Below are 96,876 nucleotides of genomic sequence, written 5' to 3'. Positions count from 1 at the left end.
CGGCGGGGCGGCTGCGGGCGCCGGGCTGTCTGTTGTACGGGCCGTGCGTGCCGTGTCCGCGCCGAGAGCGGGCCCTGAAGGGGTGCAGCGGGCCGTCCAGGCGGGGCCGGGCCCCGGCCCCGCCTCGCGGCCCGGGAGGGCCGGGGCCGCGAGGCGGGTGTCCAGGGCGGTGCGCCCGCGCACGAGCCCCGTCAGTCGTACAGGCGGGCCCACCGTGCCGCGTCCTCGGTGAAGCGGTGGCGCAGGGACGGCGGGGAGAGCACCTCGGCCTCCGGGCCCAGCGCGGTGAGCTGGGCGTGGGCCACCTCCTCGGACTCCACGCGCAGCACGACCGTCACCCGGCCGGCCGCGTCGGGCTCCCCGGCGCGGGCCAGGGCGTCCCGGGCCGCCACCGGGTCCACGGCGTGCGGCAGCCCCCGTACGCCGGTCTCCGACAGCCGCAGGACCACCTCCGTCCGGAGGATCGACCGGGCGAACCGCTCGGCCTGGTCGGCCCAGTGGGCCGGCAGGTCGAAGTCCTCGTCCCGGGCGAAACGATCCTCCTGCGCCTCCGGCGCCCCCGGCGCTCCGACCGGTTCCACCGCCGTGAACCGGTCGATCCGGTACGTCCGGAAGGACCCGGCGCCCGCGACCCGCGCGCACAGGTACCAGACCCCCGCCTTGAGCACGAGCCCGTACGGTTCCAGCTCCCGCACCACCTCCCGCCGGCGCTCCCCCTCGCCCCGCCGGTACCGGGCGCGGATCCGCCGGTCGTCCCAGACCGCCTCCGCGACCACCGGCAGCAGCTCGGGCGTGCGCGGCTCCTGGAACCAGCCCGGCGCGTCCAGGTGGAACCGCTGCGCGGCCGTGCGCGGGGCGTCCCGGAGGGAGGGCAGCAGCGCGGCGGACACCTTCAGCCGGGCGGCCGAGGCCGCGTCCTCCAGCCCCATCTCCCGCAGCGCCCCCGGCACCCCGCTCAGGAACAGCGCCTCGGCCTCCCCGCGGGCCAGCCCGGTCAGCCGCGTCCGGTAGCCGCCCACCAGCCGGTAACCCCCGGCCCGCCCCCGCTCGGCGTACACCGGGACGCCCGCCTCCGACAGCGCCTGGGCGTCCCGGGCGACCGTCCGCTCCGACACCTCCAGCTCGCGCGCCAGCTCGGCGGCGGTCAGGGAGGAGGACCGGGACTGGAGCAGGAGCACCATCTTGATGAGCCGGGCCGCACGCATGGGTTCATGATGCCGGGACCCACCGGCACGGAAACGGGGAAGGGGCACGGCGGCCGCCGCACCCCTTCCCCGGAACCTCGGGACCCTCGGGCCCCCGGTGACTACAGCCCGTACTTCTCCCGGGCCTCCTTCACCGCCGTCGCCTTGACCTCGCCGCGCTTCGCGAGCTGGGCCAGGGCCGCGACGACGACCGACTGCGCGTCGACGCCGAAGTGACGGCGGGCCGCCTCACGGGTGTCCGACAGGCCGAAGCCGTCGGCGCCCAGCGACGAGTAGTCCTGCTCGACCCACTGCGCGATCTGGTCCGGGACCTGCCGCATGTAGTCGGAGACCGCCAGCACCGGCCCCTCGGCGCCCTGCAACGCCTGACGGACGTACGGCACCCGCTCCTCGCCGCGCAGCAGGGCCGCGTCGGCCTCCAGCGCGTCGCGGCGCAGCTCGGTCCAGGAGGTCGCGGACCACACGTCGGCGGCCACGCCCCACTCCTCGGCGAGCAGCCGCTGCGCCTCCAGCACCCAGTGGATCGCCGTGCCGGAGCCCAGCAGCTGGATCCGCGGGGCGTTGGCGGCCGGGGCGAGCGCCGCCGACTCCGCCGTGTTGAAGCGGTACAGGCCCTTGACGATGCCCTCGTCGATACCGAGGCCGGACGGCTTCGCCGGCTGCGGCATCGGCTCGTTGTAGACGGTCAGGTAGTAGAAGACGTTCGGGTCCTCGCCCGGGGCCGCCTCGCCGTACATGCGGCGCAGACCGTCCTTGACGATGACGGCGATCTCGTACGCGAACGCCGGGTCGTACGTCAGCGCGGCCGGGTTGGTCGCGGCGATGACGGGGGAGTGGCCGTCGGCGTGCTGGAGGCCCTCACCGGTCAGCGTGGTGCGGCCGGCGGTGGCGCCGACGAGGAAGCCGCGGCCGAGCTGGTCGCCGAGCTGCCACATCTGGTCGGCCGTGCGCTGCCAGCCGAACATCGAGTAGAAGATGTAGAACGGGATCATCGTCTCGCCGTGCGTCGCGTACGACGTCGAGGCGGCGATGAAGTCGGCCATCGAGCCGGCCTCGGTGATCCCCTCGTTGAGGATCTGGCCGTTCTCGGCCTCCTTGTAGTACATCAGCTGGTCGCGGTCGACCGGCTCGTACGTCTGGCCCTTGGGCGAGTAGATGCCCAGGGACGGGAAGAGGCTCTCCATGCCGAAGGTGCGCGCCTCGTCGGGGACGATCGGCACCCAGCGCTTGCCGGTCTCCTTGTCGCGGACCAGGTCCTTGACCAGGCGGACGAAGGCCATCGTGGTCGCCACGCTCTGCGCGCCGGAGCCCTTGTCGAAGGAGGCGAACGCCTTCTCCGCCGGGGCGGGCAGCGGGGCGACGGGGTGCACACGGCGGGCCGGGGCCGGGCCGCCGAGGGCCGCGCGGCGCTCCTGGAGGTAGCGGACCTCGGGGGAGTCGGCACCGGGGTGGCCGTAGGGGACGACCCCGTCGACGAACTGCGCGTCGGAGATCGGCAGCTCCAGCAGGTCGCGCATGGTCTTGAACTCGTCCACCGTCAGCTTCTTCATCTGGTGGTTGGCGTTCTTCGACGCGAAGCCCTCACCGAGGGTGTGGCCCTTGACGGTCTGCGCCAGGATCACGGTCGGCGCGCCCTTGTGCGCCAGGGCGGCACGGTAGGCGGCGTAGACCTTGCGCGCCTCGTGACCACCGCGGGAGAGGTGGAAGCACTCGAGGATCTTGTCGTCGCTCAGCAGTTTCGCCATCTCGACGAGCGCCGGGTCGGCGCCGAAGAAGTCCTGGCGGATGTAGGCGGCGTCACGGGTCTGGTACGTCTGCACCTGCGCGTCGGGTACCTGGCGCAGACGGCGTACGAGCGCGCCCGTGGTGTCGAGCCGGAACAGCTCGTCCCAGGCGGTGCCCCACAGCGTCTTGACCACGTTCCAGCCGGCGCCGCGGAACTGCGCCTCCAGCTCCTGCACGATCTTGAAGTTCGCGCGGACCGGGCCGTCGAGGCGCTGGAGGTTGCAGTTGATGACGAAGGTGAGGTTGTCCAGCTCCTCGCGGGCGGCGAGCGCGAGGGCCGCCGTCGACTCGGGCTCGTCCATCTCGCCGTCGCCGAGGAACGCCCACACGTGGGAGGCGGAGACGTCCTTGATGCCGCGGTTGGTCAGGTAGCGGTTGAAGCGCGCCTGGTAGATCGCGGAGAGCGGGCCGAGGCCCATCGACACCGTCGGGAACTCCCACAGCCAGGGCAGCCGCCGCGGGTGCGGGTAGGACGGGAGACCGTTGCCGCCCGCCTCCTGGCGGAAGTTGTCCAGGTGGCTCTCGTTCAGCCGGCCGTCGAGGAAGGCGCGGGCGTAGATGCCGGGGGAGGCGTGGCCCTGGATGTAGAGCTGGTCGCCCGAACCGTCGGCCTCCTTGCCCCGGAAGAAGTGGTTGAAGCCGGTCTCGTACAGCCAGGCGGCGGAGGCGAAGGTGGCGATGTGGCCGCCGACGCCGTACTTGGAGCCGCGGGTGACCATCGCGGCCGCGTTCCAGCGGTTCCAGGCGGTGATCCGGGTCTCCATCGCCTCGTCACCCGGTACGGCGGGCTCGGCGGCGGTGGGGATGCTGTTGACGTAGTCGGTCTCGAGCAGCTTGGGCAGCGCGATGCCGTTGCCCTCGGCACGCTCCAGCGTGCGCCGCATCAGGTACGCGGCACGGTGCGGACCGGCCGCCTTGGTGACCGCGTCCAGTGAGGCCTGCCATTCGGCGGTCTCCTCCGGGTCACGGTCGGGAAGCTGGTCGAGCGCGCTCGGCTGGATGGCGTTGGGGTCGGTCATGTCGCCGCCTTCCTCAGTCGAAGGGGGTTCCCTCATCTGCAAGGGTTCGGGGGTGCCCTAGGTCTTTGGCAGGACAGGGCGGGGGCTTGGGTGGCAAGCCCGTCGGTGACTGTAACCCCCTGATCGATGATCGATCAAAGGGTTGAGGGACAAAATCTCTCGATAACGAGAAAATAGGCACGCGGTGCCTTCGTCAGTGGCACCGGGTGACGCCGAAATGGGCGGTTTTCGCAGGTGGGGCGGCGTCTGAGCGCGGGCGCGCTCCGGTGTCCGCGAGGGGGCGGCGGCGGGGAGACGGCGGTCCGGCGGCGGGGAGACGGCGGTCCGGCGGCGGGGAGACGGCGGTCCGGCGGCGGTGAGACGGTACGCCGCACTGCCCGCCCGTCCGGGCGGGTTGTCGGTGATCGGTGAGCGGTGATCGGTGGCCGGCGATCGGTGGCCGGTGGCCTACTCGCCCCCGTGCCGCGGTGCGCAGCCCAGGACGTGGGCCTTCACCAGCTCCGCGATCCTCGGGTCGCGCCGGCGGAACGCCTGCACCAGCTCCTCGTGCTCCTCCGCGTACGACTGCTGGACCGTCCCCAGCCAGCGGATCGACAGGGCGGTGAAGACCTCGATGCCCAGCCCCTCCCAAGTGTGCAGCAGGACGGAGTTGCCCGCCGCCCGGACCAGCTCGCGGTGGAAGGCCACGGTGTGCCGCACCTGGGCCGTGCCGTCCGACGCGAGGTCCGCCTCGTACAGCGCCGCCACGTGCGGTTCCAGCGCCGAGCAGTCCTCCGCCAGCCGCTGCGCCGCCAGCTCCGCCGCGATCGCCTCCAGACCGGCCCGGACCGGATAGCTTTCCTCCAGGTCGGCCGCGGTCAGGTTGCGCACCCGGACGCCCTTGTTCGGCGCGGACTCGATCAGCCGCAGCGACTCCAGCTCGCGCAGCGCCTCCCGCACCGGCGTCTGGCTGACCTCCAGCTCGGTGGCGATCCGCCGCTCCACGATCCGCTCGCCCGGCTTCCAGCGCCCGCTGACGATCCCCTCCACGATGTGCTCGCGGATCTGTTCGCGCAGCGAGTGGACGACGGGCGCGGTCATGAGGGCTCCTTAGGGAGGGGCCGCCCATCGGCCCCTAGGGCGTTTGACGTTTAGACAATACGGCCGACGGCTGCTCCCGGAGGGGCGCTGGGGGTGCTTTCCCGCAGGTGAGACGAGACTTACACGACCCCGAAACGCGCGGCGCCCCCGCCCGGAGGCCCGAGGGCTCCGAACGGGGGCGCCGTACAGCCGTACGGCCAGGAGGCGTGCCGTGCGATCCCGACGTCGTCGGGGTCCCGGCCCGGTGCGGGCCGACGGGTCAGAGGCCGAGCTCGACCTCGAACTCGCCCGCCTCCAGGATCGCCTTGACCGCGGTCAGGTAACGCGCGGCGTCGGCGCCGTCCACCAGACGGTGGTCGTAGGACAGGGTCAGGTACGTCATGTCGCGGACGCCGATGACCGTGCCCTCCTCCGTCTCGATGACGGCCGGACGCTTGACCGTGGCACCGATGCCGAGGATCGCGACCTGGCCCGGCGGCACGATGATCGTGTCGAAGAGCGCACCGCGCGAACCGGTGTTGGAGATGGTGAAGGTCGCGCCGGCCAGCTCGTCCGGGCTGATCCTGCTCGCCCGGACCTTGCCCGCGAGGTCGGCCGTGGCCTTGGCGATCCCGGCGATGTTCAGGTCGCCGGCGCCCTTGATGACCGGGGTCATCAGGCCCTTCTCGGAGTCCACCGCGATACCGATGTTCTCGGAGTCGAAGTAGGTGATCGTGCCCTCGGCCTCGTTGATCTTGGCGTTGATGACCGGGTGGGCCTTCAGCGCCTGGGCCGCCGCCTTCACGAAGAACGGCATCGGGGAGAGCTTGACGCCCTCGCGCGCGGCGAAGGAGCCCTTGGCCTGGGCGCGCAGGCGCATCAGGCGGGTGACGTCCACCTCGACGACCGAGGACAGCTGGGCCTGCTCGTGCAGGGCCTTGACCATGTTGTCGCCGATGACCTTGCGGATGCGCGGCATCTTGACGGTCTGGCCGCGCAGCGGGGAGACCTCGAGCTTCGGGGCCTTCTTCGCGGCGGCCGGGGCGGCCGCGGCCGGAGCCGGCGCCGGAGCGGCGGCGGCGGCCTTCGCGGCCTCGGCCGCGGCGACGACGTCCTGCTTGCGGATACGGCCGCCGACGCCGGTGCCCTTGACGGACGCCAGGTCGACGCCGCTCTCGGCGGCGAGCTTGCGCACCAGCGGGGTGACGTAGGCGCCCTCGTCGGTGGCCTGCGCGGCGACCGGCGCCGGAGCGGCCGGAGCCGGGGTGACCGGGGCCGGAGCGGCCGGCGCGGGCGCCGGGGCGGCGGGCTGGACCGGGGCCGGAGCGGCGGCGGCCGGGGCGGCCGGAGCAGCCGGGGCCGGAGCCGGGGCGGCGGGCGCGACCGGAGCGGGCGCCGGGGCGGGGGCAGCGGCGGCGGGCGCCGGAGCCGGGGCCGCGGGGGCCGGGGCGGCCGCCGGAGCGGCACCCGGAGCGCCGATGACGGCGAGCTTGGCGCCGACCTCGGCGGTCTCGTCCTCGCCGACCGTGATCTCGAGCAGCACACCGGAGGTGGGCGCGGGGATCTCGGTGTCGACCTTGTCGGTGGAGACCTCGAGCAGCGGCTCGTCGGCCTCGACGCTGTCGCCGACCGACTTCAGCCAGCGGGTGACGGTGCCCTCGGTGACGGACTCGCCGAGCGCGGGCAGGACGACGTCCGTGCCCTCGGCGGAACCGGCGCCGGCGGCGGCCTCGGCGGTGGGAGCCGGGGCCGGGGCGGCCTGCTCGGTGGACGGCTGGGCGGCCGGGGCCGGCTCGGGGGCCGGCGGGGCGACCTGCTCGGCGGCCGGGGCCGGAGCGGCGGCGGGCGCGCCGGTGCCGTCGTCGATGACGGCCAGCTCGGCGCCGACCTCGACCGTCTCGTCCTCGGCGACCTTGATGGAGGCCAGGATGCCGGCGGCCGGGGAGGGGATCTCGGTGTCGACCTTGTCGGTGGAGACCTCGAGCAGCGGCTCGTCGGCCTCGACGCGCTCGCCCTCGGCCTTCAGCCAGCGGGTGACAGTGCCCTCGGTGACGCTCTCGCCGAGCGCCGGAAGGGTTACGGAAACCGCCATGGTTTCGGTTGCTCCTTACGAATTGCGGAAGTCTGTGTCGTCGCTTGTCGACCGAGGGTCAGTCGTGCGCGTGGAGGGGCTTGCCCGCCAGGGCCAGGTGGGCTTCGCCGAGCGCCTCGTTCTGCGTCGGGTGGGCGTGGATGAGCTGGGCCACCTCGGCCGGCAGGGCCTCCCAGTTGTAGATCAGCTGGGCCTCGCCGACCTGCTCGCCCATGCGGTCGCCGACCATGTGGACGCCGACCACGGCACCGTCCTTGACCTGGACGAGCTTGATCTCGCCCGCGGTCTGAAGGATCTTGCTCTTGCCGTTGCCCGCCAGGTTGTACTTCAGAGCGACGACCTTGTCCGCGCCGTAGATCTCCTTGGCCTTGGCCTCGGTGATGCCCACGGAGGCGACCTCCGGGTGGCAGTACGTCACCCGCGGGACACCGTCGTAGTCGATCGGGACGGTCTTCAGACCGGCCAGGCGCTCCGCCACCAGGATGCCCTCGGCGAAGCCGACGTGCGCGAGCTGGAGCGTCGGGACCAGGTCGCCGACGGCGGAGATGGTGGGGACGTTCGTCCGCATGTACTCGTCGACCAGGACGTAGCCGCGGTCCGTCGCGACGCCCTGCTCCTCGTAGCCGAGACCGGCCGAGACGGGCCCGCGGCCCACCGCGACCAGCAGGACCTCGGCCTCGAACTCCTTGCCGTCGGCCAGGGTGACCTTGACGCCGTCGGCGGTGTACTCGGCCTTGGAGAAGAAGGTGCCGAGGTTGAACTTGATGCCGCGCTTGCGGAACGCGCGCTCAAGAAGCTTCGAGCTGTTCTCGTCCTCGACCGGGACGAGGTGCTTCAGACCCTCGATGACGGTGACGTCCGAGCCGAACGACTTCCACGCGGAGGCGAACTCCACGCCGATGACACCGCCGCCCAGGATGATCGCGGACTTCGGCACGCGGTCCAGGACGAGGGCGTGGTCGGAGGAGATGATCCGGTTGCCGTCGATCTCCAGGCCCGGCAGCGACTTCGGTACGGAGCCGGTCGCCAGCAGGACGTGGCGGCCCTGGATCCGCTGACCGTTCACGTCGACGGAGGTGGGGGAGGACAGCCGGCCCTCACCCTCGATGTACGTCACCTTGCGGGAGGCGACGAGACCCTGGAGGCCCTTGTACAGGCCGGAGATCACGCCGTCCTTGTACTTGTGGACCCCGGCGATGTCGATGCCCTCGAAAGTGGCCTTGACGCCGAACTGCTCGCTCTCGCGGGCCTGGTCGGCGATCTCGCCCGCGTGCAGCAGGGCCTTGGTGGGGATGCAACCCCGGTGCAGGCAGGTGCCGCCGACCTTGTCCTTCTCGATCAGGGCGACGTCCAGGCCCAGCTGCGCCCCGCGCAGGGCCGCGGCGTAACCGCCACTACCACCGCCGAGGATCACTAGGTCGAAAACGGTGCTGGCGTCGTTCGCCACGTCACGTCCTCCATGCATGTGCGCCACGCCGGTCGTCGGTGACCGGTCGGCGGCTGGTGTCCGGCCGCTCTTCGTTCGGCCCTGTGGTGGGGCCCTGTCCTGCCGAGCCCCATCTTCGCACCTGTGGGAGGCGTACGGGACGCGGGGCCGGGGTGTGAGACGCCCCACGCTCACGTGTGACGGGGGGAATCGGCCCCGCCGGGGGCGCGGGAAACCGCGCGACCAGCCACATACGGTTCGCACCCGCTGCACAACGGACACGACCCGAGTGATCAGGCGCACAGTCCCCCGCTCCGGGGGAGCCAGGGCCTGTCGTCCGGATCACGCCGCAGACGCGGGGTCCGGCACGCGCATCTGCGGCGTTGTCGTCGGTTGCCGATGCTCCGCATCGACGCCCTCCTCCGCCTTGCAGCTGCACGCACCAGACCCCGCTCACCGGCGCTCACAGGGCGCTGTCGGGTCCCTGCGACCTGATCCGAACGACAGGCCCTAGCCGAGATCGCCCGCGGCGGTCAGCTCCGCGAGGCGCACCAGCGTCCGCACGGCCGTACCGGTGCCGCCCTTGGGGGTGTAGCCGAAGGGGCCGCCCTCGTTGAACGCCGGGCCGGCGATGTCCAGGTGAGCCCAGGCGATCCCCTCGCCCACGAACTCCCGCAGGAAGAGGCCGGCGACCAGCCCGCCGCCCATCCGCTCACCCATGTTGGCGATGTCGGCGACGGAGGAGTCCATGCCCTTGCGCAGGTGCTCGGGCAGCGGCATGGGCCAGGCCGGCTCCCCGACCTCCTCCGCGGTCTCGAACACCGTGGAGCGGAACGCCTCGTCGTTCGCCATGATCGCGAACGTGCGGTTGCCCAGCGCCAGCATCATCGCGCCGGTCAGCGTGGCGACGTCCACGATGGCGTCCGGCTTCTCCTGGGAGGCGGCCCACAGGGCGTCGGCGAGCACCAGCCGGCCCTCGGCGTCGGTGTTGAGGACCTCGACGGTCTTGCCGCTGTACATGCGCAGCACGTCACCCGGGCGGGTGGCGGAGCCGGACGGCATGTTCTCGGCGAGCGCCAGCCAGCCGGTGACGTTCACCTCCAGGCCGATGCGCGCCGCGGCGACCACGGCCGCGAAGACGGCGGCCGCGCCGCTCATGTCGCACTTCATCGTCTCGTTGTGACCGGCCGGCTTCAGCGAGATGCCGCCCGAGTCGTAGGTGATGCCCTTGCCGACGAAGGCGAGGTGCTTCTTCGCCTTGGACGAGGTGTACGTCAGCTTCACCAGGCGCGGGGCCGACGCGGAGCCGGCGCCGACGCCGAGGATGCCGCCGTAGCCGCCCTTGGCGAGGGCCTTCTCGTCCAGGACCTGCACCTTGATGCCGTGGTCCTTGGCCGCGGTCTGGGCGAGGGTGGCGAAGGCCTCCGGGTTGAGGTCGTTCGGCGGCATGTTGATCAGGTCGCGGGCGCGGTTGAGCTCCTCGGCGACGGCGGCGGCGCGGGCGAGCGCGGCCTTGTGGGCGGCGTCGCGCGGCTTGCCGCCGAGCAGGACGGCCTCGGCGAGCGGCGCCTTGCCCTTCTTCGCCTTCGCGGCGTTCCCGGCGCCGTTCTTGTAGGCGTCGAAGGAGTACGCGCCGAGCACCACGCCCTCGGCGACCGCGCCGAGGCCTGCGCCGTCCGCCAGCGGCAGGGCGAAGGCGGCCTTCTTGGTCCCGGTCAGGGTGCGGGCGGCCACACCGGAAGCCCTGCGCAGGGCCTCGGCGTCGTAGGAGGCGTCCTTCTCTGGCTCCCCGCCCAGCCCCACCGCCAGCACGAGCGGTGCCTTGAAGCCGGCCGGGGCGGGCAGCTTCGTCACCTCGCCCTCGGCGCCGGTGGCCCCGAGGGTCTCCAGGACGCCGGCGAGCCGGCCGTCGTAGGCCTTGTCCACGGCTTCGGCGCCCGGGGCGACGACCAGGTCACCGGAGCCGGGTGCAGTGCCCTTGGCGACACCGATCACGATCGCGTCGGCCCGCAGGCCGGGCGCCGCGGCGGTGCTGAGAGTGAGAGCAGTCACGGTGGTGAATTCTCGCTTCCGATGTGAAGTTGCTGTGGCCGGAAATGTGTGGGTCGACCGGGCCCGACAGCCGACCCTGGATCCGGGTCGAGGGTGCGGTCGCAACCGAGGCCGGCCGCACCGGCGCGGCGAACCGGCACGGCGAACCCCGCAACGAGCGTACGCGCGCGTGTGCAATCGCTCACGCACACGAGTCCTCACCTGTCGGTTGGCGTCGTGGCCACGGCCCGATCCTCGCACCCCATGACTCGAGTCACACGCCCCGGGTCGGCATGGCGGCGTCGGCGACACCGGCTCGGGCGGCTCCCCGACGACCGCCGGTGCCGTCGGACACCCGGCACCGGCGCACCCGCTTCCGGCCTGTGACGGGCTTCCGCCCGGAGCGCGGGGTTCCGCCGGACTGGCCGGGACGCGACCTGCCGGTCCTGCTGGGGCGTGGTCTGCCGGGTTGTCCGGGATGTGATCTGCCGGTGGTGCTGGGACGCGGCCCGCCGGACCGTCCAGGACGCGAACTGCCGGACCGTCCGGGACGCGATCCGCCGGGCTCGGCCCGCGGGGGTGTCCCGCCGGGCTCGGCCCGCGGTGTGTTCTGCCGGGCTCGGTCCGCAGGGTGTCCGCCGGGTTCAGCCCGAGGGGTGTCCTGCCGGGCTGTCCGGGGGCGAGCGGCGGGCGGGCGGGTGACCCGCCGGGCGGGCGGTTCGCGGGGTGGTCCGTGAGGCGGGGGGCGTGAGGCGGTGGCGTGGGGCGGTGGCGTGGGGCGGTGGCGTGGGGCGGTGGCGTAGGGCGGTGGCGTGGGGCGGTGTGGTCCGTGGGGTGGGGTTCAGCCGCCCAGGCAGAGGGCCACGAGCGCCGTCGTGGTCGCCGTCTCCGCGAGGCCGCCGAAGACGTCGCCGGTGACCCCGCCGAAGCGCCGTACGCAGCGGCGCAGCAGGAGTTCGGCGCCGGCCAGGGCGAGGACGACGGCGAGGGCCGTGCGGACGGCGTCGTACGGGCCGATGAGCGCGCCGGCGGCCGCCGCGGCGGCGGTGACGGCGGCCACCGCGGCCGACGCCGCCCGCACCGGCACCACCCCGGCCACGGCCGCCCCCAGCCCCTCCGGCCGGGCGGCGTCGACCCCGGCGCGGGCGGCCAGGGTGAGCGCCAGCCGCCCCGCGACCGCCGCGACGACGGCCGCGAGCGCGCCGCGCGCCCAGGAGGCGCCGTACAACTGCGCCAGCGCCGCCGCCTGGGCGAGCAGGACGAGGACCAGCGTGAGCACGCCGAACGGCCCGATGTCCGACTGCTTCATGATCCGCAGCGCGTCCTCGGCGGGCCTGCCGCTGCCCAGCCCGTCCGCGGTGTCGGCCAGCCCGTCGAGATGCAGCCCACGGGTGAGTACGGCGGGTACGGCGACGGAGGCGACGGCGGCGAGCAGGGGGCCCGCGCCCAGCAGCAGCGCCGCCCACCCGGCCCCGGCCGCGCAGCCGCCGACGACCAGCCCGGCCACCGGGGCGCCGAGCATGCCGCCGCGCGCGGCGGCACGGTCCCAGCGGGTCACCCGGACCGGGAGCACGGTGAGCGTGCCGAAGGCGAAACGGAGTCCGTCGAGGCGGGAGGGCGCGGGGAGCGGGGGAGGCGGGGGAGGCGGGGTCGTGGACACCGGCGCAGGTTACCGGGCGGTCGGGCGGGCACCCCCGGGGGACGGGGATGAGAATGCGCTTATGGGACATTGGGTGCAGCGGAACATCGTCGAGCCGGGCAAGCTCCCGCTGCTCCTCGCCCTCGCCGCCTTCGTCCTGACCTTCCTGGTCACCCGTGCCGTCACCCGTCTGATCCGCGCCGGGCGGGGCCCGTTCGGCAACGTCAGCGCGGGTGGACTGCACGTCCACCACGTGGTCCCGGGCGTCGTCCTGACCGTGCTCGGCGGTTTCGGCGCGGTGGCGAGCGGCCGGAACGGCTTCGGCGCGGCCGCCTTCGCGATCGTCTTCGGCGTCGGCGCCGGGCTCGTCCTGGACGAGTTCGCGCTGGTCCTGCACCTCGACGACGTGTACTGGACGGCGGCGGGCCGCAAGAGCGTCGAGGTCGTCGTCCTGACGGCCGCCCTGGTGGGGCTGGTCCTGGTGGGGTTCTCGCCGTTCGGCGTCAACGACGTCGGCCCGGACGAGCGGCAGGACCGCGGGAGCGTGATCTCGACCGTGGTGCTCAACTTCCTGTTCGCCCTGGGGGTCCTGAGCAAGGGCAAGGGCCGGATGGCGATCTTCAGCGTGATCGTCCCGTTCGTCGGCCTGATCGGCTTCGTCCGCCTGGCCCGCCCCGGATCCTGGTGGGCCCGCCGCTTCTACCGCCGCCGCCCCCGGGCGCGCGCGAGGGCGGCGCTGCGCGCCTACCGGCACGACCGGCGGTGGGCGCGGCCGAGGCGGGTGGTGGGGGACTGGCTCGGCGGCAAGACGGACGCGGAGCTGCGCTCCGCCGGGCGGGGGTGAGGGCGCTCGTCGGGCGGGGGCTCGTCGGGCGGGGGCTCGTCGGGCGGGGTGAGGGTGCGCCGGGTGCCGCCGGTGCGCGGCGGGCACCGAGCGGGAACGAAGCGGCGCCGCCCCGCCCGCACGACCCCGCACCCCACCACCACGCCCGCGATGGCCGCCAGGTGCTCCTTGCCCGCCAGGTTCGCCTTCAGGAGCACCTCGACGACCATCGCCACGACGACCGCGCCGGCCGTGGCGTACGCGCGGTACCGGTGGCCGAGGAGGACCGCGAGACCCACCACCGCCGCCGAGGGGCCGGTGTCGACCACCTGGGCGTCGGAGGCGGGCAGGCCCAGGAGGCGGCCCGGGCCGAGGGCGACGCCCACGCGCGCGTACAGCGAGCCGCTGAGGGTGGCGGCGTACGCGACGAGGAGGGTAGGCCGCCGGCCCAGGCAGATCTCCGCGAGGCCGAAGACGCACAGGACCTGCGCGAGGGCGCCCCAGACCGGCAGGTCCGGCGCGGGCACGAACAGCGACAGCGGGGTGCGCAGCAGGGCCGCCCCCAGCGGGTCCTCGGCCCGCACCACGCCCACGGACCCCACGAACGCGTGGCCCCAGCCCTGGTTCTGCACGGCGTGCAGGGCCGCCGTCAGGCACACCGCCCCGAGCGTCATCGGGACCGCCCGCCACCGCTCGGCCAGGAGCGGCCCGCGCACGGCGGCGCCCAGCGGCCCCCACTCGGTGCGGGCCCAGCGGGCGAGCGGGTTCACCGGCGGGCCCCCAGGCGCGTACGGCGCGGCCGCCCGGCCGGCACCGGCGGCTCCAGGAAGCCCTCCGCCCGCGCCGACGCCAGGCCGATGCGGAGCAGGTCCGCGCTCTTCTCGAAGAGCAGGAAGCGGGGCTCCCAGGCGGGCCGGTACTTGGCGTTGGCGCGGTACAGCGACTCGATCTGCCACCACCGGGAGAAGAAGCCGAGCAGCGACCGCCACAGCCTCAGCACCGGCCCGGCGCCCAGGCGGGAGCCGCGCTCGAACACCGACCGGAACATCGCGAAGTTCAGCGACACCTGGGTGACGCCGAGGCCGCGGGCGCGCCGCAGCAGCTCGATGACCATGAACTCCATCAGTCCGTTGTCGGAGTCCCGGTCCCGCCGCATCAGATCGAGCGACAGCCCGTGCGGCCCCCACGGGACGAAGGACAGCAGGGCCCTGAGGCGGCCCTCGGCGTCGGTGCACTCCACCATCACGCACCGCCCGTCCTCCGGGTCCCCGAGCCGCCCCAGCGCCATGCTGAACCCGCGCTCGGCCGCCCCGTCCCGCCACTCGTCGGCGCGCCGCACCAGGTACGCCGTCTCGTCGGCGGCGATGTCCTCGTGCCGCCGGATCCGCACGGCGTACCCGGCCCGCCGCACCCGGTTGTGGGCCTGTCGGACCGTCCGCATGGCCCGCCCCTCCAGGGTGAACTCGGCGACCTCCACGACCGCCTCGTCGCCGAGTTCGAGGGCGTCCAGGCCGTGCCGGGCGTAGACCGTCCCGGCCTCCTCGCTCGCCCCCATCACCGCCGGGATCCAGCCGTGCGAGCGGGCCTCGGCGAGCCACGGCCCGATCGCCCCCGGCCAGGCCTCGGGGTCCCCGAGCGGGTCCCCGGACGCCAGGGACACCCCGCCGACCACCCGGTAGGCGACGGCGGCCTTCCCGGTCGGCGACCAGCGCACGCTCTTCTCCCGGCGCAGCGCGAAGTAGCCCAGCGAGTCCCGCTCCCCGTGCCGGTCGAGCAGTTCCCGCAGCCGTTTCTCGTCGTCCGCGGTGAGGGGGTCGACGGCCCGCCGGGAGCGGAAGGCGGCGTACAGGACGGCGAGGACGAGGAGCGTGCTGAGGACGTTCACGGCGACGTCGACCCAGGTGGGCGGGGAGATCTGGGGGAACAGGTGGTCGTCGGCGACCGAGACCAGCCGCAGCGCGCCGTAGCGCCAGCGGTCGAGGAAGGTGGACGGGCCGGGGGCACGGTCGGTGAGGGTCACCAGCAGCGAGGCCAGCAGCGAGGCGCCGAGCAGCCCGCCGGCGCCGACGGCCGCGGCGAGCCTCGGATTGGCGCGGTCGCCCTTGGCGTAGAACTCCGCGCGTCCGACGAGCAGCGCGGCGACGAAGGCGGCGGTCAGGGCGAGGGAGACCCAGTTCTGGGGGTACCGCCGGATCTCCGGGAACGCCATGGCGGGGCCGAGCAGTGCGAGGAACGCGCCGCTCAGACCGAGGTTGAGGATCCACGCGGCCCGTTTGCGGCGCCGCATGGTGACGGCCAGGAACGCGGTGAAGACACCGGGGGCGAACCCGGCCGTCAGCAGGTAGGGGGTGAAGAAGTCGGCCTGGTTGTGCCGGCGCACGTCCTGCCCCAGGGAGACCCATACCGCGCTGAGCAGGTTGACGAAGGCGACGGCCCGCAGATACCAGACGGTGAAGGCGGCGGCCCGACGGGAAGCGATCCGGACATCTCCCATGACATGTGATCATATGGGCGCCGATCCGGCGAACCGCTCTTCTGCCGCCTCCGCCGGTGCCGCCCCGTCAGCCGTCCGGCCCACGCCCGCACGGCTCCGGTCAGGACGCCGAGGACGCCTCCGACTCCTCGGGCTCGTCCGACCCCTTCGGCTCGTCCGCCCCCTCGGGCTCGTCCGCCGTTTCCGGCTTCGCCTGCTTCTCCGGCAGCTCGGCGGCCAGCGCCGCCGCGGCCTGCACCAGGGGCAGCGCGAGCAGGGCGCCCGCGCCCTCGCCCACGGTCACGCCCTGGTCCAGCAGCGGCTCCAGCGCCATCCGGTCCAGCGCCTTGGCCTGCCCCGGCTCGCCGCTGCGCTGCCCCGCCAGCCACCAGTCGGGCGCCCGGAAGGCGATCCGCTGCCCGACCAGCGCGCACGCCGCCGTCACGACCCCGTCCAGGACCACGGGCACCTTCCGCACGGCGCACTGGAGCAGGAAGCCCGTCATCGCGGCGAGGTCGGCACCCCCGACGGTCGCCAGCAGCTGCAACTGGTCCCCGAGCACCGGCCGGGCCCGCCGCAGCGCGTCGCGGATCGCCGCGCACTTGCGCATCCACGCCAGGTCGTCGATCGCCTCCCCGCCCCGCCCGGTCACCACGGACGCGTCGGTCCCGCACAGTGCGGCGACCAGCACGCCCGCCGCCGTGGTGCCGCCCACGCTCACATCGCCGAGCACGACCAGATCCGTACCGGAGTCCGCCTCCTCGTCGGCGACGGCGACCCCGGCCAGGAAGGCGGCCTCGGCCTCCTGCGCGGTCAGCGCGTCCTCGACGTCGATACGGCCGCTGCCGCGCCGCACCCGATGCCGTACGACGTCCTCGGGGAACGCGTCCGGCTCGCAGTCCAGCGCCATGTCCACGACCCGCACCGGAACCCCGAGCCGGCGCGCCAGCACCGCCGACGGGCGGCCGCCCTCCAGCACCTCCCGCACCAGCTGCCCGGCGCCGCCCGCGGGCCGGGCGGAGACGCCGAGCGCGGCGATCCCGTGGTCGCCGGCGAACAGCACCACCCGCGGCCGCTCCACCGGGCGCACCGGCACCGCGCCCTGCGCCGCCGCCAGCCACTCACCCAGGTCGTCGAGGCGCCCCAGCGCCCCGGCCGGGACGATCCGGCGGTCCCGGTACGCCTCCGCGTCGCGCCGCACCCCGCCGTCGGGGCGCTCGATCAGATCGGTGAAGTCGTCGAGATTAAGCGAGCTCATTCGCCGAACAGTACCGGCACCGAACGAACGGTTCCGCGCCACACCGCCACCCCGTCCGCACGGCGTCTTTGCACCCATCATCGTGATCCCATACGTTCCGTTTTGCTACGGATTGCCGCATGGTTCGCCCGCCCTCCCACCGGAGCCGCTCATGCCCCCCAGGCCCATCCACGAGCCGCGCCGCGACGACTGCCCCTGGTGCGGCTCCAGACGCCTGCGCACCCGGCTGCGCGCTCCGGACCTGCTGCACCACAGACCGGGCACCTTCACCGTCGACGAGTGCCGGGACTGCGCCCACGCCTTCCAGAACCCCCGCCTGACCCCGGAGGGGCTCGCCCTCTACCGGCGCGGCCCGGACGAGGAGTTCCCCACGGTCCCCACCCACCGCGCCCTCACCGACCGCGCCCTCGCGGTCCGCACCCGCCGCCGCCGTCTGCGGGCCGTCGCCCGGACGATGCTGCCGTTCGGGGAGCCGGAGAGCTGGCTGGACGTGGGCACGGGCCACGCCCTCTTCCCGGAGGCCGCGCGGACGATGTTCCCGTACACGGCGTTCGACGGCCTCGACCCCACCCCGACGGTGGAACGGGCGCGGCTGGCGGGCCGCGTCGAGGAGGCCCACGTCGGGCACCTCACCACCCCGGGCGTCACCGCGCGCCTGCGCGCCCGCTACGACGTCGTCAGCATGCTCCACCACCTGGAGCACACCCACGACCCCCGCGAGGAACTGCGCGCCGCCCTCACCGTCCTCCGCCCCGGCGGTCACCTCCTCCTCGAAGTCCCCGACCCGCGCAGCGCGTTCGCCGCCCTCCTCGGCAAGTGGTGGCTGCCGCACGGCCAGCCCCGCCACGTCCACCTGATGCCGCTGCCCAACCTCCGCACCGAACTGGAGGGCCAGGGCTGCACCGTCCTCACCGCGGACCGCCGCGCCCCCCACCTCCCCCACGACCTGTCGGCGGCGCTCTCCCTCTCCCTGGCCCGCGCCGTCCCGCCGAACCGCCCCGGCCTCCTGCGCGGGGCGGCCGCCCTGGTGCGGACGGCGACCGTGCTCGACCACACCCTGGCCCCGCTCCTGTGCCGCACCCGCTTCTCGAACGCGTACCGGCTCATCGCCCGGAAGGGATGAGCACACGGCGGAACACCGCACTCCACTCCGCACTCCACTCCGCGCCCCACCCCGCACTCCACTCCGCGCCCCATCCCGCACTCCACTCCGCGTCCCACCCCGCACTCCACTCCGCGCGCCACCCCACTCCGCGCGCCACCCCGCCCGGCCCGTCCGCCCTGCCCGGCCCATCCGCCCTGCCCGGCCCGTCCGCCCTGCCCGGCCCGTCCGCCCTGCCCGGCCCGTCCGCCCTGCCCGGCCCGTCCGCCCTGCCCGGCCCGTCCGCCCTGCCCGGCCCATCCGCCCCGCCGGGCCCGTCCGCCCCGCCCGTCTCACCCCCGCAGCACCACCGCCTGCCCCGCCACCACCAGCACCACCTGCTCGCACTCCGCCGCGATCGCCGCGTTCAGCCGCCCCAGCTCGTCGCGGTACCGCCGCCCGGACGCCGTGGCCGGGACGATGCCCGAGCCGACCTCGTTGGAGACCAGCACGACCGTCCGCCGGGTGGCCCGCACGGCGGATGCCAGCTCCGCGACCCGGGACCGCAGCGCGCGCTCGCCCCCGTCCGCCCACACCGCGTCGTCCCACGCCCCCACGGCGTCCATCGCGTCCGTCAGCCACAGCGACAGACAGTCGATCAGCAGCGCGGGACCGTCCAGCCCCAGCAACGGCACCAGGTCGCACGTCTCGGCCGTACGCCACGAACCCGGCCGCCGCTCCCGGTGCGTCAGGACCCGTTGCGCCCACTCGGTGTCCCCGCCGCGCGAACCGCCCGTCGCGACGTACAGCACGCCGGGGAAGGACTCCAGCCGTCGCTCCGCCTCCACCGACTTGCCCGACCTGGCCCCGCCCAGCACCAGCGTCCGCCGGGGCACGTCCGGCACGTCCTCGTACGCCCCCACCGCCAGCGTCGACCCGTCGGGCACCGCCCGCGCCCCCGCCGCCGCGAGCCGCCGCCGCGACTCCGGCCCCGGCGGTACGTCGTGGTCCAGGTGCACGGCGAGGACGTCGGTCGTCGGCCCCACCGCGCCCACCGCCCGCAGTTTCGCCAGCGCGTCCGGCCGCCCCATGACGTCCAGGAGGACCATGGCGTACCGCTCGGCCGGCTCCGCCCCGTCCTCCAGACCGGCCGGCGCTCCCCCCGGCGGCAGGTACAGCAGCCGTTGCCCGTCCGGTCCCGTCACCGCGTACCCCGTGCCCGGCGCGTCCATCGCCACCGCCCGCACCCGATGCCCCGTCAGCAGCGTCAACTCCCGTCCGTCCGGCACCCGCCCGGGCTGCGGCAGCCCGGCCGGCACCTCGACGGGCGGCCCGTCGTGCGGATGCGACAGCAGCACCTGCCGTACGCCGGCCAGCGAACGCCCGGCGCGGGCGGCGGCGAACGCCGCACCCGGCGTCAGGTCCAGCAGCAGCGAGCCGTCCACGAGCACCGCGGTCGCCGCCCGCGCGTCCACGCCGAGCGAGGCCGCGCAGGCCGCGCAGGGACAGTCGGGGCGGGGCAGGCCCGCGGGGGCACCGGTACCGAGCAGCGTCACTTCCACGAACCGATTTTCGCCGCTCGCCCTCCGCCCCGCGCGCCCGGTACCCCCGATCATGGCGGCCCGTTCCCGCCCGGCGCACCGGCCGAGCGCATAGGCTCTGAGCAGGAGCCGGACCGAGATCCGGCTCCCGCTCTGCAGGTACCGACGCGTTGGAGGCGTACATGGCGGCATGGACGTGGCGTTTCGAGAAGGCCGACGGGACGGAGGTCGAGCCCGCGGTGCAGCCCGAGGATTTCACCACGCAGGGGGACGCCGAGTCCTGGATCGGGGAGCACTGGAAGGACCTGCTCGAAGGCGGCACGGACCAGGTGCGGCTGTTCGAGGACTCCACCGAGATCTACGGCCCGATGAGCCTGCGCGCGGCCGAGGCGTCCTAGACGACAGGGCCCGGCGCGGGCCCGGCGGGACCTGACCGGGGCGGGCCGGACCTGACCGGGGCGGGCCGGACCTGACCGGGCGGGCCGGACCTGACCGGGCGGGCCGGACCTGACCAGGCGGGTCGGCACGGACCGGGGGGCCAGCACTGACCGCAGGGACCAGGACGGACCGGGGTGGACCGGGGCGGCCACCCCGGTCCGGTGTTCCGCCGCGTCCCGTTCCCGTCAGTCCGGCGGCCCCTCCTGCTCGCCCAGCGTCACCTCCACGGTCCGCTCCCGGCCGTCGCGCGTGAACGTCACCGTCGTGCGCTGTCCGGGCCGCTGCGCGGCCAGCGCCTCGGAGAGCGAGGTGATGGTGGTGACGCCGGTGTCCCCCAGCGCGGTGATGACGTCCCCGGCCTCCAGGCCGGCCCGGTCCGCCGCGCCCCCGCCGGTCACCTCCACGACGGCCACCCCGGCGGGCCGGAACTCCGCGTCCACGTAGGTCCGTCCGGTGATGCCGAGCGCCGCCCGGCCGGACGCGGTCACCCTGCCGTCCCTGACGATCTGGTCGGCGAGCGACCGCACCGTCGACGCCGGGATCGCGAACCCGATGCCGGGCGCCGCGCTGTCGCCGAACCCCGGGTCGACCGCGGCGAGCGTCGGGATGCCGATCACCTGACCGTCCAGACCGACCAGCGCGCCCCCGCTGTTGCCGGGGTTGATGGCCGCGGACGTCTGCACCATGTTGGTGAGCGTCGCCCCCGTACCCCCTTCCGCGCCGCCCTCGGTGACGGTCCGTCCGGTCGCCGAGACGATGCCCTGCGTCACGCTCGACGACAGCCCCAGCGGCGAGCCCATCGCGAGGACGATCTGCCCGACCTCGACCTTCGCGGAGTCCCCGAAGGTCGCCGGCCGCAGCCCGTCGGGCGCCCGGTCCAGCTTGACGACGGCGAGGTCCTGCTCCGGGTACGAGTAGACGACGGTCGCGGCGAGCGCCGACCGGCTGGTGGCGGTGGTCACCTCCAGCGTTCTCGCGACGCCGACCACGTGCGCGTTGGTGACGATGTGTCCCTGGTCGTCGTAGACGACGCCCGAGCCCAGGCCGTTGCCGGTCCGCAGCTGCACGACCGACGGCAGAACGTCCTTGATCACCTTCTGGTAGGCGTCCTCCAGGTCGTCCGCCCGCGTGACGACCTCGCGCCGTACGGACTGCCGGGTCGCCGTCTCCCCGCCCGAGGACCCGGCGGCGGAACAGCCGGCGATCAGCGCGAGGGCGCACACCCACACGGCCGGGGCCGGCCGGCGGACACGGGGAGGGGAGGAAGCATCCATGTCCCGAGTCTTCCCGCGGGTCGGGTGCCCGGCCCGCCCTGATCACCCGAAAGAGCGCCACCGACCGTCTCCGGCACCGGCCCCCGAGGACCGCGCCACGACCTGCCGTGGCCGTGCCCGGCGTGCCTCAGTGGTGGGCGGCGTCCCGCAGTGCGCGGCGCGGTGTCCCGCCGCTCCCGCGGTCAGCCGGTGCATCGGCCCCCGGGGACCGCGCCGCGACTTGCCGCGGCCGCGCCCGGTGTGTCTCAGTGGCGGGCGGCGCCCTGTAGTGCGCGAGGCGGTGTGCGCGCCGTTCCCGCGTGCAGTCGGTGCACCGGCCCCCGGAGACCGCGCCACGACCTGCCGCGGCCGTGCCCGGTGTGCCTCAGCGGGCGGCGTCTCGCAGTGCGCGGCGCGGTGTGCGCGCCGCTTCCGTCGTCGGCCGCCGGTGCCGGCCGCTCAGCCCCGTACCCCGCACAGGTGGAGCAGCGCCGCCACACCCCGGTAGGGATCCGTGCGCCCGGCCCGTTCCTCCACGGCCAGCAGCGTCTCCACGTCGTCCGGGGGCTGCGCCTCGTCGGCCGCCGTGTCGGTGAAGACCCGCACGCCGTACCAGGCCTGAAGGGGTGCGCCGATGCCGGCGAGTGTCGCGGTCAGCGTCTCGCGCCGGTCCGCGCGGACGTCCAGACCCAGCCGGTTGGTGTAGGAGACGCTGTCGAAGGCGGCCAGGGCGCCCGCCCAGTCGCCGGCCAGACCGGGCCGCATGGCCAGCCCGTCGGCGTTGCGGACCAGCAGCGACAGCAGCCCGCCCGGGGCGAGCACACGGGCGAGACCCGCCAGCAGCGGGTCCGGCTCCTCCACGTACATGAGCACGCCGTGGCAGAGCACCACGTCGAAACTGCCGGGCAGGAAGTGCACCCCCGTGTCCCGGCCGTCGCCCTCGAAGATCCGCATCCGCTCCCGGATGCCCTCCGGCTCCCCGGACAGCGCCTCACGGGCCGCCGCGATCATCGTCGCGTCCTGCTCCAGGCCGGTCACCTGGTGACCGAGCCGGGCCAGCCGCAGCGCCTGCGTGCCCTGGCCCATCCCCACGTCGAGCACCCGCAGCCGCTGCCCGACCGGATACCGCCCGGCTATCTGCTCGTCGAGCTGCCGGGCCACCAGCTCCTGCCGTACGACGTCACGCAGCCCGCCCAGCTTGTTCAGCCAGGCCTCGGCCGCCCCCCCGGAGAACGCAGCAGTGCTCAGGGCCGCTCCCCGCGCTTGACCAGTGGCTTGGGCAGCCGGAGCCGGCGCATCTGGAGGGAGCGCATCAGCGCGTAGGCCACCGCGCCCCGGCGGTTCTGGTCGGGGAAGCGCTCGGCCAGCCGCTTCTTCAGACGGAACCCGGTGACGATCGAGTCCAGCACGATCAGCACGATCACCACGAGCCACAGCAGCAGCGCGATGCTCTGCAACGACGCCACCTGGATCATGCTCAGCACGAGGATGACCACGGCCATGGGCAGGAAGAACTCCGCCACGTTGAACCGCGAGTCGATGAAGTCGCGCGCGAACTTGCGGACCGGGCCCTTGTCACGGGCCGGCAGATACCGCTCGTCGCCGCCGGCCAGCGCCTGGCGCTGACGCTCCAACTGGGCTCGGCGCTCGTCGCGCTGCCGCTTGGCGGCCTCCTTACGCGTCACCGGCGTGTTGGCCACGCTGCGGCGCTGGGACTGGGCCTGACTGCGCTTGGGCGTCGGCCGGCCCTTGGGGGCCTGCGGGTCTCGGGTTTGCTTGGAGTCGGTCACCGTCGCCTTGTCGGCGACCGGTGCCTTCTCTTCCTTGGCACGGCTACGGAACACAAAACCCAAGGGTAAGCGCTCCCCCCGCATGGACCCCAGCCCGAAGGGGAACGATCCGGCAACACCGGTCGTCCGAACAAGGGAAGGACCTGGGACAGACCGGGGGAGAGGGGGCAGCCGGTGGCCTGACGCCACCCGGAAGGTCACCTACTCCTCACGCCGGAGCAGGGCCTTGGTCAGTCGTCCTTGGGGAGGAGCGCATCCGCCCCCGAACAGTGCGTCAATGGAAGCAGGGCCCGTACTGTGGGTTCTGTCGCAGACCGGTGAGCTGGAGTCCGTCAGAAGGGGGCGCGCGAAGCCCATGAGCGGTGTCATGAAGCGTATGGGGATGATCTTCCGCGCGAAGGCGAACAAAGCCCTTGACCGGGCCGAGGACCCTCGCGAGACTCTCGACTACTCGTACCAGAAGCAGCTGGAACTCCTCCAGAAGGTCCGCCGCGGCGTCGCCGACGTCGCCACCTCCCGCAAGCGCCTGGAACTCCAGCTGAACCAGCTCCAGTCGCAGTCCTCCAAGCTGGAGGACCAGGGCCGCAAGGCGCTCGCCCTCGGCCGGGAGGACCTCGCCCGCGAGGCACTCTCCCGCCGCGCCGCCCTCCAGCAGCAGGTCACCGACCTGGAGACACAGCACGCGACGCTCCAGGGCGAGGAGGAGAAGCTCACCCTCGCGGCTCAGCGGCTCCAGGCCAAGGTCGACGCCTTCCGGACGAAGAAGGAGACCATCAAGGCCACCTACACCGCCGCCCAGGCCCAGACCCGCATCGGCGAGGCCTTCTCCGGCATCTCCGAGGAGATGGGCGACGTCGGCCTGGCCATCCAGCGCGCCGAGGACAAGACCGCCCAGCTCCAGGCCCGCGCCGGCGCCCTCGACGAGCTCCTCGCCTCCGGCGCCCTGGACGACCCCACCGGCCTGGCCAAGGACGACATCCAGGCCGAGCTGGACCGGCTCTCCGGTGGTACGGATGTAGAGCTGGAGCTCCAGCGCATGAAGGCCGAGCTCGCCGGAGGCGGCTCCGCCGGGCAGCAGGCCATCGAAGGTGGCACGAGCCAGTCGCAGCCCCAGCAGCAGCCACAGGACACCCCGCGCTTCGACAAGCAGTAGCCCGGCGCCGGGGACCGGAGCCGAGGAGGGCGACATGATCGTGCGGATCATGGGGGAGGGCCAGCGGACGGTGGCCGACTCCCACTTCGCCGAGCTGAGCAGGCTCGACGACGAACTGCTCGAGGAGATGGAAGGCGGCGACGAGGAAGGCTTCCAGCGCACGCTGGGCGCCCTGCTGGACGCCGTCCGCCGCCTCGGCGTGCCTCTGCCGGACGCCTCCCTGGAACCCTCGGAGCTGATCCTCCCGGCCCCCGACGCCAGCCTGGAGGAGGTGCGGGAGATGCTCGGCGACGACGGGCTGATCCCGGGCTGATCCCGGGCTGATCCCGGGCTGATCCCGGGCTGATCCCGGAGTGAGACCCCGTCGCCGCGGGGCTCGGGGCGGGTCCCCGTCACCGTCCCCGCCCCCGGCAGCGGTTCGGCGGCGTCCGTCGGCGGGTTTCCGGTGCAGGCCACGGCATTCCAGCCCGTCCGGCGTCCGAGGACGAGGCCCGTCCAGGGCCGACGCGGGGGTCCGAGGCCGACGCGGGGGTCCGGGGCGGCAGCCCCCGGCGAAACGCCCGCCTCGCGGCAACCCCCTACGACGCGCCCGCCTCGCGGCAACCCCCCGGCGACCCGCCCGCCTCCGGCACCCCCCGGCGACACGCCCGCACCGAGCGACGGTCATCCCGAGAAGGTACGGCCCTTGACCCCCCTGGCCCGAGCCCACCGCCGGCTCACCGCACACCCCCTCGCCCTCGACGCCGCCCTCGCCGCCGCCGTCCTCCTGTGCATGCTGGCCGGCTCCTTCGTGGACCCGCGCGAGCAGGGCGTCAGCTGGGAGCTGCGCACCCCGGACCCGCTGAGCCTGCTGCTGATCGTCCTCGGCGCCGCGGCCCTCGTGCTGCGCCGCCGCGCCCCCCGGACGGTCCTCGCGGTCACCGGCGTCCTCTCCGTGGTCGAGTCCGTCACCGGCGACCCCCGCGCGCCCGTCGCCATGGCCGCCGTCGTCGCCCTCTACACCGTCGCCTCCACCACCGACCGCCCGACGACCCTGCGGGCCGGCCTGCTCACCACGACGGTCCTCACCGGCACGGCGATGCTCGCCGGCCCCCTGCCCTGGTACGCCCAGGACAACCTCGCCCTCCTCGCCTGGACCGGCATCGGCGCCACCGCGGGCGACGCCGTCCGCAGCCGCCGCGCCGTCGTCCAGGCCATCCGCGAACGCGCCGAGCGGGCGGAACGCACCCGTGAGGAGGAGGCCCGCCGCCGGGTCGCCGAGGAGCGACTGCGCATCGCCCGCGACCTGCACGACGTGGTCGCCCACCACATCGCCCTGGTCAACGTCCAGGCCGGAGTCGCCGCCCACGTCATGGACAGACGTCCCGACCAGGCCAAGGAGGCCCTGGCGCACGTCCGCGAGGCCGGCCGCTCCGCGCTCGACGAACTGCGGGCCACCGTCGGCCTGCTGCGCCAGTCCGGGGACCCCGAGGCCCCCACCGAACCGGCCCCCGGCCTGGACCGCCTCGACGACCTCGCCGGCACCTTCCGCAGCGCCGGACTCCCGGTCGAGGTCGCCCGCGCCGACCACGACACCCGGCTTCCGGCCGCCGTCGACCTCGCCGCCTACCGCGTCATCCAGGAGGCCCTGACCAACGTGCGCAAGCACGCGGGACCGCACGCCAGGGCGGAGGTCAGCGTCGTCCGGGTGGGACCCCGTATCGAGGTCACCGTCCTCGACGACGGCCCCGGCGACGCCACCGGCTCCGGCGACGCCACCGGCTCCGGCTCCGGCGAGGCCACCGGCTCCGGCGAGGCCACCGGTCCCGGCGAGGCCACCGGCCCCCCGGACGGCGGCGGTCACGGCCTGCTCGGCATGCGGGAACGCGTCACCGCCCTGCGTGGCACCCTCACCACCGGGCCCCGCTACGGGGGCGGCTTCCGCGTCCATGCCATCCTTCCGCTCGACACCCCCAGCGCCTCCGAGGACCCCGCATGACCATTCGCGTCCTGCTCGCCGACGACCAGGCGCTGCTGCGCAGCGCCTTCCGCGTGCTCGTCGAGTCCGAGCCCGACATGGAGGTCGTCGGCGAGGCGTCCGACGGAGCGGAGGCGGTGCGGCTGGCCAAGGAACGTCAGGCGGACGTCGTCCTGATGGACATCCGCATGCCCGGCACCGACGGACTCGCCGCGACCCGGCTGATCAGCGCGGACCCGGCGCTCGCCCGGGTCCGCGTGGTGATCCTGACGACCTTCGAGGTCGACGACTACGTCGTGCGGTCGCTGCGCGCGGGCGCCTCCGGGTTCCTCGGCAAGGGCAGCGAGCCGGAGGAGCTCCTCAACGCCATCCGGGTCGCCGCGGCCGGCGAGGCCCTGCTCTCCCCGGCCGCCACCAAGGGCCTGATCGCCCGCTTCCTCGCCCAGGGCGACGCCGACGGCGACCGCGACCCGGCCCGGGCGCAGCGCCTGGACGCGCTCACCGGGCGCGAGCGCGAGGTCCTCGTCCAGGTCGCCGGCGGCCACTCCAACGACGAGATCGCCGAACGCCTCCGGGTCAGCCCGCTGACCGTGAAGACGCACGTCAACCGGGCCATGGCCAAGCTGGGCGCCCGCGACCGCGCCCAGCTCGTGGTGATCGCGTACGAGTCCGGACTGGTCCGTCCGAGGGTGGAGTGATCCCCGCCGGCCGTACTGCGCCCGGAGTATGCGCCGTATAAGGAAACCGACCTGGGGCCTACGGAACCACCCGCCCCGATGCCACAGGGTGAAGGGGCCACTTCTGTCGCTCCCAGAAGAGAGAACCTCCACCCATGTCCTGGCTGTCGAGATTCAGCCTCGCGCAACGGGCCCTGATCGGCCTGATGTCCATCATCGCGATCGTGTTCGGCGCGATCGCGATCCCCCAGCTCAAGCAGCAGCTGCTGCCGACCATCGAACTGCCGGTGGTGTCCGTGCTCGCCCCCTACCAGGGCGCCTCCCCGGACGTCGTCGAGAAGCAGGTCGTCGAGCCGGTCGAGGCCGGTCTCGAAGCTGTCGACGGCATCACCGGCGTCACCTCCACGGCGAGCGAGGGCAACGCCGTGATCATGGCGTCCTTCGACTACGGCAGCGACACCGACCGGCTCGTGGCCGACGTCCAGCAGGCCGTCAACCGGGCCCGGGCCCAGCTCCCGGACTCCGTGGACCCGCAGGTCGTCGCCGGTTCCACGGACGACATACCGACCGTGGTCCTCGCCGTCACCTCCGACCGGGACCAGCAGGCGCTCGCCGACCAGCTCGACCGGACCGTCGTCCCGGCGCTGGAGGACATCGACGGCGTCGGCCAGGTCACCGTCGACGGTGTGCGCGACCTCCAGGTCTCCGTCACCCCCGACGACGTGAAGCTGGCGCGGGCCGGCCTGACGACGCAGTCCCTCGCCCTGGCGCTCCAGGCGGGCGGCGCGACCGTCCCGGCGGGCTCCTTCGACGAGGCCGGATCCAACCGCACCGTCCAGGTCGGCGGCGGCTTCACCTCGCTGGAGCAGATCCAGGACCTGATGATCGCGGGCACGGCCGGTGCGAAGCCGGTGCGGCTCGGTGACGTGGCCGGCGTGCAGCAGGAGGAGGCCCCGGCCGACTCGATCACCCGTACCGACGGCAGGCCCAGCCTCGCCGTCTCCGTCACCATGGACCACGACGGCAGCGCGGTCGCCATCTCCGACGCCGTCGAGGACAAGCTGCCCGGGCTGCGCGAGGACCTCGGCTCCGGCGCGTCGGTCACGGTCGTCAGCGACCAGGGCCCGGCGGTGTCGAAGTCCATCGAGGGCCTGACGACGGAGGGCGCGCTCGGCCTGCTCTTCGCGGTGCTCGTCATCCTGGTCTTCCTGGCGTCGGTCCGCTCGACGCTGGTGACCGCCGTGTCGATCCCCCTGTCGGTCGTGCTGGCGCTGATCGTGCTGTGGACGCGCGACCTGTCGCTGAACATGCTGACGCTGGGCGCCCTGACCATCGCCATCGGCCGGGTCGTCGACGACTCGATCGTCGTCCTGGAGAACATCAAGCGCCACCTCGGCTACGGCGAGGAGCGCCAGGCCGCGATCCTCACCGCGGTGCGCGAGGTGGCCGGCGCGGTCACCTCCTCCACCCTGACCACGGTCGCCGTGTTCCTGCCGATCGGCCTGGTCGGCGGCATGGTGGGCGCGCTGTTCGGCTCGTTCAGCCTCACCGTGACGGCGGCCCTGCTGGCCTCCCTCCTGGTCTCGCTGACGGTCGTCCCGGTCCTGTCGTACTGGTTCCTGCGCGCCCCCAAGGGCACCCCCGAGGACGCCGAGGAGGCCCGCCGGGCCGCGGAGGAGAAGGAGGCGAAGAGCCGCCTCCAGCGTTTCTACGTCCCCGTCCTGCGGTTCGCGACCCGGCGCCGGCTGACCAGCGTGGCCCTCGCCGTCGTCGTCCTGACCGGCACCTTCGGCATGGCGCCCCTGCTGAAGACCAACTTCTTCGACCAGGGCGAGCAGCAGGTCCTGACGGTCAAGCAGGAGCTGGCGCCGGGCACCGGCCTGGCGGCGACCGACGCCCAGGCCGAGAAGGTCGAGCACCTGCTCGCCGACGTCGACGGGGTGAAGGACTACCAGGTCACCGTGGGCTCCTCCGGCTTCCTCGCGGCCTTCGGCGGCGGCACGGACACCAACCAGGCGTCGTACCAGGTGATGCTGGAGGACTCGGCGTCCTTCGAGGACGTGCGGGACCGCATCGAGGCCGGGCTGAAGAAGCTCGACGGCATCGGCTCGACCACCGTCGCCGCCGGTGACGGCTTCGGCAGCCAGGACCTGAGCGTCGTCGTGAAGGCGGCCGACGGCGACGTGCTGCGGAAGGCGGCGGAGCAGGTCCGCGAGGCGGTGGCCGGGCTGGACGACGTCACCGACGTCACCAGCGACCTGTCGCAGAGCGTGCCGCGGATCTCCGTGCGGGCGAACGCCCGGGCCGCGGCGGCCGGTTTCGACCAGCAGACGCTGGGCGCGGCGGTCGCGCAGGCGGTCCGCGGCACGACGGCGGCGAAGGCGGTCCTGGACGACACCGAGCGGGACGTCGTCATCACGTCGGCGAAGCCGGCCCGGACGCTGGCGCAGCTGAAGGCCCTGCCGCTGGGCAAGGTGACGCTGGGCGACATCGCGACCGTGCGGCTGGTCGACGGCCCCGTCTCGATGACCCGCATCGACGGTCAGCGCGCGGCCACCGTCACCGCCCGGCCCACCGGCGACAACACCGGCGCGGTGAGCGCCGACCTCCAGTCGCGGATCGACGGGCTGACGCTCCCGGCGGGCGCGACGGCCGAGATCGGCGGCGTCACGCAGGACCAGGACGACGCGTTCGTCAACCTCGCCCTGGCGATGCTCGCGGCGATCGCGATCGTCTTCATGCTGCTGGTGGCGACCTTCCGGTCGCTCGCCCAGCCGCTGATCCTGCTGGTCTCCATCCCGTTCGCGGCCACCGGCGCGATCGGTCTGCTGCTCGTCACCGGCACCCCGATGGGCGTCCCGGCGATGATCGGCATGCTGATGCTGATCGGCATCGTGGTGACCAACGCGATCGTGCTGATCGACCTCATCAACCAGTACCGCCGCCAGGGGTACGGCGTCGTCGAGGCCGTCGTCGAGGGCGGCCGCCACCGTCTGCGCCCCATCCTCATGACGGCCCTCGCGACCGTGTTCGCCCTGCTGCCGATGGCCCTGGGCGTCACGGGGGAGGGCGGCTTCATCGCCCAGCCCCTGGCGGTGGTCGTCATCGGCGGCCTGATCACCTCGACGCTCCTCACCCTGCTGCTCGTGCCGACGCTCTACGCGATGTTCGAGCTGCGGAAGGAGCGCCGGGCGGCGAAGCGGGCGGCCAAGCGGCGGCCGGAGCCGGAGAAGACGCCGGAGCCGGCGGGCGTGTAGCCCCGGGGGTGTCCCCCGGGGAAGCCCCCTGGGGGCGGGGGCTGTGCGTCGGCGGTCGGCTGCGGGCCGTCGGTGGCTGGTCGCGCAGTTCCCCGCGCCCCTGGGGGGTTGGTGCCTGCGGCGTCGGCAGGTGGGCCCCGGTTCCCGCGCCCCTGGGGGGCGGTCCGTGTGCCTGTCCCCCGCAGGGCGCCGGGGCGTCGTCGTACTGCGGTCGGGGCAAGGCGGCCTGTTCGGCACTTCTTCTTGTGCGGGGTGTACCTATCCTGTGAGCTCGAACTGCTCTGCGGGGGAGGGGGATCGGGGCGGTGCCACTGCACAGGGACGATCCGCGGTCGGTCGGCGGGTACCGGGTCGTGGACCGGTTGGGCTCGGGCGGGATGGGGGTCGTCTACCGGGGCAGGTCGAGGTCCGGCCGGGAGGTCGCCGTCAAGGTGGTGCACGCCCAGTACGCCGAGGACCCGGTCTTCCGCACCCGTTTCCGTCAGGAGATCGAGGCCGTCCGCAAGGTGAGCGGTGCCTTCACCGCCCCGGTGGTCGACGCGGACCCCGACGCCGTACGGCCCTGGATGGCCACCCAGTACGTCCCGGCGCCCACGCTCTCCGCCCGGATCCGGGCCGACGGCCCGCTGCGGGGCGCGGAGCTGCGGCGGCTCGCGCTGGGTCTGGTGGAGGCGCTGGGGGACATCCACCGGGCCGGGGTCGTCCACCGCGATCTCAAGCCCGCGAACGTCCTGGTGGCCGAGGACGGCCTGCGCGTCATCGACTTCGGCATCTCCCGGGCCGCCGAGAACCAGACGTTGACGGAGACCGGGAAGGCGATCGGCACCCCGCCGTTCATGTCCCCGGAGCAGTTCACCGACGCCCGTTCGGTGGGCCCCGCGTCGGACGTCTTCTCGCTCGGGGCGCTGCTGGTGTTCGCGGCGACGGGACGCGGCCCGTTCGACGCCGACAGCCCCTACCTCACGGCGTACCGGGTGATGAACGAGCAGCCGGAGCTGGAGTCGGTGGCCGAGCCGCTGCGCGCGGTCCTGGCCCGCTGTCTGGCCAAGGACATCGCCGACCGGCCCGGACTCGACGAACTGGCGCGGGAGTTCGCGGTCGCGCTGCCCGAACCCGCGCCGGGTGACGCGCACACGGTGACGCTGCGGCTGACCCCGGCGGCGGGGGAGTCCCGTACGCCGACCGAGGTGGACGGGGCGTCGGGCCGTCCCGCACCGCGGACCCGCCCGCGCCGCCTGCCGGCCGTGGCCGTCGCGGCCGGCGTGCTGGCCGTCGCGCTCACGGCGTACCTCTTCCTCGGCCCGCTGCGGGACGGCGGCGCCGCGGAGGCGGAGGGATCGGCGAGCCCCTCGGCGTCCCCGGCGTCGCGCTGGGAGGCGCTCCCGGCCGGCTGGCAGCCCTGGCGGACGACGCTGTTCGAGCCCGCGGCCCGCGGCGAGGAACCGCTGCGCGACACCTCCGACGGACTACCGGTCTGCCGGTTCGGCGAGGGCGCCCTGTTCTGCGGCGGCGACACCGTCCTGCCGGTCCGCCTGGACGCCCTGACCGGAAAGACGGTCTGGCGGGCCGCGTCCGTGCCGGCCACGGTGGAGCCCGACGCGTACGCCTCCTGGATCCTCGACGTGCGGGACGGCACGGTGCTCGTCCGGCAGACCCTCACCGATCCCCCCACGGGCGAGACCGAGAGCGACCTCCTCATCGCCCTCGACGCGGTGACCGGGAAGCGGCTGTGGTCCCGCGAGATGAACGGCGAGAACATCGAACCCGCGGTCGTCGGGGACCTGGTCCTGACCCCGGACGGCGACGGCCGCTCGCTGACCGCCCGCGCCCCGCGCGACGGCGCCGAGCGCTGGACGACGACCCTGCCCGCCGGGTACTACTGCGGCGTCCACGACATCGGCGGCCGCCCCTACGCGGACTGCACCGCCTACGACTCCGGCGCCCCCCGGCTCCTCGCGCTCGACCCGGCCGACGGCACCCGGCGGAGCCTGCCGTCCCTGCCGCAGGACGCCAGTTACGTGGGCTCCCTCGATGACCGCCTGGTCTTCGCGGAGTGGCTGGACGAGGAGGGCGCGATGGAGATGGCGTACTCGCGGCTCCAGCTCGTCGACCCCGACACCGGCGCCCGGACGGCGACGAAGCTGGCGCAGGTGTTCCGCGGGACGGCGACCATGGTGAACGGCACGCTCTGGTTCGCCACCTCCAGCGGCCAGGTGACGGCCGTGTCGCCCACCACGGGCAAGCAGCTGTGGCAGACCCGGACGAGCCTGGAGCAGCCGGGCGAGCCCGTGGCCGACGGCCGGGGCCGCACCGTCTACCTGGCGAGCGCCAGCGGGCGGGTGGCGGCGCTCGACGCCCGTGCGGGCACGTTGCTGTGGGAGTCCTTCCCGCGCGCCGACCACGTGGCCAGCGGCGGCTTCCCTTCGCCCGGGGTGTTCGTGCACGAGGGCGCGCTGCTGGTGTCGACCCCGGACGGCACGGTCTTCAGCGTCGACCCGGCCCACCCCGACCGGGGTACGGCGTCGGAGTGACGGCACTCCGACGCCGTACCCCGGAGTCCCGGAGTCCCGGAGTCCCGGAGTCCCGGAGTCCCGGAGTCCCGGAGTCCCGGAGTCCCGGAGTCCCGGATCCGGGGCTCCGGGCCGTCCCCTACGGCAGGGCCAGCATCCGCTCCAGCGCGAGCTTCGCGAACGCCTCGGTCTCCTGGTCGACCTCGATCCGGTTGACCAGCTTGCCGTCGGCGAGGGACTCCAGGGCCCAGACCAGGTGGGGCAGGTCGATGCGGTTCATGGTCGAGCAGAAGCAGACCGTGCGGTCGAGGAACACGATCTCCTTGCCCTCGGGGGCGAAACGGTTCGCCAGCCGGCGCACCAGGTTCAGCTCGGTGCCGATGGCCCACTTCGAGCCGGCCGGGGCGGCCTCCAGGGCCTTGATGATGTACTCGGTCGACCCGACGTAGTCCGCCGCGGCCACGACCTCGTGCCGGCACTCGGGGTGCACCAGGACGTTCACCCCGGGAATGCGGGCGCGCACGTCCTCGACCGACTCCAGGCTGAAGCGGCCGTGCACCGAGCAGTGGCCCCGCCACAGGATCATCTTCGCGTCGCGCAGCTGCTCGGCGGTGAGCCCGCCGTTCGGCTTGTGCGGGTTGTAGACGACGCAGTCCTCCAGGGACATGCCCATGTCGCGGACGGCGGTGTTGCGGCCCAGGTGCTGGTCGGGCAGGAACAGCACCTTCTCGCCCTGCTGGAAGGCCCACTCCAGCGCCCGCTGCGCGTTCGACGAGGTGCAGATGGTGCCGCCGTGCTTGCCGGTGAAGGCCTTGATGTCCGCCGAGGAGTTCATGTACGACACCGGCACGACCTGCTCGGCCACCCCGGCCTCGGTCAGCACGTCCCAGCACTCGGCGACCTGCTCGGCCGTCGCCATGTCGGCCATCGAGCAGCCGGCGGCGAGGTCGGGCAGGACGACCTTCTGGTCGTCGGAGGTCAGGATGTCCGCGGACTCGGCCATGAAGTGCACACCGCAGAACACGATGTACTCGGCCTCCGGGCGCGCGGCCGCGTCCCGGGCCAGCTTGAAGGAGTCGCCCGTGACGTCGGCGAACTGGATGACCTCGTCGCGCTGGTAGTGGTGCCCCAGGACGAAGACCTTGTCGCCGAGCCTCTCCTTGGCCGCGCGGGCCCGCTCCACCAGGTCCGGGTCGGAGGGGGAGGGCAGATCGCCGGGGCACTCGACGCCCCGCTCGCTCTTCGGGTCGGCCTCACGGCCGAGCAGCAACAGGGCGAGCGGAGTCGGCTGTACGTCGAGCTCCGTGGTCTGGGCGGTGGTCACGGCACGCACCCTTTCTACTTTTCGTCGAACTGACGCTATCTATCATAGCCTGCTTCACGTCACTTTGACGATGGTCATCGCGTCGATGTGACGTGAATCCCGGTGGCGCCCGGCCGGCCCGCCTCGCGCGCCGCCGTGAGCCGCTGTCCGCTTCACGGCGCATGTGCGAGCATGAAGGAACAGGCGAAAAGACACGTGCCCGGCCCGGAATGAATCCGCGGCCCCGCCGGTTGCAACCGTCGGCAAGCAGTCTCCGTACAACCCGGGAGAGATGTAGATGTCCGTATCGGACGAGACCACCACCGTCACCGACGGCATCGTTCTGACCGACGCCGCCGCGTCGAAGGTCAAGACCCTGCTCGACCAGGAAGGCCGTGACGACCTCGCCCTCCGCGTGGCCGTCCAGCCCGGCGGCTGCTCCGGCCTGCGCTACCAGCTCTTCTTCGACGAGCGTTCCCTCGACGGCGACGTGGTGAAGGACTTCGGCGGAGTCAAGGTCGTCACCGACCGCATGAGCGCCCCCTACCTGGGCGGCGCCACCATCGACTTCGTGGACACCATCGAGAAGCAGGGCTTCACGATCGACAACCCGAACGCGACCGGCTCCTGCGCCTGCGGCGACTCCTTCAGCTGAGCCGTCCCCGGCGTCGGCCGGGCCGTCCCCGACGGTGCGAAGGCGGCGGCCCCTCCACGGGGCCGCCGCCTTCGGCGTACGCGGGCCGCTACGGAAGCCGCGCCCCGGGCTTCTCCAGCGGGATCTGCCCGCCGTCCGAGCCGATCACGGTCCTGCCGCCCAGCGGCTCCTCCAGCTCGACGGTCCGGTGGTGGAGCTGCGCGATCGCGATGCAGACCCGGTCCGGCCAGGACGTGGCCGTCACCGTGACCCTCACCTCGTCCCCGCTCTCCACCACCGTCGCCGCGTAGTCGGAGCACACCCCGCCCGTGAAGGCCACGGTCAGTTCTTCGCCCTGCGCGGTGTAGCCGTCGACGGACACGTCACTGGTCCTCCCACCCGGGGACGGCTCCCCCGACGGGGTCGACGCCGTGGGCGCCCGCAGGTACTCCGGCTCCACCGCGGGTTCCGTCACCGTGTGCTCGCCCCCGGCGTCCCGCACCTCGAACAGCCACGACGGCACCAGCACCTGACGCCCGCCCGAGGCGTGCGGGGCGAGCCCGAACACCGCGTTCCCCACGGGCAGGGACTCCCCCTGCGGGGCGGTCGTCGAGGTCCCGCACGGGGTGCCCGACCCCTCCTCCAGGGGCACCGGGTCGGCGCAGCCGCCGATGCCCGTCCGCGGGTCCGTCCCCGGCGCCGCGTTCAGCCGGTCCAGCGCCTCCCGCGCGCTCAGCACCGGATACGTGTCCCCCTTCACCGGCGTCGTCAGCTGACCGCCCCCGGCGACGACCTCTCCCCGGACGTTGACGGTGATGCCGGTCGTCCACCCGTACGTGGGCAGGCCCCCGATCTCGGGGTCGGCGTCCACCAGCCGCTGGGCGCCCACGACCCGGCTCGCGTCGATCTCGGCGTCGTCCTGGCCGAGCGCCTTCAGGACCGGCGCCGCCGCCTTCTTCGCGGCCGCCTCGCTCACCGGGGCGCCGGACGGATCCGCGCCGTTCCTGTCGCAGTCGGTGGGGCTTGCGCAGGTGTCGGTGCCGGGCGTGTAGCGGTTGAACGTCCAGGTGCCGGGCGCCTGCCGGTTCACCCGCAGCACCGGTCCCGAGCCGTCCGCCACGGAGCCGACCCGCCAGTCCTGCCCCTCGCTCACCGGCGTCCCGTCGACGCCCAGCGCCGCCGCCAGCCGCGCCACCTCGTCCGCGGTGACCTCGCCCCGCGCCCAGTACACGGCCGCCGAGCCGGGGCCGTCCGGGAGGGTGCCCTCGGCCCGGTAGGTGACCCCGTAGGGGTTCGGCTCGCCGGGCGCGATGCCGTTCACGTCCCCGCCGGGGTCGCCACCGGCGTAGTCGTCGAGGACCAGCGCCGGGGGCGTGCCGCTTTCCGAGGGCGCCCCCGCCCCGGACCCGCCGCCCGCGCCGCCCGTCGTACTGGCCGCGAGGTAGGCACCCCCGCCGCCCACCAGCAGCACGGCGGCGGCGACGGCGGCGACGAACAGATGCGAGCGGCGACGCCCACCGGACGACCCGCCGCCCGGAACCCCGCCATCGAACCGACCACCGTCGCCCGCGCCGCCGTCCGCCCCACGGCCGTGGGCCTCGCCGTCGTCCGTCCCACCGCCGTGGGCCGCGCCGCCGTCCGCCTCACCACCGTCGGCCGTGCCGTCGTCCGTCCCACGGTCGTGGGCCGCGCCGTCCTCTGCCTCACCACGGTGGGCCTTGCCGTCGTCCGCCCCATCGCCGTGGGCCGCCCCGTCGTCCGTCCCACCGCCGTCGGCATCACCGTCGGGGAGCTCCCCTGACGGCCTCTCCCGTACGGGCTCCTCCGGAGGGGACTCCACCTGCACCGGCTCCCGGGGAGACTCCGCGGGCTCCTCCCGGCGGGACTCGTCCCGTGGGACCTCCCGGGGGGACACCTTCCCCACGGAAGGCCCCACAGGCCCCGCGGCTCCCACGGGCCCCTCCCGCAGGCGCCGTTCCCGTACGGGCTCCGCCGGCCGGTTCTGCTCCGATCGCGTCTCCTCCCGCGCGCCCCGGTCCTCGGGCCCGCGCGCGGTGTCGTCGTCGGGTCGCTCGGTGTTCACCGCATCGCTCCTTCGGCCGCCCTGCTGTCGTACCCCCCATCCCCCCGACGGGGGACAGCGATGGGACGCGGCGGGGGAGCGCACGGTTCCACGCCGGGCGCCCCGCCGGGGCCGGCGGGCGGGGCCGGCGGGCGGGGCCGGCGGGCGGGGACAGCGAGAGGGGACAGCGGGCGGGCCCGCGGAGCGGCGGGCGGCTCAGTTGCCGTAGTCCGGCATCTCCTCCAGCATCCGGGCCGAGGCCGCCGGGACGGTCACGCCGTGGATCCAGGACGGCGGCACGGGGCGGGCGGTGTCCCGCTCGGGGGCCGCCCAGTGCGGAGCCATCCGGGCGCAGTCGCCCCGCAGCGACGCGAGATCTCCGTCGGGATCGGCCGGGGCGGGGGCGTGGTCCTCGAGGTTCGTCATAGCGGCCACCGTATGCGGGTCCGGCCATGCGAAGAAAGATCTACTATCGGGTAGTTTCGCCTGCTTCAGTGGCGTCCGTCTTCCGGGTAGCGTGAACTGTCAATCCCCCTCCCACAGGAGAGTCCACGCCGTGCGCATCGCAGTCACCGGCTCCATCGCGACCGACCACCTCATGACGTTCCCGGGCCGCTTCGCCGACCAGCTCGTCGCGGACCAGCTCCACACGGTCTCGCTGTCCTTCCTGGTCGACCAGCTGGACGTACGGCGTGGCGGGGTCGCCGCGAACATCGCCTTCGGCATGGGACAGCTCGGCACCCGTCCCATCCTGGTCGGCGCAGCGGGCGCCGACTTCGACGAGTACCGCGCCTGGCTGGACCGGCACGGCGTGGACACCGAGTCCGTCCGCATCTCCGAGACGCTGCACACCGCCCGCTTCGTGTGCACGACGGACGCCGACCACAACCAGATCGGCTCCTTCTACACCGGCGCGATGAGCGAGGCCCGCCTCATCGAGCTGAAGACCGTCGCCGACCGCGTCGGCGGCCTCGACCTCGTCACGATCGGCGCCGACGACCCGGAGGCGATGCTCCGCCACACGGAGGAGTGCCGCTCCCGGGCCATCCCCTTCGCCGCCGACTTCTCCCAGCAGATCGCCCGGATGGACGGCGAGGAGATCCGCATCCTGATGGACGGCGCGACCTACCTCTTCTCCAACGAGTACGAGAAGGGCCTCATCGAGTCCAAGACCGGCTGGAGCGACGAGGAGATCCTCTCCCGGGTCGGCCACCGCGTCACCACCCTCGGCTCGCGCGGCGTCCGCATCGAGCGGGCCGGCGAGGACCCCATCGAGGTCGGCTGCCCCCAGGAGGAGCGCAAGTCCGACCCGACCGGGGTCGGCGACGCCTTCCGGGCCGGCTTCCTCTCCGGCCTGGCCTGGGACGTCTCCCTGGAGCGGGCCGCCCAGATCGGCTGCATGCTCGCCACCCTCGTCATCGAGACCGTCGGCACCCAGGAGTACCAGCTGCGCCGCAACCACTTCATGGACCGCTTCGCCCAGGCCTACGGCGACGAGGCCGCCGCCGAGGTCAAGAAGCACCTCAGCTGACTCGGAGGAGCCGGCGGACCGGAGCCGACTCGGACGAGCCGGCGGACCGGAGTCGACTCACACGAGCCGGCGGACCAGATAGGCCGAGCCCCGGTCCGCCGGCTCCTCGCCCACGTACTCCTGCTCCCGCATCGCGCACCACGCGGGGATGTCGAGCCGCGCCGCCTCGTCGTCGGACAGCACCCGGACCGTGCCGCCCACCGGCACGTCCCCGATGACCTTCGCCAGCTCGATCACCGGGATCGGGCAGCGCCTGCCGAGGGCGTCCACCACGAGGACGTCGTCCCGCACGTCCTGCCGCACGTCCGCCACCGGGGCCGGCGCCCCCAGCTTCTCCCGCACCCCCGCCACCGTCCCCGGCAGCAGCGCGAGGAACCGCTCCACGTCCTCCTCCGCCGTCCCCGGCGGCAGCGACACCCGCACATTGCCCTCGCTCAGCACCCCCATCGCCCGCAGCACATGACTCGGCGTCAGCGTGCTGCTCGTACAGGACGACCCGGACGACACGGAGAAGCCCGCCCGGTCCAGCTCGTGCAGCAGGGTCTCCCCGTCGACATAGAGACACGAGAAGGTGACGGTCCCGGGCAGCCGGCGCTCCGGATCCCCGACCACCTCCACGTCCGGCACCAGCTCCGGCACCCGCGCCCGGATCCGCCGCGTCAGCTCCCGCAGCCGCGCCGCCTCGGCCGCCGCCTCCGCGCGCACCGCCCGCAGCGAGGCCGCCGCCGCCACGATCGCCGGCAGGTTCTCGAAACCGGCCGCCCGCCCCGACTCCCGCTCGTCCGCCGGGCCCCGGACGGCGAACCGCACACCCTTGCGCACCACCAGCAGCCCCACCCCCGACGGCCCGCCCCACTTGTGGGCACTCGCCGTCAGCAGCGACCAGGGCCCCTCCACCGGCCCCCACCCCAGCGACTGGGCGGCGTCCACCAGCAACGGCACCCCGGCCGCCCGGCACACCTCGGCCACCGCCGCCACCGGCTGCTCGGTCCCCACCTCGTGGTTGGCGGACTGAAGACAGGCCAGCGCGGTGTCCGCCCGCAGCGCGTCCTCGTACGCCTCGGCCGTCACCGCACCCGTCCGCCGGACCGGCACCCGCGTCACCGTCCCGCCCTCGGCCTCGAACACCTCGGCCGAATGGAGCACCGAGGAGTGTTCGACCGATGACACGATCAGGTGGCGTCCGGCCCGCCGCCGGCCGGCCAGCGCCCCGGCGATCCCGCTGTGCACGGCCCGCGTCCCGGACGGTGTGAACACCAGTTCGTCAGCCCGGCACCCGACGGCGTCGGCGGCGGCCTCCCGGGCGGCGTCGAGCAGCAACCGGGCCCTCCGCCCCTCCCGGTAGAGCCGGGCCGGATCGGCCCAGCCCTCGTCGAGCGAGGCCAACAGCGCCTGCCGGGCCACAGGATGAAGGGGAGCGGCGGAGGCCGCGTCGAAGTAGGGCACACGGCAACGCTAAGCGCCCCGGAGGGAGGTGGGGAACCGAGCGGCCGGCCCCCCGCGCGTCCGCAGTCGCGAACACATCGCGAACACCCGCCCCATGAGGCGCGAACCCGGCACGCTCCCACCCCTTCGGGGTGACCCGCGGCGCGTATGCCACCCTCCCCGCGAACCCCCGGAGGGCGTCGGCTAGGGTTTGGTCCGCATAAACATCCAAACCCCTGCCCGACGCAGGGCGGCGACCGACCAGCGAGAAGGCCGCAGCCGATCCGCGCGGGCGAGACTCTCGGGAAGGCGCTACGTGAGTCCCAACGGCTCCGACCGCTCGCCGCGGCGCCCGATGCGGCGGAAGCTGCTGCAGGCAATGACCGCGGGCCTGGTCCTGGCGACCGCCACCGGTTGCACATGGGAGGACTTCCCCCGCCTTGGTATGCCCACCCCCACCACGGAAGAGGCTCCGCGGATCCTCTCCCTGTGGCAGGGATCCTGGGCTGCCGCGCTCGCCGTCGGCGTGCTGGTGTGGGGCCTGATCCTGTGGAGTGCTTTCTTCCACCGGCGCAGCCGCACCAAGGTGGAGGTTCCTCCGCAGACCCGGTACAACATGCCGATCGAGGCGCTGTACACGGTGGTCCCCATCATCATCGTGTCGGTCCTCTTCTACTTCACGGCCCGCGACGAGTCCAAGCTCCTCGACCTGGAGAAGAAGCCCGACGTCACGGTCAACGTGGTCGGCTTCCAGTGGAGCTGGTGCTTCAACTACATCGAGAACGTCGACGGCTCCAGCGGGGACGCGAAGACCGACGCGAACCTGGACGCGATCCCGGACCGCTACAAGGACGAGTTCCCGGACAACGCGGGCGGCGTCTACACCTGCGGCACCCCCGGTGAGCGGAACCCGCAGACCAACAACCCCGGCCCGACCCTCTGGCTCCCCGAGGGCAAGACGGTCCGCTTCGTCCTCACCTCGCGTGACGTCATCCACTCCTTCTGGGTGGTGCCGTTCCTGATGAAGCAGGACGTCATCCCGGGCCACACCAATGCCTTCCAGGTGACCCCCAACAAGGAGGGCACCTTCCTGGGCAAGTGCGCCGAGCTCTGCGGCGTCGACCACTCCCGGATGCTGTTCAACGTGAAGGTCGTCTCCCCCGAGCGCTACGAGCAGCACCTCAAGGACCTCGCCAAGAAGGGGCAGACCGGTTACGTTCCCGCGGGCATCGAGCAGACCGCCCATGAGAAGAACCGGGAGACGAACAACCTGTGAGCATCCTCAACGAACCCCAGGGTGCCGCGGCGGCAGGGTCCCACTACGAGGACGAGCTGCCGGTCCGGCGCCAGCGCCGCGGTGAGGTCGTCATCAAGTGGCTGACCACCACGGACCACAAGACGATCGGCACGCTCTACCTCGTCACGTCGTTCGCGTTCTTCCTCATCGGCGGCGTGATGGCGCTCCTCATGCGCGCCGAGCTGGCCCGGCCGGGCCTGCAGATCATGTCGAACGAGCAGTTCAACCAGGCGTTCACGATGCACGGCACGATCATGCTGCTGATGTTCGCGACGCCGCTGTTCGCCGGATTCGCGAACTGGATCATGCCGCTCCAGATCGGCGCGCCCGACGTGGCGTTCCCGCGGCTGAACATGTTCGCCTACTGGCTGTACCTGTTCGGCTCGCTGATCGCGGTGGCCGGCTTCCTCACCCCGCAGGGTGCGGCCGACTTCGGCTGGTTCGCCTACTCCCCGCTGTCGGACGCGGTCCGCAGCCCGGGCATCGGCGCCGACATGTGGATCATGGGTCTGGCCTTCTCCGGCTTCGGCACGATCCTCGGCTCGGTCAACTTCATCACCACGATCATCTGCATGCGCGCCCCCGGCATGACCATGTTCCGCATGCCGATCTTCGTGTGGAACGTGCTGCTGACCGGTGTGCTGGTCCTGCTGGCCTTCCCGGTCCTCGCGGCCGCGCTGTTCGCCCTGGAGGCGGACCGCAAGTTCGGCGCCCACGTCTTCGACGCGGCCAACGGCGGCTCGCTGCTGTGGCAGCACCTCTTCTGGTTCTTCGGACACCCAGAGGTGTACATCATCGCGCTGCCGTTCTTCGGCATCATCAGTGAGGTCATCCCGGTCTTCAGCCGCAAGCCGATGTTCGGCTACTTCGGTCTGATCGCCGCGACCATCGCGATCGCCGGCCTCTCCGTGACCGTGTGGGCCCACCACATGTACGTCACCGGCGGTGTGCTGCTGCCGTTCTTCTCCTTCATGACGTTCCTCATCGCCGTCCCGACCGGTGTGAAGTTCTTCAACTGGATCGGCACGATGTGGAAGGGGTCACTGAGTTTCGAGACCCCGATGCTCTGGGCGACCGGCTTCCTGATCACCTTCACCTTCGGTGGTCTGACCGGTGTCATCCTGGCCTCGCCGCCGATGGACTTCCACGTCTCCGACTCGTACTTCGTGGTGGCGCACTTCCACTACGTCGTCTTCGGCACCGTCGTCTTCGCGATGTTCTCCGGCTTCCACTTCTGGTGGCCGAAGTGGACCGGCAAGATGCTGGACGAGCGCCTCGGCAAGATCACCTTCTGGACGCTGTTCATCGGCTTCCACGGCACCTTCCTGGTCCAGCACTGGCTGGGCGCCGAGGGCATGCCCCGCCGGTACGCCGACTACCTGGCCGCCGACGGCTTCACCGCCCTGAACACGATCTCCACGATCAGCTCGTTCGTGCTCGGCCTGTCGATCCTGCCGTTCATGTACAACGTGTGGAAGACGGCCAAGTACGGCAAGCCGGTCGGCGTCGACGACCCGTGGGGCTACGGCCGCTCCCTGGAGTGGGCGACCTCCTGCCCGCCGCCGCGGCACAACTTCCTCACCCTGCCGCGGATCCGCAGTGAATCCCCGGCGTTCGACCTGCACCACCCGGAGATCGCCGCGCTCGAGCAGCTGGAGCACGCCGGCCACGGCGCCGGTGCCATCGCGGGCAGCAAGGAGGCCGGCAAGTGAAGATCCAGGGCAAGATGTTCATCTGGCTGAGCGTCTTCGTCCTCGCCATGGCGGTCGTCTATGGCGTGTGGTCGAAGGAGCCGGCCGGTACCACGGCCCTCTTCCTGGCCTTCGGCCTGTGCATCATGGTCGGCTTCTACCTGGGCTTCACCGCCCGGCGGGTCGACACCGGTGCCCAGGACAACAAGGAGGCGGACGTCGCGGACGACGCCGGCGAGCTGGGCTTCTTCAGCCCGCACAGCTGGCAGCCGCTCTCCCTGGCCATCGGCGGCGCCCTGTCCTTCCTGTCCGTCGCGGTCGGCTGGTGGCTGCTGTACTTCTCCGCACCGCTGGTCATGATCGGCCTGTGGGGCTGGGTCTTCGAGTACTACCGCGGTGAGAACCGCACCCAGTAGCACACGCCGAGCACGGCACGAGCCCGGACACTCCGTCAGGAGGGTCCGGGCTCACGCTTTCGCCGCAAAACAGGTCGTCCATCCGTGTCTCCCGGCGCGCCGCCGTTGACAGGGCTCCCTAGCGTGAAGCCATGAACCGCTCCGAGCCTTCCCGCGGCGCCCGAACCGGTGCCGAGGGGGTGACCGCACCCCGCCCCCCGGGCCTGCGCGCGCTCACCCCCGCGGCCCCGCCGCGCCTGCGCCCCCGCACCGTCGTCGGCTGCACCCTGCTGGTGATCGCCCTGGCCGAGGGCGCGATCGCCTGCGGCTCGGACGACCACCCCCTCGCCGCCCGCCCCTACGACGCCACCGACCGGATCTCCTTCAACGGCCCGGGCGACGGCGTGAAGGCCGACCCGGACAAGCCCCTGGAGATCACCGCGGAGGACTCCGGCGACCGCATCACGGACGTCACCGCCGTGGACGCCTCGGGCCGCCACGTGGCCGGCGAACTCTCCGCCGACGGCAGCCGCTGGCGCAGCACCGAGCCGCTCGCCGCCAACGCCCACTACACGGTCCGCGTCAGCACCGAGGACGAGGACGGCGCCCCCGGCCGCCGGGTCCTCACCGTCGACACCGGCAAGCCCACCGCCAAGACGCTGCTGACGGTGACGTTCGGCCCCAAGGCGGGCACCTACGGTGTCGGCCAGCCCCTCACCGCCGAACTCAGCCGGCCCGTCAAGGACCCCGCCCAGCGCGCGGTCGTCGAACGCTCCCTCAAGGTCGACTCCAAGCCCTCCGTCGAGGGCGCCTGGCACTGGGTCGACGACAAGAAGCTCCACTACCGGCCCAAGGACTACTGGCCGGCCCGCACCGCGGTCCGCCTGCACAGCACCCTGGACGGCATCAAGGTCGGCGACCGCCTCTGGGGCGGGCCGGCGAAGGACGTCGCCCTCACCATCGGCGACCGCGTCATAGCCGTCACCGACGCCTCCGCGCACTCCCTGACCGTCTTCAAGAACGGCGAGGAGATCAAACGGATACCCGTCACCACCGGCAAGCCCGGCTTCGAGACCCGCAACGGCGTCAAGGTCGTCCTGGGCAAGGAGTACTTCGTACGGATGCGCGGCACCAGCATCGGCATCGCCGAGGGCTCCTCGGAGTCCTACGACCTGCCGGTCTACTACGCCACCCGGGTGACCTGGAGCGGCGAGTACGTCCACGCCGCCCCCTGGTCCGTCGGCTCCCAGGGGTACGCCAACGTCAGCCACGGCTGCACCGGCATGAGCACCCAGAACGCGGCGTGGTTCTTCCAGAACGTCCGGGAGGGCGACGTCGTCCAGGTCGTCAACAGCTACGGGCACACGATGGAGACCTTCGGCAACGGCTTCGGCGACTGGAACATCGACTGGGCGAAATGGCGCACGGGCAGCGCGCTGACCACCGGGCAGCACCGGCCCGAACAGGACCCGTCGAGGCTGCGGCCGACGGCCGTGTGAGGAGCCCCCGGGGGCGCCCTCCGCGCGGTCCCGGGCGCCCCGGGCGGATGCCCCGGCGCCCCGGGAAGGTGCCGCAGGCGTCCCGGGCGGTCAGACGCCCAGAGCCTGCCTGTCCCGCAGCAGGGACGCCAGCGCCCCCGCGAACTCCACCGGCTCCACGGGCAGCGTCACCGCCGCGTCGGCCCGGGACCAGGTCGCCAGCCACGCGTCCTGGGGCCGCCCGATGAGGAGCAGCACCGGCGGGCACCGGAACACCTCGTCCTTGATCTGCCGGCACATCCCCATGCCCCCCATGGGCACGGCCTCGCCGTCCAGGACGCAGACGTCGATGCCGCCCTTGTCCAGCTCCGTCAGCACGGCGGCCGGGGTCGCGCACTCCACGAACTCGACCAGGGGCGCGTCGGGCGCCGGCCGCCGGCCGGAGGCCAGCCGCACCTGCTCGCGGGTGTTGGCGTCATCGCTGTAGACCAGCACCGTCGCGGTCGCCTGCATGGTTCCTCCACGCTCCTCAGAAGACACAGCACTGCTCGGGAACTTCCGGGTACCGACGGTGCGGATGCTACTCCTGCGGACACCCCGTCAACACCTGTCGGAACACGGCCACGATGGGCCATACGGGCAGTCCACGGGGTGCGGACACCCCGAACGGCACCCCCGGGAGTGAGGGCGGGATAAGCGACCGACATAATGTCGGTCGTGGCGACAGCAACGACAGTAGAAACCGGGCACGCGCACCCGTCGGTCAACCGGCCGAACCTCACCAGCGTCGGAACCATCATCTGGCTGAGTTCCGAGCTGATGTTCTTCGCGGCCCTCTTCGCGATGTACTTCACCCTGCGATCGGTGACGGGTCCCGAGCACTGGAAGGAAATGGCCGAGGCCCTGAACTTCCCGTTCTCGGCGACGAACACCACGATCCTGGTGCTCTCCTCCCTCACCTGCCAGCTCGGCGTGTTCGCCGCCGAGCGCGGTGACGTCAAGAAGCTCCGGGGCTGGTTCATCGTCACCTTCATCATGGGTGCGATCTTCATCGGCGGTCAGGTGTACGAGTACACCGAGCTGGTCAAGAAGGACGGGCTCTCGCTCTCCTCCGACCCCTACGGCTCGGTCTTCTACCTGACCACCGGCTTCCACGGCCTGCACGTGACGGGCGGCCTCATCGCCTTCCTGCTGGTCCTCGGGCGCACCTACGCGGCCAGGAGGTTCACCCATGAGCAGGCGACCGCCGCGATCGTCGTGTCCTACTACTGGCACTTCGTCGATGTCGTCTGGATCGGCCTCTTCGCCACGATCTACATGATCAAGTAGCCGGGCCCGCTCCCGCACCCATCCCAGAAGCATCGACGCAGAAGATCCTGACACCGGGGTAATCCGTGAAAAAGCTCTCCGCACGACGACGCCATCCGATGGCGGCGCTCGTCGTCCTACTCCTCGCGCTGGCATGCACCGGGGGGCTGTACGCCGCGTTCGCACCCGCGAGCAAGGCGCAGGCAGACGAAACCGCCCAGTCCCTCGCCATCGACGAGGGCAAGAAGCTCTACGCCGTCGGCTGCGCCAGCTGCCACGGCACCGGCGGTCAGGGCACCTCCGACGGTCCCAGCCTCGTGGGCGTGGGCGCCGCGGCCGTCGACTTCCAGGTCGGCACCGGCCGCATGCCGGCCTCGACGTCCCAGATGGCCCAGATCCCGCGGAAGAAGGTCGTCTACACGCAGGCCGAGATCGACCAGCTCGCCGCGTACATCGCCTCGCTCGGCGCCGGCCCGTCCATCCCGACCGAGTCGGAGTACGGCGAGGAGGGAGCGGACATCGCCAAGGGCGGTGAGCTGTTCCGCACCAACTGCGCGCAGTGCCACAACTTCACCGGCAAGGGCGGTGCCCTGACCAAGGGCAAGTTCGCGCCGTCCCTCGAGGGCGTGGACCCGAAGCACATCTACGAGGCCATGCAGACCGGCCCGCAGAACATGCCCTCCTTCCCCGACACCACGCTGTCGGAGCAGAACAAGAAGGACATCATCGCGTACCTGAACGCGGTCAACGGTGATGAGACGGAGAGCCCCGGCGGTCTCGAGCTGGGCGGCCTCGGGCCGGTCAGCGAGGGTCTGTTCGGCTGGATCTTCGGTCTCGGCGGACTGATCGCCGTCGCCGTGTGGGTCGCCGCCCGGACCGCAAAGGCCAAGAAGTCATGAGTAGCCAAGACATTCCAGAAGAGAACCTGCCCGCTGAGCAGGGCCGCGCGCACGGTGCGGTGGACGTGGCGGACGAGCAGCACCCGTTCGCCGACCCGGGGCTGCCGCCCCACGAGCACCGGATCCAGGACATCGACGAGCGGGCCGCCAAGCGGTCCGAGCGGACGGTCGCCTTCCTGTTCACGCTGTCGATGCTGGCCACCGTCGGCTTCATCGCCTCGTACGTGGCGATCCCGCACGACCAGTCGGTCTACATCTTCCCGCTCGGGCACATCAACGCGCAGAACTTCGCGCTCGGCCTGACGCTGGGTGCCGCCCTGTTCTGCATCGGCGCCGGCGCCGTCCACTGGGCCCGCACCCTGATGTCCGACGTGGAGGTCGCCGACGAGCGGCACGCCATCGAGGCGTCGCCCGAGGTCAAGGCCAAGGTCATGGCCGACTTCAGGGACGGTGCGCAGGAGTCCGCGCTGGGCCGCCGCAAGCTGATCCGCAACACGATGTTCGGTGCGCTGGCCCTGTTCCCGCTCTCCGGCGTCGTCCTGCTGCGCGACCTCGGCCCGCTGCCCGAGGACAAGCTGCGCCACACGCTGTGGTCCAAGGGCAAGCTGCTCGTCAACATGAACACCAACGAGCCGCTGCGTCCCTCGGACGTCGCGGTCGGCTCCCTCACCTTCGCCAAGCCGGAGGGCCTGGAGGAGACCGACCACGACTTCCAGAACGAGATCGCCAAGGCCGCCCTGATGATCGTCCGGATCGAGCCGGACGACATCAAGGACAAGCAGGAACTCGAGTGGTCGCACGAGGGCATCGTGGCGTACTCGAAGATCTGCACCCACGTCGGTTGCCCGATCTCGCTCTACGAGCAGCAGACGCACCACGTGCTGTGCCCCTGCCACCAGTCCACCTTCGACCTGTCCGACGGTGCCCGAGTGATCTTCGGCCCGGCCGGCCACGCCCTGCCGCAGCTGCGCATCGGCGTGAACGACGAGGGGTACCTCGAGGCGCTCAGCGACTTCGAAGAGCCCGTCGGTCCTGCCTTCTGGGAGCGCGGATGAGTAACAACGACGACCGCCGCAAGGCACCCGCGGGCGAGCGGGTCGCCGACTGGGCGGACGGCCGGCTGGGGATCTACTCCCTGGCCAAGGCCAACATGCGCAAGATCTTCCCGGACCACTGGTCCTTCATGCTCGGTGAGATCTGCCTCTACAGCTTCATCATCATCATCCTCACGGGTGTGTACCTGACGCTGTTCTTCCACCCGTCGATGAACGAGGTGGAGTACCACGGCAGCTACGTCCCGCTCCAGGGCCAGCTGATGTCGGAGGCGTTCAGCTCGACGCTGGAGATCTCCTTCGACGTCCGCGGCGGTCTGCTGATCCGGCAGATCCACCACTGGGCGGCGATCATCTTCCTCGCCGGCATGTTCGTGCACATGATGCGCGTGTTCTTCACGGGCGCGTTCCGCAAGCCGCGTGAGATCAACTGGCTGTTCGGCTTCCTGCTGTTCGTCCTCGGCATGTTCACCGGTTTCACCGGCTACTCGCTCCCGGACGACCTGCTCTCCGGCACCGGTGTCCGCTTCACCCAGGGCGCGATCCTGTCCGTGCCGATCGTCGGCACGTACATCTCGATGTTCCTGTTCGGCGGGGAGTTCCCGGGCGGCGACTTCGTCGCGCGGTTCTACTCGATCCACATCCTGCTGCTGCCGGGCATCATGCTCGGTCTGGTGGTCGGCCACCTGATCCTGGTCTTCTACCACAAGCACACGCAGTTCGCGGGTCCCGGCCGGACCAACAAGAACGTCGTCGGCATGCCGCTGCTGCCGGTCTACATGGCCAAGGCCGGAGGCTTCTTCTTCCTGGTCTTCGGTCTGATCGCGGCCCTCGCCGGCATCGCGTCCGTCAACCCGATCTGGGCCCTGGGCCCGTACCGTCCGGACCAGGTGTCCACCGGCGCCCAGCCCGACTGGTACATGGGCTTCGCCGAGGGTCTGGTCCGCGCCATGCCGGGCTGGGAGATCAACTTCTGGGGTCACACGCTGGTCCTCGGCGTGTTCATCCCGCTGGTGCTCTTCGGTCTGTTCCTCGGTGTGATCGCCCTCTACCCGTTCATCGAGTCCTGGGTCACCGGCGACAAGCGCGAGCACCACATCCTGGACCGCCCGCGCAACGCCCCGACCCGTACGGCCTTCGGTGTCGCCTGGGTCACCGGCTACATGATCATGCTGATCGGCGGTGGCAACGACATCGTCGCCACCCACTTCCACCTGTCGATCAACGCGGTCACCTGGTTCGTCCGGATCGGCTTCTTCGCCGGCCCGGTCATCGCCTTCGTCGTCACCAAGCGGATCTGCCTCGGCCTCCAGCGCCGCGACAAGGACAAGGTGCTGCACGGTCGCGAGACCGGCACCATCAAGCGCCTGCCGCACGGTGAGTTCATCGAGGTGCACGAGCCGCTCAGCCAGGAGCAGCTCTACACGCTCACCGCGCACGAGCAGTACGCGCCGGCCGAGATCGGCCCGACGGTCGACGAGAACGGCGTCGAGCGCAAGGTGAAGCGCACCGAGAAGGTCCGCGCCAAGCTGAGCGAGGCGTACTACGGCGAGGAGAGCCAGATCGCCAAGCCGACCGTCGAGGAGTACAGGGAGATCACGAGCGGCCACGGCCACCACTGATCACTGCGTCGCCACGCAACCGCTGAAGGGCCCCGTCCGGTGTTCGGACGGGGCTCTTCGCCGTTCCCCGTGGCTGGATAGGGTGGACCCGTTGAGACGCGTGTCCCGTCGGAGAGCGGGACCACCATGACACCCAGGAGCGGCTTATGAGCGCTGTGACCCCCGCTGGAGGCGACACCGCGGCGGGCCGTTCCTGGCCCGTCCTGCTGAACGGTCTGCTGGACGGCCGGGACCTCTCCTCGGAGGAGACCGCCTGGGCCATGGACCTGATCATGCGCGGTGAGGCGACCGACGCCCAGATCGCCGCCTTCGTGGTGGCGCTGCGGGCCAAGGGCGAGACGGTGGCGGAGATCAACGGTCTCGTACGCACGATGTACGAGCACGCCAACCTGATCGAGGTGCCCGGCCCCACCGTCGACATCGTCGGCACCGGCGGCGACGGCGCGAAGACGGTGAACATCTCCACCATGGCGTCGATCGTCGTCGCCGGCACCGGCGCGAAGGTCGTCAAGCACGGCAACCGGGCCGCGTCCTCCGCGTCCGGGGCGTCGGACGTCCTGGAGCAGCTGGGCGTCAATCTGGACCTGACGCCGCAGCGGGTGGCCGAGGTGGCCGAGGAAGCCGGGATCACCTTCTGCTTCGCGGTCAAGTTCCACCCGGCGCTGCGCCACGCGGGCGCCGCCCGCAAGCAGCTGGGCGTCCGTACGGTGTTCAACGCCCTCGGCCCGCTCACCAACCCCGCCCGGGTGCGTGCCCAGGCGGTCGGGGTCGCCGACCCGCGCATGGCGCCGATCGTCGCCGGCGTCTTCGCCGAGCGCGGCCACTCGTCGCTGGTGTTCCGGGGCGACGACGGCTTCGACGAGCTGACCACCACGTCCACCTCCCGGGTGTGGATCGTCCGCGACGGCAAGGTGACCGAGGAGACCTTCGACCCGCGGCACGTCGGCATCGAGCTGGTGTCCGTGGAGGCGCTGCGGGGCGCCGACCCCTCGTACAACGCGCAGGTCGCGCGCCGGCTGCTGGAGGGCGAGCGGGGGCCGGTGCGGGACGCCGTCCTGCTGAACGCCGCGGCGGCGCTGATGGCGCTGGAGCCGACGGACGCACCGCTGGCCGAGCAGATCCGCGCCGGCATGGAGAAGGCGGCGCGGTCCGTCGACTCCGGTGCGGCCGCGCGGGTGCTGGAGCGCTGGGTGGCGGCCAGCAACGCCTGACGGCCGAGGAAGCGGTCCCGCGATCCGGACAGGAGTTGCGGGACCGCGATCATTTACCGTACTTTCCTCCTCAGGTCATGAGTGACAGTCATGAGGCCCCGGCCGACTGTCCGGCAACCCTCCGTCCGTGGCGGGGTGCCCCGGGTGAAGACCAGGTCGTGGGCAGCAAGGCCCACGGCAAGCGCGGACCCCTCGCGTCACCAGGGGTCCTGGTCGTCGAGGAGTCTTCCGTGAGCAAGCGAATGCGATAGGGCCGCAGAGCCCCGCCTCCGCACACCCCTTTTTCCTCTTCCCTCCGTGCCGTCGACGCGCTGTCCGGCACGGCGGTTCCACGCGTCCTCACGGGAGTTCCGCCATGTCTGTCTCCACCGCTGCCTCCGCCCAGTCCGTTTGTGCCCCGCTGCCCGTTCTGGGCCGGGATGTCACCGTGCCGCTCGTCACCGGCGGGGAGGTCACCTACGCCGCGCTCGACTACGCGGCCAGCGCCCCCGCCCTCCAGCGCGTCTGGGACGACGTGGCGGCCTACGCCCCGTACTACGGCAGCGTCCACCGCGGCGCCGGCTACCTCTCCCAGCTGTCCACGGACCTCTTCGAGAACGCCCGCCGGACGGTCGCGGAGTTCCTCGACTGCCGCGCCGACGACCAGCTGGTCTTCACCCGCTCCACCACGGACTCCCTGAACCTCCTCGCCGCCGCCCTCCCCGCCGACTGCCAGGTCTTCGTCTTCGAGACCGAGCACCACGCCTCGCTGCTGCCCTGGAAGGACGCCCGGGTCACCTACCTCGACGCCCCGCGCACCCCGCGCCAGGCCGTCGAGACCCTGGAGCGCGCGCTCGCCGACCGCGACCCCTACGGCCCGGCCCTGGTCTGCGTGACCGGCGCCTCCAACGTCACCGGCGAGCTGTGGCCGGTGCGCGAGCTGGCCGCCGCCGCCCACGCCCACGGCGCCCGGATCGTCCTGGACGCGGCCCAGCTCGCCCCCCACCACCCGGTGTCCGTGCGCGACCTCGACGTCGACTGGATCGCCTTCTCCGGGCACAAGCTGTACGCCCCGTTCGGCTCCGGCGTCCTGGCCGGCCGCGCCGACTGGCTGCGCGCGGCCGAGCCGTACCTGGCCGGCGGCGGCGCCAGCCGCAAGGTCACCCGGCGCGAGGACGGGGGAGTGGACGTGGAGTGGCACGACAGCGCCGCCCGGCACGAGGCGGGCTCGCCGAACGTCATCGGCGCCTACTCCATCGCCTCCGCCTGCAAGGCCCTGACGGAGGCGGGCTTCGACACGCTGGTCGCCCGGGAGCGGTACCTCATCGAGAAGGTGCGGGCGGGGCTGGCCGAGGTGCCCGAGGTGCGCGTGCTGTCCCTCTTCGGCGACGACGCCCCCCGCGTCGGCGTGATCTCCTTCGTCGTCGAGGGCTGGAACAGCTCCCACTTCGCCGCCGCCCTCTCCGCCGAGTACGGCATCGGCGTCCGCGACGGCCTCTTCTGCGCCCACCCCCTCGTCCGCACCCTCCTCGGCAGCGACCCGCGCAGCCAGGGCGAGTGCGGCGCCCCCGAGGCCGCGCCGGGCGAGAAGTCCCTCAACGCGATCCGGGTGAGCTTCGGCGCGGGCACGCCGGACGAGCACGTGGAGCGTTTCGTGACCGCGGTGAAGGAACTGGTCGGGAGCGGCGCCAAGTGGCAGTACCGCACGGAGGACGGCCGCTGCGTCCCGGCGGTGTGATGCAGCCGACGTCAGGGGCAGCGCCCTGAGGGGCGCGGGGCCGTGTCGACATGCGGCTCCGCCGCGTGGGCGCGACCAGCCACAGCCGACCGGCAGCCGCACACACGCTCCGCGCCCCAGGCGCTCCCGCGCTAAGAGTCCAGCCCGATGGCGAACGCAGCCTCGAGATCATGCTGCGAGTACGTACGGAAGGCGACATGCGTGTCCGTCGCCTCGACGCCGGGGATCTTGCTGATCCGCCCGGGGATCACCTCGGCGAGCTCCTCGTGCTGCCGCACCCGCACCATGGCGATCAGGTCGTACGTCCCGGTGACGGAGAAGACCTCGCTCACGGACTCCAGCGAGGCGATCGACTCGGCGATCTCGGGGATCCGGTCCACGCTGGTCTTGATCAGGACGATCGCGGTGATCACGGCTGGTTCTCTCCCTCGGGGGCCGGGGCTCGGGCGGCTTTCACTCTAGTCGTCCCGTTGCGCCCGGCCCACGCGCAGCCGAAGCCCAGGCCGAAGCCCAGCAGGTGGGCCAGGTAGGCCACGCCCGGCCCCGGGCCCGCCCGCCCCGCCGCCAGCCATTGCAGGGCCGCCCAGAAGGGCAGCACCACCCACGCCGGGAAGCGCAGCGGCAGGAAGAGCAGGAACGGCAGGAGACTGGTGACGCGCGCCCGGGGAAAGAGGTGGAGGAACGCGCCGAGCACCGCGGAGATCGCCCCCGAGGCGCCGACCAGGGACTGCCCGGAGCCGGCGTGGGCGGCGGCGTAGCCGAGCAGGGCCAGGTAGCCGCAGCCGAGGTAGAAGAAGGCGAAGCGGAGGCGGCCCATCCGGTGCTCGGTCATCGTCCCGAAGACGTAGAGGAAGAGCATGTTGCCCAGCAGGTGCACCCAGCTGCCGTGGACGAAGAGGGCCGTGGCGGGGGTGAGGGCGGCGCGCGCGGACCCCTCGAACAGGTCGGCCGGGATCACCCCCCACCGGCGGAAGTAGGCCCGCCGGACGGCCGGCAGCTCCTCCGCGGTGCCGTACCCCGCGTCGAGGCCCGAGGCGGGGCCGGTCAGGAAGATCACACAGCACAGGGCGATCAGTCCGTACGTCACCGGTGCCGCCGGCCGCCGGACCGCTCTGCCCACGCTCCGGCTGACGGCACCGCTCCAGTCCCTGATCATGAGTACAGAGCATGACGTAACGGGACGTACGACCATGGACCGCCTCGCCGCCGTGGACGGATGGGCGGCGAGTACCCGCCAGGCCGTAGGGTTACGAGCCACACGGACCGGGGAGCCCTTGGGCGCGCCCCGGCGCCGGAAGCCCGACACTAGAAGGAAGCGGACGGTCACGATGACGGTTCCCCTGCCGACCGCCACGACGCGGTGGCGCTGCACGCTCTGCGGCAACCTCACCCGGTTCGACGTGACGCGCTCGTCGAAGGTCGTGGAGTACGTCCACCTCGATCTCGCCGGCGAGCCCACGGTCGAGGAGCGCGAGGTGGTCAGTGAGACCATCGAGTCGGTGCGGTGCCGTTGGTGCAACGCCGTGGACCAGGTGGAACTCGTGGACAGGCCGGGCGCCGGCTCCTGACGACGGGGGTCCTCCCGCTCGACCGGAGTCGAGAGCGGGGGAGGGCCCGGCTCAGAAATTGGGGTGTGACGGATGGTGGAGAGCGCAGGCGGGGGGCCGGGCGACGGCGCCGCTGAGGTGCTCGACCGTCCGCTGCCCGACGGTGTGCGCCGCCGGGTCGTCCAGATCGTCTCGGACGGCTTCGGAGGGCTGACCGTCGCCGAACTGCCCGCCCAGTTGCGGCAGTACGCCCGGTTCGCCCCCAACCGGCGGGCGAAGTTCGCGGGCAACGCGATGGCGGCCGCGCTGGAGACGGACACGCTGTTCCGGCAGCGCATCGCCGAGAAGTTCAGAGAGGCCCAGCCGGAACTGGCCGGCGCCCTCGACTCCGGCTCGCCGCCCCCGGCCGCGGACCCGCTCGACGTGGCGGCCGCGGCCTACGTACTGCGGCCCGTCGACTGGGTGAAGCTGGTGACCGCGGCCGGCGAGGAGGCGCAGCGGGCGGACGCCGAGCGCGCCGGCGAGGAGAGCCGCGCGGAGCTGGAGCGGCTGCGCGACCAGCTCTCCCAGGCGCGCGCGCAGACCCGCGCCGAGACCGAACGGCTGCGGGCCGAGCTGGAGACGGCGAGGAAGGAAGCCGAATCGCTTCACCGCAAGCTGCGTTCGGCGCTCAGCGACGTCAAGCGCGGCGAGGCCGCGCTGCGCAAGGTGCAGGGCGAGATAGAAGCGGTCCGCACCGAGGGGCAGGCGCAGGTGTCCGCCGCCGAGAGCGAGACACGGCGGCTGAAGGCGCGGCTCGGGGAGGTGGAGACCGCCCTGGAGGCCACCCGCAGGGCGGCACGCGAGGGGCGCAGCGTCGAGGACATGCGGGTGCGGCTGCTGCTGGACACCGTGCTGGACGCGGCCCAGGGGCTGCGCAGGGAGCTGGCGTTGCCGCCCGTGTCGGTCCGGCCGGCGGAGACCGTCGACGCCGTCGAACCCGGACGGATGACCCCGAAGGACATCGCGGCCCGGGCCCTGTCGGAGAACGACCCCGCGATCCTGGACCAGTTGCTCGCCCTGCCGCAGGCGCACCTCGTGGTCGACGGTTACAACGTCACCAAAACGGGTTATCCGCAGATGCCACTGGAGAAGCAGCGGCTGCGGCTGCTCGGGCAGCTCTCGCAACTCGCCGCGCAGACCGGCGCCGAGGTCACCTGTGTCTTCGACGGGGCCGAACTGGCCGCGCCGGTGCTGCTGGCGCCGCCGCGCGGGGTGCGGGTGCTGTTCTCCAAGCCGGGCGTCACCGCCGACGAGCTGATCCGCCAGCTGGTGCGGGCCGAACCGCCCGGCCGTCCGGTCATCGTCGCCTCGACCGACCGCGAGGTGGCCGACGGGGTGGCCCGGGTGGGGGCGCGGCCTGTCGCATCTGCGGTACTCCTCAAGCGGCTGACCTGATAGCGACCTGATGGTCAACGTACAGGTTTAATGCCCGAATTGGTGGAATCGTCACGCAACGTAGCGTCAATCGAGCATTACCACACGTGAGTTGCCGTAAAGAATGCGTTGCGTCACCGACTTTTTTGGTGCGAGGATTTGAACTGATCACAGGATGGTCACTAGGGTCTGCCATCGAACCTCCGCACGAGTGATCACTCACAAGAAGGAGCTCGTCCTCCGTGGCGTCCCACCGTCGACCCAAGCAGCCGAGCCGCGCACGTGTGACCGTGCTGACCACCGCGGCCGCCGCGGCTGTGGTCCTGAGCTCCCAGGCCGCCAACGCAGCCCCGAGCGAGAAGCTCACGAAGGACGAGGTCAAGACCAAGGTCGACAAGCTGTACGAGGAGGCCGAGAAGGCCACCGAGAAGTACAACGGCGCCAAGGAGAAGCAGGAGACCCTCCAGAAGGAGATCTCCGCCATCCAGGACGACGTCGCCAGCGGCCAGGAAGAGCTCAACGAGCTGCGCGACAGCATCGGCCTCGCGGCCGCCGCCCAGTACCGCACCGGCAGCATCGACTCCTCCCTCCAGCTCTTCCTCTCCTCCGACCCGGACGACTACCTGGACAAGGCGTCCACCGCCGACCAGCTCAGCGCCCAGCAGGTCGAGGCGCTGAAGAAGATCCAGGAGAAGCAGCGCGAGCTGGCCCAGGACCGCGCCGAGGCGTCCGACAAGCTCAAGGACCTCGCCTCCACCCGGACCGAGCTGGGCAAGAAGAAGAAGGAAGTCCAGGCCAAGCTGGCCGAGGCGCAGAAGCTCCTCAACACGCTGACGGCCGAGGAGAAGGCCGAACTGGCCGCCGCCGACGCCCGCGCCAGCCGCTCGTCGAGCGAGCGCGTCGACCTCGGCAGCACCGCGTCCGCCTCCAGCCGGGCCCTCGCCGCCTTCCAGGCCGCCCAGAGCAAGATCGGCTCGCCGTACGTCTACGGCGCCACCGGCCCCTCGTCCTTCGACTGCTCGGGCCTGACCTCCTGGGCCTACGCCCAGGCCGGAGTCTCCATCCCGCGCACCTCGCAGGCCCAGGCCAACGCGGGCACGCGCATCTACTCCCAGTCCGACCTCAAGGTCGGCGACCTGGTCATCTTCTACAGCGACCAGCACCACGTCGGCTTCTACGCGGGCAACGGCCAGGTGCTGCACGCCCCGCGCACCGGCACCGTGGTGCGCTACGAGTCGATCGACAACATGCCGTTCCAGTTCGGCGTCCGGATCTGACCACCCTCGAGATCACGACACCGTGCCGCCCGAACGGGCGAATCGCCACCACGTGAACTGACCCCGCGCCCCGCCCATGACCTGCGTCAGAGGCGGGGCGTCACGGTGTGTGGCCGCGCGGGTCTTTGGCCGGGCCCCCACCACCGGGCTACTGTCGCCGCGTTTCCTCGTCCGTCAGTGGAAGGAGCGCGGCTTCCCGTGGGGTCCCATCGCCGCCTTGCACCGTCCGGGTTCGACCGGGGTGCCCTGTGCGTCCTGTCCGCCACGACCGCCCTCATCGGCGCCGTGTCCGCCGCCGTACCGGCCCAGGCCGCACCGCTCGACGACACCCGCGCCGAGGTGGACCGCCTCTACCGGCAGGCCGAGAAGGCCACCGAGGCCTTCAACGAGGCCGGCGAGCGGGCCGGGGCGCTGCGCCGGCAGGTCGGCGACTCCCAGGACCGGATCGCCCGCCAGCAGGAGCGTGTCAACGACCTGCGCGAGCGGCTCGGCTCGCTGGCCGGTGCGCAGTACCGCTCCGGAGGCCTCGACCCGTCCCTCGCGCTGCTGTTCTCCGACGACCCCGAGGACTACCTCGACCGGGCCTCCGTCCTCGACCGGATCACCACCCACCAGGCCGGTGAGCTGTCGGACCTCCAGGACGCCCTGCGCGACCTGGCCCAGGAGCGCGCCGAGGCGTCCCGGCAACTGGGCGAGCTGGAGAAGAGCCGCAAGGCCGTCGCCCGGCACAAGCGGACCGTCGAGGGGAAGCTCGCCAGGGCCCGGGAACTGCTCAACTCCCTGCCGTCCGCGGCGCGCGCGGCCTACGACCGGGCCTCCCGTTCCGGCCGCGCCGGCCTGCCCGGCCCCGGGGGCGCCGCCCCGGCCTCGGGCCGTGCGGCCGCCGCCCTGGCCGCCGCCCGCTCCGCGCTCGGCAGGCCGTACGTCTGGGGCGCCAACGGCCCCACCGGCTTCGACTGTTCGGGCCTGGTGCAGTGGTCGTACGCGCAGGCCGGCGTCTCCCTGCCGCGCACCTCGCAGGCGCAGGCGTACGCCGGCCGGCGGGTCCCGCTCGCCCAGGCCCGGCCCGGAGACATCGTCACCTACCGCTCCGACGCCGGCCACGTCGGCATGTACGCCGGCAACGGCCAGGTCATCCACGCCCCCTATCCGGGCGCGCCGGTGCGCTACGACCCGGTCGGGATGATGCCCGTGTCGGCGGTGACGCGGCCCTGACGGGCCCTCGGCCGGGTTCCGCCCCGGGCCGGTCGCCGTACGATCAGGAGAATGGCTGGTCGAAGACGGGCGCGCGGATCCCGGGACGTGGGGCTGTGGCGGGCACTGCTGTCCCCGGTGCTGCTGCTGGTGCTGCTCGTGGGGTGCGGGGGACGGCCCGCGACGGACGGCGTCCGGGCCGATGTGCAGCGGGTCCTCGACCGGCGGGCCGCCGCCCTGCTGGCCCACGACGCGGACGCCTACGCCGCCACCGGCCGGCGCACCGGATACGCCCGGCTGCGGGCCGTGCCGCTGGCCGGCTGGTCCTACCGGGTGACCGCCGTGCACCGCAGCGGCGACACCGCCACCGCCGACGCCGAACTCAGCTACCGCCTCACCGGTCACGACCGGGCCCCGGTCACCGCCGACCGCAGCGTGCGCCTCGCCCGTGGCGCGGACGGACGCTGGACCGTCACCTCCGAGCGGCCCGCCGGGAAGGCCGGCGAACAGCTGTGGGACCAGGGCACGGTGACCGTCGTCCGCGGCGCGCACAGCCTGGTGCTGGGCGTCGGGCAGTCCGCCGCCCGGCTGCGGGACTTCGCCGACCTCGCCGACCGGGCGGTCCCCGCCGTCTCGGAGGCCTGGGGCACGGACTGGGCGCGCGGCGTCGTCCTGCTCGTCCCCGGGTCGCTGGACGGCATGGCGGCGCTGCTCGGCTCGCCCGCCTCCTCCTACCGGGGGATCGCCGCGGTCACCACGGCCGAGACGGGTGGCACGGGCCCGGCCCCCGCGGACCGGGTCGTCGTCAACCCGGACGCGTACGGCTCGCTGGGCCCGCTCGGGCAGCAGGTCGTGCTCACCCACGAGACCACCCATGTCGCCACCCGCGCCCACACCGACGCCGCCACCCCGCTGTGGCTCTCCGAGGGCTACGCCGACTGGGTCGGCTACCGCGGCACCGGACGCACCCCGCGGCAGGTCGCCCCCGAACTCGTTGGCGCCCTCGCCGCGGGGGAGTCCCCCGAGGACCTGCCCGCCGACGACGACTTCGGCTTCGCCGGGGACGCGGACCGGCTGGCGCGGGCGTACGAGGGCGGCTGGCTGGCCTGCCGCCTGATCGCCGGCCGGTGGGGCGAGGAGCGGCTGGAGGCGTTCTACCGGGCCGTCGGGGCGCACGGGAAGCGGGACGGGGCGGTCGAGGGCGCGCTGGAGAGCGTGCTCGGGACGACGACGGAGGACTTCACCGCCGCGTGGCGGCAGTACCTGCACGACGAACTGGGCTGAACCGGCGGGCCGCCCTCCCCGCGCCGGCCACGCGACTGCGGGGTGCCCGGCGGCTCGGGGTGTGGGCGTTTGGTGCGCGGGTGGTCGCCGGGGCGGTGGCGGACGGGGGTCGGGGTGGCGGTTGCGGCGGTGGCGCGTGACCGTCAGGCCGTTCCGGCGCTCCCCGGCCGTCCCGGCGGCTCCCCGGCCCGGTCGGCCGCGGTGGGCGCGGTGGGGCGCGTGGTCGCGGCGGCGGTGGTGCGCGGGTGGTGCGCCGGGGTGGTGGCGGACGGGGTGGTCGGTGCGGTGCCGGGGCGGTGGCGGGTGAACCGGCCGTCGCGCTGGGTGGGGCGTCAGGAGGAGACCGGGGTGCCGTCGGTGCGGGCGGTGGGGGCGGGGAGGGGGGCCGGGGCGTCGGGGCGGGGCACGGTGGAGCGCCACAGCCGTACGGCGGCGGTGACCGCGGCCGCCACCAGGAGGCCGTTGCGCAGGAACAGGAGGGTGACGCCGAGGGCGTCGCTCGCGACGACGTGCGCGAACCAGAGGGGGAACTCCAGGACCGTCACCGGCGTCGCGGCCAGCACCAGCGCGGCCGGCAGCCCCATGCGGGTGGCCCGGAAGCACAGGCAGACGGCCGCCAGGCCGACCAGCCACACCATGTACTGGGGGCTGATCACGCGGCTGGTGACGGTGAACAGCAGGACGGCGGTGAGGGCGGCGTCCGCGAGCGTGTGCGGCGCGAACCGCCGGGCCCGCAGCCGCCACACCAGCAGCCAGCCGAAGGCCAGCGCGGCGAGCCCCAGGGCCGCGTCGCTCACCGTGTCCACCCATGGCCCGAGGAACTCCACCGAGCCGTAGTGGAGCAGCACCTGGCCCTGCCAGCCCGCCTGCCGGGCCAGGTGGAAGACGAGCGCGCCCAGCGACTCCACCTCGGTGCCCCGGTCCCGCTGGAACGTCAGGAAGGCGAAGGCGCCCGGCATCACCGCCGCGAACAGACCGGCCAGGGCGGCCGCGGTCACCGCCGCCGCGGCCCACGCCCGCCGCCGCACCGCACCGACGAGCAGCAGCGCCGGCCACACCTTCAGCAGCGCGCCGAAGCCGGCCAGCGCGCCCATCGCCCGCGGGTGGCGGGCCCCGGCGACCAGCGCGGCCACCGCGACCGCGGTCACCATCACGTCGTAGCGGGAGTAGACCGTCGGGCCGAGCAGCGGCAGGCCCACCACCCACACCCACACCCCGCGCGCCGACCGGCCGGGACGCAGGCCCGTGTGCAGCAGCAGGGTGAGGACGGCCAGGTCGGCGAGGAAGGCCAGCACGAAGAAGGCCGACGCGTAGTCCAGGAACGGCAGCAGGGCGGGCGACAGGATCGCCAGGGCGGCGGCCGGCGGGTACTGCCAGGTGACGTCGCCCTGCGGGAACGTTCCGCCGCTCAGGACGTCGTACCAGCCCCGGTAGATGACCGACACGTCGCTGGTGACGTCGGGGCCGGGGAAGACGACCACCTTGAACACCCAGAGCAGCAGGACGAACCGGGTCACGCCCCAGACGGTCAGCAACCCGGTCGGGTTCGTCGGGGGGCGTCTGTCGTCCATGAACTCCACTTCCGTCCCTGTTCGTCCTCATGGTCAGGTTATGTCGGCGACATGATCTCCCGCCCGGCTGTGCGCGGGCCGTGAAACCCGGCCGGGCGCAGCTGTGAACACGGGTTGGATAAGGTCGGCGGCGATGCACAAGACCCTGATCGTGACGAACGACTTCCCGCCCCGCCCCGGCGGCATCCAGGCGTTCCTGCACAACATGGCGCTGCGCCTCGACCCCGAGCGGCTCGTCGTCTACGCCTCCACCTGGAAGCGCGGCCGGGAGGGGGCCGAGGCGACGGCGGCCTTCGACGCCGAGCAGCCCTTCACCGTCGTCCGCGACCGTACGACGATGCTGCTGCCCACGCCGGGGGCGACCCGGCGGGCGGTCGGGCTGCTGCGCGAACACGGGTGCACGGCGGTGTGGTTCGGAGCGGCGGCGCCTCTCGGGCTGATGGCGCCCGCACTGCGCACGGCCGGCGCCGAACGGCTGGTGGCCACCACGCACGGGCACGAGGCGGGGTGGGCGCAACTGCCCGCCTCCCGGCAGCTGCTGGGCCGGATCGGCGAGTCCACCGACACGATCACCTACCTCGGCGAGTACACGCGGGCGCGGATCGCGACCGCGCTGAGCGCCGGGGCGGCCGGGCGGATGGTGCACCTGCCGCCCGGCGTCGACGAGAAGACCTTCCACCCGGACTCCGGCGGGGACGAGGTGCGCTCCCGGCTCGGCCTCACCGACCGGCCGGTGGTGGTGTGCGTCTCGCGGCTGGTGCCGCGCAAGGGCCAGGACACGCTGATCCGGGCCATGCCGCACATCCTGGCCGCCGAACCGGACGCCGTCCTGCTGATCGTCGGCGGTGGGCCGTACGAGAAGGACCTGCGCCGGCTGGCGCACGAGACGGGCGTGGCCGGCTCCGTGCGGTTCACCGGGGCCGTGCCCTGGTCGGAGCTGCCCGCGCACTACGGCGCCGGTGACGTCTTCGCCATGCCGTGCCGCACCCGCCGGGGCGGGCTCGACGTCGAGGGCCTCGGGATCGTCTACCTTGAGGCCTCCGCGACCGGGCTGCCCGTCGTGGCCGGCGACTCCGGCGGCGCCCCCGACGCCGTGCTGGACGGCGAGACCGGCTGGGTGGTGCGGGGCGGCTCACCGCAGGAGACCGCCGAACGGATCGTCGTCCTCCTCGGCGACGCCGAGCTGCGCCGCCGGATGGGGGAGCGGGGGCGGCAGTGGGTGGAGGAGCGCTGGCGCTGGGACCTGCTGGCGGAGAGGCTCGAGGAACTGCTGTAGGGCGCGGCGCGGCGCGGCCCGCCGGGCGCGGGGAACCGCGCGACTGCATCCGGTGGGCGGGGGACGCCCGGTACCTGGTGGGCGGAGGACGCCCGGCGTCCGGTGGGCCGGGGGCACCCGGCATTCGGTGCGCGGAGGGCGCCCGGTACCCGGTGGGCGACCCGAACGGACGAGGGCGCGGGCCCCGTCCCGAGGCCCGCGCCACCCGTCCACCCGTTTCCTGACTCCTCGTCAGAAGCCTTGTTACTTGGCGTAGATGGCCTCGATCTCGGCCGCGTAGTCCTTCGCCACGACGTTGCGCTTGAGCTTGAGCGACGGGGTGAGGTGCCCCGAGTCCTCGGTGAACTGGGCGGCGAGGACGCGGAACTTGCGCACCGACTCCGCCTTCGACACCGCCGCGTTGCCGTCGTCGATCGCCGTCTGGACCGCCGCGAGCAGATCGGGGTCCTCGCGCAGCGACGCCGCGGTGGAACCGGCCGGCTTGCCGTGCTCGGAGGCCCAACGGCCCAGGAACTCCTCGTCGATGGTGACCAGTGCGCCCACGAACGGCCGCCCGTCGCCCACCACCATGCACTCCGCGACCAGGGCGTGCGACCGGATGCGGTCCTCGATCACGGCCGGGGCGACGTTCTTGCCGCCCGCGGTGACGATGATCTCCTTCTTGCGGCCGGTGATGCTCAGGTAGCCGTCCTCGTCGAGGGTGCCGATGTCACCGGTGTGGAACCAGCCGTCGGCCAGCGCCTCGGCGGTCGCGCCGGGGTTGTTCCAGTACTCCTTGAACAGGTGTTCGCCGTGCAGCAGCACCTCGCCGTCGTCGGCGATGCGCACGACCGAGCCCGGCAGCGGCTGGCCGACCGTGCCGATCTTCTGCCGGTCCCACGGGTTGAAGGCGGTCGCCGCGCAGGACTCCGTCAGGCCGTAGCCCTCCAGGACGGTGAAGCCGATGCCGCGGAAGAAGTGGCCCAGGCGCTCGCCCAGCGGGGCGCCGCCGGAGATCGCGTACTCGCCGCGGCCGCCGAGGACCGCGCGCAGCTTGCTGTAGACGAGCACGTCGAAGACCTTGTGCTTGATCCGCAGCCCGATGGACGGGCCCGACGGGGTGTCCCGCGCCCTGCTGTACGCGATCGCGGTGTCCGCCGCCTTGTCGAAGATCGCGCCCTTGCCGTCCGCCTGCGCCTTGGCGCGCGCCCCGTTGTAGACCTTCTCGAAGACGCGCGGCACGCCGAGGATCAGCGTCGGCCGGAAGGACGCCAGTTCGTCGGTGAGGTTCTTGATGTCCGGGACCGTGCCCAGCTTGATCGGCGCCATCATCGGCGCGATCTGCACCAGCCGGCCGAAGACGTGCGCGAGGGGCAGGAAGAGCAGCACGCTGCACTCCCCGGTGCGGAACAGCGGACGCAGCCGCTCCACCACGTTGCCGCACTCGGCGAAGAAGCTGCGGTGGGTGAGGACACAGCCCTTGGGCCGGCCGGTCGTGCCGGAGGTGTAGACGATGGTGGCCGGGTCGTCGGCCTTGGCGAGCGAGCTGCGCTCCTCGACCGCCTCGTCGGAGACGTCCTGGCCGAGCCGCCCGAGCTCCGCCACGCCCCCGCCCTCGATCTGCCAGACGTGTTTCAGCGCGGGCAGGGCGTCGCGCACCGACTCGACGGCCGCGGCGTGGGTGTCCAGCTCGACGAGGCAGGCGGTGGCGCCCGAGTCGGAGAGGATCCACCGCACCTGCTCCGGCGAGCTGGTCTCGTACACCGGCACGGTGACGGCGCCCGCGCACCAGATCGCGAAGTCCAGCAGCGTCCACTCGTACCGGGTGCGCGACATCAGGCCGACGCGGTCGCCCGGCTGCACACCGGAGGCGATGAGGCCCTTGGCGGCGGCGTGCACCTCGGCCAGGAAGGCGGTGGCGGTGACGTCCTGCCAGGCGCCGCCCGCCTTGCGCGCGATGACGGCGACGTCAGGGTGCTGCGCGGCGTTTCTGCGGACGATGTCGGTCAGGTTGCCGTCCGCAGGGACCTCGTACAAAGCCGGAAGGCTGAACTCGCGCAAGACTGCTGCTCCTCTTAGGGCGCCGGCGCCACGACGTTGTGCGATGCGACGGTGCGGTCCAAGGCTCGGGCGAGTGCTCGGGGGTCGCCAAGGGCTGCGGGCCACTGGTTGAATTCCTGAGCACGACTGGACTGCCCGGACGTTACCCGCCGGTATGGCTTCTTCGACAGGGGGTCCCGGCGAGATGTTCGCTGCGTCACACAGATTGCTTTTTCTCGCGCACAGTAGTTCATCCACTTACTGACTGGCCAGTAACCGCAGGTCCGGCTGTCACTGTTCACGTTTGCCCCACACGCCTACCCTTGATCGCCATGGCATCCACACCCTCCGGAAACCACAGGACGCGTGTTCATGTGGTCAGCGACGTCCACGGCAACGCGCGCGACCTGGCCCGGGCGGGCGACGGCGCGGACGCCCTGATCTGCCTCGGTGACCTCGTCCTCTTCCTCGACTACGCCGACCACTCGCGCGGCATCTTCCCCGACCTCTTCGGCGTGGAGAACGCCGACCGGATCGTCGCGCTGCGCACGGCCCGCCGCTTCGAGGAGGCCCGGGAACTGGGGGCGCGGCTGTGGGCCGGGGTCGGCGACGACCGGGCGGCGGTCATCGAACGGGCGGTGCGGGGACAGTACGCCGAGATGTTCGCGGCGTTCCCGACCCCGACGTACGCCACCTACGGCAACGTCGACATGCCGCCGCTCTGGCCGGAGTACGCCGGACCGGGGACGACCGTGCTGGACGGGGAGCGGGTGGAGATCGGCGGCCGGGTCTTCGGCTTCGTGGGCGGCGGCCTGCGCACGCCGATGCGCACGCCGTACGAGATCGACGACGAGGAGTACGCGGCGAAGATCGAGGCCGTGGGCGAGGTGGACGTGCTCTGCACGCACATCCCGCCCGAGGTGCCGGAACTCGTCTACGACACCGTCGCGCGCCGTTTCGAACGGGGCAGCCGGGCGCTGCTGGACGCGATCCGCCGCACCCGCCCCCGGTACTCGCTCTTCGGCCACGTCCACCAGCCGCTGGTGCGGCGGATGCGCATCGGGGCGACCGAATGCGTGAACGTGGGGCACTTCGCGGGGACCGGGAAGCCCTGGGCGCTGGAGTGGTGAGGCCGGTGCCCGGCGGGCGCGCGCCACGGGGTGAAGGCGGCAGGTCGGGTGCGCGGTAGCCTTCACGCTGCACACACGTGCGCACGCCGGCGCACGGGTGACCTCTCCCTACCGGCCCGCATCTGTGAGGAGCCACGGCGATGGCGGAACACACCAGCTCGAGCATCACGATCGATGCGGCACCGACCGAGGTCATGGCCGTCATCGCCGACTTCGCCCGCTACCCGGACTGGACCGGCGAGGTGAAGGAGGCGGAGGTCCTCGGCACCGACAGCGCCGGCCGCGCCGAGCAGGTACGGCTGGTCATGGACGCGGGCGCGATCAAGGACGACCAGACGCTGGCGTACACCTGGAGCGGTGAGCACGAGGTGTCCTGGACGCTGGTGAAGTCCCAGATGCTGCGGTCGCTGGACGGCTCGTACCTCCTCGCACCGGCGGGCGGCGGCACCGAGGTCACCTACCGGCTGACGGTGGACGTCAAGATCCCCATGCTCGGCATGATCAAGCGCAAGGCCGAGAAGGTCATCATCGACCGCGCGCTGGCGGGACTGAAGAAGCGGGTCGAGTCGGGCCGGTAGCACCGATTCCGGCGCGGACGCGGGCGTCGCCGGTCTGCCGTCCCTGCGCCGGCTCGGGGCCGACCCGGGTATGCCGCCCCTGCGCCGGCGCGGGCGTCGCCGGGGCCGACGCCCCCGTGCCGGTGCCGCACCGGTGCGGCCGGCGCCCACCGGTGGGCGGGCCGCCACCTCGGTGTCCGTTACCGTTCACCCTCATGCGCACCCTCCTGATCACCGGCCCCGGCGGCAGTGGCCGTACGACCGTTGCCGCGGCGACCGCACTCGGGGCGGCCGGTGCCGGCGTCAAGACGCTCGTGCTCAGCGCCGACCGCGCCGACACCCTGGGGGCCGCGCTCGGCGTGCCGACCGGGGCCGCCCCGGCACGGGTCACGCCCGCCCTCACCGCCTGGCGCCCCGACGCCGCCGCCGGCTTCCGCGACGACCTCACCGGGTTCCAGGACCGCGCCTCCACCGTCCTCGACCTGCTCGGCGCCTCCCGGCTGGACCCGGAGGAGGTCACCCCGCTGCCCGGCGCGGAGGAGCTGACCCTGCTGCGCGCGCTGCGGGACGCCGCCCTCTCCGAGTCCCACGACCTCCTCGTCGTCGACCTGCCGCCCACCCCGCAGGCCCTCGCCCTCCTCGCCCTCCCCGAGGAACTCCGCCGTTACCTGCGCCGCCTCCTCCCTCCCGAACGGCAGGCCGCCCGCGCCCTGCGCCCCGTCCTCGGACGCCTCGCCGGCGTCCCCATGCCCGCCGAGTGGCTGTACGAGACGACCGCCCGCTGGGACCTGGAGCTGGCCGCCGTGCAGGCCGTCCTCGCCGACCGGCGCACCGCCGTACGCCTGGTCGCCGAGCCGGGACCGGCCGGTGACGACGCCGTGCGCGACGCCCGCCTCGGCCTCGCCCTGCGCGCCCTGCCCGTCGAGTCCCTCGTCGCCAACCGCGTCCTGCCGGAGAGGGCCGACGACGCCGGCCCCCTCGCCGGGCTCGTGGCCCAGCAGCGGAAGTTCCTGGGGGAGTGGGACGACGCCCGGACCGTCGCCCACCTCGGCCGCGACCCCCGCGGCGGCGACGACCTCGCCGCGCTCTCCGTCCCCGGCGTCGACCCGGCGCCCTCCCCGGTCGAGTGGCCGGTGTCCGACCGGCTGGCCGACGACGGCGTGCTCGTGTGGCACATCCCCCTGCCCGGCGTCATACGCGACGACCTCGACCTCGTCCGGCGCGGCGACGAACTCGTCGTCACCGCCGGTCCGTTCCGCCGGATCGTCGCGCTGCCCTCCGCCCTGCGCCGCTGTACCGTCGACGGAGCCGGCCTGCGCGAGGGCGAACTGCGCGTCCGGTTCGCACCGGATCCCGCGCTGTGGCCGCGGACCCGGTGAACGCCGTACCGCCGTTCGGGTACCGTCGGAGAGACGAACCGTAGTCAGGAGTCCGTCATGAGCGAAGAGCTCCCCCCGCCCGACGCCGGTCAGCACGAGGCCGTCGCCGAGGGGCCGCGCGCCACCGACGCCGACGCCTGGTCCACCGCCTGCGCCGAGGACCTCGCGGCGGAGAAGGCCCGCCGCCAGGACCGCGACGGCCCGCCTCCCGGCTCCGCCGCCGAGGAACTGCGCAAGTTCGTCGACAGCGTCGCCGACAAGCTCGCCGGCCTCCCCTCCTCCCCCCTGCTCGGCGCGGTCGCCGGACCCGCCGCCCAGCAGGTGGTGCGTCAGGTCGTCCAGCAGGCCAAGGCCGCCGTCGAACCCGTCCTGGAGCGCAACCCGGACGTCTTCGACCACCTCGCCAAGGCCGGCGGCGAACTGCTCGCCGCCTACCGCTCCGCCGTCCAGCACCAGGAGACGCGCTGGACGGCCCGCGCCCACGACCCGGCCCAGGACCCGCGCGGGCGTCCCGAGGGCGACGACGGCACCGGCGGCCCCGGGCAGCGCATCGACCTGGACTGACCCACCCTCCTCGCCCACCCCTGTCGCCCACCCCGTCGCCGTCGGCCCGGCGCGTCCGCCGGGCGGACGGCCGGACCCCGACGGCAGGGCCTCGGGTACGGTTGGCCGTAGCGGGGCTCGACCGAAACTGAGGGATTCATGGGACTCACCATCGGCGTCGACATCGGCGGCACGAAGATCGCGGCCGGCGTGGTCGACGAGGAAGGCAACATCCTCTCGACCTTCAAGGTGCCCACCCCCACCACGCCCGAGGCCATCGTGGACGCCATCGCCTCGGCGGTGGAGGGGGCGCGCGCCGGGCACGACATCGTCGGCGTGGGCATCGGCGCCGCCGGATACGTCAACCGGCAGCGCTCGACGGTCTACTTCGCGCCGAACATCGACTGGCGCAACGAGCCGCTCAAGGAGAAGGTCGAGGCCCGCGTGGGCCTCCCGGTCGTCGTGGAGAACGACGCCAACGCCGCCGCCTGGGGCGAGTACAAGTTCGGCGCCGGCAAGGGCCACCGCAACGTCATCTGCATCACGCTCGGCACCGGACTCGGCGGCGGCATCATCATCGGCAACAAGCTGCGCCGCGGACACTTCGGCGTGGCCGCCGAGTTCGGCCACATCCGCATGGTGCCGGACGGCCTGCTGTGCGGCTGCGGCTCGCAGGGCTGCTGGGAGCAGTACGCCTCCGGCCGCGCCCTCGTGCGGTACGCCAAGCAGCGTGCCAACGCCACCCCCGAGCGCGCCGAGGTGCTCCTGGGCCTCGGTGACGGCACCCCCGAGGGCATCGAGGGCAAGCACATCTCCATGGCCGCCCGCCAGGGCGACCCGGTCGCGGTCGACTCCTACCGCGAGCTCGCCCGCTGGGCCGGCGCCGGCCTCGCCGACCTCGCCTCCCTCTTCGACCCGTCCGCCTTCATCGTCGGCGGCGGTCTCTCCGACGAGGGCGACCTGGTGCTCGACCCGATCCGCACGTCCTACAAGCGCTGGCTGGTCGGGGGCAACTGGCGCCCGGTCGCCGACGTGATCGCCGCCCAGCTCGGCAACAAGGCGGGCCTGGTGGGCGCGGCCGACCTGGCCCGCGAACCCGACCCGATCATGTGACGGACACCGTCCGAGGCACCGGCGGCCCCGCACCCCGTGAAGGGGGGCGGGGCCGCCCGCCTTCACGGCCCGCCTTCACGGCGAGGCACGGGCGGGCCCTGCCGGGGCGGCCGCCGCCGAGCGGGACCCGAGGCAGCCAAGAGGGGCCCGGGGAACGGCGGACAGCCGCCCTCCCCGCCCGCTCACGACCTATCGTGACGGTATGGTGACGCCCCCGCTCGACAGCTCCCGCACCGAAGCCGACGGCTCCGCCGTCCTCCGCGTCCTCAGCTACAACATCCGCTCGATGCGCGACGACACCGCCGCCCTCGCCCGCGTGATCGCCGCCTGCGCCCCCGACCTGGTCCTCGTCCAGGAAGCCCCCCGCTTCTTCCGCTGGCGCAAGAAGCTCGCCCGGCTGGCGGCCGCCTCCGGGCTGGTGATCCTCACCGGCGGTGGCACGGCCGCCGGACCGGCCGTCCTGTGCTCACTGCGGGCCACCGTCGAGCGCACCGAGGACGTGCTCCTGCCCCTCACCCCCGGACAGCACCGGCGCGGTCTCGCCACCGCCGTCGTCCGCTTCGCGGGCGTCCGGCTGGGGGTCCTCAGCTGTCATCTCGGTCTGCACCGCGGCGAGCGGTACGACCAGGCCGGGATGGTGCTCGACCGGCTCGCCGGGATGGGCGTGGAACACGCCGTCGCGGGCGGCGACCTCAACGAGGGGCCGGGCGGCCGCGCCTTCGCCCGCCTCACCGCCGGCCTCCAGGACTGCCGGGCCGTAGCCCCCTGGGGCGGCGACCTCACCTTTCCGTCCACCGGCCCCGACCGCCGTATCGACGCGGTCCTCGCGACCAAGGGGGTGGAGGTGCTGGGCTGCGGAGTCCCCGTCGGACACCCCGGGGTCACGGGCACCGACCTGAGGGCGGCCACGGACCACCTCCCGGTGCTGGCCGCCCTCCGAGTGCCGGGCGTCTAGTTTCAGTGCCGGGCGTCTAGTTTCCAGGTCGTCGTCCCGGCACGACGGGCGGCCGGGGTCGGGATCAGACCACCGCTCCGCTTCCCGGATCGCCGTCGTCCTCGTCGTCCGTCCGCATCCGGGCCACCAGCGTGGCGAAGCCGCCGAGGAAGCCGCCGATGCCGACCGTCGCCAGCCACCAGGTCATCTCCCAGCCGAGCAGCACCGACAGCAGGAGCAGGACAGGGCCGCCGACCACCCCGAGCCAGGCGAATCTGGCGGTCGTGTCGGCGGCGGGCAGCGGCGGCGGCTCGGGCGGGACGAAGTGACCCTCGTCGTCCTCGTCGAGGTCGGCCTCGGACGGCTTGCCGGGCGTGTAGTCGCGCGGGCCGACGCCGGGCGCGAAGGAGACCGAACCGCCCAGCGGCTTCACGGGCTCGGCCTCGTCCCCGGACCCCGGCTCGGAACCGGCGCCGGAGTCGGCGCCCGGACCGGTTCCGGAACCGGCGCCCGAGTCGGCGCCCGGACCGGAGCCGGAAGCCGGGCCGTCGGCGCTCCCGGTGCCGGTGCTGCTGCCGCTGCCGACGACGGCGGGACCGGAGCCGTCGTCGTTCGGCTCCGCTTCCAGCAGTGCCAGGTCCTCGACCGACTTGAACGGCTTGGCGCCCGGCGGATCCGCGGGCTCCTCGCCGTACCCCGCGACGATCGCCGCCCACGCGGCCTCCTCGTCGAAGGGCACGCTCTGCTCCTCCGGCTCGCGGCCGCGGCCGCCCGCGCGATCGTCGCGGTGCCCGCGGCCGTCGCGGTCCTCGCGCCTCTCGCGGTCCTCACGGTCCTCGCGGTCGGAGTCGTGCTCAGCCACCTGCCGTCGTCCCTTCCTTGCCGACACTGGGTGCGAGCCGGCCGATGAACGCGAGGCTCTCCTCGAAGATCCGGTCCGCGTCGTGGTCCAACGTCGCCACGTGGTAGCTCTGTTCCAGCAGCACCTCGGTCACGTCCGTCGACGACACCCGGCTGAGGATCCGGGCCGGGTCGGCGGCCGGCACGACATGGTCGCGCGCGCTGCGCAGGAGCAGCAGTGGCTGGGTGACCTGCGGCAGCTCCTTGTCGACCAGCCGCAGGAAGACCCGCAGGGAGTGCGCCGCGTGCAGCGGCACCCGGTCGTAGCCGATCTCCTCGACGCCCTCCTTCGCGATGTCGCTCGTGATCCCCTTCACGGTCCGCACCAGGTGGCGGGCGACGGGGAGGGCGTACGCGGACAGGCCGTGCACCTTGTTCGCCGGGTTGACGAGGACGACCCCGGCGACGTCGTCGCCGTGCTGTGCGGCGAGCCGCAGGGCCAGCGCGCCGCCCATCGACAGGCCGGCCACGAACACCTTGGCGCAGCGGCCGCGCAGGACGCGCAGCTCGCGGTCCAGCTCCGCGTACCAGTCCTGCCAGCCGGTGACCGCCATGTCCTCCCAGCGGGTGCCGTGCCCCGGCAGCAGGGGCACGGCGACGGTCGGACCGTGCCCGGCGAGGTGCTGCGCCCAGGGGCGCAGCGACTGCGGGGAACCGGTGAAGCCGTGGCAGAGGAGGACTCCGACCTCTCCGCCTTCATGGCGGTACGGCTCGGCTCCAGCAAGGACCGGCACCTTCGGTCTCCCGTCTCGTCAGGTGGTCGGGTGGTCGGGTGGTCTGCATGGCAGGGGCGTGTGCTTCACCGTACGCGACCGCACGGACACCGACCAGGGTCGTCGGGACCATTGACGCCGCGCCGGGTTAAGGTCTGATCGACACACACAGGAGGCAGTCGGTTGTTGTACGGCGCGATGAAGGTTTCCATCGGGGGGCCACTGAAGATGATCTTCAGGCCCTGGGTGGAAGGCCTGGAGAACGTTCCCGCCGAGGGCCCCGCGATCCTGGCGAGCAACCACCTGTCCTTCTCGGACTCGTTCTTCCTGCCCGCGGTCCTCGACCGCAAGGTCACGTTCATCGCCAAGGCCGAGTACTTCACCACGCCCGGTGTGAAGGGCCGGCTGACGGCGGCCTTCTTCAAGGGCGTCGGCCAGCTCCCGGTGGACCGCTCCGGTGCGCGCGGCGCGGGCGAGGCGGCGATCAGGAGCGGCATAGAGGTCCTGGAGAGCGGTGAGCTGTTCGGGATCTACCCGGAGGGCACCCGCTCGCCCGACGGCCGCCTCTACCGGGGCAAGCCCGGCGGCCTCGCGCGCGTGGCGCTGGCCACGGGCGCGCCGGTGATCCCCGTCGCCATGATCGACACCGAGAAGATCCAGCCGCCCGGCCAGGTGATGCCGAAGGTGATGCGGCCCGGCATCCGCATCGGCAGGCCGCTGGACTTCAGCCGCTACCACGGCATGGACCACGACCGCTTCGTGCTCCGCGCACTGACCGACGAGGTCATGTACGAGATCATGAAGCTCTCCGGCCAGGAGTACGTCGACATGTACGCGACCGCCGCCAAGCGGCAGATCGCGGAGGCGGCGAAGGCCGAGAAGGAGGCCGGGAAGGCCGGCCGGGAGGCAGACAAGGCCGCGAAGGCGGCGCTCGCCCAGGCGGAGAAGGACCAGGCGGACAAGGAGAAGTCCGAGAGAACCGAGTCCTAGACGGGCAGTCCGGGACAGGGGGGTGGGGGACGTGCCGAAGCGCGAAAGAGTCATGAGGATGTCGGTCGAGCTGCCGCTGTGGCGTGCGCTCACCGCCTACCGGGTCCTGACCATGCTGTACGCGGTCGGGCTCTTCGCCACCGCCTACGACCGGTTCGTCCGCCCCGGCCTCGCCATCGGCTACTACGTCGTCCTGTGCGGCTGGACCCTCGCCACCCTGCCCCGCGTGCAGAACGCGGCCGCCTGCACCAAGCGGTTCCTCGCCGTCGACCTCACCGTCGCGCTCACCGGCATCCTGCTGACCCCGCTCGCCGACGCCCACCAGCGGATCGTCGAGGGCGGCCCGACCCTGCCGTCGATATGGACCGCCGGCTCGGTCCTCGCGTTCGCCGTCAAGGGCGGCTGGCGCTGGGCCGCGTTCGCCTCCACCGCCGTCGCCGTCGCCAACCTCCTGGAGCGCGGCGCCCCCGCCCGCGACACCGTCCACAACGTGATCCTCGTCTGGGTCGCCGCCATCGCCATCGGCTACGTCGTCGAGGTGGCCCGCGCCTCCGAGCGCACCCTCGCCCGCGCCCTGGAGATCGAGGCCGCGACCCGGGAACGGGAGCGGCTCGCCCGCGACATCCACGACAGCGTCCTCCAGGTGCTGGCCATGGTGCAGCGGCGGGGCGCGGTCATCGGCGGCGAGGCGGCCGAACTGGGCAGGATGGCCGGCGAGCAGGAGGTCGCGCTGCGCACCCTGGTCTCCGGCGGGCTCGTGCCCCCGTCCCGGGTGTCGGAGGACGGGGCCGAGGGGGCCGTCGTCCGCACGGTGGAGGTCCCCCCGGCCGGCGGGGACGGCGACGGGCCCGTGGACCTGCGCGCGCTGCTCGCGCCCTTCGCCGCCGCCCGGGTCAGCCTCGCCGAGCCCGGCGCCCCGGTGCCGCTGCCGCCCGCCGCCGCCCGCGAACTGGCCGCGGCCGTCGGGGCCGCGCTGGACAACGTGCGCCGGCACGCGGGGGAGGGCGCCCGGGCCTGGATCCTGGTCGAGGACGAGCCCGACGCGGTGATCGTCACCGTACGGGACGACGGGCCGGGCATTCCGGAGGGGCGGCTCGCGCAGGCCGAGGGCGAGGGACGGCTCGGGGTCGCCCAGTCGATCCGGGGCCGGCTGCGGGACCTCGGCGGCAGCGCCGAGCTGGTCTCGACACCGGGACAGGGCACGGAGGTCGAACTGACCGTGCCCAAGAAGGACATGACGGACGCACGGGGGAAGGCGGGCACACGATGAGCGCGGAACAGGGCGGCGGCGCGGGAGCGCGGGGCCCGATCAAGGTCATGGTGGTCGACGACCACCCCATGTGGCGCGACGCCGTCGCCCGGGACCTCGCCGAGTCCGGGTTCGAGGTGGTCGCCACCGCCGGCGACGGCGAGCAGGCCGTGCGCCGCGCCCGCGCCACCACGCCCGACGTGCTCGTGCTGGACCTGAACCTGCCGGTGAAACCGGGTGTACAGGTCTGCAAGGAGGTCGTCGGCGCGAACCCCGCCCTGCGCGTCCTCGTCCTCTCCGCGAGCGGCGAGCACGCCGACGTGCTGGAGGCGGTGAAGTCCGGCGCCACCGGCTACCTGCTGAAGTCGGCGTCCACGGAGGACCTGCTGGACGCGGTGCGCCGTACGGCCGTCGGCGACCCGGTGTTCACCCCCGGCCTCGCCGGCCTGGTCCTCGGCGAGTACCGCCGCCTCGCCTCCGAGCCCGCCCCCGCCACCGGCGCCGACGAGCCGAACGCGCCCCGGCTGACCGACCGCGAGACGGAGGTGCTGCGCCTGGTCGCCAAGGGACTGAGCTACAAGCAGATCGCCGAACGCCTCGTCATCTCCCACCGCACGGTGCAGAACCACGTGCAGAACACCCTCGGCAAGCTCCAGCTGCACAACCGCGTCGAACTGGTCCGGTACGCGATAGAGCGCGGCCTCGACGACGAGTGACCCCCGACGGCACCACCCGTCAACGCCCCGGCCGTTCACCGGAATTGTGCCGACCCAGGCATATCGGTGTGAGCTGGATCACTATTACCGTGACTCCTCGTCGGGCCACCGCGGCGAAGGGACACGTCCATGCGCGTCGGAGTACTGACCGGAGGCGGCGACTGCCCCGGCCTCAACGCCGTCATCAGAGCCGTCGTCCGCAAGGGGGTGCAGGAGTACGGCCATGAGTTCGTCGGCTACCGGGACGGCTGGCGGGGCCCCCTCGACGGCACCTCGGTCCGCCTCGACATCCCCGCCGTACGCGGCATCCTGCCCCGCGGCGGCACCGTCCTCGGCTCCTCGCGGACCAACCCGCTGAAGACCGAGGACGGCGTCCGCCGCATCAAGGACACCCTCGCCGGGCACGGGGTCGACGCCCTGATCACCATCGGCGGCGAGGACACCCTCGGCGTCGCCGCCCGCCTCTCCGACGAGCACGGAGTGCCCTGCGTCGGCGTGCCGAAGACGATCGACAACGACCTGTCCGCCACCGACTACACCTTCGGCTTCGACACGGCGGTCTCCATCGCCACGGAGGCCATCGACCGCCTGCACACCACCGCCGAGTCCCATATGCGGGTGCTGGTGGTGGAGGTGATGGGCCGTCACGCGGGCTGGATCGCCCTGCACTCGGGCCTGGCCGGCGGCGCCAACGTCATCCTCGTCCCCGAGCAGCCCTTCGACGTTGAGCAGGTCTGCGCCTGGGTCACCTCCCGTTTCCGGTCCTCGTACGCGCCGATCGTGGTCGTCGCCGAGGGGGCGGTGCCCAGGGACGGCGACGCCGTGCTGAAGGACGCCTCCCTCGACTCCTTCGGGCACGTCCGCCTCTCCGGCGTGGGCGAGTGGCTCGCCCAGGAGATCGAGAAGCGGACCGGCAAGGAGGCCCGCACGACGGTGCTGGGCCACGTCCAGCGCGGCGGGACGCCGAGCGCGTTCGACCGCTGGCTCGCCACCCGCTTCGGCCTGCACGCCGTCGACGCCGTCCACGAGCGCGACTTCGGCACGATGGTGGCCCTGCGCGGCACGGACATCGTCCGCGTGCCGCTCGCGGAGGCGACGGCCCGGCTGAAGACGGTGGACCCGAAGCTGTACGCCGAGGTGGGGGTGTTCTTCGGCTGAAGCCCCGGGCGCGGGTCCTATATTCGGCCCGTCAGCCGGCGGAACGCAGGCCTACGGAACGGGAGCGGCCATGGAGATCCTCGCCTTCGGCGTCCAGGCGGACGAGAAGCCCCTCATCGAGCAGGCCTTCGTCGCCCCCCACGAGGTCCGCTGCCTGGACGTGTTCCTCACCGAGGACACCGCCCCCATCGCGGCCGGCCACGAGGTGATCTCCACCAGCGTCAACGCCGACCTCGGCGGGCCCGTCCTGGAGGCCCTCGCGGCCGGCGGCACCCGGATGATCGCCCAGCGCTCCACCGGCTTCAACAACATCGACCTCGACGTCGCCGAACGGCTCGGCATGACCGTCGCCCGCGTCTCGTCCTACTCGCCGTACTCCGTCGCCGAGTTCGCGTGGACCCTGGCCCTCGCGGTCAACCGCCGGGTCGTCCGGGCCTCCACCCGCACCCGCGACTTCGACTTCCGCCTCGACGGCCTGATGGGCCGCGACCTGCACGGCCGCACGGCCGGCGTGCTCGGCACGGGCAAGATCGGCGAGGCCTTCACCCGGATCGCCCACGGCTTCGGCATGCGCCTGCTGGGCTGGGACGTCGCCGAGAACCCCGCCTGCATGGAACTCGGCATGCGGTACGTCACCAAGGAGCGGCTCCTCGCCGAGTCCGACGTGGTCAGCCTGCACGTCCCCCTGATGGCGGAGACCTGGCACCTCATCGACGCCGCCGCCCTGAGGACCATGAAGGCCGACGCCATCCTGGTCAACTCCAGCCGCGGCGGGCTGATCGACACCGCGGCCCTCGTCGCGGAGCTGCGCGAGGGCCGCTTCACCGGCGTCGGCCTGGACGTCTACGAGGCGGAGGCGGGCCTGTTCTTCCTCGACAAGTCCCTGGAGGCCATCTCGGACGACACCCTGGCCCGCCTGGTCACCTTCCCGAACGTCCTGGTCACCTCCCACCAGGCGTACTACACCGCGGACGCCGTCGGCGAGATCGTCGACGCCACGGTGCGCAACGTCGTGGACTACAGCGCGGGCCGCCGCTCGGAGAACGTGCTGGTGCCGCGGAACTGACCCACCAGCTCCCGGACGACGGCCGCCCCGTTCAGCGTGAGCACCGACTCCGGATGGAACTGCACACCGGCGAAGCCCGGCCCGCGCAGGGCGTGCACCTCGCCGTTCGCGGCCCGGCTCACCTCCACCCGGTGCGCCGCCAGCTCCGCCAGGGCGTCGTCGTCGCACCGCGCCACGAAGCTGTTGTAGAAGCCGACCGTCTCCGGCCGCCCGAACAGGTCGATCTCCGTCTGCGCCCCCTGGTACGGCACCTCCTTGCGGACGATGTCCAGCCCCAGCTCCGCCGCGATCAGCTCGTGCCCCAGGCAGACGCCGAGCACGCCGTGCCGGTGCTCCCGGACCACCCGCGCGGTCAGGTCCCGCAGGAAGGCCATCTTGGGGTCGCCCAGGTCGGACGGGTCACCGGGACCGGGGCCCAGGACGAGCGGCCCCCCGTGCGCGAGCACCGCCTCCCGCAGTCCCGGCTCGTCGTACCGCCGTACCGACACCTCCAGCCCGCCCGACCGCAGCACGTGCGCCAGCATCGCGGTGAAGGTGTCCTCGGCGTCGACCACGAGGGCGTGCCCGTCCAGCTCCCGGGACCGTTCCTGCATCCGCAGCCAGAACGGCGCCAGCGCGCCCCGCCGCCCGTCCAGCGCGGCCCGCACCCGCGGGTCGTCGGCGAGCCGGGGCCGTGCGGCCTCCGTGCGCGGCCGCCCCGGCCGCACCCCCAGCGCGGCCAGCACCCCCGCCGCCTTGGCGTGCGTCTCGGCGACCTCGCCCGCCGGGTCCGAGCCGCGCACCAGCGTGGCCCCGACCGGTACCCGCAGCCGTCCGGCCGCGTCGATGTCGGCGGTGCGGATGAGGATGGGCGAGTCCAGGGTCTGGGCGCCGCCCGAGTCCCTGCCGATCAGCGCCAGCGCCCCCGCGTAGTAGCCGCGCCCGCCGGTCTCGTACCGCTCGATCACCCGGCAGGCGTTCTGCACGGGCGAGCCGGTGACGGTCGCCGCGAACATGGTCTCGCGCAGCACGTCCCGCACGTCCAGCGAGGACTTCCCGCGCAGCTCGTACTCGGTGTGCGCGAGGTGCGCCATCTCCTTCAGCCGCGGCCCGACCACCACCCCGCCCATGTCGCCGACCGTGCACATCATCTTGAGCTCCTCGTCGACGACCATCGACAGCTCCTCGATCTCCTTGCCGTCGGCGAGGAACCGCAGCAGGTGGTCGGGGGTCGGGCCCCCGTCCGGGTAGCGGTACGTCCCGCTGATCGGGTTCATCACCACCGTCCCGCCGGACATGCGCACGTGCACCTCGGGGCTGGCGCCGACCAGGGTGCGGTCCCCGGTGTGCACCACGAACGTCCAGTACGCGCCCCGCTCGCCCTCCAGCAGCCGCCGGAACAGCGCGAGCGCGTTCGCCCGGGAGAAGCCGGCGACCTCCCCCTCGTACGTCCGCCGGATGACGAAGTTCGCCCCCTCGCCCCGCCCGATCTCGTCCCGCAGCACCCGGCCGACGATCTCCGCGTACTCCTCGTCGCCGACGTCGAAGCCGCCGCCCGCGACCCGGACCTCGTGCGCGGGGAGCTGTGCCAGGGCCTCGGCGAGCGGGATCCCGTACCGCTCCTCGGGGACCAGGACGGTGAGCGGGGTGCCGTCGTCGCGGACGTCGAAGCCGCGCTCGCGGAGCTGCCGGAAGGGGACCAGGGCGAGGCCCTCGTCGGGCAGGTCGGCGAGGCGGTCGTGGTCGGCGACCGGGCCGATGAGCAGGTCGACGGTGTGCTCGTCGTGGCCCGGCGTACGGCGGCGCAGCAGGGCGAACGGGCGGGGATCGTCCAGCAGGTCGAGCAGGTGCATGGGTTCCGTGTCCTTCTCGCTGGGAGGAACGGCCCGTGCCCGGAAAGCACCGAAGGCCGCCCCTCGGGCGGCCTTCGCGAAGTCGTGCGTACGCGCAGTCAGTGGGCCGCCGGATGAGCGGTCCACCACCAGTTCTGGGTCGAAAGCGCGAACATGCGACGCACCCTACCCCACCCGCCCCGCGCCCACAGGTGAGCGGTAGCCCGTCTCACCTGTCGAGCCGGGCTAAAACGACTGGACACGACCCCGTAATGTTGAGGACGTGACCGTGAACGCTAAGACCAGCGCGAGCGCTGGCAACACCTGGCGAAACCTGCCCGCGGCGCAGCAGCCCGAGTACCCCGACGCCGAGGCTCTGCGCGCAGTGATCGCGGACCTCGAGTCGTATCCGCCGCTCGTCTTCGCGGGCGAGTGCGACCAGCTGCGCGCCCGGATGGCGGCCGTCGCCAAGGGCGAGGCGTTCCTCCTCCAGGGCGGCGACTGCGCCGAGGCCTTCGACGCGGTGTCCGCCGACCACATCCGCAACAAGCTCAAGACGCTGCTCCAGATGGGCGCCGTGCTCACGTACGCCGCGTCCGTGCCGGTGGTGAAGGTCGGCCGGATCGCCGGCCAGTACTCCAAGCCGCGCTCCAAGCCGACCGAGACCCGCGACGGCGTGACCCTGCCGACCTACCGGGGCGACTCCGTCAACGGCTTCGACTTCACCGAAGCGGCCCGCGTCCCGGACCCCGAGCGGCTGAAGCGGATGTACCACACGTCGGCGTCCACGCTGAACCTGGTGCGCGCCTTCACCACCGGCGGCTACGCCGACCTGCGCCAGGTCCACGCCTGGAACCAGGACTTCGTGAAGTCGTCCCCCTCCGGCCAGCGCTACGAGCAGCTCGCCCGCGAGATCGACAACGCGCTGAACTTCATGCACGCCTGCGGGGCGGACCCGGAGGAGTTCAAGACGGTCGAGTTCTACTCCTCGCACGAGGCGCTGCTGCTCGACTACGAGTCGGCGCTCACCCGCGTCGACTCCCGCACGGGACAGCTGTACGACGTCTCCGCGCACATGGTGTGGATCGGTGAGCGCACGCGCCAGCTGGACCACGCGCACATCGAGTTCGCCTCGAAGATCCGCAACCCCATCGGGATCAAGCTGGGGCCGACGACGACGGCCGAGGAGGCGCTCCAGTACGTCGAGCGCCTCGACCCGGACCGCGAGCCGGGCCGGCTGACCTTCATCGTGCGCATGGGCGCCGACAAGGTCCGCGACAAGCTGCCCGAGCTGGTGGAGAAGGTCACGGCGTCGGGCGCGACCGTGGCCTGGGTGACCGACCCGATGCACGGCAACACCTTCGAGGCGGCCTCCGGGCACAAGACGCGTCGCTTCGACGACGTGCTGGACGAGGTCAAGGGCTTCTTCGAGGTCCACAAGGCCCTCGGCACCCACCCGGGCGGTATCCACGTCGAGCTGACCGGTGACGACGTCACCGAGTGCGTGGGCGGCGGCGACGAGATCTTCGTCGACGACCTGCACCAGCGCTACGAGACGGCGTGCGACCCGCGGCTCAACCGCAGCCAGTCGCTCGACCTGGCGTTCCTCGTCGCGGAGATGTACAGGGACCAGTAGCGGTTCGCCTGTTGCAGGAGCGTGCACTGGGGCGCGGATCACATACGATCCGCGCCCCACGGCACTTTTACGCCACCTGTGGTCCGGGTAAGGTTAGGTTAGCCTCACCGATCAACGGGTTCCAGCCATGTCGGTTCGGCGCTACTCATGTTCCCGGCGGGAGGTGGACCGCGTGTACGTCTGCAGCTGCTTCGGTGTGACCGAAGCGCAGGTCAAGCAGCACGCGGAGAGGGGTGCCTGTACACCCCGGCAGATCGCCTCCGCCTGTAAGGCCGGCACGGACTGCGGGTCCTGTGTACGTCGGATTCAGGCCATACTCGGCCGCGGCGCATGCCCGCGCCGTGAGCTCGCGGACCAGGGCAAGCCGGTCCTCTCCGAGCTCGACGAAGCGGCCTGACTCAGCTCTCCGGCTGCTCGATGAGCTGCGCGATGTACAGCGCCTCGCCGAGCTTCTCCAGCAGGTCCAGCTGGGTGTCGAGGTAGTCGATGTGGTGCTCCTCGTCCGCGAGGATCGACTCGAAGATGTTGGCGGACGTGATGTCGCCCTTCTCGCGCATCACCTTGATCCCGCGCCGGAGGCGGTCGATGGCCTCGACCTCGACCTGCCGGTCGGCCTCGAACATCTCCCTGACGGTCTGGCCCACGCGGACGTGGAACAGCCGCTGGTAGTTCGGCAGGCCCTCCAGGAAGAGGATCCGGTCGGTGAGCACCTCGGCGTGCTTCATCTCGTCGAACGACTCGTGCCGCGTGTACTTCGCGAGCTTCGTCCAGCCGAAGTTCTCCTGCATCTTGGCGTGGAGGAAGTACTGGTTGATCGCGGTGAGCTCGCCGGTGAGCTGCTCGTTGAGGAACTCGATGACCTCGGGGTCGCCCTGCATCGCAGAGGCTCCTTCCACGTCGGGATTTCGGGAGGTTGCCGCCGCATGATTTCACCGGTGCGCAAGATCGTCCAGTAAGTGCGTACTTAGTAAGTAAGTGCATGCTTAGTATGAGTTGCCCGTTTTCGGGAAGGGTCGGTCCTCCCCATCGTTCCCGGTCTGTCAGGATGGAGTCATGGGTCATCCGGTGGAGCGAGAACCAGGAGAAGCAGCAGCGTCCGAGCTTCCGCCGGGACAGCGACTGCAGCGGGGCTGGCCCGTCACGCACTATGGCCCCGTCCCCAAATTCCGGGCCGAACGCTGGGAGTTCCGGGTCTTCGGTGTCACCGCCGACGGCGACAAGCACTGCTGGACCCACGAGGAGTTCACGGCCCTGCCGCACACCACGGTCGTGGCCGATCTGCACTGCGTGACGAAGTTCAGCATGCTCGGCGCCGAGTGGGGCGGGATCCCCGCCCGGACGATCCTGGACATCGCGCCCCCCGCGGACGACGTCACCCATGTGATGGTGTGGGCGGAGTACGGGTTCAGCTCCAACCTGCGCCTGTCGGACTTCGCCTCCGACCGCACCCTCTTCGCCACCCACAAGGACGGCGAACTGCTCACCGCCGAGCACGGCTTCCCGCTCCGCCTGATCGTCCCCCACCTGTACGCCTGGAAGGGCCCGAAATGGGTCCGCGGTGTCGAGTACATGACGGCCGACCGCCGGGGCTTCTGGGAGGAGCGCGGCTACCACAACATCGGCGACCCCTGGCGGGAACAGCGCTACTCGTACCAGGAGGGGCCGGGAGACGGTCCGGAGCTCTGACCTGCGGGGTTCCGCACGCAGGCCACCCGCCGCCTCAGCCGTCCCGCAGCTTCTTCAGCCGTTCCACGTCCGCCGCGTGCCCCTCCTGCCCGCCCGGGGTCTCGATGACCAGCGGGACCCCCGCGGTCGCCGGGTGGGTCATCAGGGCGCGGAACGGGTCCTCGCCGATGTGTCCGGCGCCGATGTTCGCGTGCCGGTCCTTGTGGGCCCCGACGACGTCCTTGGAGTCGTTGGCGTGGATCAGCTTCAGCCGGCCCTCGCCCACCGTGTCCACCAGCAGATCGAGGGTCCGGTGCATCCCGGACGGCCCGGTCAGGTCGTGGCCGGCCGCGAAGACGTGGCAGGTGTCCAGGCACACGCCCAGCTTCGGATGGGCGTCCAGCGCCTCGAAGTACGGCCCGAAGTCCCAGGTCCGCGAGCAGAGCGAGGAGCCCTGGCCGGCGGTCGACTCCAGCAGCAGGAAGGGGTCGTCGTCGTGGGTCAGCTCGTCCAGCAGCGGCAGCAGGCGCTCACGGACCTGCCGCAGCGCCACCGACCGCTCCCGCCCGCCCGTCGCGCTCCCGGTGTGCAGGACCACGCCCAGCGCGCCGATCTCCCGGCCCCGGCGCAGCGAGTGCCGCAGCGACTCCACCGACTTCTCGACCGTGGCCTCGGTGTGCGAACCGAAGTTGATCAGATACGGCGCGTGCACGTACGCCGGGATCGAGTCCGCCGCGCACGCCTCCCGGAACGCCTCGTCCTGCCGGGGGTTGCCGGCCGGGGTGGCCCAGCCGCGCGGGTTCGCCACGAAGACCTGGACCGTCTCCGCCTTGAGCTCACGGGCGTACGACAGCCCCACGGAGTGCAGTCCGCCGGCCACCGGGACATGGCCCCCGACGGGGTTGCGGGACGGGAAGGGGAAGGCGGGGGATGCGGGGGCGGCGGCGCGGGACTGCTGACGTGTCACCCGTTCAGGGTGCCATGCCCCGGGGACCGCCCGGTCACCGGATGGTGATCGTGACCGTCGACCCCTTGGGCGCCATCTCGCCGGCCTCCACCGACTGGCTCTTCACGGTGTCGCCGAACAGCCCGAGCAGCCCGCGGTCCTCCTCGACCTCGAAGCCGGACTCCTCCAGCAGCTTCGTCGCGTCGTCGACGCTCGCGCCCACCACGTCCGGCACCTCGACCATCTCCGGGCCCTTGGACAGGGTCAGCGTCACGGTGTCGCCCTCGGCGAGCTGCCGGTCCGCACCCGGCGACTGGGCGGCGACCGAGCCCTTGTCGTACTCGGAGTTGATCCTCTCGGTGGCGACCTTCACCTTCAGTCCGGCCTCCTCCAGCTCGGCCCTGGCGTCGGCCAGGTCGTCACCGGTGACGTCCGGGACGTCGACCGGGCTGCCCTTGCTGACGACGAGGGAGACCGCCGTGCCCGCCCGCCGCTCCGTGCCCGCCTCGGGGTCGCTGCTGATCACGGCCCCCTTGGCGACGTCCTCGCTGAACGCCTGCGTGACCAGGCCCGGCTCCAGGCCGTCCTCCTTCAGCTGCGCCTTGGCCTGGGCCAGCCGGGTGCCCTTCAGATAGGGCACCTTCACGGTCTCGGGGCCGTCGGAGACGACGAGGGAGACGGCGTCGTTCTTGCGGATGCGGGAGCCCGGCTCCGGGTCGGTGCTGATGACCGTGCCCCGCTCGACCGTGTCGCTGTACTCGTGCTCGATGCCGCCGACCTCCAGCCCGGCCGCCTCCAGCCGCTCCTCGGCCCGCGCCTGCGTCTGCGTGAGCACCGCCGGGACCTTGGTGAACTGCCCCGAGTTGATGTACCAGACGCCCGCGCCGACGCCGAGCACCAGCAGGACGGCCGTGAGGAGCGCGACCAGTCCGCGCCGGGGCGGTCCGGAGCGGCGACGCGGCGGCGGGGGAGGCTCCGCCGCGAACCGGGAGGTCCGGTGGACGCCGTCCCCGGGGGCCTGCGCGTCCTCGTCGACCGGCAGCGGCCGGGGCACGGTCAGCGAGCGCGGGATCACGCTCGTGCGGTCCTCGGCGTTGTCGTGCTCCGTGAAGCGGGCCTGCGGCGGCAGCGCGTCCAGCTGCTCCTCGCCGAGCGCGCCGCGCGCCCGGCGCACCCGCGCGAGCAGCTCCACGGCGTCGTGCGGCCGGACGGCCGGGGTGCGGGCGGTGGCCGAGGCGACGAGTTCGTCCAGCTCGTACGGCAGACCGGGGACGGCGGTCGAGGGCGGGGGCACGTCCTCGTGGAGGTGCTTGTAGAGGATGATCGCGGGGGAGTCCCCCTCGTGCGGCTTGCCGCCGGTGAGCATCTCGTGGAGCACGACCCCGCACGCGTACACGTCCGCGCGCGCGTCGGTGGTGCCCTGCTCGATCTGCTCGGGCGCGAGGTAGGAGACGGTGCCGAGGACGGCGCCGGTGGTGCTGGTCACGGAGTCCACGGACCGCACGAGCCCGAAGTCGGCGACCTTGACCCGTCCGTCGTCCCCGATCAGCACGTTCTCGGGCTTCATGTCCCGGTGCACGAAGCCGGCCCGGTGCGCGGCGCCGAGCGCGGCGAGCACCGGCTCCAGGATGTCCAGCGCGGCCCGCGGCTGGAGTGCCCCGCGTTCCCGCAGCACGTCCCGCAGGGTGCAGCCGGCGACGTACTCCATGGCGAGGTAGACGTACGACCCGTCGGTCCCCTGGTCGAACACCTGAACGACGTTCGGGTGGGCCAGCCGGGCGACGGACTTCGCCTCCCGGATGAAGCGCTCGACGAAGGAGGCGTCGGCGGCGAGCGACGGATGCATCACCTTGAGCGCGAGAACGCGGTCCAGGCGGGTGTCCACGGCCCGGTAGACCGTGGCCATCCCGCCGACCGCGATCCGCGCGTCCACGCGATAACGCCCGTCGAGCAGCTGCCCGACGAGAGGGTCCTGAAGGGTCGTGTCCACGGACGCGAGTGTACGAGCCTCCACGGACACTTCCCCCTTTCCGTCCGCCGTCGGAGCACGACTGGAGCGGAGCTGTGACGCACCCCACCGCGTGGGGGAGACCGTGGCCGTGGCCGTGGTCAGAACGCGGGACGCTCGGGATCCAGCACGGCCAGGCCCTCCGCCGGGGACGACGCCTCGGCGAAGTGGCGCCGGGGGATCCGGCCCGCCAGCCGGGCCAGCCGCCCCGCCTCGACCCCGGCCCGCATCGCGTGCGCCATCCGCTCGGGGTCCTGTGCCCGCGTCACCGCCGACGCCAGCATCACCCCCGCGCACCCCAGCTCCATCGCCAGCGCGGCGTCCGAGGCCGTGCCGGCCCCCGCGTCCAGGATCACCGGCACGCGCGCGTGCTCGACGATCAGCTGGAAGTTGTGCGGGTTGCGGATGCCCAGCCCGGACCCGATCGGCGAGCCGAGCGGCATGACCGCCGCACAGCCCACGTCCTCCAGCTTCCGCGCCAGCACCGGGTCGTCGTTGGTGTACGGCAGCACCGTGAACCCGTCGTCGACCAGCGTCTCCGCCGCGTCGAGCAGCTCGACCGGGTCCGGCAGCAGCGTCCGCTCGTCGGCGATGACCTCCAGCTTGACCAGGTCGGTGCCGAGCGCCTCGCGCGCGAGGCGGGCCGTCAGGACGGCCTCTCCGGCAGTGAAGCAGCCCGCGGTGTTGGGCAGCACCTGGATGCCGAGTTCCTGGAGGACGGACAGCACCGAGCCGTGCACCGAGGGGTCCACCCGGCGCATCGCGACGGTCGTCAGCTCGGTCCCGGAGGCGATCAGCGCGCGCTCCAGCACCTCCAGGCTGGGTGCCCCGCCCGTGCCCATGATCAGACGGGACGAGAAGGCCCTCCCGCCGAGGACGAAGGGATCGTCGGCCATGGTTCAGCCTCCCTGGACGGCCGTGAGGACTTCCACGCGGTCTCCCTCGGAGAGGGCGGTGGCGGACCACCGCGCGCGCGGGACGACGGTCTCGTTGAGCGCGGCGGCCACCCCGGAGGGCGCCGCCGTCAGGGACCGTACGACGGCGTCGAGGGCGGTGCCGGCCGCCACCTCACGCCGCTCACCGTTGACGGAGATGTTCATGCGGGCTGCTCCGAGAGTGCGGCGGCGCCGAAGCGCCGGGGGGTGAAGGGACGGGCCTCGTCGGGAAGTTCAGCGGTGGCCAGGACGTGCGCCATCACGTCGCCGGTCACCGGCGTCAGCAGCACACCGTTGCGGTAGTGCCCGGTGGCCAGCAGCAGGCCGTCCAGTCCGGTCGGCCCGAGCAGCGGCGCGTTGTCCGGCGACCCGGGGCGCAGTCCCGCGCGCGTCTCCGTCAGCGGCAGCTCGGTGATCCCGGGGACCAGCTCGTGCGCGTCCCGCAGCAGCTGGTACACGCCCCCGGCCGTCACCGTCGTGTCCCAGCCCAGTTCCTCACTGGTCGCGCCGACGACGAGCTCGCCGTTCTCCCGCGGCACCAGGTACACCTGGCTGCCGCGCACCACGGCCCGCACCGTGCGGCTCAGGAACGGCGCGTACGCCCGCGGCACGGTCAGCCGCAGCACCTCCCCCTTCACGGGCCGCACCGGCGGCAGCACCTCGTCCGGCACCCCCGCGAGCCGTCCGCTCAGGCTGCCGGCCGCGAGCACCACCTGTCCCGCGCCCAGCGCGTCTCCCGCGCGCGTGAGGACGCCGGCGGCCCGGCCGGCCACCACCGACAGCCGCTCCGCCCACGTCCGGTGGAAGACCACCTCGGCCCGCTCGCACGCGGCCACCAGCGCTCCCGCCAGCCGCCGCGGATCGATCTGGTGGTCGCCGTCCACCCGCAGCCCGCCGCGCACCCCCGGCGCGAGCATCGGCTCCAGCCGCCGGCACTCCCGCCCGGTGAGCCACTCCGACTCCAGCCCCGTCCGCCGTTGCAGGGCGTGCAGGTCCCGCAGGTGGGCGCGGTCGTCGGCGTCGAGGGCGACCGCGAGCGTGCCGCAGCGGCGGTAGCCGAGGTCGTGACCGGTGAGGTCGCTCAGCTCGGCCGCGAAGTCGGGGTAGCGGCGGGCCGAGGCGAGGTTGAGGCCGAGCAGCGTCTGCTCGCCGTAGTGCAGCTCCGTGACGGCGGCCAGCATCCCGGCCGCCACCTGCGCGGCCCCACCGCCCGGTTCCGGGTCGACCACCGCCGTGGCGAACCCGCGCTGCGCGGCCCGCCACGCCGTGACCAGCCCGATGATGCCGCCCCCGACGACGAGGACGTCTGACGTACGTGAGGACATGGGCGTCCAGCCCCTCCCTTCGCCGGCATGACCCGGATCAGGTTCGTACGGTCGGAGGCCGCCAGCCTCCCTCTCAGCCCGGTGCGTCCGGGCTCCCGCGAGTGCTCTACGGTGGCCACCCTAGCCCGACGCCGGACGACTCAGTAAGGGAGCCTCCGCCCGTGACCCGCCCGCCCGCCTCCCCCCACCCCTCCGCGGCGGACGGCCCCGCCCCGCGTCACCGGTCCCTCGACGGTCTCGTGCTCGCCCCCGTCGCCGACCAGGCCCCCGGGCAGGTGGGCACCCGCACCCGGTTCACGTACCACGAGAAGGACGGCGAGATCTGGGCCGAGTACGCGGGGGGCGACGTCGTACGCGGGCATCTGGTGGGTACCCGGCAGGGGGACCGGCTCGACTTCCGCTACGTCCAGCTCAAGCGGGACGGCGCGACCTCGTCGGGGCACTGCGTGGCGACGGTCGTGGAGCTGCCCGACGGCAGGGTCCGGCTCGAGGAGACGTGGGAGTGGGAGTCCGGGCCGGGCAGCGGCACGAGCGTTGTGGAGCAGGTCACGGAGCACGGCCACTGACTGACGGGTCGTCAGGTGTCTATGGTGATCAGGTGAGCGAGCGGACGCAGGACGAAGACAGGTCACCGGCGCGGCGCGTGGTCGTCGTCGGCGCGGGCATGGCCGGGGTGCAGACCGCGGTCGCACTGCGCGAACAGGGCTTCACCGGCACGGTGAGCCTGATCGGCGCGGAGCCCCACCAGCCCTACGACCGGCCACCGCTGTCCAAGGCCGTCCTGCTCGGCAAGGCGGAGGGCTCCGCGCTCGACGTCGACTTCGAGGGCCTCGGCATCGGCCTGCGGCTGGGCAGCGAGGCCCTCGGCGTGCGCGTCGCCGACCGTGAACTGGACACCGAGGCCGGGCCCGTCCCGTACGACGTCCTGGTCCTCGCCACCGGCGCGGAACCGATCCGGCTGCCCGGCGCCGAGGGCGTGCCCGGCGTCCACCTGCTGCGCACCCTGGACGACGCCGAACGCCTGCGGCCCGTGCTCGCCCGGCAGCACGACGTCGTGGTCGTCGGCGCCGGCTGGATCGGCGCGGAGTTCGCCACGGCGGCCCGGGAGGCCGGCTGCGCCGTCACCGTCGTCGAGGCCGCCGAGCGTCCGCTGGCCGGCGCCCTGCCCGCCGAGGTCGCCGCCCCGATGACCGCCTGGTACGCCGACAGCGGCACCGTGCTGCGCACCCACGCGCGCGTGGAGCGCGTCGAGCCCGGTGCCGTCGTCCTCGACGACGGGTCGCGGCTGCCCGCCGGTGCCGTCGTGGTCGGCATCGGCGCCCGGCCCGCCACGGCCTGGCTGGCCGGCTCCGGCATCGCCCTCGGCGCCGACGGCGAGGTCGTGGCCGACGCCCATCTGCGCACCTCCGCGCCGGACGTGTACGCGGTCGGCGACTGCGCCTCCTTCCCGTCGGCCCGGTACGGCGAGCGGCTCCTCGTCCACCACTGGGACAACGCCCTCCAGGGCCCGCGCACGGTGGCGGCGAACATCCTCGGCGAGGCCACCGGCGAACCCCTGGCGGTCTACGACCCGGTCCCGTACTTCTGGTCCGAGCAGTTCGGCCGTTTCGTCCAGTACGCCGGCCACCACACCGGCGCCGACACCACCCTGTGGCGCGGCGACCCGTCCGGACCGGCCTGGACGGTCTGCTGGCTGCGCGATGACCGCCTGGTCGCCCTCCTGGCGGTGGGCCGGCCCCGCGACCTCGCCCAGGGACGCCGGCTGATCGAGGCGGGCACGCCGATGGACCCACGGCTGCTCCAGGACCCGGCGCGCCCGCTGAAGGCGGCCACCGCCTGACCCGTCCGGGCGTGCCGCACACGGCGGACGTGCGGCGGAGATACGGCGGCTTCGGGGCGAGGGCGGTGACGGGTGGGAGGCCGGCGGGGCGGCGGTCCGACCGCGGGTGCGGCGGGCGGTTCCGATACGAACGGCTCGCCGACCGGCCGTGCCGGGGCGGACCCGGCTTCCGACTGTCAGTCGCAGATGGCAGGCTTGTTCCCGTGACCGAGATTGACGCAAAGATCGATGCTCTCGTCCCCGCCTGGCTCACTCTGCCCGACATCGCCGAACAGCTCGGCGTCGAGGTGACGCGTGTCCGGCAGCTGGTCAAGGAGGGCCAGCTGATCGCCGTGCGCCGTGGTGAGAACCGCGCGCTGCACGTGCCCGCCGCCTTCATCGACGGGGACAAGGTGGTCAAGGGCCTGTCCGGGACCCTGACGCTGCTGCGGGACGACGGCTTCACGGACGAAGAGATGATCGAGTGGCTCTTCACCCCCGACGCCAGCCTGCCCGGCACCCCGGCCCAGGCCCTGAGCGAGAATCGCGGCACGGAGGTGAAGCGCCGCGCCCAGGCGCTCGCCGTCTGACCCACAGATCCGACAACCGCCCGGTGTACGACGGCGGCCGTGACCGACGCCGCCGCGGTCGTACACCACCGCCCCCGGGGGGACCCACGCATGCCCGACACCGCCCGCGCCGGCCTCGCCGACGCCCGCCTCTACCTCTGCACGGACGCCCGTAGGCGCCAGGGCGACCTCCCGGAGTTCCTGGACGCCGTCCTCGCGGGCGGCGTCGACATCGTGCAGCTGCGCGACAAGGGCATGGAGGCGGCCGAGGAGCTGGAGCACCTGGCGGTGTTCGCCGACGCCTGCGCCCGGCACGGCAAGCTGCTGGCGGTCAACGACCGCGCGGACGTCGCCCATGCCGCCGGCTCCGACGTCCTCCACCTCGGCCAGGGAGACCTGCCGGTCCCCGCGGCCCGCGCCCTCCTCGGCGACGACGTCCTCATAGGCCGCTCCACGCACACGGAGGCGGAAGCCGCCGCCGCGGCCGTCCAGGAGGGCGTGGACTACTTCTGCACCGGCCCCTGCTGGCCCACGCCCACCAAGCCCGGCCGCCCCGCCCCGGGCCTCGGCCTGGTCCGGTACACGGCGTCCCTCGGCACCGACCGCCCGTGGTTCGCCATCGGCGGCATCGACCTCACCACCCTCGACGAGGTGCTGGAGGCGGGCGCCCGCCGGGTCGTCGTCGTCCGGGCGATCACGGAGGCGGACGATCCCGGGGCCGCGGCGACGGAGTTCGCCAAGCGGCTGGCCCAGGTCTGAGCCGCCTCCGGCGCGGTCCGGCGTGCAGCGATAGCGCGGTCCGGCGTGCGCCGATGCCCGTCGGTGCCGTCGGTCCGTCCCAAGGGATGGACAACATAGCGACAATTCGGGCAAATGACCGAGATCCGGTTGGGTGACCGCCGCCCCCTGGCTAACCTGCGGGTATGGCCCTCGGAACCGCATCCACCAGGACTGATCGCGCGCGCACTGTGCGTGACATCCTGGCCAACGGCAAGACGACGTACTCGTTCGAGTTCTACGCGCCGAAGACCCCGCAGGGTGAGCGAAGCCTGTGGAACGCCCTCCGCAGGGTCGAGGCGGTGGCCCCGGACTTCGTCTCCGTGACCTACGGTGCCGGCGGTTCCACCCGGGCCACCACGGTCAAGGAGACGCAGCAGATCGTCGCCGACACCACCCTCACCCCGGTCGCCCACCTCACGGCTGTCGACCACTCCATCGCCGAACTGCGCAACATCATCGGCCAGTACGCCGACGCCGGGATCCGCAACATGCTCGCGGTCCGCGGCGACCCGCCCGGCGACCCCATGGGCGCGTGGGTGCCGCACCCCCAGGGCCTCACCTACGCCGCCGAGCTCGTCCGGCTCATCAAGGAGGCGGGCGACTTCTGCGTCGGCGTCGCCGCCTTCCCCGAGATGCACCCGCGCTCCGAGGACTGGGACACGGACGTCCGGCACTTCGTCGACAAGTGCCGGGCCGGCGCCGACTACGCCATCACACAGATGTTCTTCCAGCCCGAGTCGTACCTGCGGCTGCGCGACCGGGTGGCGGCGGCCGGCTGCGAGACCCCGGTCATCCCCGAGATCCTGCCGGTGACGAGCCTGCGGATGCTGGAGCGGCTGCCCAAGCTCAGCAACGCCCACTTCCCGGCGGCCCTCAAAGAGCGGATCCTCACAGCGAAAGACGATCCGGCCGCTGTACGCTCCATTGGCATCGACTTCGCCACGGAGTTCTGCGCTCGGCTGCTCGCCGAGGGGGTGCCCGGACTGCACTTCATCACGCTCAACAACTCCACGGCGACGCTGGAAATCTACGAGAACCTGGGTCTGCACCACCCGCCGCGGGCCTAGACCGGTCGCACCGGTGTACGACACACTGCGTAGCGGTCACTGGGAGAGGGGCGTACATGGGCTGGACGGTCCTCTACATCGCGTTCGGCGTCGTCGCGCTGTGGCTGCTCGGCGAGGTGCTGCTGCAGTACAAGGCGCGACTGCGCTGGCGGCTGCTGGCGTTCGGCGGCTTCGTCGGCGTCGTGCTGGGAGTGCTGATCCCGTCCGTCGTCGTCATCGCCCTGGGCGCGGTCGCCTTCGCGATCGGCCAGACCTACGTCACCCTGTCGTTCCGCCGCGGCTTCGCGGCGGGCTGGGCCGTCAACCGGCCCGGCACCGACGGCACCAAGCGCCGCCGCGGCAAGGCCGAGCGCCAGGACCCCACGCTGGAGGTCTCCGGCCTGGAGACGGGCGACGGCGACCCCGCGGCCGGCTCCGACGCCTTCGGCCCGGACGGCGCCGCGCCGTTCGGCGCCGACGACCTGTCGTACGGCCCGGACGGAACCGCCTACGACGACGACCGCGACGACGTCTTCACGCCCGCGGCGCGCACCGCCGACCTCTCGGCCGCTGAGACCACCGCCGTCTACGAGCCGCAGCCCCTGCCCGACGACACCGGCTCCTACGGCATATACGGCGACACCGCCTACGCGGCCGCCGACCAGCCCCAGGACCAGTACGCGGCGACCGCCCAGAGCACCGACCAGGGCTACGGCTACGACGGTTACTCCTCCTACGGCCAGCAGCAGTACGGCTACGACACCCCCGGCGAGCAGCAGTACGCCGCCTACTCCGACCCGTACATCGGCACCCAGACCTACGGCGGGGGCTCGTTCGACGCCGGCTACGGCCAGCAGCAGTACGGGCAACAGGGCTACGGGCAGGACCAGTACGGCACCGGCGGCTACGGCGAGACCCCGGCCGGCGGCGTCTGGGTCCCGCAGCAGCGCAGCACCGACGACCCCCTCGGCGGCGAACTCCCGCCCGAGCAGCCGTACCCCTACCAGGGCGACGGGCACCAGGGGCAGGGGACCGGACTCGACGAGCAGTACCGGTACTGACGAGCGTCGCCGGTACTGACGATCGCCGTCGGTACCGACGGGCGTCGTCGGTACCGACGGGCGTCGCCGGTACCGACGGGCGTCGCCGGTACCGACGAGCGTCAGCACGCACGACGGTCGGCGCCGGTTCCGGCGTCGCGGCGGCGGAGGGGCGGCCGTGCTCAGGGGCGGCGCCGTGAGCTCACTGCGAGCCCCGGAACTCCGGTCCCTCCACGATCAGTCCGGACACCAGCGCGCCCGACATGCCCGCGTGCGGCAGACCGCCGCCCGGATGCGCCCAGCCGCCCACGGTGAACAGTCCCGTGAGGCCGGTGGGGTTCCCCGGGTGCAGCAGCCGGCCCCCGGCCGCGGCCAGCGCGGGCGCCGGGACGCCCCCGCCCTCCGCGCCCGTCTCCTCCGCGACGTCGGCGGGCGTGCGCACCTCGGACCACAGCAGACGGTCCCGCAGGCCCGGCACCGCCCGCTCGGCCACGGCGACCACCCTCTCCGCGTGCCCGGCGGACACCTCCGCCCCGGCGGGGACCACGCACCGCAGCACGACCGCCTCATGGCCGGCGTCCGGCACCAGCGCCGGGTCGTCGGGCCGCAGGACGGTGACGGTCGGGCGGGACGGCACGCCCGGTGCCGCGCCGAAGAGGCTCTCCAGCTCCCCGTCACGGTCGTCCGTGTGCACCACCGTCCGGTGCGCGGCCCCGGCCGGGCGCCCGCCGCGCAGCGCGAGCAGCACGGTCAGCCGGCCGGGCCGTCCCCGCTGCGGCGCCGGCTCGCCGTCGCCGCGCGGCGGAACGCCCGTCCCGGCGCCGCGCAGGGTGCCGGGCGCGACCACGAAGTCCGCCTCCACGACCGTGCCCCCGGCCAGCTCCACGCCCGCCGCCCGGCCGTCCTTCTCCAGGACCCGGACGACCTCGGCGCCGAAACGGAACACGACCCGGCGGGCCAGGCACCGCTCGTACACCGCGCGGGCCAGCTCCCGCATCCCCCCGCGCACGTACCACAGGCCGAAGGCGTGCTCCATGTACGGCAGCACGGCCGCACTCGCCGGGGCGGTCCGGGGATCGAGGCCGTACGCGAGCGCGTGGCTCTCCAGCAGCGCGGCGAGCCGGGTGTCGCGCAGCTCCCAGGCGCCGACCTCGGCGAGCGTGCCCGCCCGGCGGGTGCGCAGCAGGCGCTTGTGCGGGACCGACGGATAGGGCTCACGCCCGGCCAGCACGGGCCAGTTCGGCCACAGCGGCTCCTCCAGGAGCGGGCGGCGGGTGCGGTCCCAGGCCTCGCGGGCCCGGACCAGGAAATCGCCCCAGCGCTGCCCGGCGCCCGCCCCCAGCGCCTCCTCCAGGGCGGCGACGACGCCCGCGCGTGAGGCGTTCGGCAGGGACACGGCACTGCCGTCGGCGAACACGTGCCGTGCGCTCGGGTCGACCTGGAGCAGCTCGACGCACTCCTCCAGCGGCTCCTTGCCGGTCTTGACGAACAGATCGCGCCAGACCGCGGGCAGGGGGAGCAGGCCGGGCCCGGTGTCGAAGGAGAAGCCGTCCCGCTCGAAGCGGCGCACCGCACCGCCGTACGTCTCCGTCCGCTCGTACACCGTCACCCGGTGGCCCGCGACGGCCAGCCGGGCGGCGGCCGCGAGGGCGCCCATCCCGGCGCCGATCACCGCAATCCGTGCCATGCCCGCGACTTTATCGGCCACCACCGGCCGTGACGCCGTCGGCCCGGTGCGCACCGGACCGACGGCGTGGGTACCGGCACGGGCGCTCCCGTCCCCAGCCGGCCGCGCCCCGCCGTGGGGGTGAGGACCCAGGTCTGAGTACGGCTACTCAGGCGCGGAGATGAGTACGGCGGCGGATGGGGCGCCACCTGCGCGGACGGGAGAGTGGAGGCACGGGAAGGGGCCCGGCTCCGGCACCGCCGGCACGGGGCGGCGGAACGGCGCCGGCCCTCGACCCCTCCTTCCGCCGGCCCCGTCGGCGGAAGCGAGGCACGGGGGAGCGAGGCACGGGGGAGCTGGGGAGCGGGGAACGGGGGAGCGGGGGAGCGGGGAACGACCGGACGGGGGAGGAACCGGGGGAAACCCCGGGAACCGGCGAACCGGGGGTACGGGGGGAACGGGGTACGGGGGAGCACGGGGGGCGCCGGTGCGTGGTGGCCCGCGGGGGACGCGGCCACGGCGCACCGGCGCTTTCGTCCCGCCGGAGCCCGGAGCCCGGAGCCCGGAGCCCGGAGCCCGGAGCCCGGAGCCCGGAGCCCGGAGCCCGGAGCCCGGAGTCCCCGCGTCTTCAGCGGTGGCCGCTCACGCGCCCCTGCAACAGCCGCGACAGCGCCGCGTGGACGTCGTCCAGGGAGCGCTCCGGCTGGAAGGCCTGCCAGTCCAGGGCGGCCACCAGCACCATGCCGACCAGCGCGGCCGCCGTCAGCGGCACGTCGATCTCGTCGCTGAACTCGCCCTGCTCGATGCCCTCGCGCAGGACCCCCTCCACGACGGCGACCGCCTCCTGCCGCACCACCAGCAGGGTGGACTGCCAGGCCCGGTTGGTGCGCCACAGCTCGGCCACGTACAGCTGGGTGAACGCCGGATACCGGTCGATGAAGACGAGGCCCGCGCGGATCATCGCGTCCAGGGCGTCGACCCGGCTGCCGCCCTCGCGCGCCGTGCGCTCGGCCGCCTCCCTCAGGGAGGCGGTGAGGAGGCCCACGCCGTGGCGCAGCAGTTCCTCGAAGAGGACCGACTTGCTCGCGAAGTTGTAGTAGACCGTGCCCTTCGCGACGCCGGCCCGCTCGGCGATCTCGTCCACCGTGGTGGCGGAGAAGCCCTGCTCGGCGATGAGGGTGACGGCCGCCTCGTAGAGCTTCTGCCGGGTGGCCTCGCGGCGGGTGCGGCCGCCCGGCGTGGTGGTGCTGTCCATGCCCCCGATTCTCACAGGTGCCCGGCCGCCCGGGAGCCCCGACCGCGTGGTCACAGCGTGAGTTCCGGGTGCAGCCGGTCCAGTGTCCACACCTGGCGGCGGCGCGCGGACAGGGCGGTCAGCGCGAGGGCGCCCGCGGTGAAGGCGGCCAGCACCACGCACGCGTGCCACACCGGTTGCAGACCACCGCCCGTGATGAGCCGGCGCAGCGCCTCGACGACGTAGCTCATCGGCAGGAAGGGGTGGAGCGCGTTGAAGAAGCCGGGGCTCGTCTGCACCGGGTAGGTGCCGCCCGCCGAGGTCAGCTGGAGCATCAGCAGGGCGAGGACGAGGATGCGGCCCGCCGCGCCGAAGCGGGCGTTGAGCCACTGCACCAGGGCCGCGAAGCAGGCCGTCACCAGGAACAGGAAGCCCACCGTGCCGGCCGCCCGTGCCATGTCCAGGCCGATCGCCCAGTGCAGCACCGCCATCAGCGCCGCCGTCTGAAGTACTCCGATCGCCACCACCGGCAGCCAGCCGGCCAGCGCGATCCGCCAGGCCGAGGCGCCCGCCGCGAGCGCGCGCCGGTTCAACGGCGGGATCAGCATGTACGCCACCATCGCGCCCACCCACAGCGACAGCGGGATGAAGTACGGGGCGAATCCGGTGCCGTAGTTGGGCGCCTTGTGCAGGTCCTGCGTCGCGAGCCGCACGGGGTCCGCCATGACGGCCGTGCGCGCGTCGCGGTCCCGCTCGTCGTAGTCGGGGATCTGCGCGGCGCCGTCGCGCAGCCCGCCGGCGAGCTTCACGGAGCCGTCGACCAGCTTGTACATGCCGTCGTTGAGGTCCTCGGCGCCGGTCTTGAGCGTGCCGACGCCCTCGTCGAGGTCCGCGGCCCCGGTGTCGGCGGTGCCGAGGCCGGTGTGCAGCTTCTCGGCGCCCGCGGCGACCTCGGCGGCCCCCTTGTCGAGCGCGTTGATCCGGGACACGGCGTCGGCGATGTCCTCCGAGAGGTGCGGGGCGCGGTCGGCGAGCGCCTGGGCCTGCTCCTGGAGCGTGCCGAGGTCGGTGCGGAGCGCCTCCAGATCGCCGTCCTGGTCGGTGACGAGCGTGTCGACGTCGTCGGCGACCAGCGCGACGTCGGCGGCCGCGTCCCTCGCCTTCTCCAGGTCGGCGCAGGCGGCGTCGGGCAGCACCGGGGTCTCGCACCGCGTGCGGTACACACCGGCCAGGGTGTCGGAGGCGGTGTGGGCGCTCTCGGCGGCGGCGGGGGCCGTCTTGACCAGGGTGGCGAGGTGACCGCGGATCACCTGGGCGGAGTCGGCGACCAGTTGGGCGGTGTCCCCGATGGTCTTCTCGTTGTCCTCGAGGAACGGCCCGGCCTTGGCGTAGGCCGTGTTGACCTTGTCGGCGAGGGCCTTGGTGCCGTCCGCGACCTTCTGCGCGCCGTCCTCCAGGTCGCCGGCGCCCTTGTCGAGCTTCTTCAGGCCCTTGGACAGCTTGCCGCTGCCGGTCTTGGCGTCCTTCAGCCCGTCGGCGAGGTCCTGGGAGCCCTGTTCCGCCTTGCCGAGGCCTCCTTCGAGCTGGTCGGCGCCGTCGGCCGCCTCCACCGTCCGGCCGTGGATGTCGGAGAACGAGATGAAGATCCGGTCCAGGAAGGAGCGCGACGCCTTCGTCGACGCGGCCGAGCGCACCTCGCTGAAGACCGTCCGCGAGATCTGCCCGACGATGTAGTTGTTCGCGTCGTTGGTGCGCACCCGCAGGGCGCCGGTCTCGGGGGAGTCGCCCGCGCTGGAGGCGATCCGCCGGCTGAAGTCGGTGGGCATGGTCAGCGACAGGTAGTACGTCCCGTCCTCCACACCCGCGCGTGCCTGCGCCGCGCTCACCTCGTGCCACTCGAAGACCTCGCTGTCGCGCAGCTCTTCGGTGATGTCGTCCCCGGCGGTGATCCTGCGGCCGTCGGCGGTCGCGCCCTCGTCGTCGTTCACCAGGGCAACGGGGATGCGGTCGAGGCGGCCGTAGGGGTCCCAGAAGGACCACAGGTACAGCGCGCCGTAGAGCAGGGGCAGCAGCAGGAGCGCGACCAGCGCGGCCCGGGGGAGCTTCCCCCGGCCGAAGCGGCGCAGCTCAAGCGCGGCCAGTTTCGGCGAGCGCATCCGCCGGGTCCTCCTTGTCGTCCGTGCCGTCCGTGCCGTCCGTGTCGTCCGTGTCGTTCGTTTCGGCCGTGCCCCCTGCGTGGGCTGTGCCGGGGGGCGCGTCCCGGTCGGCGTGG

The 96,876-nt window shown here is 73.1% G+C and carries 85 protein-coding genes and 2 riboswitches (1 of these 87 running past the window's edge); of the genes, 48 read left to right on the top strand and 37 right to left on the bottom strand.

Annotation, left to right across the window (positions count from 1 at the left end; genetic code table 11):
- Window positions 1-191: 191 nt before the first annotated feature.
- From ACFYWQ_RS01205 to ACFYWQ_RS01175, 7 genes are all read right to left on the bottom strand, one after another.
- Entirely contained in the window at window positions 192-1,205 is a 1,014-nt protein-coding gene (locus ACFYWQ_RS01205) for a helix-turn-helix transcriptional regulator (protein WP_389511673.1), read from the bottom strand.
- Between the two features lie 101 nt (window positions 1,206-1,306).
- Window positions 1,307-4,009 carry a pyruvate dehydrogenase (acetyl-transferring), homodimeric type gene (gene aceE / locus ACFYWQ_RS01200; RefSeq protein WP_389511672.1) on the bottom strand — a complete coding sequence of 901 codons (2,703 nt, stop codon included), beginning with the start codon at window positions 4,007-4,009 and terminating at the stop codon, window positions 1,307-1,309.
- 447 nt (window positions 4,010-4,456) lie between these two features.
- Complete coding sequence (locus ACFYWQ_RS01195; RefSeq protein ID WP_389511671.1) at window positions 4,457-5,089, bottom strand: GntR family transcriptional regulator; 633 nt, start codon at window positions 5,087-5,089, stop codon at window positions 4,457-4,459.
- A 259-nt stretch (window positions 5,090-5,348) separates the two neighbouring features.
- Window positions 5,349-7,160, bottom strand: a complete 1,812-nt coding sequence (gene sucB, locus ACFYWQ_RS01190; RefSeq protein WP_389511670.1) for a 2-oxoglutarate dehydrogenase, E2 component, dihydrolipoamide succinyltransferase — start codon at window positions 7,158-7,160, stop codon at window positions 5,349-5,351.
- Window positions 7,161-7,218: 58 nt separating this feature from the next.
- Window positions 7,219-8,607, bottom strand: coding sequence for a dihydrolipoyl dehydrogenase (gene lpdA, locus ACFYWQ_RS01185; RefSeq protein ID WP_389511669.1), 1,389 nt, complete (start codon window positions 8,605-8,607; stop codon window positions 7,219-7,221).
- Window positions 8,608-9,096: 489 nt separating this feature from the next.
- On the bottom strand, window positions 9,097-10,638 hold the full coding sequence (locus tag ACFYWQ_RS01180) for a leucyl aminopeptidase (RefSeq protein ID WP_389511668.1): 1,542 nt from the start codon (window positions 10,636-10,638) through the stop codon (window positions 9,097-9,099).
- Window positions 10,639-11,458: 820 nt separating this feature from the next.
- Window positions 11,459-12,277 (bottom strand): adenosylcobinamide-GDP ribazoletransferase, encoded by an 819-nt coding sequence (locus ACFYWQ_RS01175; RefSeq protein WP_389511667.1) that lies wholly within the window; start codon window positions 12,275-12,277, stop codon window positions 11,459-11,461.
- A 61-nt stretch (window positions 12,278-12,338) separates the two neighbouring features.
- Between ACFYWQ_RS01175 and ACFYWQ_RS01170 the strand changes: the two genes are divergently transcribed.
- Window positions 12,339-13,100 (top strand): hypothetical protein, encoded by a 762-nt coding sequence (locus ACFYWQ_RS01170; RefSeq protein ID WP_389511666.1) that lies wholly within the window; start codon window positions 12,339-12,341, stop codon window positions 13,098-13,100.
- Here ACFYWQ_RS01170 and ACFYWQ_RS01165 read toward each other — a convergent pair.
- From ACFYWQ_RS01165 to cobT, 3 genes are all read right to left on the bottom strand, one after another.
- A complete protein-coding gene (locus ACFYWQ_RS01165) occupies window positions 13,001-13,849 on the bottom strand; it encodes a hypothetical protein (RefSeq protein ID WP_389511665.1) in 849 nt (282 codons plus the stop codon). The genes ACFYWQ_RS01170 and ACFYWQ_RS01165 overlap by 100 nt on opposite strands.
- Window positions 13,846-15,573 carry a phosphatidylglycerol lysyltransferase domain-containing protein gene (locus ACFYWQ_RS01160; RefSeq protein ID WP_389511664.1) on the bottom strand — a complete coding sequence of 576 codons (1,728 nt, stop codon included), beginning with the start codon at window positions 15,571-15,573 and terminating at the stop codon, window positions 13,846-13,848. The genes ACFYWQ_RS01165 and ACFYWQ_RS01160 overlap by 4 nt, the downstream gene beginning before the upstream one ends.
- A gap of 100 nt (window positions 15,574-15,673) precedes the next feature.
- Window positions 15,674-16,810, bottom strand: a complete 1,137-nt coding sequence (gene cobT / locus ACFYWQ_RS01155) for a nicotinate-nucleotide--dimethylbenzimidazole phosphoribosyltransferase (RefSeq protein WP_389511663.1) — start codon at window positions 16,808-16,810, stop codon at window positions 15,674-15,676.
- 151 nt (window positions 16,811-16,961) lie between these two features.
- On the opposite strand from cobT, the gene ACFYWQ_RS01150 reads away from it, so the two are divergent.
- Window positions 16,962-17,933, top strand: coding sequence for a class I SAM-dependent methyltransferase (locus ACFYWQ_RS01150; RefSeq protein ID WP_389511662.1), 972 nt, complete (start codon window positions 16,962-16,964; stop codon window positions 17,931-17,933).
- A gap of 311 nt (window positions 17,934-18,244) precedes the next feature.
- Here the strand turns inward: ACFYWQ_RS01150 and ACFYWQ_RS01145 are convergent, their stop codons facing one another.
- Window positions 18,245-19,453: a bifunctional adenosylcobinamide kinase/adenosylcobinamide-phosphate guanylyltransferase gene (locus tag ACFYWQ_RS01145; protein WP_389511661.1), complete on the bottom strand. Its 1,209-nt coding sequence runs from the start codon at window positions 19,451-19,453 to the stop codon at window positions 18,245-18,247.
- A 161-nt stretch (window positions 19,454-19,614) separates the two neighbouring features.
- On the opposite strand from ACFYWQ_RS01145, the gene ACFYWQ_RS01140 reads away from it, so the two are divergent.
- Window positions 19,615-19,830 (top strand): hypothetical protein, encoded by a 216-nt coding sequence (locus ACFYWQ_RS01140; RefSeq protein ID WP_389511660.1) that lies wholly within the window; start codon window positions 19,615-19,617, stop codon window positions 19,828-19,830.
- A 225-nt stretch (window positions 19,831-20,055) separates the two neighbouring features.
- Here the strand turns inward: ACFYWQ_RS01140 and ACFYWQ_RS01135 are convergent, their stop codons facing one another.
- The 3 genes from ACFYWQ_RS01135 to ACFYWQ_RS01125 form a co-directional block, all read right to left on the bottom strand.
- Window positions 20,056-21,144: a S1C family serine protease gene (locus ACFYWQ_RS01135; protein WP_389511659.1), complete on the bottom strand. Its 1,089-nt coding sequence runs from the start codon at window positions 21,142-21,144 to the stop codon at window positions 20,056-20,058.
- A gap of 438 nt (window positions 21,145-21,582) precedes the next feature.
- Window positions 21,583-22,284 carry a methyltransferase domain-containing protein gene (locus tag ACFYWQ_RS01130; RefSeq protein ID WP_389511658.1) on the bottom strand — a complete coding sequence of 234 codons (702 nt, stop codon included), beginning with the start codon at window positions 22,282-22,284 and terminating at the stop codon, window positions 21,583-21,585.
- An 83-nt stretch (window positions 22,285-22,367) separates the two neighbouring features.
- Window positions 22,368-22,997, bottom strand: a complete 630-nt coding sequence (locus ACFYWQ_RS01125) for a DUF3043 domain-containing protein (protein WP_389511657.1) — start codon at window positions 22,995-22,997, stop codon at window positions 22,368-22,370.
- Window positions 22,998-23,268: 271 nt separating this feature from the next.
- Between ACFYWQ_RS01125 and ACFYWQ_RS01120 the strand changes: the two genes are divergently transcribed.
- The 6 genes from ACFYWQ_RS01120 to ACFYWQ_RS01095 all read left to right on the top strand — a co-directional run bounded on the left by ACFYWQ_RS01120 (window position 23,269) and on the right by ACFYWQ_RS01095 (window position 32,488).
- The gene (locus ACFYWQ_RS01120) at window positions 23,269-24,066 is read left to right on the top strand and encodes a PspA/IM30 family protein (RefSeq protein WP_389511656.1); all 798 of its coding nucleotides are present in this window, start codon (window positions 23,269-23,271) and stop codon (window positions 24,064-24,066) included.
- 34 nt (window positions 24,067-24,100) lie between these two features.
- Window positions 24,101-24,379, top strand: a complete 279-nt coding sequence (locus ACFYWQ_RS01115; RefSeq protein WP_389511655.1) for a hypothetical protein — start codon at window positions 24,101-24,103, stop codon at window positions 24,377-24,379.
- A 372-nt stretch (window positions 24,380-24,751) separates the two neighbouring features.
- The gene (locus tag ACFYWQ_RS01110) at window positions 24,752-26,044 is read left to right on the top strand and encodes a sensor histidine kinase (RefSeq protein ID WP_389511654.1); all 1,293 of its coding nucleotides are present in this window, start codon (window positions 24,752-24,754) and stop codon (window positions 26,042-26,044) included.
- Complete coding sequence (locus tag ACFYWQ_RS01105; RefSeq protein ID WP_389511653.1) at window positions 26,041-26,721, top strand: response regulator; 681 nt, start codon at window positions 26,041-26,043, stop codon at window positions 26,719-26,721. The genes ACFYWQ_RS01110 and ACFYWQ_RS01105 overlap by 4 nt, the downstream gene beginning before the upstream one ends.
- Before the next feature lie 134 nt (window positions 26,722-26,855).
- The gene (locus ACFYWQ_RS01100) at window positions 26,856-29,957 is read left to right on the top strand and encodes an efflux RND transporter permease subunit (protein ID WP_389511652.1); all 3,102 of its coding nucleotides are present in this window, start codon (window positions 26,856-26,858) and stop codon (window positions 29,955-29,957) included.
- Window positions 29,958-30,262: 305 nt separating this feature from the next.
- On the top strand, window positions 30,263-32,488 hold the full coding sequence (locus ACFYWQ_RS01095) for a PQQ-binding-like beta-propeller repeat protein (RefSeq protein WP_389511651.1): 2,226 nt from the start codon (window positions 30,263-30,265) through the stop codon (window positions 32,486-32,488).
- A 118-nt stretch (window positions 32,489-32,606) separates the two neighbouring features.
- On the opposite strand, the gene nadA is transcribed toward ACFYWQ_RS01095, so the two are convergent.
- Window positions 32,607-33,791, bottom strand: a complete 1,185-nt coding sequence (nadA, locus tag ACFYWQ_RS01090) for a quinolinate synthase NadA (protein WP_389511650.1) — start codon at window positions 33,789-33,791, stop codon at window positions 32,607-32,609.
- A 277-nt stretch (window positions 33,792-34,068) separates the two neighbouring features.
- On the opposite strand from nadA, the gene erpA reads away from it, so the two are divergent.
- Entirely contained in the window at window positions 34,069-34,425 is a 357-nt protein-coding gene (gene erpA / locus ACFYWQ_RS01085; RefSeq protein ID WP_389511649.1) for an iron-sulfur cluster insertion protein ErpA, read from the top strand.
- 88 nt (window positions 34,426-34,513) lie between these two features.
- Here erpA and ACFYWQ_RS01080 read toward each other — a convergent pair whose 3' ends face one another.
- Window positions 34,514-35,875: a hypothetical protein gene (locus ACFYWQ_RS01080; RefSeq protein ID WP_389511648.1), complete on the bottom strand. Its 1,362-nt coding sequence runs from the start codon at window positions 35,873-35,875 to the stop codon at window positions 34,514-34,516.
- Between the two features lie 27 nt (window positions 35,876-35,902).
- Here ACFYWQ_RS01080 and ACFYWQ_RS01075 point away from each other — a divergent pair, with 27 nt between their 5' ends.
- A complete protein-coding gene (locus ACFYWQ_RS01075) occupies window positions 35,903-36,205 on the top strand; it encodes a hypothetical protein (protein WP_389511647.1) in 303 nt (100 codons plus the stop codon).
- 477 nt (window positions 36,206-36,682) lie between these two features.
- Here the strand turns inward: ACFYWQ_RS01075 and ACFYWQ_RS01070 are convergent, their stop codons facing one another.
- Complete coding sequence (locus ACFYWQ_RS01070) at window positions 36,683-36,892, bottom strand: hypothetical protein (RefSeq protein ID WP_389511646.1); 210 nt, start codon at window positions 36,890-36,892, stop codon at window positions 36,683-36,685.
- A gap of 130 nt (window positions 36,893-37,022) precedes the next feature.
- Between ACFYWQ_RS01070 and ACFYWQ_RS01065 the strand changes: the two genes are divergently transcribed.
- Window positions 37,023-37,997, top strand: a complete 975-nt coding sequence (locus tag ACFYWQ_RS01065; RefSeq protein ID WP_389511645.1) for a carbohydrate kinase family protein — start codon at window positions 37,023-37,025, stop codon at window positions 37,995-37,997.
- Between the two features lie 57 nt (window positions 37,998-38,054).
- Here the strand turns inward: ACFYWQ_RS01065 and ACFYWQ_RS01060 are convergent, their stop codons facing one another.
- Window positions 38,055-39,443: a cysteine desulfurase/sulfurtransferase TusA family protein gene (locus ACFYWQ_RS01060; RefSeq protein WP_389511644.1), complete on the bottom strand. Its 1,389-nt coding sequence runs from the start codon at window positions 39,441-39,443 to the stop codon at window positions 38,055-38,057.
- A gap of 295 nt (window positions 39,444-39,738) precedes the next feature.
- On the opposite strand from ACFYWQ_RS01060, the gene coxB reads away from it, so the two are divergent.
- From coxB to ACFYWQ_RS01040, 4 genes are all read left to right on the top strand, one after another.
- Window positions 39,739-40,698 (top strand): cytochrome c oxidase subunit II, encoded by a 960-nt coding sequence (gene coxB, locus ACFYWQ_RS01055; RefSeq protein WP_389511643.1) that lies wholly within the window; start codon window positions 39,739-39,741, stop codon window positions 40,696-40,698.
- A complete protein-coding gene (ctaD, locus tag ACFYWQ_RS01050) occupies window positions 40,695-42,431 on the top strand; it encodes a cytochrome c oxidase subunit I (RefSeq protein ID WP_389511642.1) in 1,737 nt (578 codons plus the stop codon). Before coxB ends, ctaD begins: the two co-directional genes overlap by 4 nt.
- Window positions 42,428-42,826 (top strand): cytochrome c oxidase subunit 4, encoded by a 399-nt coding sequence (locus ACFYWQ_RS01045; RefSeq protein ID WP_385072498.1) that lies wholly within the window; start codon window positions 42,428-42,430, stop codon window positions 42,824-42,826. The genes ctaD and ACFYWQ_RS01045 overlap by 4 nt, the downstream gene beginning before the upstream one ends.
- A gap of 131 nt (window positions 42,827-42,957) precedes the next feature.
- Window positions 42,958-44,304, top strand: coding sequence for an Ig-like domain-containing protein (locus tag ACFYWQ_RS01040; RefSeq protein ID WP_389511641.1), 1,347 nt, complete (start codon window positions 42,958-42,960; stop codon window positions 44,302-44,304).
- Window positions 44,305-44,394: 90 nt separating this feature from the next.
- On the opposite strand, the gene ACFYWQ_RS01035 is transcribed toward ACFYWQ_RS01040, so the two are convergent.
- Window positions 44,395-44,796, bottom strand: coding sequence for a hypothetical protein (locus tag ACFYWQ_RS01035; protein WP_389511640.1), 402 nt, complete (start codon window positions 44,794-44,796; stop codon window positions 44,395-44,397).
- A 195-nt stretch (window positions 44,797-44,991) separates the two neighbouring features.
- On the opposite strand from ACFYWQ_RS01035, the gene ACFYWQ_RS01030 reads away from it, so the two are divergent.
- From ACFYWQ_RS01030 to ACFYWQ_RS01005, 6 genes are all read left to right on the top strand, one after another.
- Complete coding sequence (locus tag ACFYWQ_RS01030) at window positions 44,992-45,612, top strand: heme-copper oxidase subunit III (protein WP_389511639.1); 621 nt, start codon at window positions 44,992-44,994, stop codon at window positions 45,610-45,612.
- 65 nt (window positions 45,613-45,677) lie between these two features.
- The gene (locus ACFYWQ_RS01025; protein WP_389511638.1) at window positions 45,678-46,490 is read left to right on the top strand and encodes a c-type cytochrome; all 813 of its coding nucleotides are present in this window, start codon (window positions 45,678-45,680) and stop codon (window positions 46,488-46,490) included.
- Entirely contained in the window at window positions 46,487-47,545 is a 1,059-nt protein-coding gene (locus tag ACFYWQ_RS01020; protein WP_389511637.1) for a Rieske 2Fe-2S domain-containing protein, read from the top strand. Before ACFYWQ_RS01025 ends, ACFYWQ_RS01020 begins: the two co-directional genes overlap by 4 nt.
- Window positions 47,542-49,164, top strand: a complete 1,623-nt coding sequence (locus ACFYWQ_RS01015; protein ID WP_389511636.1) for a cytochrome bc complex cytochrome b subunit — start codon at window positions 47,542-47,544, stop codon at window positions 49,162-49,164. The genes ACFYWQ_RS01020 and ACFYWQ_RS01015 overlap by 4 nt, the downstream gene beginning before the upstream one ends.
- A 146-nt stretch (window positions 49,165-49,310) precedes the next feature.
- Window positions 49,311-50,375: an anthranilate phosphoribosyltransferase gene (gene trpD, locus ACFYWQ_RS01010; protein ID WP_389511635.1), complete on the top strand. Its 1,065-nt coding sequence runs from the start codon at window positions 49,311-49,313 to the stop codon at window positions 50,373-50,375.
- 73 nt (window positions 50,376-50,448) lie between these two features.
- Window positions 50,449-50,565, top strand: a riboswitch (SAM riboswitch).
- 165 nt (window positions 50,566-50,730) lie between these two features.
- On the top strand, window positions 50,731-52,092 hold the full coding sequence (locus ACFYWQ_RS01005; protein WP_389511634.1) for an aminotransferase class V-fold PLP-dependent enzyme: 1,362 nt from the start codon (window positions 50,731-50,733) through the stop codon (window positions 52,090-52,092).
- Between the two features lie 131 nt (window positions 52,093-52,223).
- On the opposite strand, the gene ACFYWQ_RS01000 is transcribed toward ACFYWQ_RS01005, so the two are convergent.
- Both ACFYWQ_RS01000 and ACFYWQ_RS00995 read right to left on the bottom strand, forming a co-directional pair.
- Window positions 52,224-52,505: an Lrp/AsnC family transcriptional regulator gene (locus ACFYWQ_RS01000; RefSeq protein WP_385072474.1), complete on the bottom strand. Its 282-nt coding sequence runs from the start codon at window positions 52,503-52,505 to the stop codon at window positions 52,224-52,226.
- Window positions 52,502-53,248, bottom strand: a complete 747-nt coding sequence (locus ACFYWQ_RS00995) for a rhomboid family intramembrane serine protease (RefSeq protein ID WP_389511633.1) — start codon at window positions 53,246-53,248, stop codon at window positions 52,502-52,504. The genes ACFYWQ_RS01000 and ACFYWQ_RS00995 overlap by 4 nt, the downstream gene beginning before the upstream one ends.
- 172 nt (window positions 53,249-53,420) lie before the next feature.
- Between ACFYWQ_RS00995 and ACFYWQ_RS00990 the strand changes: the two genes are divergently transcribed.
- The 5 genes from ACFYWQ_RS00990 to ACFYWQ_RS00970 all read left to right on the top strand — a co-directional run bounded on the left by ACFYWQ_RS00990 (window position 53,421) and on the right by ACFYWQ_RS00970 (window position 58,810).
- Window positions 53,421-53,660: a hypothetical protein gene (locus ACFYWQ_RS00990; RefSeq protein WP_014672226.1), complete on the top strand. Its 240-nt coding sequence runs from the start codon at window positions 53,421-53,423 to the stop codon at window positions 53,658-53,660.
- A 72-nt stretch (window positions 53,661-53,732) separates the two neighbouring features.
- The gene (locus ACFYWQ_RS00985; protein WP_389511632.1) at window positions 53,733-55,076 is read left to right on the top strand and encodes an NYN domain-containing protein; all 1,344 of its coding nucleotides are present in this window, start codon (window positions 53,733-53,735) and stop codon (window positions 55,074-55,076) included.
- A 221-nt stretch (window positions 55,077-55,297) separates the two neighbouring features.
- On the top strand, window positions 55,298-56,332 hold the full coding sequence (locus tag ACFYWQ_RS00980; protein WP_389511631.1) for an NlpC/P60 family protein: 1,035 nt from the start codon (window positions 55,298-55,300) through the stop codon (window positions 56,330-56,332).
- Window positions 56,333-56,530: 198 nt separating this feature from the next.
- Window positions 56,531-57,547 carry an NlpC/P60 family protein gene (locus ACFYWQ_RS00975; RefSeq protein ID WP_389511630.1) on the top strand — a complete coding sequence of 339 codons (1,017 nt, stop codon included), beginning with the start codon at window positions 56,531-56,533 and terminating at the stop codon, window positions 57,545-57,547.
- A gap of 51 nt (window positions 57,548-57,598) precedes the next feature.
- Entirely contained in the window at window positions 57,599-58,810 is a 1,212-nt protein-coding gene (locus ACFYWQ_RS00970) for a hypothetical protein (protein WP_389511629.1), read from the top strand.
- A 332-nt stretch (window positions 58,811-59,142) separates the two neighbouring features.
- Here the strand turns inward: ACFYWQ_RS00970 and ACFYWQ_RS00965 are convergent, their stop codons facing one another.
- Window positions 59,143-60,381: a glycosyltransferase 87 family protein gene (locus ACFYWQ_RS00965; protein WP_389511628.1), complete on the bottom strand. Its 1,239-nt coding sequence runs from the start codon at window positions 60,379-60,381 to the stop codon at window positions 59,143-59,145.
- Window positions 60,382-60,514: 133 nt separating this feature from the next.
- Here ACFYWQ_RS00965 and ACFYWQ_RS00960 point away from each other — a divergent pair, with 133 nt between their 5' ends.
- Window positions 60,515-61,657 (top strand): glycosyltransferase family 4 protein, encoded by a 1,143-nt coding sequence (locus ACFYWQ_RS00960; RefSeq protein WP_389511627.1) that lies wholly within the window; start codon window positions 60,515-60,517, stop codon window positions 61,655-61,657.
- A gap of 243 nt (window positions 61,658-61,900) precedes the next feature.
- Here the strand turns inward: ACFYWQ_RS00960 and ACFYWQ_RS00955 are convergent, their stop codons facing one another.
- A complete protein-coding gene (locus ACFYWQ_RS00955; protein ID WP_389511626.1) occupies window positions 61,901-63,697 on the bottom strand; it encodes an AMP-dependent synthetase/ligase in 1,797 nt (598 codons plus the stop codon).
- 311 nt (window positions 63,698-64,008) lie between these two features.
- Between ACFYWQ_RS00955 and ACFYWQ_RS00950 the strand changes: the two genes are divergently transcribed.
- From ACFYWQ_RS00950 to ACFYWQ_RS00925, 6 genes are all read left to right on the top strand, one after another.
- Window positions 64,009-64,806, top strand: coding sequence for a metallophosphoesterase (locus ACFYWQ_RS00950; protein WP_389511625.1), 798 nt, complete (start codon window positions 64,009-64,011; stop codon window positions 64,804-64,806).
- A 140-nt stretch (window positions 64,807-64,946) separates the two neighbouring features.
- Entirely contained in the window at window positions 64,947-65,384 is a 438-nt protein-coding gene (locus ACFYWQ_RS00945) for an SRPBCC family protein (protein ID WP_389511624.1), read from the top strand.
- A gap of 194 nt (window positions 65,385-65,578) precedes the next feature.
- Complete coding sequence (locus ACFYWQ_RS00940) at window positions 65,579-66,742, top strand: ArsA family ATPase (protein WP_389511623.1); 1,164 nt, start codon at window positions 65,579-65,581, stop codon at window positions 66,740-66,742.
- Between the two features lie 57 nt (window positions 66,743-66,799).
- A complete protein-coding gene (locus ACFYWQ_RS00935) occupies window positions 66,800-67,306 on the top strand; it encodes a DUF5304 domain-containing protein (RefSeq protein WP_389511622.1) in 507 nt (168 codons plus the stop codon).
- Window positions 67,307-67,444: 138 nt separating this feature from the next.
- On the top strand, window positions 67,445-68,398 hold the full coding sequence (locus ACFYWQ_RS00930; RefSeq protein WP_389511621.1) for an ROK family glucokinase: 954 nt from the start codon (window positions 67,445-67,447) through the stop codon (window positions 68,396-68,398).
- A 202-nt stretch (window positions 68,399-68,600) separates the two neighbouring features.
- Window positions 68,601-69,353: an endonuclease/exonuclease/phosphatase family protein gene (locus ACFYWQ_RS00925; protein ID WP_389511620.1), complete on the top strand. Its 753-nt coding sequence runs from the start codon at window positions 68,601-68,603 to the stop codon at window positions 69,351-69,353.
- A 64-nt stretch (window positions 69,354-69,417) separates the two neighbouring features.
- On the opposite strand, the gene ACFYWQ_RS00920 is transcribed toward ACFYWQ_RS00925, so the two are convergent.
- Window positions 69,418-70,194 carry a hypothetical protein gene (locus ACFYWQ_RS00920; RefSeq protein ID WP_389511619.1) on the bottom strand — a complete coding sequence of 259 codons (777 nt, stop codon included), beginning with the start codon at window positions 70,192-70,194 and terminating at the stop codon, window positions 69,418-69,420.
- The gene (locus ACFYWQ_RS00915; RefSeq protein ID WP_389511618.1) at window positions 70,187-70,966 is read right to left on the bottom strand and encodes an alpha/beta hydrolase; all 780 of its coding nucleotides are present in this window, start codon (window positions 70,964-70,966) and stop codon (window positions 70,187-70,189) included. Before ACFYWQ_RS00915 ends, ACFYWQ_RS00920 begins: the two co-directional genes overlap by 8 nt.
- 177 nt (window positions 70,967-71,143) lie before the next feature.
- Here ACFYWQ_RS00915 and ACFYWQ_RS00910 point away from each other — a divergent pair, with 177 nt between their 5' ends.
- From ACFYWQ_RS00910 to ACFYWQ_RS00890, 5 genes are all read left to right on the top strand, one after another.
- Window positions 71,144-71,935: a lysophospholipid acyltransferase family protein gene (locus ACFYWQ_RS00910; protein WP_389511617.1), complete on the top strand. Its 792-nt coding sequence runs from the start codon at window positions 71,144-71,146 to the stop codon at window positions 71,933-71,935.
- 31 nt (window positions 71,936-71,966) lie between these two features.
- Entirely contained in the window at window positions 71,967-73,205 is a 1,239-nt protein-coding gene (macS, locus tag ACFYWQ_RS00905; RefSeq protein WP_389511616.1) for a MacS family sensor histidine kinase, read from the top strand.
- Window positions 73,202-73,900, top strand: coding sequence for a response regulator (locus ACFYWQ_RS00900; RefSeq protein ID WP_389511615.1), 699 nt, complete (start codon window positions 73,202-73,204; stop codon window positions 73,898-73,900). Before macS ends, ACFYWQ_RS00900 begins: the two co-directional genes overlap by 4 nt.
- Window positions 73,901-74,029: 129 nt before the next feature.
- Window positions 74,030-75,058 carry a 6-phosphofructokinase gene (locus ACFYWQ_RS00895; RefSeq protein ID WP_389511614.1) on the top strand — a complete coding sequence of 343 codons (1,029 nt, stop codon included), beginning with the start codon at window positions 74,030-74,032 and terminating at the stop codon, window positions 75,056-75,058.
- A gap of 70 nt (window positions 75,059-75,128) precedes the next feature.
- Entirely contained in the window at window positions 75,129-76,124 is a 996-nt protein-coding gene (locus ACFYWQ_RS00890) for a 2-hydroxyacid dehydrogenase (RefSeq protein ID WP_389511613.1), read from the top strand.
- On the opposite strand, the gene ACFYWQ_RS00885 is transcribed toward ACFYWQ_RS00890, so the two are convergent.
- Together ACFYWQ_RS00885 and ACFYWQ_RS00880 are read right to left on the bottom strand one after the other, a co-directional pair.
- A complete protein-coding gene (locus tag ACFYWQ_RS00885; protein ID WP_389511612.1) occupies window positions 76,076-77,956 on the bottom strand; it encodes an anthranilate synthase family protein in 1,881 nt (626 codons plus the stop codon). The two genes, ACFYWQ_RS00890 and ACFYWQ_RS00885, sit on opposite strands and share 49 nt — an antisense overlap.
- A gap of 98 nt (window positions 77,957-78,054) precedes the next feature.
- The gene (locus tag ACFYWQ_RS00880) at window positions 78,055-78,111 is read right to left on the bottom strand and encodes a trp operon leader peptide (protein WP_078912442.1); all 57 of its coding nucleotides are present in this window, start codon (window positions 78,109-78,111) and stop codon (window positions 78,055-78,057) included.
- A 107-nt stretch (window positions 78,112-78,218) separates the two neighbouring features.
- Here ACFYWQ_RS00880 and ACFYWQ_RS00875 point away from each other — a divergent pair, with 107 nt between their 5' ends.
- Window positions 78,219-79,571, top strand: a complete 1,353-nt coding sequence (locus ACFYWQ_RS00875) for a class II 3-deoxy-7-phosphoheptulonate synthase (RefSeq protein ID WP_389511611.1) — start codon at window positions 78,219-78,221, stop codon at window positions 79,569-79,571.
- A gap of 172 nt (window positions 79,572-79,743) precedes the next feature.
- A complete protein-coding gene (locus ACFYWQ_RS00870; RefSeq protein ID WP_389511610.1) occupies window positions 79,744-79,968 on the top strand; it encodes a bacterioferritin-associated ferredoxin in 225 nt (74 codons plus the stop codon).
- Between the two features lies 1 nt (window position 79,969).
- On the opposite strand, the gene bfr is transcribed toward ACFYWQ_RS00870, so the two are convergent.
- Complete coding sequence (gene bfr / locus ACFYWQ_RS00865) at window positions 79,970-80,449, bottom strand: bacterioferritin (protein ID WP_389511609.1); 480 nt, start codon at window positions 80,447-80,449, stop codon at window positions 79,970-79,972.
- Between the two features lie 175 nt (window positions 80,450-80,624).
- Here bfr and ACFYWQ_RS00860 point away from each other — a divergent pair, with 175 nt between their 5' ends.
- Window positions 80,625-81,257, top strand: a complete 633-nt coding sequence (locus ACFYWQ_RS00860) for a sulfite oxidase-like oxidoreductase (RefSeq protein WP_389511608.1) — start codon at window positions 80,625-80,627, stop codon at window positions 81,255-81,257.
- Window positions 81,258-81,291: 34 nt separating this feature from the next.
- Here ACFYWQ_RS00860 and ACFYWQ_RS00855 read toward each other — a convergent pair whose 3' ends face one another.
- From ACFYWQ_RS00855 to thiO, 5 genes are all read right to left on the bottom strand, one after another.
- Window positions 81,292-82,203 carry a deoxyribonuclease IV gene (locus tag ACFYWQ_RS00855; RefSeq protein ID WP_389511607.1) on the bottom strand — a complete coding sequence of 304 codons (912 nt, stop codon included), beginning with the start codon at window positions 82,201-82,203 and terminating at the stop codon, window positions 81,292-81,294.
- 34 nt (window positions 82,204-82,237) lie between these two features.
- Window positions 82,238-84,172, bottom strand: coding sequence for a Stk1 family PASTA domain-containing Ser/Thr kinase (pknB, locus tag ACFYWQ_RS00850; RefSeq protein WP_389511606.1), 1,935 nt, complete (start codon window positions 84,170-84,172; stop codon window positions 82,238-82,240).
- Between the two features lie 119 nt (window positions 84,173-84,291).
- Complete coding sequence (locus ACFYWQ_RS00845; RefSeq protein WP_389511605.1) at window positions 84,292-85,086, bottom strand: thiazole synthase; 795 nt, start codon at window positions 85,084-85,086, stop codon at window positions 84,292-84,294.
- A gap of 3 nt (window positions 85,087-85,089) precedes the next feature.
- Window positions 85,090-85,290: a sulfur carrier protein ThiS gene (gene thiS / locus ACFYWQ_RS00840; RefSeq protein WP_360349212.1), complete on the bottom strand. Its 201-nt coding sequence runs from the start codon at window positions 85,288-85,290 to the stop codon at window positions 85,090-85,092.
- The gene (gene thiO / locus ACFYWQ_RS00835) at window positions 85,287-86,450 is read right to left on the bottom strand and encodes a glycine oxidase ThiO (protein ID WP_389511604.1); all 1,164 of its coding nucleotides are present in this window, start codon (window positions 86,448-86,450) and stop codon (window positions 85,287-85,289) included. The genes thiS and thiO overlap by 4 nt, the downstream gene beginning before the upstream one ends.
- Window positions 86,448-86,559: riboswitch (TPP riboswitch) on the bottom strand. Its footprint overlaps the gene before it by 3 nt.
- 52 nt (window positions 86,560-86,611) lie before the next feature.
- Here thiO and ACFYWQ_RS00830 point away from each other — a divergent pair.
- The 6 genes from ACFYWQ_RS00830 to ACFYWQ_RS00805 all read left to right on the top strand — a co-directional run bounded on the left by ACFYWQ_RS00830 (window position 86,612) and on the right by ACFYWQ_RS00805 (window position 91,725).
- The gene (locus tag ACFYWQ_RS00830; RefSeq protein WP_389511603.1) at window positions 86,612-87,016 is read left to right on the top strand and encodes a hypothetical protein; all 405 of its coding nucleotides are present in this window, start codon (window positions 86,612-86,614) and stop codon (window positions 87,014-87,016) included.
- A 98-nt stretch (window positions 87,017-87,114) separates the two neighbouring features.
- Window positions 87,115-88,290, top strand: a complete 1,176-nt coding sequence (locus tag ACFYWQ_RS00825; RefSeq protein ID WP_389512840.1) for an NAD(P)/FAD-dependent oxidoreductase — start codon at window positions 87,115-87,117, stop codon at window positions 88,288-88,290.
- A gap of 203 nt (window positions 88,291-88,493) precedes the next feature.
- Window positions 88,494-88,859, top strand: a complete 366-nt coding sequence (locus ACFYWQ_RS00820; protein WP_389511602.1) for an Rv2175c family DNA-binding protein — start codon at window positions 88,494-88,496, stop codon at window positions 88,857-88,859.
- A 90-nt stretch (window positions 88,860-88,949) separates the two neighbouring features.
- Complete coding sequence (gene thiE, locus ACFYWQ_RS00815) at window positions 88,950-89,597, top strand: thiamine phosphate synthase (protein WP_389511601.1); 648 nt, start codon at window positions 88,950-88,952, stop codon at window positions 89,595-89,597.
- A 164-nt stretch (window positions 89,598-89,761) separates the two neighbouring features.
- Window positions 89,762-90,685, top strand: a complete 924-nt coding sequence (gene metF, locus ACFYWQ_RS00810; RefSeq protein WP_389511600.1) for a methylenetetrahydrofolate reductase [NAD(P)H] — start codon at window positions 89,762-89,764, stop codon at window positions 90,683-90,685.
- 56 nt (window positions 90,686-90,741) lie between these two features.
- Window positions 90,742-91,725 carry a hypothetical protein gene (locus ACFYWQ_RS00805; RefSeq protein ID WP_389511599.1) on the top strand — a complete coding sequence of 328 codons (984 nt, stop codon included), beginning with the start codon at window positions 90,742-90,744 and terminating at the stop codon, window positions 91,723-91,725.
- Window positions 91,726-91,906: 181 nt separating this feature from the next.
- On the opposite strand, the gene ACFYWQ_RS00800 is transcribed toward ACFYWQ_RS00805, so the two are convergent.
- The 4 genes from ACFYWQ_RS00800 to ACFYWQ_RS00785 form a co-directional block, all read right to left on the bottom strand.
- A complete protein-coding gene (locus ACFYWQ_RS00800; protein WP_389511598.1) occupies window positions 91,907-93,391 on the bottom strand; it encodes a phytoene desaturase family protein in 1,485 nt (494 codons plus the stop codon).
- A gap of 607 nt (window positions 93,392-93,998) precedes the next feature.
- Window positions 93,999-94,625 carry a TetR/AcrR family transcriptional regulator gene (locus ACFYWQ_RS00795; RefSeq protein ID WP_385076155.1) on the bottom strand — a complete coding sequence of 209 codons (627 nt, stop codon included), beginning with the start codon at window positions 94,623-94,625 and terminating at the stop codon, window positions 93,999-94,001.
- 50 nt (window positions 94,626-94,675) lie between these two features.
- Window positions 94,676-96,760, bottom strand: a complete 2,085-nt coding sequence (locus ACFYWQ_RS00790) for a YhgE/Pip family protein (protein WP_389511597.1) — start codon at window positions 96,758-96,760, stop codon at window positions 94,676-94,678.
- On the bottom strand, window positions 96,732-96,876 hold the end of the coding sequence (locus ACFYWQ_RS00785) for an ATP-binding cassette domain-containing protein (protein ID WP_389511596.1). The gene runs 719 nt beyond the window's last position; the window shows 145 of its 864 coding nt (coding positions 720-864); its start codon lies beyond the right edge, outside the window — the gene reads right to left on this strand; its stop codon occupies window positions 96,732-96,734. The genes ACFYWQ_RS00790 and ACFYWQ_RS00785 overlap by 29 nt, the downstream gene beginning before the upstream one ends.

The sequence above is a fragment of the Streptomyces sp. NPDC003247 genome, assembly GCF_042888135.1.
Taxonomy (GTDB): domain Bacteria; phylum Actinomycetota; class Actinomycetes; order Streptomycetales; family Streptomycetaceae; genus Streptomyces.
This window is presented reverse-complemented; position numbering and strand designations above follow the sequence as displayed.

What these genes read in the sequence shown, in the direction of transcription:
- ACFYWQ_RS01205 (WP_389511673.1), bottom strand. Translation starts at nt 1,205, where the DNA reads ATGCGTGCGGCCCGGCTCATCAAGATGGTGCTCCTGCTCCAGTCCCGG.
- aceE (WP_389511672.1), bottom strand. Translation starts at nt 4,009, where the DNA reads ATGACCGACCCCAACGCCATCCAGCCGAGCGCGCTCGACCAGCTTCCC.
- ACFYWQ_RS01195 (WP_389511671.1), bottom strand. Translation starts at nt 5,089, where the DNA reads ATGACCGCGCCCGTCGTCCACTCGCTGCGCGAACAGATCCGCGAGCAC.
- sucB (WP_389511670.1), bottom strand. Translation starts at nt 7,160, where the DNA reads ATGGCGGTTTCCGTAACCCTTCCGGCGCTCGGCGAGAGCGTCACCGAG.
- ACFYWQ_RS01170 (WP_389511666.1), top strand. Translation starts at nt 12,339, where the DNA reads ATGGGACATTGGGTGCAGCGGAACATCGTCGAGCCGGGCAAGCTCCCG.
- ACFYWQ_RS01160 (WP_389511664.1), bottom strand. Translation starts at nt 15,573, where the DNA reads ATGGGAGATGTCCGGATCGCTTCCCGTCGGGCCGCCGCCTTCACCGTC.
- cobT (WP_389511663.1), bottom strand. Translation starts at nt 16,810, where the DNA reads ATGAGCTCGCTTAATCTCGACGACTTCACCGATCTGATCGAGCGCCCC.
- ACFYWQ_RS01150 (WP_389511662.1), top strand. Translation starts at nt 16,962, where the DNA reads ATGCCCCCCAGGCCCATCCACGAGCCGCGCCGCGACGACTGCCCCTGG.
- ACFYWQ_RS01140 (WP_389511660.1), top strand. Translation starts at nt 19,615, where the DNA reads ATGGCGGCATGGACGTGGCGTTTCGAGAAGGCCGACGGGACGGAGGTC.
- ACFYWQ_RS01135 (WP_389511659.1), bottom strand. Translation starts at nt 21,144, where the DNA reads ATGGATGCTTCCTCCCCTCCCCGTGTCCGCCGGCCGGCCCCGGCCGTG.
- ACFYWQ_RS01125 (WP_389511657.1), bottom strand. Translation starts at nt 22,997, where the DNA reads ATGCGGGGGGAGCGCTTACCCTTGGGTTTTGTGTTCCGTAGCCGTGCC.
- ACFYWQ_RS01120 (WP_389511656.1), top strand. Translation starts at nt 23,269, where the DNA reads ATGAGCGGTGTCATGAAGCGTATGGGGATGATCTTCCGCGCGAAGGCG.
- ACFYWQ_RS01115 (WP_389511655.1), top strand. Translation starts at nt 24,101, where the DNA reads ATGATCGTGCGGATCATGGGGGAGGGCCAGCGGACGGTGGCCGACTCC.
- ACFYWQ_RS01105 (WP_389511653.1), top strand. Translation starts at nt 26,041, where the DNA reads ATGACCATTCGCGTCCTGCTCGCCGACGACCAGGCGCTGCTGCGCAGC.
- ACFYWQ_RS01100 (WP_389511652.1), top strand. Translation starts at nt 26,856, where the DNA reads ATGTCCTGGCTGTCGAGATTCAGCCTCGCGCAACGGGCCCTGATCGGC.
- erpA (WP_389511649.1), top strand. Translation starts at nt 34,069, where the DNA reads ATGTCCGTATCGGACGAGACCACCACCGTCACCGACGGCATCGTTCTG.
- ACFYWQ_RS01075 (WP_389511647.1), top strand. Translation starts at nt 35,903, where the DNA reads ATGCGAGCGGCGACGCCCACCGGACGACCCGCCGCCCGGAACCCCGCC.
- ACFYWQ_RS01070 (WP_389511646.1), bottom strand. Translation starts at nt 36,892, where the DNA reads ATGACGAACCTCGAGGACCACGCCCCCGCCCCGGCCGATCCCGACGGA.
- ACFYWQ_RS01040 (WP_389511641.1), top strand. Translation starts at nt 42,958, where the DNA reads ATGAACCGCTCCGAGCCTTCCCGCGGCGCCCGAACCGGTGCCGAGGGG.
- ACFYWQ_RS01035 (WP_389511640.1), bottom strand. Translation starts at nt 44,796, where the DNA reads ATGCAGGCGACCGCGACGGTGCTGGTCTACAGCGATGACGCCAACACC.
- ACFYWQ_RS01030 (WP_389511639.1), top strand. Translation starts at nt 44,992, where the DNA reads ATGTCGGTCGTGGCGACAGCAACGACAGTAGAAACCGGGCACGCGCAC.
- ACFYWQ_RS01020 (WP_389511637.1), top strand. Translation starts at nt 46,487, where the DNA reads ATGAGTAGCCAAGACATTCCAGAAGAGAACCTGCCCGCTGAGCAGGGC.
- ACFYWQ_RS01015 (WP_389511636.1), top strand. Translation starts at nt 47,542, where the DNA reads ATGAGTAACAACGACGACCGCCGCAAGGCACCCGCGGGCGAGCGGGTC.
- trpD (WP_389511635.1), top strand. Translation starts at nt 49,311, where the DNA reads ATGAGCGCTGTGACCCCCGCTGGAGGCGACACCGCGGCGGGCCGTTCC.
- ACFYWQ_RS01005 (WP_389511634.1), top strand. Translation starts at nt 50,731, where the DNA reads ATGTCTGTCTCCACCGCTGCCTCCGCCCAGTCCGTTTGTGCCCCGCTG.
- ACFYWQ_RS00995 (WP_389511633.1), bottom strand. Translation starts at nt 53,248, where the DNA reads ATGATCAGGGACTGGAGCGGTGCCGTCAGCCGGAGCGTGGGCAGAGCG.
- ACFYWQ_RS00990 (WP_014672226.1), top strand. Translation starts at nt 53,421, where the DNA reads ATGACGGTTCCCCTGCCGACCGCCACGACGCGGTGGCGCTGCACGCTC.
- ACFYWQ_RS00985 (WP_389511632.1), top strand. Translation starts at nt 53,733, where the DNA reads ATGGTGGAGAGCGCAGGCGGGGGGCCGGGCGACGGCGCCGCTGAGGTG.
- ACFYWQ_RS00970 (WP_389511629.1), top strand. Translation starts at nt 57,599, where the DNA reads ATGGCTGGTCGAAGACGGGCGCGCGGATCCCGGGACGTGGGGCTGTGG.
- ACFYWQ_RS00965 (WP_389511628.1), bottom strand. Translation starts at nt 60,381, where the DNA reads ATGGACGACAGACGCCCCCCGACGAACCCGACCGGGTTGCTGACCGTC.
- ACFYWQ_RS00960 (WP_389511627.1), top strand. Translation starts at nt 60,515, where the DNA reads ATGCACAAGACCCTGATCGTGACGAACGACTTCCCGCCCCGCCCCGGC.
- ACFYWQ_RS00950 (WP_389511625.1), top strand. Translation starts at nt 64,009, where the DNA reads ATGGCATCCACACCCTCCGGAAACCACAGGACGCGTGTTCATGTGGTC.
- ACFYWQ_RS00945 (WP_389511624.1), top strand. Translation starts at nt 64,947, where the DNA reads ATGGCGGAACACACCAGCTCGAGCATCACGATCGATGCGGCACCGACC.
- ACFYWQ_RS00940 (WP_389511623.1), top strand. Translation starts at nt 65,579, where the DNA reads ATGCGCACCCTCCTGATCACCGGCCCCGGCGGCAGTGGCCGTACGACC.
- ACFYWQ_RS00935 (WP_389511622.1), top strand. Translation starts at nt 66,800, where the DNA reads ATGAGCGAAGAGCTCCCCCCGCCCGACGCCGGTCAGCACGAGGCCGTC.
- ACFYWQ_RS00930 (WP_389511621.1), top strand. Translation starts at nt 67,445, where the DNA reads ATGGGACTCACCATCGGCGTCGACATCGGCGGCACGAAGATCGCGGCC.
- ACFYWQ_RS00925 (WP_389511620.1), top strand. Translation starts at nt 68,601, where the DNA reads ATGGTGACGCCCCCGCTCGACAGCTCCCGCACCGAAGCCGACGGCTCC.
- ACFYWQ_RS00910 (WP_389511617.1), top strand. Translation starts at nt 71,144, where the DNA reads ATGAAGGTTTCCATCGGGGGGCCACTGAAGATGATCTTCAGGCCCTGG.
- ACFYWQ_RS00900 (WP_389511615.1), top strand. Translation starts at nt 73,202, where the DNA reads ATGAGCGCGGAACAGGGCGGCGGCGCGGGAGCGCGGGGCCCGATCAAG.
- ACFYWQ_RS00895 (WP_389511614.1), top strand. Translation starts at nt 74,030, where the DNA reads ATGCGCGTCGGAGTACTGACCGGAGGCGGCGACTGCCCCGGCCTCAAC.
- ACFYWQ_RS00890 (WP_389511613.1), top strand. Translation starts at nt 75,129, where the DNA reads ATGGAGATCCTCGCCTTCGGCGTCCAGGCGGACGAGAAGCCCCTCATC.
- ACFYWQ_RS00885 (WP_389511612.1), bottom strand. Translation starts at nt 77,956, where the DNA reads ATGCACCTGCTCGACCTGCTGGACGATCCCCGCCCGTTCGCCCTGCTG.
- bfr (WP_389511609.1), bottom strand. Translation starts at nt 80,449, where the DNA reads ATGCAGGGCGACCCCGAGGTCATCGAGTTCCTCAACGAGCAGCTCACC.
- ACFYWQ_RS00860 (WP_389511608.1), top strand. Translation starts at nt 80,625, where the DNA reads ATGGGTCATCCGGTGGAGCGAGAACCAGGAGAAGCAGCAGCGTCCGAG.
- ACFYWQ_RS00845 (WP_389511605.1), bottom strand. Translation starts at nt 85,086, where the DNA reads ATGGCCGACGATCCCTTCGTCCTCGGCGGGAGGGCCTTCTCGTCCCGT.
- thiS (WP_360349212.1), bottom strand. Translation starts at nt 85,290, where the DNA reads ATGAACATCTCCGTCAACGGTGAGCGGCGTGAGGTGGCGGCCGGCACC.
- thiO (WP_389511604.1), bottom strand. Translation starts at nt 86,450, where the DNA reads ATGTCCTCACGTACGTCAGACGTCCTCGTCGTCGGGGGCGGCATCATC.
- ACFYWQ_RS00825 (WP_389512840.1), top strand. Translation starts at nt 87,115, where the DNA reads ATGGCCGGGGTGCAGACCGCGGTCGCACTGCGCGAACAGGGCTTCACC.
- thiE (WP_389511601.1), top strand. Translation starts at nt 88,950, where the DNA reads ATGCCCGACACCGCCCGCGCCGGCCTCGCCGACGCCCGCCTCTACCTC.
- metF (WP_389511600.1), top strand. Translation starts at nt 89,762, where the DNA reads ATGGCCCTCGGAACCGCATCCACCAGGACTGATCGCGCGCGCACTGTG.
- ACFYWQ_RS00805 (WP_389511599.1), top strand. Translation starts at nt 90,742, where the DNA reads ATGGGCTGGACGGTCCTCTACATCGCGTTCGGCGTCGTCGCGCTGTGG.
- ACFYWQ_RS00800 (WP_389511598.1), bottom strand. Translation starts at nt 93,391, where the DNA reads ATGGCACGGATTGCGGTGATCGGCGCCGGGATGGGCGCCCTCGCGGCC.
- ACFYWQ_RS00795 (WP_385076155.1), bottom strand. Translation starts at nt 94,625, where the DNA reads ATGGACAGCACCACCACGCCGGGCGGCCGCACCCGCCGCGAGGCCACC.
- ACFYWQ_RS00790 (WP_389511597.1), bottom strand. Translation starts at nt 96,760, where the DNA reads ATGCGCTCGCCGAAACTGGCCGCGCTTGAGCTGCGCCGCTTCGGCCGG.